The sequence below is a fragment of the Ruegeria sp. CDSA077 genome, from assembly GCF_059612265.1.
Map to the genome: position 1 here is coordinate 226584 of NZ_JBXWQG010000003.1, position 94340 is coordinate 320923.

Annotated in this window: 84 protein-coding genes and 1 pseudogene (1 of these 85 only partly in view); 63 read left to right on the top strand and 22 right to left on the bottom strand. The window is 57.7% G+C overall.

The annotated features are described in order from the left end of the window. Positions 1-70: the 3' portion of a YMGG-like glycine zipper-containing protein gene (locus AC2FLE_RS10355; protein ID WP_496696841.1), read on the top strand. Its footprint begins 143 nt before the window's first position; the window shows 70 of its 213 coding nt (coding positions 144-213); the start codon falls outside the window, past its left edge; it ends in the stop codon at positions 68-70. 5 nt (positions 71-75) lie between these two features. Further along, positions 76-444, top strand: a complete 369-nt coding sequence (locus AC2FLE_RS10360; RefSeq protein WP_496696842.1) for a hypothetical protein — start codon at positions 76-78, stop codon at positions 442-444. Between the two features lie 4 nt (positions 445-448). On the opposite strand, the gene AC2FLE_RS10365 is transcribed toward AC2FLE_RS10360, so the two are convergent. After that, positions 449-643 carry a SlyX family protein gene (locus AC2FLE_RS10365; RefSeq protein WP_142638896.1) on the bottom strand — a complete coding sequence of 65 codons (195 nt, stop codon included), beginning with the start codon at positions 641-643 and terminating at the stop codon, positions 449-451. Between the two features lie 128 nt (positions 644-771). Between AC2FLE_RS10365 and hisS the strand changes: the two genes are divergently transcribed. From hisS to hisG, 3 genes are read left to right on the top strand one after another with little or no spacing between them, the layout of a single operon-like run. Next, positions 772-2259, top strand: coding sequence for a histidine--tRNA ligase (hisS, locus tag AC2FLE_RS10370; RefSeq protein ID WP_496696844.1), 1488 nt, complete (start codon positions 772-774; stop codon positions 2257-2259). A gap of 3 nt (positions 2260-2262) precedes the next feature. After that, the gene (locus AC2FLE_RS10375; protein ID WP_496696845.1) at positions 2263-3351 is read left to right on the top strand and encodes an ATP phosphoribosyltransferase regulatory subunit; all 1089 of its coding nucleotides are present in this window, start codon (positions 2263-2265) and stop codon (positions 3349-3351) included. Beyond that, positions 3348-4037, top strand: coding sequence for an ATP phosphoribosyltransferase (gene hisG / locus AC2FLE_RS10380; protein WP_271952535.1), 690 nt, complete (start codon positions 3348-3350; stop codon positions 4035-4037). The genes AC2FLE_RS10375 and hisG overlap by 4 nt, the downstream gene beginning before the upstream one ends. Here hisG and AC2FLE_RS10385 read toward each other — a convergent pair whose 3' ends face one another. Further along, positions 4038-4469 carry a DUF1489 family protein gene (locus tag AC2FLE_RS10385; RefSeq protein WP_496696847.1) on the bottom strand — a complete coding sequence of 144 codons (432 nt, stop codon included), beginning with the start codon at positions 4467-4469 and terminating at the stop codon, positions 4038-4040. A gap of 128 nt (positions 4470-4597) precedes the next feature. Here AC2FLE_RS10385 and AC2FLE_RS10390 point away from each other — a divergent pair, with 128 nt between their 5' ends. Both AC2FLE_RS10390 and AC2FLE_RS10395 read left to right on the top strand, forming a co-directional pair. Continuing rightward, positions 4598-7093, top strand: coding sequence for an adenosylcobalamin-dependent ribonucleoside-diphosphate reductase (locus AC2FLE_RS10390; protein WP_496696849.1), 2496 nt, complete (start codon positions 4598-4600; stop codon positions 7091-7093). A gap of 340 nt (positions 7094-7433) precedes the next feature. Then, positions 7434-8051: pseudogene (locus AC2FLE_RS10395) on the top strand (tyrosine-type recombinase/integrase); the annotation flags it as partial. Here AC2FLE_RS10395 and AC2FLE_RS10400 read toward each other — a convergent pair. The 4 genes from AC2FLE_RS10400 to AC2FLE_RS10415 form a co-directional block, all read right to left on the bottom strand. Continuing rightward, a complete protein-coding gene (locus AC2FLE_RS10400) occupies positions 8037-8345 on the bottom strand; it encodes a hypothetical protein (RefSeq protein ID WP_496696956.1) in 309 nt (102 codons plus the stop codon). The pseudogene AC2FLE_RS10395 and the gene AC2FLE_RS10400 sit on opposite strands and share 15 nt — an antisense overlap. Positions 8346-8490: 145 nt before the next feature. Continuing rightward, entirely contained in the window at positions 8491-10434 is a 1944-nt protein-coding gene (locus tag AC2FLE_RS10405) for a multiheme c-type cytochrome (RefSeq protein WP_496696850.1), read from the bottom strand. 56 nt (positions 10435-10490) lie between these two features. Then, positions 10491-11468, bottom strand: a complete 978-nt coding sequence (locus AC2FLE_RS10410; RefSeq protein ID WP_496696851.1) for an HAD family hydrolase — start codon at positions 11466-11468, stop codon at positions 10491-10493. Positions 11469-11565: 97 nt separating this feature from the next. After that, entirely contained in the window at positions 11566-13197 is a 1632-nt protein-coding gene (locus tag AC2FLE_RS10415) for an arylsulfatase (protein ID WP_496696853.1), read from the bottom strand. Positions 13198-13518: 321 nt separating this feature from the next. Here AC2FLE_RS10415 and AC2FLE_RS10420 point away from each other — a divergent pair, with 321 nt between their 5' ends. Further along, positions 13519-13755 (top strand): hypothetical protein, encoded by a 237-nt coding sequence (locus AC2FLE_RS10420; protein WP_496696855.1) that lies wholly within the window; start codon positions 13519-13521, stop codon positions 13753-13755. A gap of 678 nt (positions 13756-14433) precedes the next feature. Here the strand turns inward: AC2FLE_RS10420 and curA are convergent. Together curA and AC2FLE_RS10430 are read right to left on the bottom strand one after the other, a co-directional pair. Then, positions 14434-15465, bottom strand: coding sequence for an NADPH-dependent curcumin/dihydrocurcumin reductase (gene curA / locus AC2FLE_RS10425; protein WP_496696857.1), 1032 nt, complete (start codon positions 15463-15465; stop codon positions 14434-14436). Positions 15466-16123: 658 nt separating this feature from the next. Beyond that, a complete protein-coding gene (locus tag AC2FLE_RS10430) occupies positions 16124-16741 on the bottom strand; it encodes a helix-turn-helix domain-containing protein (RefSeq protein ID WP_496696859.1) in 618 nt (205 codons plus the stop codon). Between the two features lie 101 nt (positions 16742-16842). Here AC2FLE_RS10430 and AC2FLE_RS10435 point away from each other — a divergent pair, with 101 nt between their 5' ends. The 5 genes from AC2FLE_RS10435 to AC2FLE_RS10455 are packed head-to-tail and all read left to right on the top strand — an operon-like array spanning position 16843 to position 20449. Beyond that, the gene (locus tag AC2FLE_RS10435) at positions 16843-18033 is read left to right on the top strand and encodes an LLM class flavin-dependent oxidoreductase (protein WP_496696860.1); all 1191 of its coding nucleotides are present in this window, start codon (positions 16843-16845) and stop codon (positions 18031-18033) included. Further along, positions 18026-18703 (top strand): glutathione S-transferase family protein, encoded by a 678-nt coding sequence (locus tag AC2FLE_RS10440; protein ID WP_496696862.1) that lies wholly within the window; start codon positions 18026-18028, stop codon positions 18701-18703. Before AC2FLE_RS10435 ends, AC2FLE_RS10440 begins: the two co-directional genes overlap by 8 nt. Beyond that, positions 18703-19185, top strand: a complete 483-nt coding sequence (locus AC2FLE_RS10445) for a flavin reductase family protein (protein ID WP_496696864.1) — start codon at positions 18703-18705, stop codon at positions 19183-19185. The genes AC2FLE_RS10440 and AC2FLE_RS10445 overlap by 1 nt, the downstream gene beginning before the upstream one ends. Next, entirely contained in the window at positions 19182-20078 is an 897-nt protein-coding gene (locus tag AC2FLE_RS10450) for an alpha/beta hydrolase (protein WP_496696866.1), read from the top strand. Before AC2FLE_RS10445 ends, AC2FLE_RS10450 begins: the two co-directional genes overlap by 4 nt. Next, the gene (locus AC2FLE_RS10455; RefSeq protein WP_271952617.1) at positions 20075-20449 is read left to right on the top strand and encodes a nuclear transport factor 2 family protein; all 375 of its coding nucleotides are present in this window, start codon (positions 20075-20077) and stop codon (positions 20447-20449) included. The genes AC2FLE_RS10450 and AC2FLE_RS10455 overlap by 4 nt, the downstream gene beginning before the upstream one ends. A 384-nt stretch (positions 20450-20833) precedes the next feature. Here the strand turns inward: AC2FLE_RS10455 and AC2FLE_RS10460 are convergent, their stop codons facing one another. Next, positions 20834-21487, bottom strand: coding sequence for a GntR family transcriptional regulator (locus AC2FLE_RS10460; RefSeq protein WP_496692299.1), 654 nt, complete (start codon positions 21485-21487; stop codon positions 20834-20836). Between the two features lie 74 nt (positions 21488-21561). Here AC2FLE_RS10460 and AC2FLE_RS10465 point away from each other — a divergent pair, with 74 nt between their 5' ends. The 13 genes from AC2FLE_RS10465 to AC2FLE_RS10525 all read left to right on the top strand — a co-directional run bounded on the left by AC2FLE_RS10465 (position 21562) and on the right by AC2FLE_RS10525 (position 40044). Beyond that, positions 21562-22779, top strand: a complete 1218-nt coding sequence (locus AC2FLE_RS10465; protein ID WP_496696868.1) for a Gfo/Idh/MocA family protein — start codon at positions 21562-21564, stop codon at positions 22777-22779. A gap of 100 nt (positions 22780-22879) precedes the next feature. After that, complete coding sequence (gene dctP, locus AC2FLE_RS10470) at positions 22880-23890, top strand: TRAP transporter substrate-binding protein DctP (RefSeq protein ID WP_496692301.1); 1011 nt, start codon at positions 22880-22882, stop codon at positions 23888-23890. Positions 23891-23920: 30 nt separating this feature from the next. Continuing rightward, positions 23921-24496, top strand: a complete 576-nt coding sequence (locus AC2FLE_RS10475) for a TRAP transporter small permease (protein ID WP_496696870.1) — start codon at positions 23921-23923, stop codon at positions 24494-24496. Continuing rightward, complete coding sequence (locus AC2FLE_RS10480; protein ID WP_496692303.1) at positions 24493-25788, top strand: TRAP transporter large permease; 1296 nt, start codon at positions 24493-24495, stop codon at positions 25786-25788. The genes AC2FLE_RS10475 and AC2FLE_RS10480 overlap by 4 nt, the downstream gene beginning before the upstream one ends. Then, positions 25788-27680, top strand: coding sequence for a bifunctional sugar phosphate isomerase/epimerase/4-hydroxyphenylpyruvate dioxygenase family protein (locus tag AC2FLE_RS10485; RefSeq protein WP_496696872.1), 1893 nt, complete (start codon positions 25788-25790; stop codon positions 27678-27680). Before AC2FLE_RS10480 ends, AC2FLE_RS10485 begins: the two co-directional genes overlap by 1 nt. Beyond that, on the top strand, positions 27677-28513 hold the full coding sequence (locus tag AC2FLE_RS10490) for a citryl-CoA lyase (protein ID WP_496696874.1): 837 nt from the start codon (positions 27677-27679) through the stop codon (positions 28511-28513). The genes AC2FLE_RS10485 and AC2FLE_RS10490 overlap by 4 nt, the downstream gene beginning before the upstream one ends. A gap of 450 nt (positions 28514-28963) precedes the next feature. Continuing rightward, positions 28964-29878 (top strand): sugar phosphate isomerase/epimerase family protein, encoded by a 915-nt coding sequence (locus AC2FLE_RS10495; RefSeq protein WP_496696875.1) that lies wholly within the window; start codon positions 28964-28966, stop codon positions 29876-29878. Then, complete coding sequence (locus tag AC2FLE_RS10500; RefSeq protein ID WP_496696877.1) at positions 29859-31268, top strand: aldehyde dehydrogenase family protein; 1410 nt, start codon at positions 29859-29861, stop codon at positions 31266-31268. The genes AC2FLE_RS10495 and AC2FLE_RS10500 overlap by 20 nt, the downstream gene beginning before the upstream one ends. Beyond that, positions 31268-33049, top strand: coding sequence for a thiamine pyrophosphate-binding protein (locus AC2FLE_RS10505; RefSeq protein WP_496696878.1), 1782 nt, complete (start codon positions 31268-31270; stop codon positions 33047-33049). Before AC2FLE_RS10500 ends, AC2FLE_RS10505 begins: the two co-directional genes overlap by 1 nt. A 282-nt stretch (positions 33050-33331) precedes the next feature. Then, positions 33332-34213, top strand: a complete 882-nt coding sequence (locus AC2FLE_RS10510) for a LysR family transcriptional regulator (RefSeq protein ID WP_142640095.1) — start codon at positions 33332-33334, stop codon at positions 34211-34213. 85 nt (positions 34214-34298) lie between these two features. Further along, complete coding sequence (locus AC2FLE_RS10515; protein ID WP_496696880.1) at positions 34299-36002, top strand: NAD(P)H-dependent oxidoreductase subunit E; 1704 nt, start codon at positions 34299-34301, stop codon at positions 36000-36002. Positions 36003-36015: 13 nt separating this feature from the next. Then, positions 36016-38799, top strand: a complete 2784-nt coding sequence (gene fdhF, locus AC2FLE_RS10520; protein ID WP_496696882.1) for a formate dehydrogenase subunit alpha — start codon at positions 36016-36018, stop codon at positions 38797-38799. A gap of 312 nt (positions 38800-39111) precedes the next feature. Continuing rightward, positions 39112-40044, top strand: coding sequence for a LytTR family DNA-binding domain-containing protein (locus tag AC2FLE_RS10525; RefSeq protein WP_496696883.1), 933 nt, complete (start codon positions 39112-39114; stop codon positions 40042-40044). Between the two features lie 457 nt (positions 40045-40501). On the opposite strand, the gene AC2FLE_RS10530 is transcribed toward AC2FLE_RS10525, so the two are convergent. From AC2FLE_RS10530 to AC2FLE_RS10540, 3 genes are all read right to left on the bottom strand, one after another. Then, complete coding sequence (locus AC2FLE_RS10530; protein ID WP_496696885.1) at positions 40502-44575, bottom strand: translocation/assembly module TamB domain-containing protein; 4074 nt, start codon at positions 44573-44575, stop codon at positions 40502-40504. After that, positions 44572-46377 carry an autotransporter assembly complex protein TamA gene (locus AC2FLE_RS10535; RefSeq protein ID WP_496696887.1) on the bottom strand — a complete coding sequence of 602 codons (1806 nt, stop codon included), beginning with the start codon at positions 46375-46377 and terminating at the stop codon, positions 44572-44574. Before AC2FLE_RS10535 ends, AC2FLE_RS10530 begins: the two co-directional genes overlap by 4 nt. A 156-nt stretch (positions 46378-46533) precedes the next feature. Further along, positions 46534-47757, bottom strand: coding sequence for a urate hydroxylase PuuD (locus tag AC2FLE_RS10540; RefSeq protein WP_496692314.1), 1224 nt, complete (start codon positions 47755-47757; stop codon positions 46534-46536). Between the two features lie 96 nt (positions 47758-47853). Here AC2FLE_RS10540 and AC2FLE_RS10545 point away from each other — a divergent pair, with 96 nt between their 5' ends. After that, positions 47854-48774: a LysR family transcriptional regulator gene (locus AC2FLE_RS10545; RefSeq protein ID WP_281973831.1), complete on the top strand. Its 921-nt coding sequence runs from the start codon at positions 47854-47856 to the stop codon at positions 48772-48774. Positions 48775-48915: 141 nt separating this feature from the next. Here AC2FLE_RS10545 and uraH read toward each other — a convergent pair whose 3' ends face one another. Continuing rightward, positions 48916-49272, bottom strand: a complete 357-nt coding sequence (uraH, locus tag AC2FLE_RS10550; protein ID WP_142640109.1) for a hydroxyisourate hydrolase — start codon at positions 49270-49272, stop codon at positions 48916-48918. A gap of 209 nt (positions 49273-49481) precedes the next feature. Here uraH and puuE point away from each other — a divergent pair, with 209 nt between their 5' ends. The 3 genes from puuE (at position 49482) to AC2FLE_RS10565 (ending at position 52870) form a co-directional block, all read left to right on the top strand. Further along, positions 49482-50900 carry an allantoinase PuuE gene (puuE, locus tag AC2FLE_RS10555; protein ID WP_496696890.1) on the top strand — a complete coding sequence of 473 codons (1419 nt, stop codon included), beginning with the start codon at positions 49482-49484 and terminating at the stop codon, positions 50898-50900. After that, on the top strand, positions 50897-51379 hold the full coding sequence (locus AC2FLE_RS10560; protein WP_496696892.1) for an ureidoglycolate lyase: 483 nt from the start codon (positions 50897-50899) through the stop codon (positions 51377-51379). Before puuE ends, AC2FLE_RS10560 begins: the two co-directional genes overlap by 4 nt. Positions 51380-51442: 63 nt before the next feature. Further along, positions 51443-52870, top strand: a complete 1428-nt coding sequence (locus tag AC2FLE_RS10565) for a nucleobase:cation symporter-2 family protein (RefSeq protein WP_496696894.1) — start codon at positions 51443-51445, stop codon at positions 52868-52870. Positions 52871-52910: 40 nt separating this feature from the next. On the opposite strand, the gene AC2FLE_RS10570 is transcribed toward AC2FLE_RS10565, so the two are convergent. The 3 genes from AC2FLE_RS10570 to AC2FLE_RS10580 form a co-directional block, all read right to left on the bottom strand. Continuing rightward, a complete protein-coding gene (locus AC2FLE_RS10570; protein ID WP_496696896.1) occupies positions 52911-53897 on the bottom strand; it encodes a type I glyceraldehyde-3-phosphate dehydrogenase in 987 nt (328 codons plus the stop codon). 54 nt (positions 53898-53951) lie between these two features. Beyond that, entirely contained in the window at positions 53952-54272 is a 321-nt protein-coding gene (locus tag AC2FLE_RS10575; protein WP_142640120.1) for a hypothetical protein, read from the bottom strand. Positions 54273-54353: 81 nt separating this feature from the next. Continuing rightward, entirely contained in the window at positions 54354-55187 is an 834-nt protein-coding gene (locus tag AC2FLE_RS10580) for a bifunctional allantoicase/(S)-ureidoglycine aminohydrolase (RefSeq protein WP_496692319.1), read from the bottom strand. Positions 55188-55361: 174 nt separating this feature from the next. Between AC2FLE_RS10580 and AC2FLE_RS10585 the strand changes: the two genes are divergently transcribed. The 5 genes from AC2FLE_RS10585 to AC2FLE_RS10605 all read left to right on the top strand — a co-directional run bounded on the left by AC2FLE_RS10585 (position 55362) and on the right by AC2FLE_RS10605 (position 59566). Then, a complete protein-coding gene (locus AC2FLE_RS10585; RefSeq protein WP_496696898.1) occupies positions 55362-55718 on the top strand; it encodes a hypothetical protein in 357 nt (118 codons plus the stop codon). Positions 55719-55907: 189 nt separating this feature from the next. Further along, positions 55908-57143, top strand: a complete 1236-nt coding sequence (locus tag AC2FLE_RS10590; protein WP_496696899.1) for an acyl-CoA dehydrogenase family protein — start codon at positions 55908-55910, stop codon at positions 57141-57143. 8 nt (positions 57144-57151) lie between these two features. Beyond that, entirely contained in the window at positions 57152-57958 is an 807-nt protein-coding gene (locus AC2FLE_RS10595; protein WP_496696901.1) for a thioesterase family protein, read from the top strand. A gap of 85 nt (positions 57959-58043) precedes the next feature. Beyond that, positions 58044-58679 carry a DUF1007 family protein gene (locus tag AC2FLE_RS10600; RefSeq protein ID WP_496696903.1) on the top strand — a complete coding sequence of 212 codons (636 nt, stop codon included), beginning with the start codon at positions 58044-58046 and terminating at the stop codon, positions 58677-58679. Continuing rightward, complete coding sequence (locus AC2FLE_RS10605; protein ID WP_496696905.1) at positions 58664-59566, top strand: nickel/cobalt transporter; 903 nt, start codon at positions 58664-58666, stop codon at positions 59564-59566. Before AC2FLE_RS10600 ends, AC2FLE_RS10605 begins: the two co-directional genes overlap by 16 nt. On the opposite strand, the gene truA is transcribed toward AC2FLE_RS10605, so the two are convergent. Continuing rightward, entirely contained in the window at positions 59563-60330 is a 768-nt protein-coding gene (gene truA / locus AC2FLE_RS10610; protein WP_496696907.1) for a tRNA pseudouridine(38-40) synthase TruA, read from the bottom strand. The genes AC2FLE_RS10605 and truA overlap by 4 nt on opposite strands. Before the next feature lie 108 nt (positions 60331-60438). On the opposite strand from truA, the gene AC2FLE_RS10615 reads away from it, so the two are divergent. The 10 genes from AC2FLE_RS10615 to AC2FLE_RS10660 all read left to right on the top strand — a co-directional run bounded on the left by AC2FLE_RS10615 (position 60439) and on the right by AC2FLE_RS10660 (position 72913). Next, positions 60439-61851, top strand: coding sequence for a YcjX family GTP-binding protein (locus AC2FLE_RS10615; protein ID WP_496696908.1), 1413 nt, complete (start codon positions 60439-60441; stop codon positions 61849-61851). Then, the gene (locus AC2FLE_RS10620; protein WP_496696910.1) at positions 61848-62303 is read left to right on the top strand and encodes a GNAT family N-acetyltransferase; all 456 of its coding nucleotides are present in this window, start codon (positions 61848-61850) and stop codon (positions 62301-62303) included. The genes AC2FLE_RS10615 and AC2FLE_RS10620 overlap by 4 nt, the downstream gene beginning before the upstream one ends. Then, the gene (locus AC2FLE_RS10625; RefSeq protein ID WP_496696951.1) at positions 62296-63285 is read left to right on the top strand and encodes a YcjF family protein; all 990 of its coding nucleotides are present in this window, start codon (positions 62296-62298) and stop codon (positions 63283-63285) included. Before AC2FLE_RS10620 ends, AC2FLE_RS10625 begins: the two co-directional genes overlap by 8 nt. 54 nt (positions 63286-63339) lie before the next feature. Further along, entirely contained in the window at positions 63340-64050 is a 711-nt protein-coding gene (locus AC2FLE_RS10630; protein WP_281973820.1) for a VIT1/CCC1 transporter family protein, read from the top strand. Positions 64051-64141: 91 nt separating this feature from the next. Continuing rightward, a complete protein-coding gene (locus AC2FLE_RS10635; protein WP_496696912.1) occupies positions 64142-65449 on the top strand; it encodes an SDR family oxidoreductase in 1308 nt (435 codons plus the stop codon). After that, positions 65449-65928, top strand: coding sequence for a DUF2269 family protein (locus tag AC2FLE_RS10640; RefSeq protein WP_496696953.1), 480 nt, complete (start codon positions 65449-65451; stop codon positions 65926-65928). The genes AC2FLE_RS10635 and AC2FLE_RS10640 overlap by 1 nt, the downstream gene beginning before the upstream one ends. Before the next feature lie 83 nt (positions 65929-66011). Continuing rightward, on the top strand, positions 66012-68705 hold the full coding sequence (locus AC2FLE_RS10645; protein ID WP_496696914.1) for a DUF2339 domain-containing protein: 2694 nt from the start codon (positions 66012-66014) through the stop codon (positions 68703-68705). 163 nt (positions 68706-68868) lie between these two features. Next, positions 68869-71781, top strand: a complete 2913-nt coding sequence (gene ileS / locus AC2FLE_RS10650; protein WP_496696916.1) for an isoleucine--tRNA ligase — start codon at positions 68869-68871, stop codon at positions 71779-71781. A 132-nt stretch (positions 71782-71913) separates the two neighbouring features. Further along, positions 71914-72369: a methylated-DNA--[protein]-cysteine S-methyltransferase gene (locus AC2FLE_RS10655; protein WP_496696918.1), complete on the top strand. Its 456-nt coding sequence runs from the start codon at positions 71914-71916 to the stop codon at positions 72367-72369. Positions 72370-72445: 76 nt separating this feature from the next. Continuing rightward, positions 72446-72913, top strand: a complete 468-nt coding sequence (locus tag AC2FLE_RS10660; protein ID WP_142640155.1) for a GreA/GreB family elongation factor — start codon at positions 72446-72448, stop codon at positions 72911-72913. Between the two features lie 2 nt (positions 72914-72915). Here AC2FLE_RS10660 and AC2FLE_RS10665 read toward each other — a convergent pair whose 3' ends face one another. The 4 genes from AC2FLE_RS10665 to fsa all read right to left on the bottom strand — a co-directional run bounded on the left by AC2FLE_RS10665 (position 72916) and on the right by fsa (position 76154). Beyond that, entirely contained in the window at positions 72916-73611 is a 696-nt protein-coding gene (locus tag AC2FLE_RS10665; protein WP_496696920.1) for a CDP-alcohol phosphatidyltransferase family protein, read from the bottom strand. Positions 73612-73678: 67 nt separating this feature from the next. Then, on the bottom strand, positions 73679-74599 hold the full coding sequence (locus AC2FLE_RS10670) for a tyrosine recombinase XerC (RefSeq protein WP_496696922.1): 921 nt from the start codon (positions 74597-74599) through the stop codon (positions 73679-73681). After that, positions 74596-75303, bottom strand: coding sequence for a DUF484 family protein (locus tag AC2FLE_RS10675; RefSeq protein WP_496692329.1), 708 nt, complete (start codon positions 75301-75303; stop codon positions 74596-74598). Before AC2FLE_RS10675 ends, AC2FLE_RS10670 begins: the two co-directional genes overlap by 4 nt. Before the next feature lie 197 nt (positions 75304-75500). Continuing rightward, complete coding sequence (gene fsa, locus AC2FLE_RS10680) at positions 75501-76154, bottom strand: fructose-6-phosphate aldolase (protein ID WP_496696924.1); 654 nt, start codon at positions 76152-76154, stop codon at positions 75501-75503. An 88-nt stretch (positions 76155-76242) separates the two neighbouring features. Here fsa and AC2FLE_RS10685 point away from each other — a divergent pair, with 88 nt between their 5' ends. From AC2FLE_RS10685 to AC2FLE_RS10700, 4 genes are all read left to right on the top strand, one after another. Then, positions 76243-78438, top strand: a complete 2196-nt coding sequence (locus tag AC2FLE_RS10685) for a primosomal protein N' (protein ID WP_496696926.1) — start codon at positions 76243-76245, stop codon at positions 78436-78438. Between the two features lie 80 nt (positions 78439-78518). Further along, positions 78519-79751 (top strand): MFS transporter, encoded by a 1233-nt coding sequence (locus AC2FLE_RS10690; RefSeq protein ID WP_271952281.1) that lies wholly within the window; start codon positions 78519-78521, stop codon positions 79749-79751. A 66-nt stretch (positions 79752-79817) separates the two neighbouring features. After that, entirely contained in the window at positions 79818-80690 is an 873-nt protein-coding gene (locus tag AC2FLE_RS10695) for a 50S ribosomal protein L11 methyltransferase (RefSeq protein WP_496692331.1), read from the top strand. A gap of 107 nt (positions 80691-80797) precedes the next feature. Next, entirely contained in the window at positions 80798-81142 is a 345-nt protein-coding gene (locus tag AC2FLE_RS10700) for a hypothetical protein (RefSeq protein WP_496696928.1), read from the top strand. Between the two features lie 102 nt (positions 81143-81244). Here the strand turns inward: AC2FLE_RS10700 and AC2FLE_RS10705 are convergent, their stop codons facing one another. Then, positions 81245-81457, bottom strand: coding sequence for a DUF1127 domain-containing protein (locus tag AC2FLE_RS10705; protein ID WP_496692332.1), 213 nt, complete (start codon positions 81455-81457; stop codon positions 81245-81247). Positions 81458-81790: 333 nt separating this feature from the next. Between AC2FLE_RS10705 and ruvC the strand changes: the two genes are divergently transcribed. The 14 genes from ruvC to AC2FLE_RS10775 all read left to right on the top strand — a co-directional run bounded on the left by ruvC (position 81791) and on the right by AC2FLE_RS10775 (position 94109). Continuing rightward, a complete protein-coding gene (gene ruvC, locus AC2FLE_RS10710) occupies positions 81791-82288 on the top strand; it encodes a crossover junction endodeoxyribonuclease RuvC (RefSeq protein ID WP_142640175.1) in 498 nt (165 codons plus the stop codon). Further along, entirely contained in the window at positions 82285-82965 is a 681-nt protein-coding gene (gene ruvA / locus AC2FLE_RS10715; RefSeq protein ID WP_496696930.1) for a Holliday junction branch migration protein RuvA, read from the top strand. The genes ruvC and ruvA overlap by 4 nt, the downstream gene beginning before the upstream one ends. 4 nt (positions 82966-82969) lie before the next feature. Then, positions 82970-83989, top strand: a complete 1020-nt coding sequence (gene ruvB, locus AC2FLE_RS10720; protein WP_142640179.1) for a Holliday junction branch migration DNA helicase RuvB — start codon at positions 82970-82972, stop codon at positions 83987-83989. A 61-nt stretch (positions 83990-84050) separates the two neighbouring features. Next, the gene (locus AC2FLE_RS10725; RefSeq protein WP_496696932.1) at positions 84051-84674 is read left to right on the top strand and encodes a hypothetical protein; all 624 of its coding nucleotides are present in this window, start codon (positions 84051-84053) and stop codon (positions 84672-84674) included. Further along, complete coding sequence (gene ybgC, locus AC2FLE_RS10730) at positions 84671-85054, top strand: tol-pal system-associated acyl-CoA thioesterase (protein WP_142640183.1); 384 nt, start codon at positions 84671-84673, stop codon at positions 85052-85054. The genes AC2FLE_RS10725 and ybgC overlap by 4 nt, the downstream gene beginning before the upstream one ends. A gap of 105 nt (positions 85055-85159) precedes the next feature. Continuing rightward, positions 85160-85855, top strand: coding sequence for a protein TolQ (tolQ, locus tag AC2FLE_RS10735; RefSeq protein WP_142640185.1), 696 nt, complete (start codon positions 85160-85162; stop codon positions 85853-85855). A 1-nt stretch (position 85856) separates the two neighbouring features. Then, positions 85857-86333 (top strand): protein TolR, encoded by a 477-nt coding sequence (gene tolR / locus AC2FLE_RS10740; protein ID WP_142640204.1) that lies wholly within the window; start codon positions 85857-85859, stop codon positions 86331-86333. Between the two features lie 9 nt (positions 86334-86342). Next, positions 86343-87446 (top strand): cell envelope integrity protein TolA, encoded by a 1104-nt coding sequence (tolA, locus tag AC2FLE_RS10745; RefSeq protein ID WP_496696934.1) that lies wholly within the window; start codon positions 86343-86345, stop codon positions 87444-87446. Further along, the gene (tolB, locus tag AC2FLE_RS10750) at positions 87443-88762 is read left to right on the top strand and encodes a Tol-Pal system beta propeller repeat protein TolB (protein ID WP_496696936.1); all 1320 of its coding nucleotides are present in this window, start codon (positions 87443-87445) and stop codon (positions 88760-88762) included. The genes tolA and tolB overlap by 4 nt, the downstream gene beginning before the upstream one ends. Before the next feature lie 88 nt (positions 88763-88850). Continuing rightward, positions 88851-89360 carry a peptidoglycan-associated lipoprotein Pal gene (gene pal / locus AC2FLE_RS10755; RefSeq protein WP_496696937.1) on the top strand — a complete coding sequence of 170 codons (510 nt, stop codon included), beginning with the start codon at positions 88851-88853 and terminating at the stop codon, positions 89358-89360. Positions 89361-89364: 4 nt separating this feature from the next. Then, positions 89365-90189 (top strand): tol-pal system protein YbgF, encoded by an 825-nt coding sequence (gene ybgF, locus AC2FLE_RS10760; protein WP_496696939.1) that lies wholly within the window; start codon positions 89365-89367, stop codon positions 90187-90189. Beyond that, positions 90186-91439, top strand: a complete 1254-nt coding sequence (gene tilS / locus AC2FLE_RS10765) for a tRNA lysidine(34) synthetase TilS (protein ID WP_496696941.1) — start codon at positions 90186-90188, stop codon at positions 91437-91439. The genes ybgF and tilS overlap by 4 nt, the downstream gene beginning before the upstream one ends. 76 nt (positions 91440-91515) lie before the next feature. After that, complete coding sequence (gene ftsH / locus AC2FLE_RS10770; RefSeq protein ID WP_142640196.1) at positions 91516-93432, top strand: ATP-dependent zinc metalloprotease FtsH; 1917 nt, start codon at positions 91516-91518, stop codon at positions 93430-93432. A gap of 101 nt (positions 93433-93533) precedes the next feature. Further along, entirely contained in the window at positions 93534-94109 is a 576-nt protein-coding gene (locus tag AC2FLE_RS10775) for an MOSC domain-containing protein (RefSeq protein WP_496696943.1), read from the top strand. Positions 94110-94340: the final 231 nt, after the last annotated feature.

Genomic DNA, 94340 nt, shown 5'->3' on the forward strand with positions numbered 1-94340 from the left:
GATCGGCGATGGTAAGGCGGCGGCGGTCGGTGCTGTTGCTGGCGCAATCATTGGACATAACTGGAAGTGACTGCGATGTGTAAGCTGAATTTCAGAACCCTTGCCATTACCGCGCTACTGTCGGCATCCAGCGTGGCGCAGGCTGATGAGGTTGCCGAACAAATGGTGCAAGAGGCTCTGCCTCTGATGTACCACACTTGTGCATCGGTTATCGAAGAAGCGGACGGGGACGAAACATATGTCTTTACGGTTGTTGAAAAGATGACGGCATTGTCGATCTATAACCGCCAGATAGATATCAACGATCACGCAAGCTCGGACGAGGATCAGGCGCAGCTGCGCGAAACGTTTCTTGAAGCACTGAAAGAGGGCTGTGCCGAGGACCAAAACGCCCTGCTGGGCGGGGTAGTCGATAATGCGGTGAAGACGACGCTGGGCTTGTGATCGCTCAATAATGCGGCGGGCGTTCGTCTCCTAGGATGATGCCGCCTGATCCTTCTTGTGCCCGTTCACCTTCGCGGCGCATCAGCACCTCAACCCGGCGGGTCAAGTTGTCGATCTCATCCTGCTGCCGCGTGACGATTGTGTTCAGATCTTCGACCGTACGGGTCAGATGGGCGATTTGCTCTTCCAGATGTTGCATTGGAAACTCCTGTCTCGCGCCGGTCATAACGGCACCGTCTGTGCAAGGCCAGCGAAAGCGCGCCTTGCCCCGAAACGGGCCATGGGATAGACCGCGCGCGGAACACTTAACGCCCAAGGACGCCCCAAATGGCCAAGCCCAAGAAACAGCCCCGCCCCAAGGCCGTAATGCCGAAAGGGTTTCGCGACTATTTCGGCGAGGAAGTCACGCAGCGCACCGAGATGCTGCGGACTATCGCGGGCGTCTATCATCGCTATGGCTTTGACGCTCTGGAAAGCAGCGCGGTCGAAACGGTCGAGGCGCTGGGCAAGTTCCTGCCTGACGTGGATCGCCCGAACGAAGGCGTCTTTGCCTGGCAGGAATTCGATGAGAACGACAAGGGCGATTGGATGGCCCTGCGCTATGACCTGACCGCGCCTCTGGCCCGAGTCTACGCGCAGCACCGCAACGATCTGCCCACACCCTATCGCCGCTATGCGATGGGTCCGGTCTGGCGTAACGAAAAGCCCGGGCCGGGGCGGTTTCGTCAGTTTTATCAATGTGATGCGGATACGGTGGGTACCGCATCAATGGCGGCGGATGCCGAGATTTGCGCCATGTTGTCGGATACGCTGGAAACCGTGGGCATCCCGCGCGGTGACTATCTGGTGCGGGTGAATAATCGCAAGGTACTGAACGGCGTGCTCGAGGCGATGGGTCTGGGCGAAGACGCCGCCGCCCGTGACAGCGTGCTGCGCACCATCGACAAGTTCGATAAGGTGGGCAAAGCAGGCGTGCGCGAATTGCTGACCAAGGGTCGTTTGGACGCGTCAGGTGCCTTCATCGACGGCGTGGGTCTAAGCGATGATCAGGCAGAACCGGTCATCGCCTTCCTGACCTCCAAAGCTGCAGATACCACAGGAACGTTGGCCAATCTGCGTGCCGCCGTGGGCGACAGCCAAATCGGTGCGGATGGCATTGGCGAACTGGAACAGATCGGGACCTTGCTGGAAGCTGGCGGCTATGGCGCGGATCGGATCGAGATTGACCCATCGGTCGTGCGTGGGTTGGGCTATTACACCGGTCCGGTCTATGAGGCCGAGTTGACCTTTGATATCTTTGACGAGAAAGGCCGCAAGCGGCAGTTCGGCTCTGTCGCAGGCGGCGGGCGCTATGACGATCTGGTCAAGCGTTTCACTGGACAGGAAGTGCCAGCGACTGGTGTCTCCATTGGTGTCGACCGCCTGTTGGCTGCTCTGCGCGAAAAGGGGCGGATCAGCGCACAGGCCAAGGGACCTGTGGTTGTCACCGTGATGGATCGCGACCGCATGGCGGATTATCAGGCCATGGTGGCCGAGCTGCGCAATGCAGGTATCCGGGCCGAGGTGTATCTGGGCAACCCCAAGAATTTTGGCAATCAGCTGAAATATGCGGACAAGCGGAACTCACCCATTGCGGTCATCGAAGGTGGCGACGAAAAGGCGAATGGGATCGTGCAGATCAAGGACCTGATCCTTGGTGCAAAGATAGCCGAAAGCGCCACGCTTGAGGAATGGAAAGAACGCCCAAGCCAGTTCGAGGTTCCGCGCGGTGATCTGGTCGCCAAGGTGCGCGAAATTCTGGACAATCAGGACTGAGCCATGGCCAACCGTACTCAGATACAGACGCGCGCAGCAATGATGCGGGTGCGTTTCGAGACCGCAGGTGCCCGGGTTGTTGATCCGCCTCTGTTGCAACCGGCTGAAACGTTGCTGGGCCTCTATGGGGAAGACATTCGTGCCCGTGCTTACGTGACCTCGGATGCGTTGCATGGTGAACAAATGCTGCGCCCGGATTTTACGCTGCCGGTGGTGCAAATGCACATGTCCGACGGTGCCGAACCGGCGCGCTATACCTATTCGGGTGAGGTGTTTCGGCGGCAGGAACACGATCCGGATCGCGCGAATGAATATACCCAGGTCGGGTATGAGGTGTTTGATCGCACCGATCCGGCCAGTGCCGATGCCGAAGTGTTTTCGCTGTTTGCGTTGCAACTGCGTGGGTTGCCCCTGCGGGCGGCAACCGGGGATATCGGTATTCTGACCGCTGCTGTCCAGGGGCTGAGGACTTCCGACCGGCGCAAGGCGGCCCTGATGCGCCATCTGTGGCGGCCCCGCCGTTTTCGCGTCTTGCTGGACCGTTTCGCTGGGCGCAAGCCGGGGCCTGAAGGACGCAAGACCTTACTCGAGGCTGCTGACCCTTTGGCAACCGCCGCGCCTATGATCGGCAAGCGCCGCGCCTCTGAAATTCAGGCGCGGATCGAAGCCCTGCGTGAGGATCGTGATATCCCACCGATTTCCGACAACGAACTGGCCGGGTTGGAAACCCTGCTGAACGTCCGCGAAACCATGCCCTTTGCGCTTGAACAGCTGCGCGACGTGGCGGTGGACTTGCCGCAGATCACCCCGGCACTGGACCGGCTTGAGGCGCGGATCGCGGCCTTGCAAGCGCGCGGCGTGGATGTGGGCAGGTTGGATTTCGAAGCGTCTTATGGCCGGACCTCGATGGAGTATTATGATGGGTTTGTCTTTGGTTTCTACGCCGAGGGCCGGCCGGATTTGCCGCCCATTGCCACTGGGGGGCGCTATGATGCACTGACCCGCCACTTGGGCAAAGGGGCAGAAATCCCCGCAGTTGGCGGCGTGCTGCGCCCGGACCTGATGCTGGAGATTGAGGAGGACGCGCAATGAGCTTGAAACTGGGCGTGCCTTCAAAGGGCCGGTTGATGGAAAAGACCTTTTCGTGGTTCGAAAAGCGCGGCATCACCCTGTCTCGCAGTGGGTCGGACCGCGAATATGCCGGTAAGGTGGAAGGGATCGAGGGTGTCTCGCTGATCCTGTTATCGGCGGGGGAAATTCCGCGTGAATTGGCTGCTGGTCGCATTCATCTTGGCGTCACCGGAATTGATCTGGTGCATGAAAAACTGCCGCGCTGGGAACAGCAGGTCGAAGAAGTATCTCCGCTTGGGTTTGGCAAGGCCGATCTGATCATCGCTACGCCAGCCTGCTGGGTCGACGTGGACACGCTTGATGACCTTGACGCGGCGGCAGCGGCTTTTCGCAAGACCCACGGCCACCGCCTGCGGATTGCCACCAAATACCACCGGTTGGTGCGTGAATTTCTGACAGATGCGGGCGTGGCCGATTATACGCTGGTCGACAGCCAGGGGGCGACCGAAGGCACGGTAATGAATGAAACCGCCGAAGCGATTGCCGATATCACGTCAACGGGGGAAACCCTGCGCGCCAACCACCTGAAAATCCTGACAGACGGGCTGATCCTGCAATCGCAGGCAACCCTATGGCGCAGCCGGGTGGCCAAGTATACGGACGAAGACAAGGATGTTCTGACTGAGGTGCTCGACCGTCTGGCCTGATTACAGCACGCCGATATCCGCCAGCGCGCGGTTCAGATCATCGGGCAGGGCATCGTCCTGCGCGCGGGTTTTTGGCAGATCGGCGGGGGTGTCCTCGGGCTTGAGATAACGCCACCCCTGAAAGGGGCGCTTCAGGGCGTTCTGGGTGCGATGAACCTCAGGATCCAGAATAATGGCGCAGCGGCGAATGCCGTCATCCCCGATCACTTCGTCCATTCGTAGGATGCGCTGACGGCATTGCACAACGCCTTTGATCACCCAATAGATTGATCCGCCAGTCAGAATCTCTGCCTCGCGTTTGGGCCACATGCGTGTCACGTGGCGCGGCAATCCGTCCTCGTACAGAGGCATGCGACTCTCCTGCCATGCGATCAGCGTGTCGACGCTTTCTGATCCGACGGACAGTTTTATGAGGTTTACGTACTTATCCACAGCTTTCCCACAGAGTCGTCCCAAGGCTACCTTTATATTGTAGCCTTCTGCACCGCTTCATCAAGGTGTTGTGGTGAAGGTGCGAATTGGGCTAATCTGGATACCTCTTTCAAGACAGGGAATCACCAATGAGCCGCTTTGCCGCCCCCATCGCCGAGCAGATCTGGGACATGAAATACCGCTTTAAACAGGCGGATGGAACACCCATCGACCAAACGGTTGAAGACAGCTGGCGCCGTATCGCTCGCGATCTGGCCCGCGTGGAACAGGACCCTGCTCATTGGGAAGACAAGTTCTTTGAGGCGTTGGAGGATTTCAAATATCTGCCCGCCGGACGCATCACCGCCGGTGCGGGCACTGCACGCCGGGTGACCCTGTTCAACTGTTTTGTCATGGGAACCATACCAGACAGCATGGGCGGTATTTTCGATATGTTGAAAGAGGCCGCGCTGACCATGCAGCAGGGTGGGGGGATCGGTTATGATTTCTCAACCATTCGTCCGCGTGGCGCGGATGTACACGGGGTGGCGGCGGACGCCTCGGGGCCGCTGAGCTTTATGGATGTGTGGGACGCGATGTGCCGCACGATCATGTCTGCGGGGTCGCGCCGCGGAGCGATGATGGCGACCATGCGCTGCGATCATCCCGATATCGAGCAGTTCATCACCGCCAAATCCGACCCGGCCCGTCTGCGCATGTTCAACATGTCGGTTCTGGTGACAGATCCGTTCATGGAGGCAGTCAAGGCCGATGGTCCGTGGGAACTGGTGTTTGATGGCAAGGTCTATCACACCATCCAGGCCCGCGATCTTTGGAACAAGATCATGCAGGCCACTTACGACTATGCCGAGCCAGGTGTGATCTTCATCGATCGGATCAATGCGGCCAACAACCTCAGCTATGTCGAGACCATCGCGGCGACGAACCCCTGCGGCGAACAGCCCCTGCCGCCTTATGGCGCCTGCCTGCTGGGCTCGATCAACCTGGCGCGTCTGGTGGCCGGACCGTTCGAGGATGCCGCACATCTGGATGAGGCCGCGCTGCAAGAGCTGGTCGCCACCGCCGTTCGCATGATGGACAATGTGGTCGACGCCTCGAAATTCCCGCTGGCCGAACAAGAGGCCGAGGCGCAAGATAAACGCCGCATTGGTTTGGGTGTCACCGGGCTGGCCGATGCACTGTTGATGCTGGGTCTACGCTATGGCTCTGACGAGGCGGCGCGTCAGACCGAGCGCTGGTTGCACGCAATCGCCCGCGCCGCGTATCTGGCGTCGGTCGATTTGGCAAAGGAAAAGGGGGCGTTTCCCTTGTTCGAAGCCGAGAAATACCTGGCCAGCAGCACAATGCTGCAGATGGATGATGACGTACGCGATGCGATCCGCGAACACGGCATCCGCAACGCGCTGCTGACGTCGATTGCCCCGACGGGGACGATTTCCCTGTACGCGGGCAACGTCTCTTCGGGGATCGAGCCGGTCTTTGCCTATGCGTATACGCGCAAGGTCCTGCAAAAAGATGGCTCACGCACCGAAGAAGAAGTCGTGGATTACGCCGTTCAGATGTGGCGCGACAAGTTTGGTGATAAGGACCTGCCCGACTATTTCGTCAACGCGCAGACGCTGCCTCCGTCTGATCATGTCAAGATGCAGGCGGCGGCACAGAAATGGATCGACAGCTCGATTTCCAAGACGATCAACTGCCCCGAGGATATCAGCTTTGACGCTTTCAAAGATGTCTACATGCAGGCCTGGGATCAGGGCTGCAAAGGGTGCACGACCTATCGCCCCAACGATGTGACGGGGTCGGTCCTGACTGTAAAATCTGAACGAGACGAACTGGTCGTCTGGGGTGACCACCTCAAAGAAGTGCGTGAGCGGGCGGACTGGTCTGTCGGAAGATTGGCTCAAACTGTCGGGGTGACTGCCCGTCGAATTACTGAACTTGAAGCCAATGGAAGTGCGAGCGGAGAACTTGTAGACAAAATCGCTGCGTGCTTCGATGTCCCAACGATCTATTTGCTGCAGGATATTGGCCTGGAAAGCTCACAAGAGACGGTTTCTGAGCGGGAGGGCGAGCCAATGCGGCCGCACGGAGATGTCGTTTACATGTCCGAACCATTGGACCGCCCGCAATCTCTGGAAGGGTCGACATATAAGCTGAAATGGCCGGACAGCGAGCACGCAATCTATCTGACGATCAATGACATCGTGATCGGTGGCCGCCGCCGTCCCTTCGAAGTGTTCATCAACTCGAAGAACATGGAGCACTATGCCTGGACGCTTGCGCTGACCCGCATGATCTCGGCCGTGTTCCGTCGGGGCGGTGATGTGTCCTTTGTGGTCGAGGAACTCAAGGCGGTGTTCGACCCGCGTGGCGGGGCCTGGGTGAAAGGCAAATACATCCCCTCGATCCTGGCCGCGATTGGCGGAGTGATCGAGCAGCACCTGATCAATATCGGCTTCCTTGAGGGCGAAGGGATGGGGCTGAAATCCGACCCTCAGGCGCAAGTGGTCAACCTCGACGGCCCCCGCGGCAAAGCCTGCCCGTCCTGCGGTCAGTTCGACATGGTGATGATCGAAGGATGCATGACCTGCCGTAGCTGCGGTCACTCTAAATGCGGGTGAGCTGAAGTAGTGGATTCTGTTGTATGTGACGTGTCACACGACATGACCTAAACGTTTCAATAGGTCATTTTGGTTGATGGAATGAGTAAACGGCCTCGGATTTCTTCTGGCGCCGTTCGCAACTCTGACAGGGACAAACGAATGAGATGTCGCTGGGCTGAAGCGGTCATTCGCTGCGGACGCCAATAGCAATTGGCAAGGGGCTCGTAGCTGCCGAATGCATCGGCAGAAATGGTGTTCTCGGCCGACTTCCGAGAGCAGGCATTCACTCCGCTTGTACGATAACTTCGTCAGCGCGGTGCTGATGTCTGGGGATGGAGGGAGGATCGGAGGGCAAATCATGCCAAGAGTCCAACTTCCCGCCGTCACTCCGAAACGAAAAGCCTGGAATATGGGCCGGATTGTCGGCCAGAAACGGCCGCTGCTTCCGAAACAGGTTTGGGCGATCCGCGCGTGGCTCGAACTGGTGGACAACCTGCGCGATCTTGCGCTGTTCAATGTGTCGATTGATAGCAAGCTTCGCGGGTGCGATCTGGTGAAACTGGCCGTCACCGACCTGGTGAGGGATGATCGCGTTCGCGAAAGGGTGTCCGTTATCTAAAGCAAAACTCGGCGTCCCGTTCAGTTCGAACTCCCTGAAAACACGCGCGATACGATTGCCCCTTGGATCACGTCACCGGAAATGATCCGCTGCCGTTTCATGTTTCTCAGCCGGTTTCACGACCGCCAACACATTTCGAGGCGACAGTACGGTCGAATTGTCCGCGATTGGGTGACGGCCATCGTGTTAGAGCCGAGTGGGTACGGCATGCATTATTTGCGCCGGACAATGGCTGCGGAAATCTATCGAAAAACTGGCAATCTCCGCGCTGCCCAGCTGCTGCTAGGTCACACCAAAATCGACAGTACTGTTCGATATCTGGGCGTCGAATTTGAAGATGCTCTACCCGTTCAGGATCTGGGTCGTCATCGACGTGCTCAACTCCGAGCGCACAGGCTCGGGCGTGTCGTTGCCGAGGGACAGGTCCGTGTACATATAGTCGGTGAGAAAGCTCCATTTCCCGTTACTGGCGGCAAAGGCTTCCATAAAGGCAAAGTCCAGATTCTCAAGCGCGTCGCCAAACATGAGTGCGCCCTTGATCTGCCATGCGGGTGTATCGATTGCGGTTTTGGTCTCGGGCGCGAACAGGTAGATCGTTGCCTCGTAGTTCCAGTTAGTATTCTGAGCAGACGCGGGCCCGGATGCCGGCAACTGCCGGCACGATTGCGGTCAAGATCGTTTTCATAGGCAGTGCCTATTGAGCTAATGTTTCATTGTGTGCCGGGTGGCTTCAGAGATAGCAGAAGCTGAGCAGCTCAGCGGTCCGCTCTGAGGTTCCGGATTCTGGCAAGAGCAGTCACTCGCTATCTCCTTGCGGCGCAGGTTTTCCTTGCAGCTCAGCCTGTGCGGCCAGAAGTGCGGGATGTTCCGGATTGGCTGACAGAGCTTCTGCCACAACCGCGGCGGCAGCAACGCGTCCTTGGGTTGCCGCTGTGATCCTGGCCAGCATCATCCATGCATCCAGCCGTTGCGGATCCAGCCGCACCACCTCGCGGAACGCGGATGTGGCCATGCCCATGTTGCGCATGGTCAGTGCCACACCGCCCAGTTGGAGGTGGGTTTCAGGAAAATCGAGCCGGTTTGCCATGGCATCCTGCCATTCAGCCATGGCGGCTTGCAGCTCTCTGGCGGTTCCGTTCTGGAGGCGGTTCTCCGTATCACCCAGCATCGCGCGGGCAGCGGCCATGCGCACGTTGCGGGCAGGGTCGGCAAAGACAGCAGCCAGGCGCTTGCCCCTTTCCTGAAGCGGTGCAAGGCGCTGCAGAGAGGCTGCGGCAGCGCGGACAAGCGGATCCGGGTCCCGCAGCAGGTCTGTCAGCCTAGCGGCGAACAGCGGGTCGTTGGACTGCTCCAGAAGCCAGAGCGCAGTGGCCCGCACGATGCCCGGCTGGCTGGTATTCTGCGCAAGCGCGGTCAAGTCGCCGGCCGCCGCTGCCGCATCGGCACGTCCCCGCGCCAGCACCTCCCCGTAATGCCGGCCACGGTTTCTGTCGTCCGGATACCAAGCGGAAATCTGTGCAGCTGCCCAGGCTGCGTCCTGGCTGCGGTGGCAGGCGGTGCAGGCATCCGGTGCTCCCGTCACCGGCGAAAGATCCGGCCGGGGAATGCGGAAGGAGTGATCGGCGCGCCAGTCGTTGCCCATGTAGACGCGTTCTGGCATGTGGCAGGACTGGCACTTCGCTCCAGCGCTGCTTTCCGGGTGGAAGTGATGTGCAGGGCTGTCGTAGTCTGCTGCTGTGAGTGTTGGGAAGTCCGGATTGCCCGCCGGGCTGTGGCATTGGGTGCAAAGGCCGTTGCCTTCTGCCTTCAGGTCCAGACTGTGCGCGCCGTGGCAATTCAGGCAAGTCACGCCCCGAGCGTGCATCTTAGATTGCAGAAAGGAGCCGTAGACATAGACCTCGTCCTGGATCTGCCCGTCCGCGTGGTAAAGTCCTGGGCGCAAAAGTGCGAGCGTGTAGGCATCATGAAAACGCGTGCCTGGCACCGGGTTGCCGTCCAAGTTGGCTTCGCGTCTGGAATGGCACGTCGCGCATTGTTCGACTGCCTGCCGAGGATCGGCGAAATCCACAGGAAATCCATGGTTTGCGGGCGGCGGTGTCCTTGTCGTTTCCCATGTATCAGCCCAATCAACGTGGTCCTTTCCCGGTCCGTGGCAAGCCTCGCAGCCAACGCCTATTTCGACCTGGGTTGATGCATAGCTTAAACGGCGTGCGTCGTAGTTTTTGCGGAACCCGGTGGCGTGGCACTCCGCACAGCGCGCATTCCAGGTCTTGTAGGGACCCGTCCAATGCAGACCATCCAACGGAGGCAGGGTCTGGTCCGGATAAAGGTGGAACCACTTCCCCTCTTCGGTGTCCCAGACCACGTCAAAACTCTGCAGCTGCCCCGGTTCGGTCTCGAGAAGATATTGCTGCAGCGGTTCGGTCCCCGCAACCGAATGCACTTGGTATTCCGCCTGCGATCCATCCTTTTCGATCACCTCGACGTAGTATTCGCCCTCCGCTCCTGTCTGAAACCGGGCGGTCATACCGTCATGGTGAAAGGCCGTTCCGCCGAAGTCACCTGCGACCGTCTCCCGCGACGGCGTTGTCCAGGCCTGAGCGTGATGCGATCCTGCCCAGCCTGCGGCACTGTCCTTATGGCAACCGGTGCAACGATCCGACCCCAAGTAGCCGTCAAGGCTCTGGGCCATCGCTGGCAGACCCAGCAGCAAGAGAAGGATCAAGACTACAATCTGCATTTTCAGAGGGCCATCCGATTTTCTGGGTCGTTCATGCACAGGGATGGTGCAGGGCTTCATTCGCGGCTCGGCCAGATCCGCTCCCAATCACGGGCCATGTCGATTACCAGCCAACCGCGGCTGGCTGCTTCATCAAGTCCGCGTGCAAGCTGCCCGATATGGCTTTCACGGTCGTAAGCGTATTCGCGTTCGCTGTCAGTATGGTGCAGCAGGATGCCCAGCCGCGCACCATCGCCCGCAGTAGTCCACTCAAGCATCTGGAAGTCTCCATCGGAATTTCCCACTGCGATCACCGGCCGGCGCCCGATGCGGGCCTCGATAGCAACGGGCTTACCTGCCTTGTCGTCGATGAAGAATAAACCGGGGTCCTTCATCACCCGCGGCGGTCCGTCCCCGGCGGAATAACTGCCATTTCCGATGGATCCGATGACCTGCTCGGGCGGAATGTTATAGGCGCTTTCAGAGAACACCCGGATGAAATGCAGGCCGCCGCCTGAGGCAATGTAAGTACGGAAGCCTTCATCGCGCAGATAGGTCAAGAGCTCCAGCATGGGTTGATAAACCATTTGGTCATAGGCCAGGCCTGTGCCGGAATGCCTGGCCGTGTCCAGCCAGCTGCGCACGGCCGCCTGGAACTCGTCCACCGTCAGGCCGGAGTGGGTGGTGGAGACGATTTCCAACAGTCCCTCAGTGCCCGAAGCGGCCACTGTCTCCATGTCGCCTTCGACTGCGGCCCGCAGCACGTCAGACGTGAGCACCCCGGGATCAGCGGCGGCCATTTCTTTCAATCGGTCGATGGCAAATAGCAGTTGAAAGTAGACCGGTTGTTCTGCCCAGAGCGTGCCGTCATTGTCGAAGGTCGCAATACGCGCGGCCGGGGTGACATAATCAGGTGAATCCGGGTCCGTTATGCCTTCGACAAACGCAATGATCCGATCCTTGGTGGCCGTGTCCGTCCAAGACGGCAAAGGGTCAGCGAGCGGAGCTGATGCAAACAGAATTGTCAAAGGAATTGAAAATAGCAGAGCACGCATAGGGACAACCTCCGCAAGTGCAGGGAAAGGGATGCCGAGGCAACCGGAAAATTAGGCGCCCCGACGGAATACTCCGTCGGGGCGAAGTGGGATGAGTCTACTGCGAGCCGCCCGGCTGCGACAGCTTCTCCATTACCTTGTCGAGGCTGAACGAAGCCGCCTCCTGCCGCGGTGGGTATTCTTCGAAGGTTGCCAGGAACTGCCCAACATAAGCCTGGGCCGGCACCAGCATGAAGGCATGGTCGAGCAGCCAGTCGTAATAGGTGTTCGACGTCCGGTAACCACGTTCATAAGGGTCGCGGCGCAGATTGAAGATCAGCGGCACGCGCAGCGGCGTCAGCGGTTCCATCCAGGCTCGGAAAGTCCCCCAGGCCTTCTGCTCGAGGAAGGTGATCTTCCAGTTGTTGAGCCGGATCGCCGCGAGGTCGCCGTCATCAGTGAAGTAGAAGATCTCATTACGCGGGCTCTTGTCCGTGTCACCCTTGAGCATCGGCAATAGGTTGTAGCCGTCGAGATGGACGCGATACTCGCGGCCTGCCATTTCCGGAACTGTGATGCCTTCGAGCAAATCGTCCTTGATGGTTTCATTGCCTGCAGCGGCCAGGAATGTTGGCAGCCAATCCATGTGATGCACGATCTCGTTCGAGATCGTTCCGGGCGCGATATTACTGGGCCAGCGGACCATAGCAGGCACCCGCCAGGCGCCTTCCCACTGGGTGTTCTTCTCGCCCCAGAACGGGGTCATTCCGGCATCCGGCCATGTGTTCATATGGACGCCGTTATCAGTGGAATAGAACACGATGGTATTATCGGCGATGCCGAGCTCGTCAAGCTTTTCGAGGAACTTGCCGATATCCATGTCGTGTTCGATCATGCCGGCAGTGTATTCGTCAGCTTTTTCGCCATTGTATAGCTCATCCGCGAGCGCGCGGTTCTCTTCGCTGACGTGGGTACGGAAATGCATCCGTGTGCCGCTCCACCACAGGAACCACGGGGTGCCGGCGTTGGTCTGTTCTTCCATCCAGGCAATTGCAGCATCTGATGTCTCGTCGTCCACAATCTCCATCCGCTTCCGGGTCAGTGCCCCGGTATCCTCGATATTCTGGGTGATTTCATTTTCGCCGTAGGTCGCGGTCACGTTCAAAACACCACGCGGACCGAACCGTTCAAGGAACGTCGTGCCGTCTGCCAACACCATATCCTTCGGGTAGTCCTCGTTTTCCGGCTCTTCTTCGGCGTTCAGATGGTAGAGATTTCCGAAAAACACATCGAAACCGTGGTTCGTCGGAAGGTGTTCATCCCGGTCTCCCAGATGGTTCTTTCCGAATTGACCGGTGGCATAGCCTTCGGCTTTGAGGAGGCCGGCAATGGTGGGATCTTCGATCTGCATACCTTCCTTGGCACCGGGCAGGCCGACCTTGGAAAGGCCGGTACGGAAGACTGACTGGCCCATGATAAAGGATGACCGGCCAGCCGTGCAGGATTGTTCACCGTAGTAGTCGGTGAAGATCATACCTTCTCTGGCAACCCGGTCGATATTCGGCGTTTGATAACCCATCAACCCCATTGTGTATGCGGAGATATTGGACTGGCCGATGTCGTCGCCCCAAATGACGAGAACGTTCGGCTTGCCGCCCGCGCTGCCTTCCTGGGCAAGCGCCGGCGCAATCCCAATGCTTAAAATCAGGAACCCGGCCGCGACGGCCCTGTTCAAATACGAAACTGGCATAATCGGTCACTCCCTCACATTCGCTAACAGTGAAACTTGAGTTGGTCGCAGACAAGCACCAAGCGAGAGGCTTTGCTCGCCTTTGTCCGCCCGTAGAACATTTCGAGTGGGATCAACTATCCATAAGTTGAATGTATGGCGCAACACTTTCTTTTTTTTGGGCAATCTTTCGGTTGTCGGCCATTGTGTCTAGGCCGTTGCGGACCGGCACGTCATCAGGAACTGCCATGGCCTGCAAGCGGAGTCCTTGGCGCACAAGCCGGAGGCCCACGCGCACAGCAGGCTTTCCGGGATGAAAGTCAGGACACAGACCCGGCCTTTGTGGATGCGCTCCGCGAAGCGGCGCAGGCGGTTTCACTAGGCTTCCGTCTCGGCTTCTATGGCGATCCGGTGCAGAAAATTTATATGCAAGGTGCCGGACAAATTCCGCCTGAAGAGGGATGGGAGATGTCTGACGTCAGCGCCAACCCGACGTTGACGTATTACAATATCATAGGATGCTGCGTTTGCTTCGATGGCCGCTATGAGCCGATTGTGTTGAAAAACTCGAGTATCTGACGGCTGCATTTTTCCGCCAGAATACGTTACGGCGGCTAAATTGAAACCCTGTGCTTGGTAGGGGCCCTGAGAGCTCCGGACAATGTCAACGCGAGTTTTAGGCCGACCCCTCGACGAATTCTCGGAAAGGCCTCCTGCAGGCAAGTATTTCACCCATCTTCACGAAAATCGGAGTTTTTCAACACGATCAGCCCAGTCTGCACTAAGGTGAGATGCACCAACCTAGAGTCCGGGTTGCTGGAGCGAACATTCATAGGGCAGCGTCTACGCGTAAGTCTGCACAGGACTAAGACGTTTGGCTATCAACAGATAATCCACGGCACTTGCGGCGTCCCCCGCAAACTGGAGATAGAAACCCATGAAGAGGTTAGCCTCGTATCCGTTAGGTTCGAGGATAAGTGATTGATGCACAGCGTCGACGGCTGCATTTGCGTCGCCGCTGGCGACATATACGCCTCCCAGAGCAATGTGCCCCCACGCAAAATCCCTGTCGAGCGTTATCCAAATGCCGTGGCGGGCGACTAAACTTCTGAAAGTGGCGCATCCTTCCAGTAGTCCGAATGGCAGATTTCGGGATCAGCCGAGAAGATCGAACCTTTGGCTCAACTGCAGCTTTGGGCCGTTACTTTGACGATGGAACCATCCAAAGAACGATGCAATGTCTGGCTGCGTGTCCGGCTAACCAACTTTTACGACCATCTTTCCAAAGTTTCCGCCGACCAGCAGTTGATTGAATGCTTCCGGAGCATTTTCCAGCCCCTCAACCATATGTTCCTTGTAGCTTATTGAACCGTTTTTGAGCCAAGTCGTCATATCGCGGACAAACTCCTGATACACGTCGGCACCGAAGTTGTCGAAGATTATGAAACCCTGCATTCTGACTTTCATCCGCAGGATCGTGCCCATGATCGCAGGGCCCATATCCGGGCCGTCCGGTAGGCCGGGCAGGTTGTACCAGGATACAATCCCGCAGACGGGCACCCGTGCAAACGGGTTCAAGAGCGGCAATACGGCATAGAGAACTTTGCCGCCAACGTTTTCGAAATACACGTCAATTCCACTTGGACAAGCCTCGCGCAGTTGCGCCGCCAGATCATCAGATCGATGGTCCAAACACGCGTCAAATCCAAGGTTTTCGACTACATGAGCACATTTTTCAGAACCGCCTGCGATGCCCACTACGCGACATCCTTTTAGCTTTGCGATCTGACCGACTGTTGCGCCTACCGGGCCGGCTGCGGCAGCCACAACAACTGTTTCACCGGCTTTTGGCTCCCCGATTTTCAGAAGCCCGGCATAAGCCGTGTAGCCTGGCATTCCGAGAATTCCGAGCGACCAAGACGGGTTGTCCGGAGATTTACCCAACTTAACGACCTGCGTTCCGTCTGAGACAGCAAAATCCTGCCACCCGCTTGTATTGAGCACATACTCTCCGACGTCGTATCCTTCGATGTTGGATTTGACCACCTGCCCGACGACCTGCGCCGTCATAACACCGCCAATCGGAACGGGTTCGGCATAGGATTTTGCGTCATTCATTCGGCCACGCATGTAAGGATCCAACGACAGGTACACCGTACGTACCAGCATTTCGTCTGGTCCAGGTTCAGGAACGCTCGTGGTTTCGAGGCGCAGTGTATTCTCGTCCAGTTGTCCGGTTGGGCGATTGGCGAGAACAATACGACGATTGGTGGCGGATGCTTGGGGCATTGTGACCTCTCATAAGACGGCTTTCTCGCAACAGAGACCAAATTCCGCTGCAGAGCAACACGACAGCACCAACGAGTTCGAAAAACCTATAGACGTGGCCCAATCACGCACGATCTGCGCATTGAAATGCCCAAACGCTCATGGAAACGCCCTGCTAAAAAGTAATCAAACCCGACCCTAGGTTCGTCTTCCATTCACCTCTCGACTGAGGTTCTGGTTCCTTCAAGAATCTCGAAGTGGAGGGGTCTCCGAGTCTTGCTTTGCAGATCTGAAGCCTGCTCATGGGGCTGACCAGAAGCCAGGACATAAAACACTTCAATCGTGACCAAGTCACAGCCGCACAATTTACTGTCGATGGTCATATCGAAGAGAGCGAGATCGCGTTGGTTAGCTGCAAGCGCACGCAGCGTCTCAAATGCAGCGCGAGTGGAGGATCTGGTGCCGCTGTTCAGCGGAAAGGATAACCATTCATGCAGACCGTAGCGATGATTAGTGGTCGAATTTACAGGTCGCAGGACAAAGCCAACTGTTGTCTCTATTGACCAAATGACTGGTTTTGGCCCAAGCAGTTAGGTCAGATCTGTGGGCTTTTCCGAATGCCATTATCCGTTGCTTTGTATCAAAAGCAATTCTCGCAATAGTGATAGCTGGCCAACAATCACCAAGTAATTCGTATTGGCGACATCGCCCAGACCATTGTGGCCTCTTTGTCAGTCCGGTTGCGGAACCGATGCGCGATCATTGAAGGGTAGGAAAAGCTGTCGCCTTTGCGAAGAACTATGATTTCTTCACCAAGGCGCAGCTCCACTTCGCCACTCAAGATGATCGCATGTTGCTCGCCCTCGAAGGAATAACCTTCCTGGGGATCGGGCGGTGTACCGGCCCCTGGGCGGAATCGGGACAGGATCAGATAGCATTGTCCGGATAGTGTGCTGGATAGCAGTTCGTCTTCGAATCCCAACTCCTGGGTTGTTCGCGTGTACATGTTGGAAAGCGCCCTGCGATTTTCTTTGCGTACGACGTGTTTGCGCTCCAATGGTCCGGCACCCGATTGCTTGGGAAAGAACCAGTTGGGATCGACCGAGAGCGCTTCGCTGATCTCTCGCAGAAGCTCCGCCGATGCTTTTGCTGATCCCAGCTCGATCCGGCTCAGATACGCCGTCGAGCAGGATATCGTTTCCGAAAGGTCTTGTAACGTTAGGCCACGCGCCTTGCGCACTTCGCGGATTTCGCTGCCAAGCCGTTGAGTGTCAGTATCAGTAACGTTGCTATTCATGCATTCGGGATAAGAGATTTTTGTTGATTTTTCGAGTAAAATTCAACTTAGTTGAAAATTGGGTGATAATTCAACTTACCACATCTGCCCGGGAGATCGCTATGCGCTTTGATTTGATTGCCAATTTCAGTCCTGGTGAGACGATTCCCTGGACCCGGACACTGGAGATGATCCTCGAACAATGTTCGCTGGCAGAGCAGGCTGGATTCACGACCGCCTGGTTCACAGAACATCACTTTGCCCATAACGGCTATATGAACGCGCCGCCCAACCCGATCCAGATGGGTACGCATGTGGCTGCTCATTGCACAAAACTGCGGGTTGGAACGGCGCCCATCATCTTGCCGGACTGGCACCCATTGCGCGTGGCCGAAGACGCGGCGATGCTGGATAACATGTCGCTGGGCCGGTTCGATTTTGGTGTCGCCAAGGGCATCAATGAGCGCTCGACCATCCAGTTCAACTCGGATGCGGATCGGCGCGACAACGCCAAGGTGATGCGCCTCTATCAAGAGAGCCTGGATATTATTCTGAAGGCGTGGACCAACGACGCCTTCACCCATCAAGGTGAGTTCTATGAGTTCCCAGTTCCAGGCTGGAAAGAAACCAACCGTTTTTTTGAACCGCTGGACCCGCGCTATCACGACGAGAATGGCGAGTACAAAGCGATATACGTGCATCCACGCCCGTATTCTGATCCGCACCCGCCGGTCTGGCTCATGTCGAATGCGCCTCCCACATTCAAGCTTGCTGGTGAAAAAGGGTGGGGTGTGATCTCGATGGCCGCTGGACCCAAGGCGACACTGGCCTGCTGGGAACCCTACCGCGAGGCGCTGTCCAAACGTGAAGGGCGCGATGTGAAACCAGGAGAAGGCGTTGGCGTCTGCACGGCGTTCTATGTCGGTGAAAGCATGGAGGAGGCGGTGAACACCATTCGTGGCCCGATCAATGCCTATTACGAATTCCTCGGCGGGTCGCGCCCCAAGGGCGAGTGGACAAAACATGGCTATCTTGATGTCGGCGAAGAGATGACTTCTGAGGACGAAGAAATGGATTGGTTCGATTTCCTCAATAAACGCGGGATCATTGTGGTTGGTGACGCCGAATATGTAGCGGATCGTTTTGCCGAGCGGCAGGAAACCATCGGCCTCGACCACCTCATGTTGATGCAGCAATACACTGGCGTTCCCTACGAGAAAATCCTGTCCAGTTGGCATCGACTGTTTGAGCATGTCGTTCCAAAATTCGGGACACAATCCATCGCGCAGAAAAGGATGTTGGAGCATGCTTGAAATTTGGGGGCGGCCCTATTCATCAAACGTTATTCCGGTGATTTGGACAGCCAATGAGTTGGGATTGGACTATACGCTGCAACTGGCCGGGGGCAGCTTTGGCAAGCTCGACACTGATATGTACGCGCAGATCAATCCCAACAAAATGATCCCGGCGATCCGCGATGGGGATTTCGCGCTTTGGGAAAGCCTCGCCATTGTGCGGTATCTCTGCGACCGGTACGGCGCGGGAACGTTTAGCCCCTCTGACCTACAGACCCGCGCCATCGCGGATCAATGGATGGAGTGGTCCGCCAGCCGCGCCTTCGGGCCGGTGATTTACCTGTTTTTTGCAACTGTGCGCACCCAATCCGACCAACGGGACCAGGAACAGATCGCCAAACTTCGCGATGAGGCGCATGAAACGCTGAACATTCTGGATCAGCACCTTGCGGATAAGGCCTATGTCTGTGGCGACAGCTTTACCATGGCGGATATTCCGCTGGGTTGCGTGGCGTATCGCTATTTCAATGTCGAGGTCGACCGCCCACCGTTGCCCAATGTCGAAGCGTGGTACGAACGATTGGCGGAACGCCCTGCATACCGGGGTCACGTCATGCGTCATTTCGGCACAAACCCGGATGAGTGGGCCGCCCTTGAAAAGGCCTGCGTCAGCGAAGGAGTTCTGTGATGGACCTGCGTGACTTTCGCCATGCGCTTGGCGCTTTTCCGACAGGGGTCACAATCGTGGCCACTTATGACCCCGAGGGCATGCCATGGGGCCTGACCGCCAACTCCTTCACCTCGGTCTCACTCGAGCCGCCTGTGATCTCTGTCTGTGTCGCAAAATCGGGTCGCGTGTTCCCGACGCTGTCCAGGTCTGATCATTTCGCGGTCAACATCCTGTCCGCGGATCAGAAAGCTTTGGCGTTGCATTTTGCCAGCAATGTGGAAAACCGGTTTGCCGATACGGAATGGACTCCTGGGGCCAAGACGCCTTTGGTCCCCGGTGCATCTGCGCATCTGGAATGCACCGTGCACAACCGGGTTGATGCGGGTGATCATGAAATCCTCTTAGGACGTGTCGTGAACTATGCCCATGCACCCGTTCCTCCGCTGGTCTTTTGTCGCGGCGCGTTCTTTTCCGCGCCCCAATCGGAGGCAGTATCATGAGTGATCACCTGACTTTCCACACCCGGTTCAGCCCTGACGAATTCGACGCGCAGTACAATTTGCGGGCTGGGCGGCCGGACTATGAAGTGACCGTCATTCCCGGGTGGAGCCGCGACAGCGCGCACGCGCGTGCAACATCCGATTGCAGCCTAGATATCCGCTATGGAGAAGGTGAAAAACAAAAGCTGGATGTCTTCCGCTGCGCGGACACCGCCGCACCGACATTGGTCTATTTCCACGGCGGCTATTGGCAGCGTGGCGACAAATCGATCTACAGCTTCATTGCGCCGCCGTTTGTTGAGGCGGGGTTCAATGTTGTTGTCATCGGATACGATCTTTGCCCGTCTGTGACCATCACGAGAATTTCAGAAGAAGCGCGTGAGGCCATGTCCTTTGTCTGGCGCAACGCGGGCGCATTGGGCATCAATCCAGACCGTCTCTGCGTTATGGGCCATTCCGCTGGCGGCCATATTACCCAGATGATGATGGCGACCGATTGGCCGGCATTTGACGATGACTTGCCAACAGACCTGATTAAATCTGGCATTCCGGTCTCACCGCTCAGCTATCTTGAGCCGGTCCGCCTGACCGAGGCTTTGAATGCGGGCATCCAAATGGATCCGGCAGAAGCCCAGGCCGAAAGCCCGATGACCAAGCACCCTCCGGGTACCAATGCCCCTCAGCTGGTCGTCGTCGGCGGCGCGGAAACCGATGAGTTCCACAGGCAGGCACGAATGTATGTCGAAAAATACGAAACAGCAGACCGCAAGATGGGTCTCTATTTCGTGCCCGATGTGGATCACTTTGACGAACTGAATGTGCTGGTCGACCCGGCGAGCACCTTCTTCAAACACACTTGCGATATGCTTCAAGGAAAAGGACCGAAATCATGACCGCTTTGACCCGAGACCTAGTCGACTCTGTCGGTGACGCGTTTAACGCCAATGACATCGATGCCGTAATGAGACACTTCGCAACCGACGCTACATTTGATCACGCTGTTGGCCCCGAAGAACATGGCGTGCGTCTGGAAGGAGCCGAAACCATTCGTGGTGCTTTTGCAGCCCTGTTTGAAAAGGTCGCGAATGTGCATTGGGAAACGCTCGACTGCGCTATTTCCGGCAACAAAGCTTATTGCGAATATCGCCGTACAGCCGTGCACAAGGATGGTTCAAAAGAAGAGTTTCTAAGCGTTGACATCCTGACCTACCGAGACGGGCTGATTGTCCATAAAGATACGTATTACAAGCAACGTACAAGCTGACCCGACAGCCTTTGATGCAGCCAAGCACGCAGCAGTTTTGTAAGAGGGAACCTATCTCGCTTTGACAAACCGCTGCGTCGGCAATCAAGCTCCGTTTCGCGCAATCCGTTATTGCGTAATGAAAAGATGCGCAAACAGCTAAGGCCCAAACTTGGCATTACCAATGGGAACAAAGATCGGTTCGAGGAACTGCACAGGATTGTCGAAGAGAGCGAGAAGAAGCGCTTTACCATCATCGGATGATGGAAAGCTGATCAGAGCTGCTCAGGGGCACGCTGAAGATGTAGATTTCTAACTAGATCCTGAGACGCCATCGGAAGCACTGCATCACCGTATTCAGCTCTTAGCTTAAAAGTACCGGTGTCACAGTAAAGGGGGGAGAGGTCACATAGCCTCCAAGGTATGCGCGAGGCCATTTCGAATGTGGTCTTCCAATAACCTCTTTGCCGTGTTCGCGTCTCTGGCCAATGCTGCATCGAACATACCCTTATGCTCCTTGATGGCTTCTTCGCCACGATTGGTCAGCACGAGCATCTGATAACGTAAGTATTTGTCGTAGATGATCGAGTGCAGAGACAGAAGGTTCTTGGAGTTGCAGGCCGCGATCATCGCTTGGTGGAACTCCCAATCATAACGTTTCCAGGTTTCTTTCTCGGATTCGTCGCCCTTGAGAAGTTGCCGTTCTATCAGGTGCAGTTTGTGATGTGCGGCAACGAGGTTGCCTTCCCAATCCGTGTCGCCGTTCGCAATGGACAACTCCAACGCGTGGCATTCCAACAGGACACGCAGCTCTGATATTTCGGTCAGGTCTTCTCGGGAGACCGGCGCAACCAGGAATCCCCGTTGTTCGGGAGCTTCGACAAACCCATCGCTGGCAAGCCTGTTTAGGGTTTCACGAAGTGTCGAAAGGCTCGCCGCATAGCGTTCCTTCAATGCGTCCAGCTTCAGTTTGGAACCGGGTTGCAGCGCCCCGAAGATGATATCCCGCTTGATGCGCTGATAGGTGCTTGCACCTATCGTAGACGGCTGTTTCGCCATGCGTTTCACCCGATATTCTCAGTTTCTTCGTTCAATTAGCATTTTTCGGAGACATCAGCAATCCCAACTGATGTATGGTAAAAATTAAAATATCATACATTATTGCGGAATCGCGAAAACCCCAATACCTTCATGTCCAAATTGAGCAATGCAGCTCAGTCGCAAATGTCGGTTTCGGGATTTTTCGAACCATCCGGAAGGAAGCAAAAGTGTCTAAGAACTTTCGCATTGCCATTGTTGGCATTGGCCTTGTTGGACGCCGCCACGCAGACGCTATCCGGGCGTTGCGCCATGTTGACCTTGTTGCGGTCGTCGATCCCAGTGACGAAGGCCGTGCTTACGCCGTTGAGCACGGGGTGGCATGCTACGAGACCCTTGAGGAAATGTTTGCAACTCAGACGCCGGACGGCGCTGTGCTTGCGACCCCTACGACGCTTCATGTCGAACAAGGCCTTACATGTGTGCGACATGGGTGTCCTGTTCTCGTCGAAAAACCGATCGCCGTGGAAGCTGCCGCAGCACTGGAGCTTGTCCAGGAAGCGGAGAGGGCCAATGTGCCTCTGATGGTCGGACATCATCGTCGGCATAACCCCCTGATCAAGTCGGCCAAAGAAGCTATTGTTGATGGGAGGATTGGGGATGTTCGTGCTGTCCACGCGAATTGCTGGTTCTATAAGCCCGATGAATATTTTGATGCCGCGCCCTGGCGAAAGAAACCCGGTGCAGGACCCATTTCGGTCAATCTTGTCCATGATGTGGACCTTCTGCGGTATCTGGCCGGAGAGGTCGTGACGGTACAGGCGCAGTCGGCTTCATCGCAACGCGGTTATGACAACGAAGATGTCGCCGGGGCGCTGTTGACGTTTGAAAGCGGAGCGATTGGGACCATAAGCGTGTCCGACAGCATCGTCGCCCCGTGGAGCTGGGAGATGACGTCTCAGGAATATCCAATCTATCCGTCGACAGCTGAGAGTAGCTACATGATCGGTGGTTCTCATGGATCGTTGTCCGTACCTGATCTTCGACTATGGAACTACCAAGGTGATCAACGGGATTGGTGGACGCCAATCTCATCAACCGTGTTGAAGAAGGGTGCATCTGATCCGCTGGTCAATCAACTCAGGCACTTTGTTGAAGTTGCTCGGCACGAAGCAGATCCGATTGTGTCCGGATGGGAAGGTTTCAGAACACTTCAAGTCATTGAAGCTATACAGAATTCCTGCAGAATGGGTGAGAAGGTCAGGATAAAAAGCCTGCAAAATACGCCAAAGGCAAATGTATCTGTAATATAAAATATCTGATATTTTGTAAAAAATCTTGCAAAATGTCCAAAATAGGTCAAAACTCTGAATCGCAAAAAAGAAGCTTCATGATGTCTCAGGGAGGAGCAAAGTGATTACCAAACTTACCCGTAGGGCTGCAGTATCAGCCCTGGTCGCAACCGGTGTTCTGTTTAGCGCAACAAGTGGTGCGCTGGCGGAAGACAAAGTGCAACTTCGCCTCGCAACATCAGGATCGGAGACCGACCAGCGCTCGGTTGCCATGGCAGATGTCTTCGCGCCAATGGTTGCCGAGTTCGCAAATTATGAGCCCAGCTATAACGGCACAATCTTTGCACAGGGCACCGAACTTGACGCCATCAGCCGGGGCAACCTGGAAATGTCGATTACCTCGGCGCAGGAACTCGCGCAGTTCTTCCCCGAGTTTTCGATCTTTACTGCAGGCTATGTCCACCAGGACGCCGCGCATCAGGTGGCTGTCTTTACCGATCCCTTGATGGATGCGTTCAAGCAAAAGGCTGAGGAAGAGCTGGGTGTTAAACTCCTGTCGGTTATGTATCTGGGCCGACGTCAGGTGAACCTGCGCCAGCCCAAAGATGAACTGACCGTGACGACACCAGCGGACTTGGACGGCGTGAATCTTCGGATGCCGGGCACTGACGCATGGCAATTTCTAGGCAAGGCGCTGGGTGCAGCCCCGACGCCAATGGCCTTCTCAGAGGTTTACACCGCTCTGTCGACAGGAGCGGTTGACGGTCAGGACAACCCACTGCCGACCGTGGTTGACGCCAAGTTCTATGAAGTGACCAATCAGATCGTTCTGACGTCGCATCTGGTGGACCTTAACTATATCGCCATTGGCAAGGGTGTCTGGGACGGGCTGACACCGGAACAGCAGGCTAAAGTTCAGGAAGCCGCAGATGCAGCCGCGGAATCTGGTCGCCAAAAGCAGCTTCAGAAAGAAGAGGACCTTGTCAGCTTCCTGAAAGAGCAAGGGATGGAGATCTACGAACCTGATCTCGCTGCGTTCCGCAATCAGGTACAGTCCATGTATCTGGACAGCGAATTCGCTGGCTCTTGGCCCGAGGGGGTTCTGGATCGGATTAACGCTCTGGGCAACTAAGTCCAGCAAGACAAGAGAGGGAGAACCGCAATGAAGGCCTTTATCAAGGGGTTCTCCCGACTGACCGAAGCGATTGCCGGCGGGATGCTGGCGGCAATCTTCCTGATCTTCCTTCTGCAAATTCTCTTGCGGTATTTTTTTACACCCGCCGGTTGGACGCTAGAATTGATCGGCATTCTTTGGGTCTGGGTGATCTTCTTCAGCTGCGCCTTTATCGTGCGCGAACGGGATCATGTGAAGTTCGACATCATCTATCTTTCGGTGCCGACGCGCGTACGCCAGGTCTTTGCAATGCTGGCGGCCGCAGCGATCGTGATCGGGATGCTCTATAGCTTCCTGCCGACCTGGGACTACATCGACTGGATGAAAATCCGCAAGACAGCGACTGTCCGCAATCCGTTCTCGGGCGAGAAGATACCGTTGCGCACTGTGTTTTCGATATATGCGGTATTCATGCTGGTCGTAACAGCGCGATACGCGTGGTTATTCTTCGACGTTTTGCGCAATGGCCCTCCAAAAACAGAGTTGGAACTGGTCGTTGGGTACAACGTGGTTGACGATCATCCCCGTGTCGACGTCGTAGACGACGAGGAAGCAAATAAATGAGTATCGAACTTATTTCCTGCCTGCTCGCTCTTTTTCTTCTGGCGGGCATTGGGACACCTATTGGGTATTCCATCCTCTTAGCCTCATTGGTGTATTTAGGCACGGCCGGACTGGATGTCGCCCTAGCGGGCGAGAAGATCCTACAAGGCTTCTACAAAAGCACGATCCTGCTTGCCGTGCCTTTGTTCATTGTCGCCGCCAATATCATGAATGCGGGGTCGATCACTGACCGCCTGCTGAACTTCTGCGTTGCGGCGGTCGGGCGTTTCAAGGGTGGCCTCGGACACGTAAACGTAGTGGCATCTCTGATCTTTTCCGGCATGTCCGGCTCTGCTGTCGCGGATGCGGCGGGAATTGGTAAAATCATCATTGAGATGATGACCAAAGATGGCCGCTATAGCCGAGGCTATGCAGCCGCAATCACGGCGGCCTCGGCAACAATCGGCCCTATCATTCCGCCCTCAATCCCGATGGTTTTGTATGCGCTCGTTTCCAAGGCCTCTATCGGTTCGTTATTTCTGGCTGGTATTCTGCCGGGCCTGATAATGGGCGTCGTCCTCATGGCGATGAACTATTATCTGGCCGGAAAGCGGAACTTTGCCTTGGAAGAACCTGTTCCGTTGCGCGAATTGCCCGCCAAAACCGCTAATGCGTTTCCTGCGCTGCTAATGCCCGCCATCCTGCTCTATGGCATCTACGGGGGTGTCACGACACCGACCGAGGCCGCGGCCGTGGCCGCACTCTATGCCCTGCTGCTGGCAGGGTTCTTCTATCGCGCCTTGTCGTTCCGTGGCCTTTATCAGGTTTTCGTTGACAGCGCCCGTTCTTCTGCAGCGGTAGGAGTTGTCATTGGTGGCGCGTTCATTCTGAACTTCATCGTGATTCAGGAGCAAATCCCACAGTCTATCTCGGCGCTGCTGGAAGGTTCGGATGTCAGTCCGATCGTCTTCTTGATCCTCGTCAACCTGCTGATCCTTGCCCTGGGGTGCGTTTTGGACGCGACAACGATCATTCTGGTGATTGTGCCCTTGTTCATCCCCACTTGCGAAGCGCTTGGTATTGATTTGGTGCATTTCGGTGTGCTGGTCGTCGTGAATTCGATGATCGGTCTGATCACGCCGCCCTACGGGATTCTGCTGTTCGTAATTAATGCTGTTTCGGACATTCCACTGCGTGAAATCATTTCCGAGATTTGGGCCTTCTTGGCGGTGTTGATTTTCGCCTTGGTGATCATGATGCTGATGCCCGATCTGGTTCTGTGGTTGCCGCGTATGTTTGGGTATCAGGGGTAATGTGTCTCTCGGTTTCGACAACGTCGATCCCCGGTGATCTGACCGAAAAACTAAGTGCAATCGCTGATGCGGGCTTTAGCGGTGTCGAGTTGCATGAACCGGATTTGACCGCTTTTGACGAGCCACCATCGCGAATTCGGGACATTGCATCAGATCTCGGACTGAAGATTTGTCTGCTGCAACCCTTCCATAACCTTGAAGGCCAGGCCGACAGCGAGCGGGAACGTGCCTTTGATCGGCTGAAGCGCAAACTCGATCTGATGAGCGAGTTGGGAACGGATCTGCTGCTAATTGGCTCTGCATTCGAAGTGGACCCTGCTGCCACCGAGGATCAGGTGATCTCAGACCTCAGCGAAGCGACCGAGATTGCAAAAGGGATGGGGCTTCGCTTGGCTTATATGGGTTTGCCGTGGTCCGATCTCATTCGCTCGGACGAACAGGCGTTGCGCGTCGTCGAGGCGATTGACAGCCCTTACTTTGGACTGGCTTTAAACTCTTTCTTCTCGCTCGCTGACGGTTCCAAACCCGCCCGCCTTAGGGACATTCCCGGAGAGCGACTGTTCCATGTGCAACTGTCCGATGCGCCCCGGCTTGAGATGGATATTCGCAGACTCAAAAGGCACTTCGGGCTTCTACCTGGGCTTGGATCGCTTAACCTAGCAGGCTTCGTGCGCGTGCTGGCCAGAGCAGGATACATAGGACCCTGGTCTATCGCCCGTGTGAACGAAGCGGCGGCACAGCCCGGTGCCCGAACACTGGCCCGGGACAGCTATAGGTCCCTGGTCAACCTTTTGGACGAGGTATCACGGACCGAGCCGAAAGCAGACTTTGGAAGCCCAAACCTGCCAGAACGCGTTTATGCGTCCGGCTTCGAATTTGTAGAGTTTGCAGCCGATGAAACAAGCGGGGCACAACTGGCAGACTTGCTGTCAGCAATGTGTTTTCGAATGGAGCGAAAGCACGTCACCAAGTCTGTCGAATTGTGGCGGCAAGGCGCGATCAACATCGTTGTGAATACCGAAAAAGAAGGCTTTGCCCATTCGGCGTTTCTGGGCCATGGCCCATCGGTCTGTGACATGGGATTGCGTGTCAAAGATGCGGATCAGACGGTTCAACGTGCAACCGCGCTGGGCGCCCCGAATTTCTTACAACCGGTGGGAACAGGAGAGCTGGATATCCCTGCAATCCGTGGTGTTGGTGGCAACGTCGTTCATTTCATCGATGAGAAATCCGATCTGCATCGGGTTTGGGATATCGAATTCGAGCCGGTTGCCAAAACCAAAGCCATGCAACCCGCCGGATTGCGCCGTATCGACCATCTGGCACAGACAATGCGCCACGATGAAATGCAAAGCTGGCTGCTGTATTACATCTCGACCTTCGACATGGCAAAGTCGCCAATCGTGAACGTGGCTGACCCGTCGGGCGTCGTGCAAAGCCAGGCCATCGAAAGCCCAGAAGGCGAAGTGCGTCTGAACTTGAACGGGGCCGTCGGTCGCCGAACGCTGGCGGCATCGTTCCTTGAAGAAGGCTTTGGGGCAGGTGTTCAACATATCGCCTTCCAGTCCGGCGATATTTTTGAAACCTCTGCTCAACTGCTTAAGTCTGGTTTCCCCAGCCTGACTATTCCAGAAAACTATTATGCTGATCTGCAGGCGACTTTTGGGGTGAGTGACGACCTGATCACCCAACTGCATGGGGGCAATATCCTCTATGATCGCGCGGGGGGAGCAGAGTATTTTCAGATCTATAGCCGTCCCGTTTTCAACGGTTTTTTCTTTGAAATCGTTGAACGCCGCGCTGGCTATGCAGGTTTTGGCGCGCGCAACGCCCCTATTCGCCTCGCCGCGCAAAGGAAAACTCAGGCGGCGAAAGAGGTGCAAACGCCATGAGCGCACTGGATGAAAACATGACAAGTGATGAGCGCGCCGTTCGCCAATGGTGGCGCACCTCCATCATCGATATGAAGCCCGGGTACATCGCATTTCGTGGCAACGCAATAGAGGACCTGATCGGGAATGTATCCTTTCCGCAGATGATCTGGATGATGGTGCGAGGCGATCTGCCGGGCGATGCTCAGGCGCGCCTGTTTGAGGCCGCTCTGGTCGCAGGTGTGGATCACGGCCCGCAGGCTCCCTCGATTGCGGCTGCGCGCATGGCTGCTACTTGTGGAGTAGGTCTCAATAATGCGATGGCGACTGCGGTGAACATGCTGGGCGATGTACATGGCGGAGCAGGCGAGCAGTGCGCCGAGCTTTATTATGATATCGCCGATCGCATAGATGCCGGGGCATCGCTGAATGATGCTGTTCGGAATGGTCTGGACAGTTGGCGCGAGACTTACGGCAAGATCGTTTCAGGTTTCGGACACCGGTTTCACAAGCCCGTCGATCCGCGTGCACCCCGGCTGATGCAGCTCGTTCGCAATGCAGCAAATGAAGGCACCGTTTCAGGTCGCTTTGCAGACATCGGAGAAGGGGTTCAGGCCGAACTTGGTCGTCAACGGGGCGGTCGGCCGATTGCGATGAACATCGATGGCGCGACAGCCGTGATCTTTTGCGAACTTGGCTTTCCCGCGCCCCTGTCGCGGGGGCTGTTTTGCTTGTCCCGTTCGGTTGGAATACTTGCCCACGCCTGGGAGCAGATGAACCAGGGCGGCCGGAACAAAGGCCCAATGCCCCCGAATTACTTACCCCTCTACGAGGACAGGAATGATGAGATGTGAGACATCGAAATCTTTCCGGTCCGGCCCTGTTGGCGTTGGTCGTATAAACGAAGTCGATCTAAAACCACATTCAAAAATTCCCAATGCCAAAGTCATGATCTGCGGCAACCTCGATTCTTCAGAAAGCCGCACCAAGGCCGATCAATACGGCATCGCCAGAGCCTGCGCGCCTGGATGGCGCCAGGGTTCCGGCTGATTGGCTTGCCTATCCCGGTGGTGATCACGGCGCAGACGCGTCCGATTTAACGATGCCTCTGTGGGGCCTCACCAGTTTAGAGCGATTAGATTTCCATTTAAGTCGCTGTAAAAAAATAATTAAACCTGCTCGGGAGCCCGTCCGGTGGTTTCAGTTTAAGCCGTGTCGCTAAGAGTTGATATTTTAAGAAATATCAGATATTTTTTACTAAGTATGATGAAAATTAGATTCGCAGACGTATGGAGCTGTCGTTCATGGTGAAACCCGAAGAGGCCGGCTCATGCCCCTCTCTCTATTCCTTGGCGCATCTGACGCTGATCGGCTGCACGCCGCCCGAGCTAGTCTACATTGCTGCCCGGGCCGGTTACGATGCCGTCAGCCCGCGTTTCATTCCGATGCATGTGCCCGGTGAGTTTACTCAATCCCCGATCGACAGGGCACAGGTGCAGGCCACCAAAACCGCTCTTTCTACTACGGGTTTGAAAGTTCTTGATGTCGAGCTTGCGCGCATCACCGAAGATGTCGACCCGCGCAGTTTTGAACCCTCTCTGGAAATAGGCGGAGAGCTTGGTGCAAAGCGCATGATCATGAGCGCGTGGACCAACACCCGCGATGATCGCGACTTCCTGATTGACGTCTATTCCGAGACCTGCGAACTGGCCGCGCCCTACGGGCTGACGGTCGATCTGGAGTTCCCCAGCTTTTCACGCCTGCGTACTCTGGATGAGGCGCTGGATATTGTCCGCGCCTCCGATCAGCCGAATGGCGGTATTCTGGTCGATACGCTTTATCTGCACCTAAGCCGGGTGGATCTGGGAGAACTGCTGCACGTCCCCTCGGACTTGTTTCACTTTCTGCATATCTCTGACTGTCTACCAGGCATCGCGGATACGCGTGAGGGCATGGTCCAACTGGCCCGCGATGCGCGGCTTTATCCCGGTGAAGGTTGGATTGATTTCACCGGCATCATCGAGCGGATGCCCCCTGTCGACTATTCCATTGAACTGCCCAACCAAAGCCGCGTTGCCGAGTTGGGATACGAAGAGCACGCGCGTCGCTGTCTGAGCCACGCCAAGCGAACATTCGGTGAGGCGCGATCTCAGCGCCGCATGCCCAATGCAGCAATTCTAAAACACCAAGAGGATCATCATGGGCAAAGAGCTCACTGAAGACGACCGCCGACTGGCGGCTGATATGTTGGAACGTGCCCGCGCGGCCATGGCCAAAATCGAGGATTGGGAACAGGACAGGCTGGACCGTCTGTCTCAGGCCATAGCGTGGTACGCGGGGAACGAAAAAACCTTTACGCGATTGGCTCAGCAGGGGGTGGACGAAAGCGGCATTGGTGACCGCGAAGGACGCCCTGCAAAGCGGTTCAAAATACACATGGTACTGCGCGATGTCCTGCGTACCCCGTCGACTGGGATCGTCGAGGTTGATGAGGAAAAAGGCCTGGTGAAATACGCCAAGCCTGCGGGTGTGATCGCATCCCTGATCCCAATGACAAACCCGGCGATGACACCACCGGTGACCGGTGTTTCCGCCGCTAACGCCCGTAATGCGGTCATCTTCAGCCCGCATCCACGCACAGCAGTCACGACCTATGAAATGGTCGAGGTTATGCGCGCAGCCTGTCGAGCAGCAGGAGCCCCGGAAGACTTGTTCCAATCGATCCGCAAACCTTCGATCCCTCTTACCCAGCACCTGATGGAGATTTGTGATCTGACGCTGGCAACAGGTGGGAAGCCGATGGTCAAAGCGGCCTATAGTTCAGGGCGTCCGGCTTACGGTGTCGGCGCAGGCAATTCGTCTATCGTCATTGATGAAACTGCGGATCTGGATATCGCTGCCCAGAATACACGGATTTCAAAGACGTCTGACTTTGGGTCTGGTTGTTCGGCAGATGGCAACATTATCATCCAGCGCTCGGTTTACGATGATATGGTCAAGGCGCTTGAAGCCGAAGGTGGTTATCTTTGTTCTGGCGTAGAGAAGGCCATGCTCGAAGCGGCCATGTGGGATGAAAAGGGTAACCGTACGTTCCCGACCATCGCCTGTCCGCCTCAGCAAACGGCCAAAGTCGCCGGTTTTAACATCCCAGAAGATCGCAAGTTTCTGATGGTTGAAAATCAGGGGCAAATCGGGCCGCAGCACAAGTTCTCCAAGGAAAAACTGACCACGCTGATGGCGCTATATCACTTCGACACATTCGATGACGCGCTGGAAACGGTCAGCCAGATCTATAACACCGGAGGTAAGGGCCATTCCTGCGGGATTTATAGCCATAATGACGATCACATCGACCGGTTGGCGCGTCTGGCTCCGGTCAGCCGCATGATGGTTCGACAGCCTCAGTCCAAGGCCAATGCGGGTGCCTGGACCAATGGCATGCCTATGACCAGCAGCCTCGGCTGCGGCATCTGGGGCGGCAACATCACCAATGAAAACGTCACCATGAAACATATGATGAACTACACTTGGGTCAGCCGCCCGATCCCTGAGGATCGCCCCTCGGAGGCGGACTTGTTCGGTGAATTCTACGGACAGGAGGTCGCGTGATGGACGGAGCGAAACTGGAAGGCAAAACCGTTGCCGAACATATCGTTGATTTCCTCGAACGCCGTGAGGTCAAGCACGTATTCGGCCTGTGCGGGCACACGAACATCGCGGTTCTGGCTGCGCTGGCGCAAAGTCCCATCGATTTCGTGACCGTACGGCACGAACAAATAGCTAGCCACGCGGCGGACGCTTATGCGCGCGTGACGGGCAAGGCCTCGGTGGTGCTGTCCCATCTCTCCCCGGGACTAACTAATTGCGCCACCGGGGTCGCCAATGCGGCGTTGGATTGTATCCCCATGGTCGTGATCGCGGGTGACATTCCTACGCATTACTATGGCAAGCATCCGCATCAGGAGGTTAACCTGCACGCGGACGCTGCCCAGTGGGAGATTTATCGCCCCTTTGTCAAACGCGCCTGGCGGGTGGACCGCGCTGACCTGATGGCTGAGATACTGGAGAAGGCGTTCCATCTGGCCGAAAGTGGTCAGCCCGGACCGGTGCTGGTCAATGTCCCCATGGATATCTTCTCAGAGGTGATCCCCGCAGACAGTTTCGACCGTATCCGCGACAACACGCGCGCGCTCAAGAAACCGTCGATTGACGACGAGACAGCGCGAGAGATTGTCGAAGCGTTGGTTAAAGCCGAAAACCCAGTCGCTTATGTCGGTGGTGGTATTCTTCTGGCACAGGCCAGCGAAGAGTTGCTAGAATTCGTTGAACATATGGGCCTACCAGTCGCGCATTCCTTGATGGGTAAAGGCGCCCTGCGGGACGACCATCCGCTTGTTTTGGGAATGACCGGGTTTTGGGGCACCGAGTTGGTTAATCAGTCTTGCCTGAACGCGGACTACATCTTTGCCGTTGGCACTCGGTTCAAAGAGGCCGATTGCTCCAGTTGGTATCCCGGGTACACGTTCAATATTCCCGGCTCAAAGGTTATCCATATCGACATCGAGCCGCAAGAAATTGGTCGGAACTATCCCACCGAGATCGGCGTTGTTGCGGATGCCAAGGCCGCGTTGCGCGTCCTCAACCGGGTTGCCCGCGAAATGTATCCGGGCGGTTTCAAGCGCCCCGCTGTTGAACAAAAGATTGCTGATTTCCGGATGGGCTTCAAAGCACGCAATGTGGAAATGGCCACCTCATCAGCGTTTCCGATGATGCCCGAGCGTATTCTGGCAGATACCCGCAAGGCACTGCCCGAGGATGCCATCATCACGACGGATGTTGGTTGGAACAAGAACGGCGTCGGACAACAGTTCGACATCCTGACACCCGGTTCGATCCTGACCCCAGGTGGTTTTGCCACAATGGGTTTTGGCCCTCCGGGCGCGATCGGCGCGAAGCTGGCAGCACCTGATCGTGTGGTGATCAGCCTGGTTGGTGATGGTGGTTTCGGCCAAAACCCGTCGATGCTTGCGACTGCGGTCGAACTTGATCTGGGTATCATCTGGCTGGTTATGAACAACAACGCCTTCGGCACGATCGCAGGTCTTCAGAAGGCGCATTACGGTTTGACCTATGGTACAACCTTCCCAGGGTCGGCCGAAGCGCCGGCCAACGGACCGGGCTATGCAGAAATTGCACGGGCCTACGGCGCAGAGGGGCACAGGCTGGGCGCTGCTGACGAGCTGTTGCCCGCATTGGAAGCGGCAATAGCCAGCGGCAAACCCACTGTTCTTGATGTCCCAATGATCAATAATCCGACACCAACAACCGGACATTGGAACATCTTGGACATATACTCACCAGACAAAGATGTATCCCACGTTGCGACGTGAAAAGCCTGTTCGAGGAATGCCTCACCGGGGGTGTGCCTCGAACAGGCCTGCAGTGGTTTCATTCTCGCAGAGGTGAGCGAAGAAACATCAAACAGCATCACCAGTAGCGGGCTACAAAAAGAGGAACACCTCCAAAGCGCCGGGGTCCTTCAGACATTGCGTGGCAACATTTGACGTATGATGTTGAATGCGGAGTTGAGGGGCCGGGTTTAACTCCTGCTTTCCTCATCCCAAGGAATTCCGCTAGTGTCGGCACCGACCTGATATGAGTGATGCCGCCACATGATCGAAATCCGCGACCTGCAACTGCTCAGCGCTTTGGCGCGGCACCGGCATTTTGCAAAGGCAGCCGAGGAATGCGGGATTTCCCAGCCTGCGTTTTCAATGCGTATTCGCAACCTAGAGGATCGGTTGGGCGTGTCCATCGTCCGCCGCGCCAACCGGTTTCAGGGCCTGACCGAAGAGGGCGAGATGATCGTCCAGCGGGCGCGGCGCATTCTGGACGACACCAAGGCCTTGGAACAGCAGGTGCAGGCGGCAAAGGGGGAAATCACGGGGACTCTGATACTGGGCGTGATCCCGACTGCAATCGCCTTTACGGGCCGGTTGATCAAGCGTCTGCAGCAGGCGCATCCGCGCATCATCACTCGGATCGAAACGATGTCGGCTACGGCCATTCAACATCGGCTGGACGAAGGCAGTTTGGATGCGGGCATCACATATGGCGACAGTATCGGCACCGATTTGCGGCAGGTACAGTCGCTGTATGAAGAAACCTATGTCCTGTTGATCCCGTCTCATATGACTGACGAAACGGGGCCAATTCCCTGGGCGCGGGTCGCCGAATTTCCGGTCAGCCTGCTTGAACCGCAGATGCAGAACCGCCGCATATTAGACCGGATTTTCGCCGAACAGGGCCTGCATCCTCATGTGGTCGCGGAAACCAGCGGGTTCACTGCCTCAATGGTCATGGCGCGTGAGGGATTGGCGGCCACCGTGGTGCCACGCGTGTTGGTACGGGCGTTGGGGGATCTGAAGGGAACAAAGGTTCTGCCTTTGGTCGATCCGGTGGTCAGCAAGCCTATCTGTCTGGCGACCCTGACACGCGATCCGGAACTGCCAACGGTTGGAGCGTTGCGCGCGGTGGTGACGTCTTTGCGGTGATAAGGTGTCGTTATCGTGCGATTGAAATATGCGATTTGACGATATGCTAGTCTGATGAGACACGGGGCCTGAATCGGAGGGCATCATGGCACCATTAGATACCAAGCCATCAGGCGCGCCAAAGGGCGTCTGGAAGTCAGGTAAAGGCAAGGGGCGGCACACGCCCAAAGGCCGTCAGTTCACGGATGAGGCGGCGGCTGAGATTGCGCGCTTGCTGGGGGATCGCCCCCGCCGTCGCGACCTTTTGATCGAATTCCTGCACCTGATTCAGGACGAACACGGCCATATCAGCGCTGACCACATTGCCGCGCTTGCAGTCGAGATGCGGATTGGTCAGGCCGAGATCTATGAGACCGCCACGTTCTATGCCCATTTCGATGTGGTGAAAGAGGATGAAGCCCCGCCGCCCGCGCTGACCATCCGCGTCTGCGATTCCCTGTCCTGCGAAATGGCCGGTGCCCAGCAGTTGCAAAAGGCGTTGGAAGACGGTCTTGATCCTTCCAACGTCCGTGTCCTGCGTGCGCCTTGCATGGGTCGTTGCGATACTGCGCCTGTGCTGGAGATCGGGCATAACCATATCGACCATGCCACCCCTGAAAAGGTGCAGGCGGCGATTGCTGCGGATGATACCCACGCCCATTTGCCCGCCTATGAAACCTTTGCGGCATATGAAGCAAACGGCGGCTATGCCAAGCTGAAAGAGCTGCGCGAGAGCGGTGATTGGGAGAAAGTACAGGAAGACATCCTGTCCTCGGGCTTGCGCGGTCTGGGAGGTGCTGGCTTCCCGTCCGGCAAGAAATGGGGCTTCGTTCGCATGAACGAAGGCACCCGCTATCTGGCCGTGAATGGCGATGAAGGCGAGCCTGGCACGTTCAAAGATCGCTACTACCTCGAGCGCACGCCGCATGTCTTCCTTGAAGGCATGCTGATAGCTGCCTGGGCGGTAGAGGCCGAGACCTGCTTTATCTACATGCGCGATGAATATCCGGCGGTGCTGGAAATTCTACGCCGCGAGATTGCCGAGCTGGAACAAGCTGGCCTGGTTGAAAAGGGATATATCGATCTGCGCCGGGGCGCCGGTGCCTATATATGCGGCGAAGAATCCGCGATGATCGAGTCGATCGAAGGCAAGAAAGGCTTGCCGCGTCACCGGCCTCCGTTTGTGGCGCAGGTTGGGGTCTTTAACCGTCCGACCTTGGTGCACAATGTCGAGACGCTCTATTGGGTGTCGAAAATCTGCCGCGAAGGGCCGCAGATTCTGAACTCTGTCGAAAAAAATGGTCGCAAGGGCCTGCGCAGCTATTCAATCTCGGGGCGGGTGGCCAAGCCGGGTGTTTACCTGCTGCCGGCGGGTTCGACCATTTTGGACGTGATTGAGGCCGCTGGTGGCATGGTCGAAGGGCAGACCTTCAAGGCGTATCAGCCCGGCGGTCCATCCTCGGGTCTGCTGCCTGCGTCGATGGACGATATCCCATTGGATTTTGACACGCTGCAGCCACATGGCACCTTTATCGGATCCGCCGCTGTGGTGGTTCTGTCCGATCAGGACACTGCCCGCGATGCGGCGCTGAACATGCTGCGGTTCTTCGAAGATGAAAGCTGTGGCCAGTGCACGCCCTGCCGGGCGGGCTGTGAAAAGGCGGTCAAGCTGATGCAGGCTGACAAGTGGGATCAGGATCTGCTGGAAGATCTGTGCCAGGTCATGGGCGATGCCTCGATCTGCGGTCTGGGGCAGGCGGCCCCGAACCCGATCCGCCTTGTCGTGAAACACTTCGCTGACGAAATCTGAGGGAGACAGAGCCATGCTTGATGCAAGCCCAACCAAGACCGTCACCTTCAACCTGAACGGCGATGACGTCACCGTCCCCGAGGGCTGGACCATCTGGGAAGCCGCCAAGGGGCAGGGGTTCACCATTCCGCACCTGTGTCATAAGCCGCAGCCGGGCTATAAACCCGACGGCAACTGCCGCGCCTGCATGGTCGAGGTGGAAGGCGAGCGCACTCTTGTCGCTTCGTGCATTCGCCCTGCGGCGGACGGCATGGTGGTGAAAACCGACAGCGACCGTGCCGAGAAATCGCGCGCAATGGTCATGGAATTGCTGGTCGCGGATCAACCCGAAGAGGCGCACGATAAATCCAGCCATTTCTGGGACATGGCCGAACTGAACGATGTCAGCAACAGCCGGTTCCCTGCCAAAGAGGCCGAGAAAATCCCGTTGCTGGATGACAGCCATATCGCGATGCGGGTTAATCTGGATGCTTGCATCAACTGCAACCTCTGCGTCCGGGCCTGCCGGGATGTGCAGGTCAATGATGTGATCGGGATGGCCGGGCGTGGTCACACTGCGCAGGTGGTGTTCGATCAGAACGACCCGATGGGCGATTCTACTTGTGTAGCCTGTGGTGAATGCGTTCAGGCCTGTCCGACCGGTGCATTGATGCCAGCCACTGTGTTGGACGAAAAGCAGCAGGGCGACAGCAAGGATTATGATTCCGAGACCGAAAGCGTCTGCCCGTTCTGCGGCGTCGGCTGCAAGGTCTCGCTGAAGGTCAAGGACGGCAAGGTCAAGTATGTAGAGGGCATCAACGGCCCGGCCAACGAAGGCCGCTTGTGCGTCAAAGGCCGCTTTGGGTTCGACTATATCCACCACCCACACCGCCTGACCAAGCCGCTAATCCGGCGCGAGGATGCGCCCGCCAAGGGGCTGAATGTCGATCCTTCGAACCTGTCGACCCATTTCCGCGAAGCGACCTGGGAAGAGGCGATGGACCTGGCGTCCTCCAGACTGAAGGCGCTGCGCGACCAGGACCCACGCAATGTCGCGGGCTTTGGCTCGGCCAAATGCACCAACGAAGAAGCATATCTGTTCCAGAAGTTTATTCGTCAGGGATTTGGGCACAACAATGTCGACCACTGCACGCGTCTGTGCCACGCCTCATCGGTGGCGGCGCTGATTGAAAACGTCGGTTCGGGTGCTGTGACCGCAACCTTTAACGAGATCGAAAACGCGGATGTGGCCATCATCATCGGGGCCAACCCGATTGAGAATCACCCCGTTGCGGCGACCTATTTCAAGCAGTTCACCAAGCGCGGCGGCAAGTTGATTGTGATGGACCCGCGCGGCGTTGGCATGCGCAAGTTCGCTGATGAGATGTTGCAATTCCGCCCGGGTGCCGATGTCTCGATGCTGAACGCGATCATGAACGTGATCGTCGAGGAAGAGCTGTATGACAGCCAGTACATCCACCGCTGGACCGAGAACTGGGAGGCCGAGAAGGAACACCTGCGCGCCTTCACCCCCGAAGCGATGGCGCCGATCTGCGGTATCGAACCTGATCAGCTGCGCCGCGTGGCGCGCATCTTTGCACAGGCCAAGGCCGGGCTTATTTTCTGGGGTATGGGTGTCAGTCAGCATATCCACGGCACCGACAATTCGCGATGCCTTATCTCGCTGGCGTTGATGACCGGCAACGTTGGTAAACCCGGCGCGGGCCTGCACCCGCTGCGCGGTCAGAACAATGTGCAGGGCGCGTCGGACGCCGGCCTGATCCCGATGTTCCTGCCCGATTACAAGACGGTGACCGATGACAACATCCGGGCACAGTTCACCTCCGTCTGGGGGTCTGAGGATTTCTCGAATGAAAAAGGCCTGACCGTCACTGAAATCATCGATCAAGCATATGCGGGCAATATCAAGGGCATGTATATTCAGGGTGAAAACCCAGCCATGTCCGACCCCGATGTAGGCCACGCGCGGGACGCGCTGGCCAAGCTGGAGTTGATGATCGTGCAGGACATCTTCCTGACCGAAACGGCGAACTACGCCGACATCATCCTGCCTGCCTCGGCGCTGTATGAAAAGAACGGCACCGTGTCGAACACCAATCGTCAGGTACAACGAGTGCGCCCAGCTGTGGCGCCTCCGGGTGAGGCGCGCGAGGATTGGAAAATCACCGTCGAACTTGCGCAGCGCATTGGTCTGAACTGGTCTTATTCGGATGTGTCCGAAGTGTTTGCCGAGATGAAACTGACGATGGAGTCTCTCGACAACATCACCTGGGAGCGGCTTGAGACAGAGACGATCACCTACCCGTCGCTGTCTGAGACCGATCCGGGCCAAGCGATTGTGTTTGGTGATGGCTTCCCTCGTGCCGATGGGCGGGCCAAGTTCACTCCTGCCAGTGTGATCCAGCCGGATGAAGCGCCGGATGAGGAGTATCCGATGATCGCCACCACGGGTCGTCAGCTTGAACATTGGCACACAGGGTCAATGACCCGCCGGGCCACGGTGCTGGATGCGGTTGAACCAGAGGCCAACTGCTCGATGAACCCGCGCCAGTTGAAGCTGATGGGAATTGAACCGGGCGAGACCATTCGCCTGACCACCCGTCGCGGCGCGATCGAGATCATGGTGCGTGCCGACCGGGCGATTGCAGAGGACATGGTGTTCATCCCCTTTGCCTATGTTGAGGCGGCGGCGAATATCCTGACCAACTCGGCCATCGACCCTTATGGTAAAATCCCTGAGTTCAAATTCTCAGCCATTCGCGTTGAAAAGATCGAAGACGCAATCGCGGCTGAGTAAGAGTGTCGGAGTAGAATTTTTGAGGGCGGCCTTACGAGGTCGCCCTTTTAGGTTTCCGCCACGTCAACGCGGAAATAGGCATTTCCCACTCAGCTTTGCGCCATTTGCGCCATATTTCTCTGGTTTCAGCAATTTTGAGCCTAAGAAAACGCCACCAAAGCGCCCATTTTGCGGTCGTCAGGTTAGGTCTTGATTGGGTTTGGAAACGAAATTGGGGAACCGATTGCGCAGGGCCCGAACCTGTGGGCAGTCGGGCCTAGGCGCCGAAGCCGAAATAGATGGTAGTAGTGCGATCAGAGCAACAAGGGCTGAATGAAACCGCAAGACGTGTATAACGATTTGAAACAGGCTGAGCTTTCGTTTGTCGTATTGCCGGGTATGTCGGTTGATGCGATCCTGAGCGAAGTCCTTAGTTTCTTCCTGTCCAGAAACTTCCTGATGTTTCTGCCTGCTTTGATGCTGCTGCTCATTGGTGCGACGCCGTCGTTGTTTGCTGAACCGCTAAACGGGCTGGGGCGCACGATCTATTGGATGTGCGGATTGCTGGGGTATATGGGTTCTGTGGTGCTGATGTTGCTTTTTGAGGCATTCTGCAGCCGATATCTGGGCATCAAACGGTTTTTCACCCCGCTGACATGTTTTCCCATTGCGTATGGGGCGATGAAGTTTGCCCAATTCGCAACGACAATGGTTTTCAGTACATTTCTGTCTTTCAGCTTTGAAAACTCGCCGCTTTTGCTGCCTCAGTACTTTCTCGTCGTTGGAATTGAAGTGATCGTAATCGTTTGGGTTTTTCCACCTTATCTGGCCCGCCTGCGCGCCGGCGATCCGCAACCCGAGGACGTGCCGGATAGCAGAGTGGAATCCCGTGTTCCTGTGGCCAATGGTTTAGTGTCCGCCAATGGGCAAAATTTTTTGGCCAAGGACATTTTGTTCGTTCAGGCTCAGCAGCACTATGTCACCCTGCGTGTAGATGAAAAAGAAGTGCTGGTGCGTTCAACGTTCAAAGGCATCCTATCGCAAATGCCAGAATGCTACGGCCTACAGGTGCATCGGTCCTTTTGGGTTGCCAATCGGTGTGTGGATATTGCTAAAAGCCTGAATGAAGTCGGATATCTGGTTCTGGGCTGCGGCAAAAAGATCGCGATCGCCCGTAGCCGGCACGGCGCCGTGCGTGATTGGCTGTCCGAGATGGCGTCAGCGGAAAGCCCGGCAACAGTCAAAGCTTCACCACAACAAACCTGACATTGTTCGGCAGAAACATCCGGCTTATCGGTTCGTTTAGATAATCCACCTTCCCATCGCTGCTGGGTACAGAATACGCAGTGGATGGGAAGGTGGGCAGTTCAATATTTTTAGTAATGAAAAGACTTGAATTTTGATCTTTTGCTTTCCCCGATTTTGAGTTTTTCCCCCTCTATAATCAGGTCGTACTGGTCAACAAATCACTCGATAAAGACGCCGCAAAACCAGGCGCTGCCTTCTTTTCCTGCATAGGCACGGACCTGGCAATGAAATTGGTACGAAACGTCAAAAATTCGAAACGAACGGGAATGAAAATTCGTGTCGCACGAAATGAATAGAGCGACTTGTGCATTCGCTGTCATGTTAAGAAGTTGATAGTAAAGGGGTTAATGAAATTCCCTGCCTTCCTGTGATTTGGCCCGAAACTGTTGTCACAGATGCAGAGTTCCGCGCAGGATTAGTAGTCGCGCTCGAAAAAGACACCCAATCCCGTTTCCCCCCGCCCGTCAACGGTTCCGCGCATGGTGATATTATCGGTGACGTCTAGATTGAGGTTCACTTCAGTATTTCCTTCGGTGTTCACGTTGAAGTCGGTATAGAGATTGTCACCCAGATACGCCCCGGCGCCCAAAATTCCGCCGCTTGACGTTGCTCCGATATCGACTGTGTCGACACCGGTCGACTCCCTCAGACCCTTGGTCGCATCCCCTCCTGCACCGCTGAGCTGCGCCAGCGAAGCCGCCATCTGGGCAATGACAAAGGGGGACAGCTCAGAGAAACGATTGCCAAACAACAGCATGGCCAGCGCCTCTTCTGCTGGCCGTTCCGGATCCGAGAACACGTTGACCTCGGGGGCGTCCAGCGGCCCGGCGATTTCGATTGTAGCGGTCCCGTCCGAGGTGCTGTTTGAGGACTCAAATTCGATATAGGGTGTCAAGTCGCCTTGTAGGGTCACGATCCCTTTTGTCAGGGCCAGCCTGCGGCCCAGAATGTCGAAATTGCCTCGGATTAGAGCGATCTGACCCGAAGGAATGATCGAGGTTGTTGTACCGCCTATGTACAGCTGTCCGCCGAGTTCGGCATTCACGCCTCGACCTCGGACAAACACGGCCTTGGGGGCGAGCAGAGCGATGTCCAGCGCAATACGGGAATCGCTTTGGGTGGCATCGTCCTGTTTTACCAAACGGGCACGTTCCCGAGTCCGATAGCTGGCCGCGTTTTCGTTGATATGTTCGATCTCTGGTATGGGTGCAGCGCCAACCGCACCCGAGGCGGCGGCGAGGTTAATATTGGTTTCCTCGAATGTAATTTGCCCGACTATTGTGCTGTTGCCGGCCAAAGCTCCGGTCATTGCGATTTGCCCGTTCAGGATCGTCTCGTACAAAAGCTGATCCGTCAGCACGAGACGATTGAGCGTGGTCGTAATTTGCGCATTGAACGGAGGCGTCAGGTCAATCGGGCCCGCGACGGTGAAATTACCCCCGGCGCGGGTTCCACCATTTAGGGAGATGTTGGCGCGGTTGTTGGCCAACTCGACCGCGCCGCTGATGCCGGTAATGGTCTGACCGGCACCCGGTATCGCCAACGAGGTTCCAGAGGTCGTGATCGACCCGCTGAGCGCCTCAAGCGAGGGTTGGCCATTCAAGCTAAGGTCGTACCGCGCAGTCCCGTCGATTTGGTTGGGGGTGATGAACAGGTTTGCGATACCGATATTAACCCCGCCTTGCGCATTCAGATCGGCGTTTCCTGTGGTTTCATCGAACGTGCCCGAGATTTCGCCGGTGATCTGTGCCGGACCCTGCGCCGAAGAGTTGATGGTCCAGACGCCTGCCTTGCGCTTTGCGGTCCCATTGGCGGTGATTGTACCTGGAAAGTCTGGGGCGAAACGCTCGACCTTGTTTAGCTCGGCGTCAAAGTCCAAGTCTGCCGATCCGTCAGAGCCGACAGACCCCGTCAGCGACGCGTATGAACTGTCCGGCCCACGCAAGCTGACTCTTCCTTCAAGGCCCGAAGCTGTTGGCGCGGCGTTGCCTTCCAATGTGAGTGGTCCTGACAACGTCTTGGAAATCCGCGCAAGATCGTCCAGCTTTACCGAATAGCTCAGCCCGCCGGTCTCTTTGCTGACCTGACCCGAAGCGTCTGCGGTCAAGGCGGTGCCCCGCAGTTTGAAGTTTTGGACATTCAGACCCTGATCACTGTTCTCGGCATCGACACGCAGCGTCGTTCGACCTTCGATCAGTTTGTCGACGAGACTGATGCCAATCTGGACGTCCTGCGCATCGACATCGCCGGCTATGTCGAAGGTCTGGCTGGACAAAGCTCCGCTGCCATTGATATCCGCGGTAACCGACCCGGCAAGATCCCGGCCCGCGAGGTCCGAAAATAGCGAAAGATCAGGGACAGTCACCTGTGCCTGACCATCAAGAACTAGATTGCCGGTTGGGTCATTGATCGACGCGCTCACCTGTGCTGTCAGGGCCCGTCCGTTGATCGCGGCTTTGCGTATGTCGATCGTATCTCCCGTTTTCGCACCATCCCAGGTGATCACGGTTTTGCCTGCAAGCAGAGGATCGACTTCGGACATACCTGTCTGCAGATCCTGCGTCGTAATGCTGGCCGTGCCATCAAACTCTTGCGTCTGCAGGGTGCCTTTGCCGTCCATTTGTGCGCTGAGCGACCCGCCAAGCTGTCGCTGGGCCAGCCCGGAAAAGACCGAGAGGTCGGGCGCGTTGAGGCTGGCCTGACCGTCGATTGTCAGATTGCCATCAGGCGTGGTCACTTCGCCACTTGCCTGTGCCTGCGCGGCCTGACCGTTCAGTTTGAACTCGCGTATGGATATTCCATCCGCCCCACGGCGAGCATCCAGAGCGATGGTGGTCTGGCCGGTGATTACGGGGTCGATATCGTCGCGACCGGTCGATAGGTTGTTGCCCTGAACAACCACTTTGCCATCAAAGCTGCCCTCAAGCGGCGAGCCCTTGCCCTGAACCTCTGCCGACGCCGACCCTGCCAGTTCCATCTGGGCAAGGCCAGAGAACCGGGACAGGTCAGTCGCGTCCAGCGTAGCCTTGCCATCGACCGCCAACCCGCTGGTCAATCCACTGATCAGCGTGTCCAGCGCCAGAGTGTAATCCGATCCGATCAGTTCGAAACCGGACAATGTCAGCGACTGGTCATCACCATACTCAAACTGCCCGTCCAGCGTGATGCGATCTCCGACGGCTGTATTCAGGTTCGGATCGGTCAGATCAATGCCCGTGACGCTGGCTTGCAGATCGCCTTTCACCGTAAATCCAAGGGTCTGATCGAGCACGCCTTGCGCGATAATTTGCATGCTCTCAAGTTCGGCCTGGGGGGATTTGAACTTATCTGCTGTCAGGCTAAGATCCCAGAGATTGCCGTTCTTCTGATCAAACAAGGTCGAGATCTGCGCGGACTTGATCGTTTTGTCACCACCGCCAACCGGAAGCGTGACCGCCTGTCCCTGCGGAGGGGTAATGCGTCCCTGCAAGGCGGCAAACTGCAATGTGCCACCTTCGGCAAGGGCCAACTTCCCTTCAAGGTTCAGGGCCTGCGTTGCAAGCTGAAGATCGGACAGTTCCAGCGCCCCTTCGGGCAGGGTCTGACCCTGCACGAACAGCCGCGAGTCCGTCCCGAAAAACGGGTCGATGGCAGGGCCGACGAAGGGTGTCAGGTCTCCGTTCAGATCGGCGGTAAATGCTATGCCTTCCGCAGTGTCGTCAGGGGCCGAACCAAGCCGAACCTGCCCAGCCAGACGCTGCTGCCCGTCACTGCTCAGCCCGATATCGGCGGTGAAATCCGTCAGCGGTCCGGCACCTTTTGCCGTCAGCTCGATCGTTGGGCTGTCGGGAATGTTCAAAGCGGTCGAAATAAGCCCGCCGGATGCCTCGGCCACGTTCAGGTCCAGATTGATCTCGCTTGTCGAGTTGTCGAACCCGGCGGTCAATGTGATCTCATCTCCTGTACGATCCAGCCGCACCACGTCGAGATTGGTGTCCAGCGTTCCATCAGCAAGCGACAGATTGCCGGTGACGGATAAGTCGGCGGCTACCCCAATCAGCGGCTGCCCCAGCGACAGCTGATCCACGCGGATTTCGCCGATTTCAACTGCGACAGGCAGCTCGGGCAGCTGGAATGTCTGGGTTTCCGCAGAGGGAGGAGAGGCATCTTTGGTTGTGGTGCCCGGCGCACGGGCTACGTCGATCTCTTGCGCTGTCAGCGCATTGACCGAGAACCGCCCACGTATCAGGGCCAGTCTGTTCCAATCCAGTTCGGCATCTTTGATGGTCAGCCAGACGCCCTCATCATCCGATACGGTGATCTCTGCGATTGTGGCCCGTGCGCTCAGCGCGCCTTGCAAGCCTTTGACGGTCACGTTCTGATCATCACCGGACAGGGTATCCTGCAGAAACTGCTCCAGCATACTGCCGCCTTCGTCCTGTGCCAGAACCGGGTAGGGAACCCACAGCAGAACCGCCGCAACAACTGGATATGAGAAACGATGTGTCAAAATGCCTGACCAATTCCGATGTAAAACTGCAGACCATCTCCGGTGTCGCCCTGAACGGGAAGGGCCAGATCCAGACGAAGCGGGCCAAAGCCGCCAAGGTCGTACCTGATCCCAAGCCCGGCGCCGGAATGGCTCTCAGCGGCGCTGCTGACAAAAGAGGACGTGTCGACAACACCATAATCATAAAACCCGACCAGCGATATTGTCTCGGTGATTTTGCCGCGAACTTCGCCAGATAGACCGAGGAAAGACTTGCCGCCAGCAACCTCATTGCCAACAGGGATGCCGAGGCTTTCATAGGGCTGACCGCGCACAGTGCCCGCACCGCCCGAAAAGAACAGGAAATCGGGTGTGACCCCGTCCAAGGCGGGTCCTACAATCGATCCAATCTGGACCCGTCCGGCGAGCACGAGACGACCTTGCGTCCGCAGACTGGTATAGGCACGCGCGTCCGCAAACATCCTGAGGCCTGTTTCTGTGTCGGACAGGCCGACAAATGGCATCACACGGGCATCCAGGTAATAGCCATTGGTGGCGCTGACCTTGCTGTCCCTTTCATCCCATTCGGAGCGGAACGGCAGGATGAAATAGCGGAACTTACGCCCGTCGCCATAGGCGTCATCTGCATCCGACCACTGAAACCCGGCGGATGCTTCGGCGTATAGGCGGTCTGAAAATGTGCGTCTTGCACCATAGGCCAGAGACGTCACAGTCACGTTGTAATTATCGGTGTTGCGACGTTCCAGAAGGGCGCTCCAGAACGTGCTGTCATCGGGGCCCAGCCGGTCGGGCTGATCCAGCCGCAGCCCGATGCGCCCGTCCAGATCCTCGGTCCCGCCAATGTTGCGCAACGATGCCTCAAACCGCAGCCGCTGGGCGCGGCGGAACACGTTGCGATGCGTCCAGGTCGTCGACAGCTCCATCCCGTCACGCGAGGCCACTTCCAAACCGAAGGTCAGGCGGCGTTTGGGCATGTCTTCAAGATAGACATCGAAATCCAGGGAGCCATCAGGGTTGGGAGTGTCGTGCTCTTCGATCGAGACAATATTAAACGTGCCGGTGCGGCGAAGCCGGGTTCCGACCTTTTGCACCTGCTGGGGGGAATACACCTCTCCGGTTGGGAAGCCGGCGATTTGTTCGACGGACCTGTGGCGAACATCGCTGTCGCCTTTGATGTACATTTTTCCAAAGCTCAGACGCGGTCCCGGGGCGAGGTCAATGCGGGAATCCAGCTTTGCCTGGGCGTGGCGGGCAATGACTTTCTGGCCGCTGACCTCGGCCTTGGCATGACCCGCGTCACGCCATCCCTGCACGCCTGCTGACGCGGCTTGCTGAATGGCGCCGGTGGTGGCCAGTTTGCCCGTCGCATAGTCTTCGGGAAGAACCGTTTCGGTCGCGATCGGCCGGACCACCGCCTGGCCAAATGTGAAGGTTGGGCCGGTTTTAACAGCAATCACGATTTTGTTGATCTGATTGGGCACGTTGAGTGAACTGAGTTCCGCCGCCTCTTTCCCGTCCAGTTTAATGCTGACGACGGGACTGAAATAGCCTTCGTCATAAAGGATCTGAACAATGGTGGTATAGTCCGACAGGGCCGCTGACAAAAGTTCAAGCGGCGTGTCCAGCCCGCGGGATTCTGCGGTTGTCACCGATGCGGTATCTTCGATCCGTTCAACCAGTGCTTTCGGAGCGCCCGGTGCCGTGAGGACGGTTTCCAATGCGGCCAGCGATGTGGGCAATGTGGCGACGACTATTCCGAACAGACAATTTCTCACAAAGCTGCATTGTCTTATTCGCTGCATCTATTGGCTCCAGCTGCCCCAACTAGAAATTAATTTCGGCGCCTTTTCGGATGTGGCGGCCCCTTAAGGATAGTTAGAACATCTGTAATCGTGTAGGGGAAGCGTTTATCGTTTGGCCAAGAAAATTAGCGGAACAAGTGATGGCTCAGTGCCAGTTCAAAGGCCAGCATTGCGGAACCAGCGAATGATCGCCGCGCGATCTTCCGGTTCCATATAGGTGACATTTGCGGGTGGCATCGCGTGACTGACACCGGCCTGCAGGTAAATCTGTTTCGCATTGCGGGCGATGTCACCTTGGGTTTCCAGAAGAATGCCCTTTGGCGCCCACAGGATGCCGTCCCAAACCGGTTCGCGCGCATGGCACATGGAACAGCGCCCCAGAACGACATCATGTGCCTGTTCGAACCCGTCTGCTGCTGCGTATTTCTGTTCAAATGCGGTGAGCGGCTGCGCCTCGGCCTCCTCCAGAGGTTTGTACATAGGCGCGGTGGATAGCCACATGATGGCGATGAATAGCAGAGCGGTCACCAGCCAGGTCCAGGTCGGATCACCGGCGCGAGCGTGGCGTGTATTGAAGTAGTGACGGATTGTGACGCCCATCAGAAATACCAGCGCCGCAATGATCCAGTTGTATTGGGTGGCAAAGGCCAGCGGGTAGTGGTTCGAAAGCATCAGGAAAACCACTGGCAAGGTCAGATAGTTGTTATGAGTCGAACGCAACTTGGCGATCTTGCCGTATTTCGGGTCCGGGGTGCGGCCATTCTTAAGGTCGTCTACGACGATGCGCTGGTTCGGCATGATGATGAAGAATACGTTCGCTGTCATGATCGTCGCGGTGAATGCGCCCAGATGCAGCATCATCGCGCGCCCGGTGAATATCTGGTTGTACCCCCAGCCCATCACCACCAGCAGGACAAACAGCAGCACCATCAGTAATGTTGGGCGCTCACCCAGACCGGATTTGCACAGGAAGTCGTAGATCAGCCAGCCCATAGTCAACGAGGCAGCCGAGATCAGAATGCCCTGCCACAGCGCCAGATCGGCCTTTTGCGCATCAATCAGATAAAGCTCTCCACCAACCCAGTAGACGATCATCAACAGCGCAGCTCCGCTAAGCCAGGTGGCATAGCTTTCCCATTTGAACCAGGTCAGATGATCCGGCATCCGCTCGGGTGCGACGAGGTATTTCTGAATATGGTAAAAGCCGCCGCCATGTACCTGCCATTCTTCCCCGTCGGCGGGGCCGGGGATATCCCGATTCAGGCCAAGGTCCAGAGCGATGAAGTAAAAGGATGATCCGATCCAGGCGATAGCAGTGATTACGTGCAGCCAGCGCACAGCAAATGCCATCCAATCCCAGAACACGGCGAATTCAAACATGAGAGTTCTCTCCAGTAGGTTAGAGTCACCCTAGGCAAACTGGCTTTTCTTCGGTATTCCCGTATATTGTCAAACTGTATCAAAAAAAACGATAAGATGTCCTATCTCGACAATATTCGCACCTTCGTTCGTGTCTATGATCTGGGCAGCATGTCTGCTGCCGGGAGGGATTTGCGTGTTTCACCGGCGGTGACTTCGGCGCGAATATCACAGCTTGAGGATCATTTGGGCGTGCGTCTGTTTCAGAGGACTACACGTAACCTCAGCCCGACCGAGCAGGGACGTGCGTTTTACCCTGGAGCGGTTGCGGTCCTGGATGCCGTAGATGAAGCCGAGGCGCAGGTTGTTCACCTGACCGAAGCCCCCCGCGGGTCACTGTTCGTAGCCGCGCCTTTGGGCGTCGGGCGCAGGTTATTAGCCCCACATGTGCCGGATTTTCTCTCGGAATACCCCGAAATTGATGTGCGATTGCGCCTGACCGACAGGTCAGTGGACCTGACGACCGAAGGATTGGATCTGGCCTTTTTCATTGGTCAGCCCGAGGACAGCACCCTGCGTATTCGCAAGATCGCGGATTGCGCGCGGGTTCTGTGTGCCGCACCGGACTATGTAAAACGCAGGGGGATGCCGCAAAACGGAGCCGATCTTGTGTCCGACAAGCACGAGTGTCTTAACCTGCGGTATCCCGGCGCTGCAGAGTTTCAGTGGATGCTGGAAACTCCAGACGGGCCAAGACGTTATGCCGTGTCGGGCCGGTTTGAATGCGATGACGGAGATGTTTTGACCGATTGGGCGTTGTCAGGGCAGGGGATCGCGATGAAACCTGTGTTTGAGGCAGCGGAACATCTCAAGGCAGGACGTCTGGTGGTGGTTGCGAAGGAGACACCTCCTGTCTCTGTTCAGATGGCGTGTCTCTATACCCATCGACGTCACCAGGATCCCAAGGCGCGTTTGTTCATGGATTTCATGATCGCGCGAATTGGCAAGGTTGTGCAAAACTCGGACATCAACGGTTAGCAAAGGCTCCCGGCCGCGCGTAAATTTTCTCGAAGGGCTGTAACCGTCACTATCCGCACCGCGCCCAACGGGTGCGGCGCCCGGCTCAACAGGAGGAGGTCCGGCAGGGGCGATCGACGGGCGGAAGGTTCGCCCGGTCAGTTAGCTGCCACGATACGTGGAGTAGCTGTATGGCGATAGCAAGAGCGGCACATGATAGTGGGCGTCTGCTTCAGACATACCAAACCTGATTGGAATCTCATCCAGGAACAGCGGTTCGTCATCCGCCTGGCCAGAGGCGCGCAGATAGTCACCCGCGCTGAAAACAAGCTCATATTCCCCGGTTTCAAAGTTTGCTTGCGGTAGTATTGGGCTGTCTGTTCGCCCGTCTGCATTGGTCAGCATCTCAGCCAGTTTGTGGCGTCCGTCCTGGGTAATCGCGTACAGAGCAATTTTCAGCCCCTCTGCGGGACAGCCTTTGGCGGTGTCCAGAACATGGGTTGTCAGGTATCCTGCCACGCGTTTCTCCTCATATTCCAATCACCGCAACGAGTGGCTGTTGAAAACCGCAAACTGCAATCGAGTATTGTTTGACGCAGTCTGGGGCGAAACCCGAGACTTTGGGAATGCCGAAAGAAAAGGAAACAGCGTTCGGATTGATTTGATAATACTGCTTCCAATTCTGCGGTAAAGCGTAGGTAGTGTAACACAACTGAGACGGAACATTCATGCAGCCCCCTCGCTATCCCCGTGACATGATCGGATACGGAGCCAACCCGCCAAACGCCCAGTGGCCTGGCGGAGCAAATCTGGCTGTTCAGATTGTGCTGAACTACGAAGAGGGTGGCGAGAACTGCGTGCTTCACGGTGATGCCGCGTCCGAGGCCTTTCTGTCCGAGATTGTCGGCGCAGCGCAATGGCCAGACCAGCGTCATTGGAACATGGAATCGATCTATGAATACGGATCGCGGGCAGGGTTCTGGCGTCTGCACCGCTTGATGCAGGACTTGCCCATAACCGTTTACGGTGTCGCTTCGGCGCTGGCACGGTCGCCCGATCAGGTTGCCGCCATGAAAGACGCAGGTTGGGAGATCGCAAGTCACGGCCTGAAATGGGTCGAACACAAGGATATGTCTGAAGCGGAAGAGCGCGCTCAAATAGAAGAGGCCATCCGCCTGCATGCCGAGGTCGTGGGGGAACGTCCCTATGGTTGGTATACCGGCCGGTGTTCCGAGAACACCGTGCGTCTGGTGGCCGAAGAGGGGGGCTTTGCCTATGTGGCGGACACCTATGCGGATGATTTGCCCTATTGGATGCAGGCCTCTGGCCGGGACCAGTTGATCGTACCATATACACTCGATTGTAACGATATGCGCTTTGCAACGCCGCAAGGTTTCAATTCGGGCGATCAGTTCTATTCCTATCTCAAAGACAGTTTCGACGCGCTTTATTCCGAGGGTGAAGCCGGTGCGCCCAAGATGTTGTCGATCGGTCTGCATTGCCGCCTGATCGGTCGTCCAGGTCGGGTCATGGCGCTGAAACGGTTTCTGGATTATGCGCGTGGGCACTCGGATGTCTGGTTCGCGACCCGTCTGGAGATCGCCCAGCATTGGGCAGCGCAGCACCCGCCTGTATCAGGTCCAAAGCCGTCAGAAATGGCGCGGGACGCTTTCGTTGCCGCTTATGGCGGGATCTTCGAACATTCGGCGTGGATTGCAGAGCGCGCCCATGGGCTGGAACTCGGCGCGGCTCACGATACTGCCGGCGGGTTGCACAACGCACTGACGCGCATGTTCCGTTCGGCCTCGGATGAGGAGCGGCTGGGCGTGCTGACCGCGCACCCGGATCTGGCAGGCAAGCTGGCACAGGCCAAGCGACTGACGCAGGAAAGCACGGCGGAACAATCCTCGGCGGGGCTGGATGCGTTGACGGATGCCGAACGCGATGCCTTCACCGATCTGAATAGGCGCTATACCGACAAGTTCGGATTTCCATTCATTATCGCTGTGCGTGATCATGACAAAGCCTCTATCCAGCAGGCGTTTCAGCGGCGGATAGATCAGGACCGGGAAACCGAATTCGCCGAGGCCTGCCGACAGGTCGAGCGTATTGCCGAATTCCGCCTGAGGGATGTGTTGCCTTCATGAAACAGATCCGGACCGTTCCTTTAACGCCTGACGCTTTTGCCCCATTCGGAGATGTAATCGAGGCCGCGGGTGACCCGGACAAGATCATCAATCAAGGCCAGTGCGGGCGGTTTCATGATCGGGCGGCCCTTGAATTCGCGGGCGGCCGCGCCGGGATCAGCCTGTTCAACGCCAACCCCCGAACCCTGCCGTACCAGTTGGATATGGTTGAACGGCATCCTGATGGCAGTCAGGCCTTTGTGCCCATGACCCATCAACCCTTTCTGGTCATTGTAGCACCAGATGTTGACCGGCAGCCGGGCGAGCCGCGTGCCTTTGTCACCCAGCCCGGACAAGCGGTGAATTATCTTCGCGGGACGTGGCACGGCGTTTTGACACCGTTGCATGGCCCTGGATTGTTCGCCGTTGTTGATCGGATCGGCGATGGGCCCAACCTGGAAGAATACTGGTTCGATACCCCTTATCAGGTGGTGTCGTAGCCAAATGAAGCCGCAGCATAAGCGGTAAGACCCCCGTGAATCTGACAGAGAGGACAGTAGCTCATGGCTGACACTTCAATAGGGACACCCGAACAGCTTCGGGATCCAAATTATACCCCGGCGCTGTACAAGGCAGTTCCGCTGGGCATTCAACATGTTCTGGCGATGTTCGTTTCGAACGTGACGCCTGCGATCATCGTTGCAGGGGCCGCCGGGTTCGGGTTCGGTTCGAACTCCCCCGATTTTCCCGAACTGCTGTACCTGATCCAGATGTCGATGCTGTTTGCCGGCGTCGCGACCTTGCTGCAAACAGTGACGATTGGCCCGGTAGGAGCGGCTTTGCCTATTGTTCAGGGCACTAGCTTTGCCTTTCTGCCGATCATGATCCCGTTGGTTGCTGGCAAAGGCGTGGATGGTCTGGCCGCATTGTTTGGCGGTGTCATTATCGGTGGGGTGTTCCATGCCCTGCTGGGCACGGTGATTGGCAAAATCCGTTTTGCCTTGCCACCTCTGGTCACAGGCCTTGTGGTGACGATGATTGGTCTGGCGTTGGTCAAGGTCGGCATTCAATACGCCGCCGGAGGGGTTCCGGCCATTGGAACGCCTGAATACGGCTCGGCGCTGAACTGGTCGGCTGCTTTGGTCGTGGTTGTGGTAACGCTGGGGCTGAAGTTCTTTACGCGCGGAATGCTTTCGGTTTCTGCCGTTCTGATTGGTCTTGCGGTTGGGTATGTCTATGCCCTGATGGTTGGCATGATCACTTTTGAGGCAATCGGAACAAGCTGGAGCCGCGCTGCAACGTTCGCCCTGCCTGTGCCCTTCAAGTATGGATTCGAGTTCTCATTCGCCGCCATAATCGGGTTCTGTCTGATGGCCTTTGTTTCGGCAGTTGAGACGGTGGGGGATGTGTCGGGTGTGACCAAAGGCGGAGCCGGGCGCGAAGCCACGGACAAGGAAATCACCGGTGCAACCTATGCTGACGGCTTCGGCTCGGCCCTGGCGGGCGTGTTCGGCGGCTTACCCAACACGTCGTTCAGCCAGAATGTCGGGCTGATCGCAATGACCGGCGTCATGAGCCGAAATGTCGTCACCATCGGCGCCTTGTTTCTGATCCTGTGCGGCCTGGTGCCCAAGGTTGGCGCGATCATCCGCACCGTTCCGATCGAAGTACTGGGCGGTGGCGTCATCGTCATGTTCGGGATGGTTGTCGCCGCGGGTGTTTCGATGTTGTCCGATGTGGATTGGAATCGGCGCAACATGGTGATCTTTGCCATTGCGCTGTCAATCGGGTTCGGCCTGCAGCTCGAGCCGGGTGCGGTGCAACACTTGCCCGATACTCTGGGCATCCTGATGAAAAGCGGGCTGCTGCCTGCGGCTCTGATCGCCATCGTGCTGAATCTGATCCTGCCGGATGAGTTGGCCGATGAGGCAACCGAAGAAGTTTCGGGCGGCATGTCGGGGCACGGGTCGGGCAGCCTTCCCGGCAAGTAACCAAATGAAAATCGGCGGATCGCGTTAGGTCGCGGTCCACCTATGTGTCGGCCATCAAACGAGCGACATCCAGCATGCGGGCTGAAAACCCCCATTCATTGTCATACCAGCCAAAAACACGAACCTGAGTTTCCCCGATCTGCCGGGTTTCTGGCCCTGCAATGATCAGAGATTCCGGCCGCGTCCGCAAATCGGACGACACCAGCGGCTCATCCGTCCAACCCAGAACGGGAGACTCTGCAACGGCTGCACGTAGGGCGGCTTCAAAATCGCAGGCGCTCAGACCGCGCTTCAGCGTCACAATCAGATCAACCGCGGAAACGCTTGCCGTAGGCACCCTGACCGCCGCGCCCGAGATGCGCCCGGCCAGATGGGGCAGGACTTCGTCTATCAAGTGCATAGCGCTGGTGGTGGTCGGGACCATCGACAGCGCTCCGGCGCGTGACCGTGCCAGATCACCACGCGGAGCGTCGATCATTGGCTGGCTGTTGGTGTAGCAGTGGATGGTGGTCATATGGCCCGACGCGACACCAGCGATCCCGTCCAGAACCTTGACCAGCGGAGCCAGCCCGTTGGTGGTGCAAGAGGCATTTGACACGATCCGCGCATTGCCCAGATGATCCTCATTTGCGCCCAGAACGATTGTGGCCTCGGTCGCGGGCGAGGGGCCGGAAATCAGTACTTTCCTTGCCCCTGCGGTCAGGCCCTGACTGGCAACATCCGATGTCCGGGCAACGCCGGTGCAGTCCATCAGGACATCTACACCGGACAGATCAACCCGGCTAAGGTTGGGGCTGTGTGTAACAGAAATAGCGTGCCCATCGACAACCAGTTGCGCAGTTCCCTGTTCCACTTTGCCCGGATAAGGCCCAAAAGTGCTGTCGTACTTGAACAGATAGGCGCAGGTCTCTAGCGGTGCGATATCGTTGATCAGCACCAGTTCGATGTCGTGACCGAGCGGCATGGCCAGAAGCTGCCGCAAAATCGTGCGGCCGATGCGGCCGAATCCGTTAATTGCGAGTTTCATGCGCAAGCTATGGCAGTGGCTTGGATTAACCTCAATGCCAGTTTCCTGTCCGGGTCAGTTACAGCTGACCTGTGAAAAGAACTGGCCCGAGATGTTCTGGTACATGCTGGCCACAATCGGCTTGCACCCGGTTGCCTGCTGAATAGCCGCGATGGCCTGAATAGTGCGCAGCCGGGGCGGGGGGCCGAATGGGTTGAGATTGTTGTTATCACGTGTGGCACGGTATACGACCGGAGCTTCCGAAACCTGGGTAATGGCCCAGGTACGGCTCATGACGTTGACGGTATTCGTCTCTTTGGCGGTTGCAGGGGTCACATCCAGGGCCGTCAGGCCGATTGCAGCCGCCAGTGCCAGCGTTACATTGCGCAGTGCCATCGTACAATCTCCTGAACTAAAACCGTTTGTTATTCCACCAGATTACCGCGCTTGCCCAGTTCCGCCAAGGCCGAATTTATCCTAGCGCCCGCCTGGTGAAAGAGGCATCTGGCGGTTCACATCTTTGTACAGCAGATACCGGAACCGCCCGGGACCGCCCGCATAGCACGCCTGAGGGCAAAAGGCGCGCAGCCACATAAAGTCTCCGGCTTCGACCTCGACCCAGTCCTGATTCAGCCGGTAAACGGCTTTGCCTTCCAGCACATACAGCCCGTGTTCCATGACATGGGTTTCGGCAAACGGGATCACGCCACCCGGTTCGAAAGTCACGATGTTCACATGCATATCGTGGCGCAGGTCCTGCGGATCCGCGAAACGTGTTGTGGCCCAGCGACCCTCGGTACCCGGCATTTCGATCGGGGCGACCTCTTGCTCATTGGTGATGATCGGGTCCGGCTTGGGCAGGCCGGGCACTGCCTCATAAGCCTTTCGAACCCAATGAAACCGCGCTGGCTGCTCCGTATGGTTGCGCAACGCCCATTTGGAACCAGCGGGGATATAGGCATATCCACCAGTTTCCAAAACGTGAACACTTCCCTCAAGCGTCAATGTGACCGCCCCTTCGACAACGAACAACACCGCCTGCGCTGCGGGGTCCGTTTCGGGCGTATCGCTACCGCCACCGGGTTGGACCTCCATGATGTATTGCGAAAAGGTTTCGGCGAACCCGCTAAGGGGGCGTGCCAAAACCCACAGGCGGGTGTTTTCCCAGAAGGGCAAATAGCTGGTGACGATGTCGCGCATCGTACCCTTGGGTATAACGGCATAGGCCTCGGTGAACATGGCGCGATCTGTTAACAGGGTGTCCTGTCCGGGGTGTCCGCCATGGGGCGCATAATAAGTCGGGTGTGCCATCAAATGCCTCTGGTTCGTGTTTCGTGCACTATGCGAGGGACGCTCGGCATGGCCTAGCGTCAGAGTTGCAATAGGTTTCTTCGGGATAATTTGAAGGTTGCAGACTAGGGCTTGGCCCTGTGCCTTCCCGGGTATATCCTTGAATGTAAATTGGTTGCAGAATTGCGAGGCGGTATGAGAATTTGGGGATCACTATTAGTTGCAGGTGTTCTGGTGCTGAGCATTGGTGTTGCCGGCAGCGCGAAACCGCTGTCTCGCATCATCGCAGAGTCGGGGTTGAACCCGGATGATTTCACATTGCTGAGTGCAACCACAGACACCATGCTGGGCAGTGGTTTGCCGCAGGTTGGTGCCGAAAGTGAATGGATCAGCACCGAGACCGGGGCCAAGGGCACCGTCCGTGTGCGCGAGGTCCGCGATAATTGCGTGCATCTGCAGCATTTTATCCGACCTCCGAGTGCCGAGCAGACCCGTGAGATCAGAACCCGCAGGTGCCAGGATGCCAATGGTAACTGGATTTTCACACCCTAATTGGGTTGCTACACCCGCGCGCGACGCAGGTTATTGACGGCTATACGGTCGCCAGTCTCCGGTTACTGCACCCGTTTAATCTCATATGGGGTGGGTGACGTCCCGTCACCCAACTGGACATCATGACGGTGGCTAAGTCATTCTCGGCCCAAAGGTAATGCCCGCGTGTCGGGGCGGAGGAGAAAACTCATGAACATGTCATTCGGCCTGCGCGAGGAAAACCGCGAACTGCTGACCCGCGTAACAGAGATGATCCGAAATGAAGTCATGCCGCTGGAAGAAGAGTTCCATGCTGAAACCAACAAAGGTGACCGCTGGCAATATACCGACCGGCAGGCGGATATCCTTGAAGGGTTGAAGGCCAAGGCCAAGGCGGCGGGATTGTGGAACTTCTGGCTGACCGACAGTGAAAAAGGGCTGGGTTTGACAACTGTGGAATACGCCTTTTTTGCTGAAGAAATGGGTAAGACCCCGCTGGGTGCCGAAATCTTCAACTGTTCGGCCCCAGATACGGGCAACATGGAAGTATTCGAGCGGTACGGGTCCGAAAAGATGAAGCAAGAGTGGCTCAAGCCGCTGCTCGATGGGCAAATCCGTTCGGCCTATCTGATGACCGAACCGGATGTCGCCTCGTCTGATGCCACCAATGTTTCGATGTCCTGTGTGCTGGACGGCGAATCCTACGTTCTGAATGGCGAGAAATGGTGGGCCTCAGGCGCCGGTGATCCGCGGTGCAAGGTCTATATCGTAATGGTCCGGACTGGCGGTGATGACCTGCCTGTTCACAAACGCCAGTCGATGATCGTGGTGCCGGCGGGAACACCGGGGATCGAAGTGCTGCGCCCGATGGAAGTCTACGGCCATGATGATGCGCCACACGGGCATATGCATATTCGCTTTACCAATGTCCGGGTGCCTGCCGAGAATATCCTGCTGGGCGAAGGGCGCGGGTTCGAGATCGCACAGGGTCGATTGGGGCCGGGACGTATTCACCACTGTATGCGCGCTATTGGGCAAGCAGAGATGGCCCTGGAGCAGATGTGCAAACGGTCGCTGCAACGCGAAGCATTTGGCAAGAAGCTGGCGCAGCTTGGGGCGAATTTCGATATCATAGCCGAATGCCGGATGGAGATCGAAATGGCCCGGCTACTTTGCCTCAAGGCTGCTTGGTACATGGATCAGGGCGATGCGCGCGCGGCGGCCCCGTGGATCAGCCAGATCAAGGTCGTGGCCCCGCGGGTCGCATTGAAGGTGATTGATGAGGCGGTGCAGATGTATGGTGGGCAAGGGGTAAGTCAGGACACGCCGCTGGCGACCGCGTGGACGCATGTACGGACCCTGCGGCTGGCCGATGGGCCGGACGCGGTGCATCGTCGTCAGGTCGCACGGACCGAGCTGAAAAAGCATACACAGGAAAAGGTCTGAGGTCCCAAGTGGTCTTGAAATCTGATATGTTCAGGTTGCCCTATTTCAGACTTCGCGCGGATGGGGTTTTTGTCGGCAATGACCCGGCGCGGGGTCCGTGGTCTGCCGAACATTGCCATGCTGGTCCGGTCAGCAGTCTGATCGTGCGCGCCGCGGAATCTGAAATTGGTCCGGACAAGATGCTGACCCGGCTGACGGTCGATCTGCTGCGCCCGCTGCCACTGTCCGGGTTGCGGGTTGCGGCCGAGACGACGCGGCACACCAGAACGCTGGCGACAACTCGGGTTACTGTGCACGATCTGGACAACACTTTATGCGCCGTAGCCACAACTATGCACCTTGCCCGCCGCGACCTTGGCCCGGTTCCCAATGTCGCTCTCTCATCTCCGCAACTGGCGGACACGGTGGACGGCCCATTTCCCATCGGCGCAATTCGGCACGATCTTCCTGGGTTCGCGACCTATTCAGATGTGCTCTATCCCAAGGGTGGAAATCAGGGTGTCGGTCCCAAAACGATCTGGATGCGCACGCCTCCGCTGCTTGGAGACGAGGTGCAATCTCCGATTCAGGCGCTGTGTCCACTGGCTGATTGCGGCAATGGCATTTCGTGGAATGCCCCCACAACCGAGATGGGGTTCATGAATACCGATCTGACGATTCAGGTGCACCGCGAGCCGGTCTCGGATTGGCTGGCCTCCGAGTCTGTCTGCCATTGGCAGCCCTCGGGTATCGGCATGTCGCAATCGGTTTTGTATGACACCGAAGGGCCGGTTGGAACAGCCCTGCAGACCCTTGTGTTGTTCCCACCTGCCTGAGCCATCGGCCAGCTTCTGCGCGCCCGGCCCAAATGGGATTGCCGGGCGCAGGCCGACACCCTATCTTTCGCCCATGCGCTGGCTTGTGACCCTAGTGACCTGCTGTTTGCCGATCCCGGCGATGACGCACCCGCATGTCTTTATCGACACGGGGCTGGAATTCATTGTGGACGCTTCGGGGCAGCTGACCCATGTCCGTGTGACCTGGGCCTATGACGAGTTCTACTCATTGCTTGTCCTCGAAGACATGAAGCTGGATCAGGATGGCGACGGTCTTCTAAGTGAAAGCGAACAGGATTTCCTGTCCGGGTTCGATGCGCAGTGGGATCAAGGCTATAACGGCGATCTGGTCGTCTGGTCCGAGGCTGAGGTATTGCCGCTTTCTGGCCCACTGGAGCCGAAAGCATTGATGGAGGACGGGCGCATCGTGACCTCGCATCTGCGCAGTGTCGAAGGGGGGCCTGTACCGGCCACCGCCTTATCGGCCAAGGCGTTTGATGAGACATATTACACCGCATATGACCTGACGCGCCCGGTGACGGTTTCGGGGAGTAAGACCTGCCAGATTGACCGCGTCGAGCCGGATGTCGACGGACAGCTTGCCCAAATGCAGGCGTTTCTGCTGACGCTGGATGCCAATTACGACCTTGAGGAAAATGACATCCCGATGGTGGGCGAAAACTTTGCAACCGAGATCCGAATTTCATGTCCAAATACCTGATTGTCCCGTTTGTTCTGGCGGTCGGAGTTCTGCTCTGGTTCTGGTTCAGCGGCGGGTTTGACCAACTTGCGGCATGGGCTGCCGGTGAACAGCGTGCATTTCAGAACCAGATTGCGCGGTCTCTGCGCGCTGCCCGCGCTGAACAACCTCAGGCGGTCATGACTTTGTTGACGGTGTGCTTCGCTTACGGGTTCTTCCACGCCATCGGTCCTGGGCATGGCAAAGTCCTGATCGGTGGCTATGGGCTTGGTCGGCGTGTGGCGTTCTGGCGGCTTTCAGCGATCAGTGTGTTGTCCAGCCTTGGACAGGCCGTAACCGCGATTGTTCTGGTCTATGCCGGTGTGCTGGTGTTCCAGATGTCTCGGGAAAGACTGGTCGACACAACGGAGCAAATCATGGCCCCAGTCAGCTATGGGGCGATCACTGCGATCGGGCTTTGGCTAGTGTTTCGCGCCTTGCGGAGCTTTGCCAAACGCAGCCGGGATCACGGCGCAGATCATCCTCACCACGATCACGAAACCTGTTCGGATTGCGGCCACCGGCATGGTCCGTCTGCGGATGAGGTGGCGCAGGTCGGTAGCCTGCGCGAGGCGGCGTTGCTGATCGCCGGAATCGCCGCACGCCCCTGCACCGGGGCGCTGTTTGTGTTGATTCTGACCTGGCAGATGGGCATCGCCATGGTCGGCATCGCCGGAGCGTTCTGCATGGCGCTGGGCACGGCGACTGTGACCACTCTGGTCGGTTGGACCTCATTCGGATTGCGCGGAGGGATGCTGGCCTCGGCCTCGGCGACGCGGTTCGCTCAGGTACTGGCCCCGACCATCGAGCTGGTCGCCGGGTTGCTGATTGCGGTGATAGCTGGCGGGCTGTTGCTGCGCGCGCTTTAGTCGAACACCGGGTCAGGATAGCCGACCCGCGCAAGATACAGCCCCTGCGGCGGGCAAACCGGCCCACATGCCGCACGATCCGCAGCTTGCAGCGCGTCGCGCACATCTTCGGGCGTCCAGGACCCGGCGCCGACACGTTCCAGAGTGCCGACAAAGCTGCGCACCTGATTGTGCAGGAACGAACGTGCCCGGACGTGGAAATGAACCTCGGGGCCTGAAAAGCCCTGCACCTGTTCCACCCGCAACTCATCCAGCGTTTTGACCGGGCTGGCCGCCTGACAGATCGTGGACCGGAACGTGGTGAAATCATGCCGTCCGGTCAGCATGTCCGCCGCGGCCTGCATCGCATCAACATCCAACGGGTGACTGACTTGCCAAACCTGCCCCGCGTCATGGGTTGCAGGCGCGCGGCGCATCAGGATGCGAAACAGATATTGCCGTTCAAGCGCCGAGAACCGCGCATGCCAATCATCGTCCACCCGTGCGGCTTTCACGATGGCCACTGGTTGCGGCTTGAGGTGATAGTTCAGCGCTTCGGACAGTCGGAAAGGGTCCCATTCCTTGATCAGGTCGCAATGGGCGACCTGTCCCAGCGCGTGGACACCGGCATCGGTGCGACCCGCCGCAGCGATCGTGTGATCCCCCGGTTGTATCCGCGACAATGCCTCTTCGATCGCCCCCTGAACCGAGGGCTGATCTTTCTGCCTTTGCCACCCGGCAAACGGCTTTCCGTGATATTCGACTTTCAACGCGTATCTGGGCATGGGCTGCTGGTACCGTGCTGCGCGGCGGCGGGCAAGGGGCCGGAAAGCGCTGGCATGTCGGACGGTGGCTACCTATCTTGAGCGAAACGATAAAAGCGGGGCGACGGCTTGGTCATCTCATCTATGGCAGACAGTCTTGTGCGCGGCATGGAATCCGTGGGCGACAGCGTTTCCGAAGCTCTGTTCGAGCCGGTCATCCGCCTTGGTGTCACCGGGTTAGCGCGTTCGGGCAAAACGGTGTTCATCACCTCGCTTGTTGCAAACCTGCTGGACCGTGGGCGAATGCCGGGCCTTGTTGCGCAGCATGAGGGACGGATCAACGCAGCTTACCTTCAGCCGCAGCCGGATGATACCGTGCCCCGGTTCGACTATGAAAACCACCTTGCTGCGCTGACCGGGCCAAACCCGCATTGGCCCGAAAGCACCCGCGCCGTGTCCGAGTTGCGCCTGTCGTTCAAGGTTCGCCCTGCCGGTCTGCTGTCTGGCCTGAAAGGGCCGCGAACCGTGCATCTGGATATTGTGGATTATCCGGGCGAATGGTTGCTGGACTTGGCCCTGCTGGACAAATCCTATGACGACTGGTCAACCGAAACGCTGAACCGCATCACAGAGCGGGCCGAGGCACAAGATTTTCTGGCGCAGGCCAAAGCGGTCGCGCCAGAGGCAAAACATGATGAGCCGGTGGCGCAATCTTTGGCGCAGGCGTTCTCGGGCTATCTGAACACGGCGCGCGATGCCGGGTTTTACGATTGTACGCCGGGACGGTTCCTGTTGCCGGGTGATCTGGCGGGATCACCGGTTCTGACCTTCGCGCCGCTGCCAGTCGAAGGGGTCGCCACCCGTAACAGCCTGCACCGCGAAATGGCGCGGCGGTATGAGGCCTATAAATTGCGCGTGGTCAAACCGTTCTTTCGCGAACATTTTGCCCGGATCGATCGACAGGTTGTTCTGGTCGACGCGCTGGGTGCGATTCACAAAGGGCCGAAAGCGATTGAGGATATGCGCCGGGCGATGGGAGATATCCTGTCGGCCTTCCGTCCGGGGCGCAACGCGTGGCTCAGCCAGTATCTTCTGGGCAAGCGGGTCGAGCGCATTTTGTTTGCCGCCACCAAGGCCGATCATTTGCACCACCTGCAGCATCCGCGTCTGACCAGCATCATGGAGGCGTTGACACGCGACGCCCGTGACCGCGCCAGTTTTGCCGGGGCCGAGACCTCGGCTGTGTCACTGGCGGCTTTGCGGGCAACAACCGAAGAGATGCGAACCCATGAAGGAGTGCCGCTTGCCTGCGTGCGGGGCACTTTGCTTGACGGCAAGCAGGCGGCCTTCTACCCCGGTGAGTTGCCCGAAGACCCAGCTCATTTGTTGGGGCCAGCCCGCAGCGGAGCAGAAAGCTGGCTGGGCGAAGACTATGGGTTCATGAGTTTTGCGCCTGCGAACCTGACCCTGCGATCGGGTGACGGCCCGCCCCATATCCGGCTTGATCGCGCGGCCCAGTTCCTGATCGGAGACCGGCTATGACCGTAACGCTCCGCCCTGCGCGCAGCACGGATGCTGGCGCGACGGGGGAAATCCTGCATGGTTTTGCTTGTGAAAATGAGTGGATGCCAGAGCTGCATTCCTGTGCCGAAACCATCGCCTTTTGCGGCGTGATGATTGATCGCGACTGGATCACCGTTGCTGAAAACGAGGATGGTGTAGTTGGTTTTCTGGCATTGAATGGTTCAGAGGTCCATTCGCTTTACCTGCGTGCGTCAGCGCGCAATCAGGGGATCGGGCAGCGCCTGTTGAATCAGGCGAAATCTGGCCGACAAAAGCTGTCCCTGTTCGCCTTTCAGGCCAACCAGGGCGCGCGAAGGTTCTACGAGCGCAACGGGTTTGCCGAGGTCGCCCGCGGTGACGGAGCCGATAATGACGAAAACCTGCCGGACATCAAATTTGTCTGGAACAGAGAAAGGGCTGCTGATGGCTAAGGGTCCGGTTCTGATCGATCTTGATCCCGAGGAACCTGTTGCGGATGTCGCTTTGGCACCGCCCGTTCCGGATGCGGGCGAACCACAGGGGAAGGCGATGCAGGCCGCCGCGCGTCTGGCTGCACGGAAACCGTCGGCCCTGTCACGCTGGTTCTGGGGACTGGCGGCGGCGGTCATTGGCGCGGTTGTCTCGGTGGCGGCATGGGATTTTGTGACCGCTTTGCTGTTGCGCGCGCCGGTTTTGGGATGGGTTGTAACTGGTCTGATTGGCGCGTTGCTGCTGGTTGCCCTGATCATCGCTTTGCGGGAACTTGCTGCGATCGGGCGGCTTTCGCGTGTGGATGGCATCCGTCGCGCCGCAGACACCGCGTTGGCGGAGGCGGATCTGACGCAAGCCCGCGCTGTAACCAACCGGTTGTTGGCATTTTACAACGGGCGCGAGGACGTTCGATGGGGCCGCGATAGGCTGGCCGAACGTATCGCCGAGCCTTTCGATGCCTCGGATCTGATGGCTCTGGCCGAGGATGAGCTGCTGGCCCCTCTGGATGCCGCGGCCAGTCGAGAAGTCGAGGCCGCTGCGCGTCAGGTCGCGACGGTGACCGCTCTGGTTCCTTTGGCTCTTGCGGATGTGGCGACGGCTTTGGCCGCTTCGCTGAGGATGATCCGCCGCGTTGCCGAGATCTATGGTGGGCGGGCCGGTTTTCTGGGCAGTTGGCGCCTGACCCGGGCGGTCTTTGTGCATCTGGTTGCAACCGGCGCCGTGGCTATGGGCGACGACTTGCTGGAACCGGTGCTGGGCGGCTCTGTCCTAAGCAAACTGTCGCGGCGGTTTGGCGAAGGCCTGGTTAACGGGGCGCTTAGCGCGCGCGTCGGCGTGGCCGCGATGGAGGTCTGCCGTCCTTTACCGTTCTCGGACCGTCACAAGCCCTCGACCCGGTCGATGATCAAGCGTGCGCTGGCGGGGCTGTTTTCGAAAACTTGACCTGAGACAAAGCGTTCCTGCCAGCCGCGCATCATAACAAAGCAGGAGGCACCCATGACAGACCATGGACACAGCCAGCAAGAAATCGCGGCACGTATCAACGCGCCGCCGGGGCGTGGCGTTTTGCGTGATGTGGTTTACGGCGGGATCGATGGATCAGTTACCACTTTTGCCATCGTTGCGGGCGTTGCCGGGGCGGGGCTGTCACCGTTCATCATCATAGCGCTGGGGCTGGCCAATGTGCTGGCTGACGGGTTTTCGATGGCGGCAGGGAATTACTCGGGCACCAAGGCTGAACTGGATAACATCCGGCGCATTCGCGCGATCGAGGAGCGTCATATACATCTTTACCCCGACGGTGAACGGAACGAGGTGCGCGAGATTTTAGCCCAGAAAGGACTGTCGGGCCGTGTGCTGGACGAAGCCACCGATGCGATCACGGAAAACCATGACAACTGGATCGACCTGATGATCGAGGGAGAATATGGCCTGGGCAGCGTCGATCCGCATCCGCGCAAAGCTGCGGTGGCGACGTTTTTTGCCTTTCTTGTGGCCGGCATGGTTCCGCTTTTGCCGTTTCTGTTTTCGGTGGACCGGGCATTTGCTGCTTCGGCCTGGATGACGATGGGTGTTTTCTTTGCCATTGGTGCCCTCAAAAGCCGCTGGTCGCTGGCTCCGTGGTGGCGGTCAGGGATCGAAACGCTGCTGATTGGTGGAGCCGCTGCCGCAATCGCCTATTTCGTCGGTTCACTGTTTCACCCCTAGCGGTCGGAATTGTCGCAGTTTGCCCGGTGCCGCAGACGGCTGCCGCTCGACCCGCTAGGTTGGGGCGCAACTTCAGCAGGTAAGGTGCCCGATGCAAGGTTCTGGGAAAAATATACTTGTTCTAGGCGCTTATGGGTTTATCGGCGCGGCGATGATGCGGTCTCTTTCGGATCGAGGGGCTAATGTATGCGGCCTTGTGCGCGATACAAACCTGGGTGAGAAAATCCTGCCCGGGATGTCTTTGGCTCAGGGAGATTTGCGCCAGCTCACGCACCCACACGATTGGCGGGAAATTCTGTCAGGTTTTGATTGTATCGTGAACTGCGCCGGGGCGTTGCAGGACGGACCAAAGGACGATCTTGAGGCGGTGCATCACACTGCGATTGCCGCCCTCGGGCAGGCCTGCGCCGCGCGCGAGATTGCTTTGGTTCAGATTTCTGCAACCGGAAGCAGCCCAGAGGCAGACACGGAATTCATGCGCACCAAAGCCTCCGGGGATGCCGCCTTGCAGGCCAGTGGTGTGCCGCTGTGGATTCTAAGGCCGGGCCTTGTGATCGGGCAGACTGACTATGGTGGAACGACCTTGTTGCGCATGCTGGCCGCAATTCCGCTTGTGCAACCGATCGCCTTTCCGCAGACGCTGGTTCAATGTGTTGGACTGGCCGATTTGAGCAGCGCCGTGGCGGCGGCCGTTGATAAGACGTTGCCACAGGGAACCTATGATCTGGTCGAGGATCAGGCTCATTCGCTGTCCGAGGTTCTGGACGAAACCCGCCGTTGGATGGGGTTCTCTAAGGCACGTGTTCGGATAACGGCACCGGCTGTGGTTGCTAAGTTCGCCGCCGGTTGCGCCGATCAACTTGGGCGCTTGGGGTGGCGTTCACCCCTTCGCAGCAACGCAATGACAGTCATGGCTACCGGAGTTCTTGGCGACCCGGCCCCTTTTCGCAGGGTGACAGGCGAATCCATGGGTTCGATGCCCGAGATTTATCGCAGCATGGCCTGTTCCCGCGAACACAGGTTGGCTGCACGGATGTCGTTGCTGATGCCGTTGACGGTTGCGGTGCTCAGCCTTTTCTGGGTTCTTTCAGGTGTCTTCGGATTGCTGAGCCTGCCGCAAGCCACGCAAGTCCTAACCGTCGCGGGCTGGACCAGTGGTGCCGCTGTGGCCAGCGTGCTGTTCTGGTCATGTGTCGATATCGGTCTGGGGCTTGCGATCCTTTGGCGACCATGGGCAGAACGCGCCTGCATCGCTCAGCTTTGTGTGGCGGTATTCTACTTATTGGCGGCCTCATTTATGGTTCCTGCCTTGTGGCTCGACCCGCTTGGACCGATTGTTAAGGTCATGCCCGCGATCATGTTGTCGCTGGTCGCACTGCCAATGGTGAAAAGCCGATGATGGACCCGGATCTGATCTTGCGCTGGTTTCATGTGATCGGGGCCTGCGTCTTGTTGGGAACCGGGGCCGGAATCGCATTCTTCATGCTGATGGCCCATCGGTCACGCGACCCGCGTTTCATCGCCCAGACGGCGGCAATCGTGGTGCTGGCCGATATGCTGTTCACCACAACCGCCGTTGTTTTGCAGCCAATTTCAGGTGGCTTGCTCGCCTTCAGATTGGGCTGGTCACTGGTCGAAGGGTGGGTGCTGCTGTCACTATTGCTGTATGTCTTGACCGGGGTCTTCTGGCTGCCGGTCGTCTGGATGCAGATAAAGATGCGGAACCTCGCGCAAGAGGCGGCAGATCGCGATACTGCTCTACCGCGTTCGTATTTCATATTGTTCCGGCTTTGGTTTGCATGTGGGATCCCCGCATTTCTGGCCGTTTTGGCCATAGTCTGGCTGATGGTTTCCCGCCCTTCGATAGACCTGTTTTGATTTCAGGCCATGTCGTGGTATTCCGGACTGTTTCTACCTGATGCATCAGGTTAGCCTGCAGAGAATTTGATAGGAGAAACAGGTTGGAATCCCTTCTGGTCCTTCTTGCGTTGGTTGCGCTGGCTATTCCTTTGACCATTGTGCTGCTGCTTGTCAGTCAGGTTCGGTTGCGGCGGCGGGTCGTCCGGTTAGAGGCGGACATCCTGTCACTGAAACAAGGCACCAATACTGATCCAGAACCCGCGACAGAGCCCGAGTCCAAGGCGCAGGCTATTCCGACCAAAGCGCCTCCAGTGTGGCCGATAGCCGACCAACCTGAGACCGAACAGCCAATCCCCCCGCAATCTCCTCAAGAAGCACTGGTTTTCAGCTCTGACCGTTTTGCGTTGCTGCAGGAATGGCTGCAGGAAAACTGGTTCTATGTCGTTTCGGCACTGTCGCTGGCACTGGCGGGAATTTTCTTGGTGCAATACGGCGTCGAGAACGGGTTGCTGCCGCCGTCGGCACGTGTCGTTGCCGCATTGCTGTTTGGCGCGGCGCTGATTGTCAGCGGAGAGGTCATTCGCAGGCGCTATGGCGATGGCGTGGACTCCGCGAGCGCCTATTTGCCCTCGGTGTTCTCAGGCGCGGGGCTGGTCACACTGTTTGGCGGCGTTCTGGCGGCGCGGCAACTATATGGCTTGATCGGCCCTGAATTTGCGCTTGTCGCCATGGTTGGCGTTGCATCTGTCGGGCTGGTTTTGGGCTGGTTCCATGGTCCGCTATTGGCAGCTGTCGGGCTGACAGGTGCCTTTGCCTCCCCATTCTTGGTCGGTGGCTCTTCGGATGATCCGACCTGGTTATATGGCTACTTCCTGACCATAACGGTTCTGGGCCTGGGTATAGACACCGTCCGCCGATGGGCGTGGATTTCGGTTCTGACACTGGTCGGAGGTTATTCTTCGTGTCTGCTGCTGGTCCTGTCGGAACCGATGACAGAGCCGGGCTATCTGACCTGCATCACCGCCTTTGCGCTCATCACTATTGCGATTCCGGTCCGGCGAATTTGTCCTGATCACACCGGCCCGATGGTCAGCGAAATGATCCGACGCCAAAGCGGTAAGGCATGGCCCGAGTTTCCGACGCGTCTGGCATTCGGTGCGGTTGCGGTCAGCTCGGCCATCCTGGCGCTGCACTGGCCGGATTCCGCCGGTGAGTTCTGGTTGAGCCTGACGCTTTTGGCTGGTCTGGCCTTTGCGATGATCGTTTGGACAAGCGGGGCGAGGGCACTTCAGGACATCAGTGTTTTCCCGATTGTTGGCCTTGTCTGGCTCGTATTTCTCCAGGGGTGGGATCGGGGCAAGATCGCACAGCGTTTTGCTGAGACCTATGCCGAAACCCCCGAGGCGGATTTTCCCTTTGTCGTGACATTGCTTGTGGCACTGGGTGCAGCCCTGTCGGTTGCGGCGGCGTGGCGATCGATGCAGCAGGGGCGCCATGGCGTGGTCTGGGCGGCTGGGGCGGTAATAACCGCACCGATACTTGCCATCGCTCTTGAGATCGCTTGGCGCCCGGCCGAGGTTTTGGGCGCGTATTTCTGGGGGCTGCACGCAATGGCTCTGGGTGCCTTGATGGTGGTCTTGGCCGAACGCTATGCGCGCGTGGATGGTGAACAACGTATACGTCCTGCGCTGGCCACGTTATCCGCGCTGTCCTGTCTTGCATTTGCCTGTGTCATCGTGCTGAGTTCTGGCGCCCTGACGATTGCGCTGGTTGTGACCGTTGTAGCCGCTGCCGCGCTGGATCGTCGGTTCAACCTGCCTCAGCTCAGTTGGTTTATCTGGGCCGGGGTCTTCACGGTGACTGTGCGGCTAATCCTGAACCCGGGCCTGTACTGGGCCAATACGGTGCCGGTCGGTGAAATGACGTTGGTCTATGGCGCCGCCACCCTTGGATATGTTCTCGCCTGGGGCCTGATCCGGGAATTGAACCGCCCCGTTGCGATCTTGCTGCTGGAAAGCGCAGCCTGGGCAACCGCGGGGATATTGCTGTCATTGCTGCTGCTGCGCTGGCTGGAAGGGTTCGGTCAAGGCGGGATGGAGGATAGCCATTGGGGGTTGGGCCTGATGGCGGTGATCTGGCTGCTGTTGGCGGCGGCACAGATACGGCGGTTCGATTTGGGCGGGCCGTTGAACTATGTCCGCTATGGGCTGGCGACGTTCTTTGCCGCCCATGCCCTGTTCCGACTTGCGCAAGCGCTGACCGAGGCAAATCCCGTTCTTTATGTGCACAGTGATCCCGTGTTGGGGCCTGCGCTGATGAACACGCTTGCCATAGCCTACCTTCTTCCTGCCGGGGTCCTTGCCATGTCAGCCTGGCGCATTGAACAGATGCCGGTTTGGTTGCGGCAGGGCTGTTTCGGTCTTGCGGGTGCGCTTGCAGCATATTGGCTGGGTGCTTCTATTCGTCATTTCTGGCAGGGTCCCGGTGGCATGTATGCCGAGGCTGGGGTCAGCCAACCAGAGCTTTACACCTATACCTTGGCCCTTTTGATTGCAGGCGCGGCGCTGTTTTATCAATCTTTGGCCCGTCGGTCCGACCTGTTGCGCAAGGTGGGGCTGGCTGTGATCGGACTGGCCGTGGCTAAGGTATTTCTGATCGACATCGCCGGGCTGGGCGGCCTGATCCGGGTCTTTTCGCTGCTGGCGCTGGGGCTTGCACTGGCCGGTTTGGCGTGGCTGAATCGCTGGGCAAAGCTGCGCCAATCGCCACAAGGGGCGGAACCTCTGGACCATTAGCTGTGGGCGTCCTATAAGCGCGGCCATGTATGCCCGTCTGGCCATCATTATTCGAATTATTTCCCCGGCGCTCTGACCACTGAGACGCCGGGCAAAGGTGTTTGAGAACTCGCACCGACCGCTTCGATCCCAATACGACCAGATCATCCAAAGGACGCCCCCAATGTGCGCCGACACGACCCAAACACCTGATTACAAAGACACGCTGAACCTGCCGAAAACCGATTTCCCCATGCGCGCAGGCCTGCCCAAGCGCGAACCCGCATGGCTGGAACGCTGGGAAGAGATCGGTGTCTATGACCGCCTGCGTGAAAAACAGGGCCGCACGCCCTTTACCCTGCACGATGGCCCACCCTATGCGAACGGTCACCTTCATATCGGTCACGCGCTGAACAAGACGATCAAAGACATGATCGTGCGCAGCCATCAGATGATGGGCCACGACGCGCGCTATGTGCCAGGATGGGATTGTCACGGTCTGCCGATCGAATGGAAGATCGAGGAACAGTACCGCAAGAAGGGCAAGAATAAGGACGAGGTGAACGTTGTCGACTTCCGTCAGGAATGCCGCAAGTTCGCCGAGGGCTGGATCGACATCCAGCGCGAAGAGTTCAAGCGTCTGGGCATCACCGGCAACTGGGTCGATCCCTACATCACCATGGACTATCACGCCGAGGCGGTGATCGCGGATGAATTCATGAAGTTCCTGATGAACGGCACGCTGTATCAGGGGTCCAAGCCTGTGATGTGGTCGCCGGTTGAAAAGACCGCCCTGGCCGAGGCCGAGGTCGAGTATCACGACAAGGAAAGCTTCACCATCTGGGTGAAGTTCAAGGTTGTGAATGCGGGCGATCTGGATGACGCGTTTGTTGTGATCTGGACGACAACCCCGTGGACCATGCCGTCGAACAAGGCTGTGGTCTATGGCAAGGACATCTCCTACGGGCTGTACGAAGTCACTGATGCGCCAGAGGAATGTTGGGCTGCTGTTGGCGACAAGTTCCTGCTGGCGGACAATCTGGCCGCTGACGTGCTGGGCCGCGCCCGCTTGAACGACGACCAGTGGACCCGCGTCCGTGATGTCACAGCAGATGAGCTGTCATCTGTCCAACTGGCCCACCCGCTGGCCGGGGCCAAGGGCGGCAATGGCGAATGGGACGACATCCGTGACTTCCGCGCGGCTGAGTTCGTGACCGACACCGAAGGAACGGGGTTTGTTCACTGCGCGCCATCGCACGGGATGGAGGAATTTGAGCTCTACCGTGATCTTGGCATGCTGGAGCAGGTCATCACCTATAACGTGATGGACGATGGTTCGTTCCGCGCTGATCTGCCGTTCTTTGGCGGCAAATACATCCTGTCCCGCAAGGGCGGTGAGGGTGATGCCAACAAGTCCGTGATCGATAAGCTGGTTGAGGTTGGCGGGTTGCTGGCGCGCGGAAAGATCAAGCACAGCTATCCGCATTCCTGGCGCTCGAAGGCTCCGATCATCTATCGCAACACGCCGCAATGGTTTGCCTCGGTCGACCGCAAACTGGACGACGGCATGGGCGAAATGGGCGATAGCATCCGCGAACGCGCCCTGCGTTCGATCGACGAGTTGGTGAAATGGACCCCGCAGACCGGCCGCAACCGCCTGTATTCCATGATCGAGGCCCGGCCAGACTGGGTTCTGTCGCGCCAGCGCGCCTGGGGCGTACCGTTGACCTGCTTTACCAAGAAGGGCGCTTTGCCGACCGATCCCGATTTTCTGCTGCGCGACCCTGGCGTGAATGCGCGCGTCAAAGAAGCGTTTGAACAGGACGGGGCCGATTGCTGGTATCTTGACGGCGCGAAAGAGCGCTTCCTGGGCAATGACTATAACCCGGATGACTGGGATCAGGTGTTCGACGTTCTGGATGTTTGGTTCGATTCGGGCTCGACCCATGCCTTTGTGCTGCGCGACCGTGAGGACGGCACCGAGGACGGCATCGCCGATGTATATATGGAAGGCACCGACCAGCATCGTGGGTGGTTCCATTCGTCCATGCTGCAGGCCTGCGGCACCAAGGGCCGCGCGCCCTATCGCAACGTGGTGACCCATGGCTTTACGCTCGATGCCAAGGGCAACAAGATGTCCAAATCGCTGGGCAACACCATCGTGCCCGAAGAGGTCATCAAGCAATATGGTGCCGATATTCTGCGTCTATGGGTGGCACAGACCGATTACACCGCTGACCAGCGGATCGGACCGGAAATCCTGAAAGGCACTGCTGACAGCTATCGCCGGCTGCGCAACACCATGCGGTTCATGCTGGGTTCGCTGGCTGATTTTTCTGTGGCCGACCGGGTGGACCCTGCGGATATGCCGCGCCTGGAACGCTGGGTGCTCAGCCGTCTGGCCGATTTGGATGAACAGGTGCGAAAAGGATATGCGTCTTTCGACTTCCAGGGCGTGTTCAGTGCGGTGTTCACCTTTGCAACCGTTGATCTGTCGTCCTTCTATTTCGACGTCCGCAAGGATGCGCTGTATTGCGACGGCGACAATCTGCGCCGTCGTGCCGCGCGCACCGTGCTGGATATACTGTTCCACCGTCTGACCACATGGCTGGCCCCAGTTCTGGTCTTCACTATGGAAGAGGTCTGGCTGGAGCGTTTCCCGGGTGACGACAGCTCGGTCCATCTGGTGGACTTCCCGGATACGCCTGCCGACTGGCGCAATACCGAGCTTGAGGCTGGCATGGCCAAGATCCGCCGGGTCCGCCGCGCTGTGACTGCCGCGCTCGAAGTTCAGAGACAGGATAAGGTCATCGGTTCCAGCCTTGAGGCCGCACCGATCGTGCATGTCGAAGATGGTGAAACCCGCAATCTTCTGGCAACGTTTGACGTCGATGACATGTGCATCACGTCCGGTTTGACCGTCACCGGAGATCCGGCCCCGGCCGAGGCGTTCCGCCTGCCGGAAATCGAGGGCGTGGCCGTGGTGTTCGAAAAGGCTGAGGGCGAGAAATGTCAGCGCTGCTGGAAAATCCTGCCTGATGTTGGGCGCCATGCGCATGACGGCGTGTGCGGGCGTTGTAACGACGCGCTGAGCTAATCAGTGTTCTGCGGCTGAGGCGGAGTCTTTTGCGAGGCTCTGCCTCGCGCTCCGAGGTATTTTTGGCCAGATGAAGATCCGGATCCGCAGAATTCGGGTTGTGATGCGCGCGGTTTCTGTCAGCCTGTTCGCATGGGAATGATTGCGGTTGAGACCCGTTTCGGGACTTTGGGTGTTGAAGGAACAGATGGCGCGGTGACGCGTCTGATCTGGAATGGCGGCAATCAGGGCGAAGTCACGCCCCTGTTGCAGGAGGCCGCCGCGCAGCTGCGCGCCTATGATCAGGGGCAGTTGGACAGGTTCGATCTGCCTTACCGTATCGAGGGGTCGGAATTCCTGCGTCAGGTTTGCGACCTGATGTTTGCCATTCCGCTGGGCGAAACCAGAACTTATGGTGATCTCGCGAAGGAACTCGGTCAGCCCCCGCAACCTGTGGGGCAGGCCTGTGGCGCCAATCCCATTCCGGTGATTATCCCCTGCCACCGGGTGCTGGCCGCAAACGGGCTGGGCGGGTTTTCAGGTGATGGCGGGATTGAAACCAAAGTCGCGCTGTTGCGCCATGAACGCGCCGCCGGTCTGCTGATCTAGAAAGCGGAATTCTGTTGCAATCCCGCTGGTTGATGCCCAATTTGTTTCAAATAGAGATTTCAAAGGATCGCATGGTATGACCGATCAACCAGACCTGGCAGCTCGTAAAAAGGCCATCATCGACCGCCTTATGTCACTTGAAGAGCAAGAGCTTGCGACCGCGCAGGCGCATTACGACGCTTTCCTGAAAGATTCGCAGCTTGATGACCGGGAAGGGCATGACAAGGATGACATCGCGGCCTCGCGTGAGAATGCCGATCTGGCAGCAGCCTTCGATGCGCCGGTTCATGCTCATCATGCCAAGATCGATGTGATCGAGAATACGGATTTTGATCTGACCGACAGGGTGCAACCGGGTGCGGTGGTCAAGTTCAACAACCGGCGCTTTGTGGTCTGCGTCTCGACCACGCGGTTCGAAGTGGACGGCAAAACCTATATGGGCATCTCAACCCAAAGCCCGATTTACCTGGCGATGGCAGGCCTGCAACAGGGTGATGTGTTCGCCCATAACGGAACCGAGTTCGAGGTGCAGGAGGTCCTGTGACCTTAAGCTCTGCGCGGCGGGATCACCTGCTGGGCAATTCCTGCGAACACCAGATACAAGCTGGTGATCACCAGACCCCAATGGGCCCAGCTTTCGGGGTGGAAATCGACCCAGGCAGCCCATCCGGCGAAGAAGGTCCAGGCAAATGCCATCGGCAATGACACATTGCGCCAGCGTTCTGTGCGCACTGGGTGGATGAACTTCAATGGCAGGAACATCGCCAGCGAAAGCAGCGTCACCAGCAGCAGGATAACCCAGAAATTGGGCTCGAGCGCGAAGATCACAATGACGAACATGTTCCAGCAGCCCGGAAAGCCGGAAAAGGAATTGTCCTTCGTCTTCATCCTAGTGTCGGCAAAATACATAGCGCTGGCAAAGGTGATGACAATGATGGCGAACCAGCCGGTCCAGCCGTCCATCAAGCCCGATTTGAACAGGGCAAAGGCCGGGATGAACACATAGGTCAGGTAATCAATGATCAGATCCAGAAGCACGCCGTCAAATTCCGGGGCGTTCTTTTTGACGTGATAGTGCCGCGCCAAGGGGCCGTCGATACCGTCCACAATGAACGAGACGACCAGCCACAGATACATCAGGCTCCATTTCTCTTCGACGGCGGCCAGCATGGCGAGCATTGCAAATACGGCGCCAGTCGCGGTGAATAGATGTACGGAAAGAGCTTTGAATCTGTGTGTCATGGTGTCTCTTGAATGATGCGCGGGCCAGATGCAAACCAAAAGCCCGGTCAATGTGGATAGCGTTTGCTTAGGCTTTTGGGTGGGTGCGGTTGTAAACTTCCATCAGGCGCGCCGTGTCGACCGCAGTATATGCTTGGGTGGTGGACAGCGATGCGTGGCCCAGCAATTCCTGAATGGTGCGTAGATCACCGCCCGCAGACAGCAGGTGGGTCGCGAAACTGTGGCGCATGGCATGGGGTGTTACAGTGGAGGGCAGCCCAAGCTGCTGGCGCGCTTTGGCCATCACACCCTGGATGGCTCGGGGGTTCAGGGGGCCTCCGCGAACCCCGCGAAACAGTGCCTTCTCCCTGGATTGGGCGTGGGGGCACAGCTTTACATATTGATCTACAGCTGTTTGCGCGACCGGCAGGACCGGAACGATTCTTTCTTTGTTGCCCTTGCCGGTGATCCGCAGCGAGTTGGGCAAAGGGGTATCCGCTCCGGTCAGTGAGAGAGCCTCGGAAATACGCAAACCGCAGCCATATAAAAGAGTAACGACCGCAACGTCGCGGGCAGAAACCCAGTCGCTGGCTGATTGCATCTCGACCGTTTCAATCATCGCACGTGCGGCATCCTCGGCCATGGGTCGAGGGAGTTTTTGGGTAAATTTGGGGGCGCGCGTCGACAGAACTGCGGTCGGCTCAAACCCTTCACGCTCGGAAAGCCAACGGTAGAAGGTTTTCACAGCGGAAAGTTTGCGCGCAAGCGAGCGCGAGCCAACGCCGGATGCGCGCTGATCGGCCATCCATGCCCGCATGTCCGAGATTGTAATCCGTGCAATCGCCGCCATCCCCTGACTTTCGCTATGGTGCAGTGTCATGAAGGACAGAAATTCGGACACATCCCCCCGATAGGCGGTAAGCGTGTTTTCGGACCGGCCTGACAAGGCCCCCAGGCCATCAAGCCAGTTTTGCAGTGCGTCACGACAAGCCGGAGAAATAAGGCTCACGACAGCCAATGGCGCATCGACCGTTCGAAGACACCAGCAAAGAAAGTCAGAAGATCCGTGCCCAGCTTTGGCGTAAAGTGCCTGGGGTCTTTTGCGCTCATGATGATCATGCCAGGCAGGCGGCCTTCGCCCAAATCCAGCCTCAGACAAGCTTCGGAGCGCAGGTGATCCGCATCACTGCCGAATATCCTGTGTGCGGGGTGGATGATTTCACGCAAGACGACCTCGCGTGCTGGGCCGCTGTGGTCAAAGGTCAGATAGTTGTCGACGAAACCGGGTTCGACGATGGCCAGCACGCCTGCAAGTCTTGAGATTGCCGGGTCTTTCTGGACTGCCGTCGTTTCAAGAACCAGCGTAATGCGGTCGACACGCAGTATGTCAGCCACATCTGCACCAAGTATGTGCAGGAATTCCTCAAATCCGACCGGTTCAAGTAGCCGAAGAATGGCCCGGTGAACCTGATTTGTGCCGGCCAGATTTTCATAGGCTGCCGCAATGACCGAGCGGTGCGTATCCTCCAGCCGGTCCAGCCGGGCTTCGAGCCGTTGCATGGCTATGCCGCGCAGGTCGATGACGTTATTCCCGCGCGCCTGCTCATTTGCGGTGACGAGGGCCTGCATCAGGTCCTTGTCATCCAGAATGGCATCTGGTTCGGCCAGAATCGCCTCGCGCAAGGTGTCCTTGAGTATGGTGTTGCTGCTCATGTCCTGTCCGGTCTTTTTTATTTTTCGGCCTTATAGCACGGCTTGCCGGATCTGCCTCGGGAAAAATGAGCGTCAATTTGAATTTCGCGGGGAATGTGGTCGGGAAAACTCCGGTCTGCAGAGATCTGATCCGAGATCAGATTCAAAGCAGCTGGGCCGAGCGCGGCGCCAGGGGCGCCGCGCGGGTTCGCGCAGAATCAGAGGATTTTCTGACCCGTTTTGGCCCAATCGGACAGGAAGGTTTCAAGGCCTTTATCGGTCAACGGATGATCGGCTAGCTTTTTGATCACAGCGGGTGGTGCGGTGATGACATCAGCGCCGATACGGGCGCTGTCGGTCACGTGGTTCACGGTGCGGATCGATGCGGCGAGGATTTCGGTCTCATATCCGTAATTGTCATAGACCTGACGGATATCAGCGATCAGGTCCATGCCATCTAGGTTGATGTCATCCAGACGTCCGATGAAGGGCGAGATGAAAGTTGCGCCGGCTTTGGCGGCCAGAATCGCCTGATTGGTCGAAAAGCAGAGGGTCACATTGACCATCTGGCCTTCGTCACTAAGCGTTTTGCAGGTTTTCAGGCCCGCCCATGTCAGCGGCACTTTGACAGCGATATTCGGGGCGATCTTGGCCAGCTTGCGACCTTCGGCGATCATGTCGTCGGCTTCGGTTGCCACGACTTCGGCCGAGACCGGTCCGTCGACCAGATCGCAGATTTCCTTGGTCACTTCCAGAATATCGCGGCCTGACTTCAGGATCAGCGAAGGGTTGGTGGTGACACCGTCCACCATGCCTAGATCGTTCAGTTCGGCGATTGCGTCGATCTCGGCTGTGTCTATGAAGAATTTCATGCGGGCAGTCCTTTGATGGGTTGGCCTTGGTCGCGGATGGCTTTACCTCAAAGAGACCCATGCTGGAACCCCTTGCCAAGGATATGCATTGAGCACTCAGGAGTTTTTCGACCAAGGTGAGCTGGTGGCGGTGCTGACCGCCCAACCGCTGGACCGGACGCTTGACTATAAGGCGCCCGAGAGCGGGTGCTTTCTGGGCGCTTTTGTCGAGGTGCCGCTGGGCCCGCGCAAGGTCTTGGGCGTGGTCTGGGGGCCGGGGCAGGGTGGCTTTGACCTTGCCAAGGCCCGTTCGGTGATCCGGGTGCTTGAAGTCGCGCCGATGCGCGAAGAAATGCGCCTGTTTCTGGGGCGCGTTGCCGATTACACGCTGACCCCGATGCCTGCGATGTTGCGATTGGCCACGCGCGCGCCCGGATTGGGCGATCCGCCTTCGATGCGCAAGGTCTATCGGCTTGGCGACAGGGACCCTGACAGGGTGACCGACGCGCGCACTCGTGTGTTGGAGGTGCTGCGCGACCACGGCGGGTTGGCCTTTACGCTGAAGGAACTGGCCGAACAGGCGGGTGTGACCTCTTCAGTCGTGAAGGGATTGGTCAAACTCGGTGCGGTTCGCGAAGAAGACAGCCCGCGCGATCTGCCCTATCCACATCTGGATCCGGATCTGCCGGGCAAGGCGTTGACCGATGATCAGGCCTCAGCAGTGGAAACCCTGCAATCTGGCCTGCGAACGGGTGATTATGGCACGACCCTGCTGAAAGGCGTCACCGGGTCGGGCAAGACCGAGGTTTATCTTGAGGCCGTCGCCGAAGCGTTGCGCCAGGGGCGGCAGGCGCTGGTTCTGCTGCCCGAGATTGCCCTGACCGCCGAATTTCTGACGCGCGTTGAGGCACGGTTCGGCGCGCGCCCGGCAGAATGGCATTCGGGCGCGACGATGACCGAACGCCGCCGAGTCTGGCGCATGGTGGGGCAGGGCGATGCACAGCTGGTTGTCGGCGCGCGCTCGGCCCTGTTTCTGCCGTTTCGCAATCTTGGGTTGGTCGTGGTCGATGAAGAACATGACACCTCGTACAAACAGGAAGACGGGGTGCATTACAGCGCCCGTGACATGGCTGTGCTGCGGTCCGCCATATGCGGCGCGCGCGTGATTCTGGCAAGTGCGACGCCGTCACTAGAAAGCTGGGCCAATGCCAAGGCAGGCAAGTATGAGCGGCTCGATTTGACTTCGCGCTTCGGTGATGCGGTGTTGCCCGAGATGAAGCCCATCGACATGCGGGCCGAACAGATGCAGCCGGGGACGTGGATTTCTCCATCGCTGCGGCAGGCCGTCCATCAGCGGATCGAGCGGGGTGAACAATCCCTTCTGTTTATTAACCGCCGGGGATATGCGCCGGTCACCCTGTGCCGGGCTTGTGGCGAGCAGGTTGCCTGTGATCACTGCGATGCGCGCATGGTTGAACACCGGTTTCTCAAGCGTCTGATGTGCCATCAATGCGGTGAGACCAAACCCATGCCCGAGGTCTGCCCCTCCTGTCAGGTCGAGGGCAAGCTGGCCCCGGTCGGGCCGGGGATCGAACGGCTGGCTGAAGAGGCTGAGGCAACATTTCCCGAGGCGAATATTGCCATGCTGTCATCCGATCTGTTCGGATCGGCGCGCGCATTGAAAGCAAAGATCGAAGAGATTGCTGCCGGTGACGCCGATATCGTCATTGGTACGCAGCTGGTGGCCAAGGGGCACAATTTTCCGAAACTGACATTGGTGGGTGTCATTGACGCCGATCTCAGCCTGCATGGGGCGGACCTGCGCGCCGCCGAACGCACATTTCAGCTGATGCGGCAGGTGGCTGGCCGCGCCGGGCGCGCGGATAAGCCCGGACAGGCGCTGTTGCAGACCTTTCAACCGGAACATCCCGTCATTCGCGCCATCCTTTCGGGCGATGAAGAAGGATTCTGGAGAGCCGAGGCCGCCGGGCGGTTGGCCGCCGGTGTTCCCCCCTATGGACGCATGGCCGGTATCGTTCTGTCTGGCCCCGAGGTCGGTCCTGTTTTTGACATCGGCAACGCCATGGCCCGCAACGACGCCCCGTTGCGGCAGATCGGTGCGCAGGTCTTTGGTCCTGCGCCTGCGCCCATTGCGCGTATCCGCGGGCGACACAGGGTGCGGCTGCTGGTCAAAGCCCCCAAAGGAGCGCCAATTCAGGATGCCATCGCCCGTTGGATAGCACCGCTGCGGCTGAACGGTGACATCAGGCTGACCGTTGATATTGACCCGCAAAATTTCTACTGACCTCTGCATTCATGCAGAGCCAATGTGCGTGCCCTTCTTCCCACTCGCCAAAACCTGAAAATGGGCGTAGAGGGACTCTCATGCTGAAACCCATGCCACTTTCCGAGGCGCAAAGCCTTCCGTTCTGGCGCCGTCCCATCACGCTTTTATTCGTGATGGCACTGACCATGCCCATTGCTTTCAACGCATGGAGCGCGTTGTTGAACAATTTCGTTATTGAAGTGGCGAATTTCGACGGTGCCGACATCGGCCTGCTGCATACCGTGCGCGAGATCCCAGGCTTTCTGGCTGTAGGCGTAATTGCCGTGATCTTGTTTGTTCGGGAGCAGGTGCTGGCGATGATCTCGCTGATCATGCTGGGTGTTGCGACTGCGGTGACAGCGTGGTTCCCAAGCCTTGGTGGCTTGCTGTTCGTCACACTGCTGAGCTCGATCGGGTTCCACTATTATGAAACCGTGAACCAATCCCTTCAGCTGCAGTGGTTGCCCAAGGACCGAGCGCCGCAATTTCTGGGCTGGATGGTCGCCATGGGATCGGCCTCGACATTGGTTATCTATGGGCTGATTGTCCTGACGTGGGATCGGTTCGATCTGTCCTATAACACTGTATTCATGGCTGCGGGCGGGCTGACGGCTTTGCTGGCGTTGTTCTGTCTGGTCGCCTATCCGCAGTTCGACGCGCCGACTCCGCAGACCAAAAAAATTGTGCTGCGCCGCCGATACTGGCTGTACTATGCGCTTCAGTTCATGGCGGGCGCGCGTCGTCAGATCTTTGTCGTTTTCGCCGGTTTCATGATGGTCGAGAAATTCGGGTTTGAGGTCCACGAACTCACCGGTCTTTTCTTGATCAACCTGGTTATCAACATTTCGGTTGCGCCGATGCTAGGCAAAGCTGTGTCCGTATTCGGTGAACGTCGCACTTTGATTTTCGAATATGCAGGCCTGGCCGTTGTATTTGCAGCCTATGGCGGCATTTATTGGTTCGGTTGGGGCGTTGTTCTGGCGGCTACTCTCTATGTGATTGACCATGTGCTTTTCGCGCTGGCTCTGGCGCTTAAAACCTATTTCCAGAAAATTGCCGATCCGGCAGATATTGCGCCAACCGCAGCGGTTGCCTTTACGATCAACCATATCGCCGCGGTATTCCTACCAGCGCTTCTGGGCCTGCTCTGGGTGTACTCGCCCGGAGCGGTCTTTGCGGTGGCTGCAGCGATGGCGTTGATTTCGTTATCGCTGTCGCTGCTGATCCCGCGCCACCCAGAGCTTGGGAATGAGACGATACTGTCGAAATACGCGCCCGCTCCGGCGGAATAGCTGCCAATGCTTGACCTTCGCGGGCCCGCACCCTAGGCGCTGTGTCAGCTGACACAGGAGGCTCCCATGCCCACATTCACCGCGCTTACCACCCTGACCGGCAAAAAATCAGCCGATGGTCTGGGCGAAGCCATGGAGCGTCTTGATCCCGAACCCACGGGCGTGGGCGTATTCGAAGTCGAAGATGGCTCGGGCCTGTGGGAGATTGGCGGTTACTTCACCGAAGCGCCGGATGAAACGGCACTGGCGGTTCTGGCGGCTGCGTTCGGATCCAAACCCTTTGTAATCTCGGAACTGCCCGAAACCGACTGGGTCGCCCATGTTCGCCGTGAATTGGCGCCTGTCGAGGCTGGCCGCTTTTTCGTCTATGGCTGTCACGATGCCGACAAGCTGCCCGAAGGCCGTATCCCTTTGTTGATTGAGGCCGCAATGGCTTTCGGTACCGGGCATCACGGCACCACCCTTGGGTGTCTCAAGGCTCTGGATTTTCTGCTCGATCAGGGTTTTACCGCGACAAAAGTTGCAGATATCGGTTGCGGCACCGCCGTTCTTGCGATGGCCGCCGCTCGTGTTTGGGAGGGGGACATCATCGCCAGCGATATTGATCAGGTTGCTGTCGAAGTTGCTGAAGCCAACCTGAAGGCAAACGGCATGTCAGGGAAGGTTCAATGTGTCGAGGCTGCGGGGTTCGATCATCCGGAGCTGAAATCTCTTGCGCCCTATGACCTGATATTCGCCAACATCCTCAAGGGCCCATTGGTGGCCCTGGCGCCCGAAATTTCAGCGAATCTGCGGGTTGGGGGTAAGGCGATTCTATCGGGAATCCTTAACGAGCAAGCCGAGGATGTTGTTTCCGTTTATCTCCAAAATGGCTTCAATGCCTCTAGAAATGACCAAATTGGTGAATGGACGTCGCTAGTCTTAACCAAACAGGGCTAAAATCGGGCCATTTGCAGGAGTTTTGTGGAGTTTCGCCTCTTTTATGTCGCAATCTGTTTTTACCGTCAATGACGTGGAATTGGGGGGCGGTTGATTTGGAGGCTGCCATGACTGGAAAACAAATTGAATTTGATCAGCGCGTTCATCGGCTGAACAAGAAACATTCGAAGATGACCCGTGGTTATCGTGCGACTATGCGCAAAGATGGCTTGGTTGTAATGAAACCACAGCGGGTTCAGTCCGCGGTGCCTGCAAAGGCTCTGCTGATCTGCTTCGCTGGGCTGTTCGCATTCAAAACGCTTTTGCTGACCAGCTTGGGGTCGTCGGCCTACCAGTATCGTGTCGATAGCCTTGCGCAAGGGACCGAAGTGGAGAAGGCGGGGGCATGGATCATGCAGATCGACCCGGTATCACAGGCCCTCTCGTCTCAACTCAGCAAAGTTCTCCGCTAAGTTTCTTCCGCTTTGATTAGAAACGCCGCGTATCCGGGGATACGCGGCGTTCTTCTTTGCCCCGAGGGAGAAGGGGAAAATCAACGGTAGGTTTGCTTTGCCTTAACGGCGGCCTTCCACGACGATTTCAATGTCGCCACGGCACAGGCCGATATCTTCCAGCTCGCGGTCCGACAGACCGCTCAGCGCGTTGCGTGTAACGCGGGCATCATTCCATTCGACAACGGCGTTTACGACCATTGCGAAAGTCGTACCGATACGGCCGACGAGGCCAAATGAGCCAGTGGTGGTGCGGGTTGTGTCCAGTGCAGCCATATCCTGTTTCCTTCCGGTTTGTGTTAAACTCTGATCTTGCGATCTGACGGGCATTTAGGGATGGTTTTCTGACTGCACAAGCATAGAAATTGCATGTGTCCTATGCGTTTTTTGCAATGCTCGAAAAACATGGAAACGCCTTAATTTATTGGCAATTTTGCCTTCATCAAACTGGTCGAAACCCGACATTTTCCGGTCGTAATCAGCTCATTCTGTCGGAGACAGGACGACCGTGTCGCAATCTGACCATCAGTCAATTCGCTTGGAAAATGTTCTTGTTTCGTGCTAGTCGGTAAAAAAGAACACACAAACCCGAGCAGGCCGAGGCTATATATGCGAATTCTGGGCATTGATCCGGGGCTACGGACCCTGGGATGGGGCGTCATCGAATCACATGGCAGCCGTCTCAGTCATGTTGCCAATGGGTTATGTAAATCGGACGGGGATGATCTGGGAGAGCGGTTGCTATCGCTCCATAATCAGATCGTCGAAGTGATTGCCGAGCATCAGCCCGATCAGGCCGCCATCGAACAGACCTTTGTGAACAAGGACGGAGCCGGTACGCTTAAGCTGGGTCAGGCGCGGGGTGTGGCGTTGTTGACGCTGGCGCAGGCCGGGTTGCCAGTGGGGGAATATGCGCCCAATCGAGTCAAGAAAACGGTTGTGGGCGTGGGCCATGCCGAAAAGGAACAGGTTCTTCATATGGTCAAGTTGCAACTGCCGGGCTGTCAGCCCAAGGGCGCGGATGCCGCGGATGCGCTGGCGATAGCGATCTGTCATTCCTTTTACGGGGCAACGCCACAGTCGCGGATGAAACAGGTGCGGGCATGATTGGCAAGCTGACAGGCCGGTTGGATTACCGCGCGGCGGATCACGTGCTGATCGACGTGCGTGGGGTCGGCTATCTGGTCTATTGCTCGGACCGTACGATGGCTGCGCTGCCGGGCGTGGGTGAGGCGATCTCGATCTACACCGACATGGTGGTGCGCGAGGATTTGATGCAGCTTTACGGGTTCCTTTCGCTGGTCGAGAAGGAATGGCATCGCCTGCTGTGCTCGGTGCAAGGGGTCGGGGCCAAGGTCTCGCTAGCAATCCTCAGCGCCTTGGGCCCCGATGGTGTCAGCCGGGCGATTGCTCTGGGCGATTGGGGGGCGGTCAAGGCAGCCAAGGGCGTGGGCCCCAAAACCGCGCAGCGGATCGTGCTGGACCTCAAAGACAAGGCGCCCGGCGTTATGGCCATGGGCGGCACGGTGACCGAGGCAATGGATGGCCCCGAATTGGACGTCGTGGAGCTGACCGAACCGGCGCCAGTACCAAAACAACGGCTCACCATAGCGCCATCGGGGAATGCAGCAGCATCTGCCGGGGCATTGTCGGCACTCTCCAATCTGGGCTATGGCCCGTCCGAGGCCGCGTCAGCCGTGGCCGAAGCCGCGGCGAGCTTGCCCGAAGCGGGTGAGGCGGACCTGATCCGCGCTGCGTTGAAACTGTTGGCTCCGAAAGGGTGATAGAATGGTAGATGCCGATCCCACCCTGCGCCCCGAGCCGTTGCCGGAAGACAATGACCGCGCCTTGCGCCCGCAGGGACTGGACGAATTCATCGGTCAAGCCGAGGCGCGCGCCAATCTGCGTATCTTTATTCAATCAGCTCGCCAAAGGGGTGAGGCCATGGATCATACGTTGTTCCATGGCCCTCCGGGTCTGGGCAAGACCACGCTGGCGCAGATTATCGCGCGTGAGTTGGGGGTGAATTTTCGGATGACATCTGGCCCGGTTCTGGCAAAGGCGGGCGATCTGGCGGCGATCCTGACCAATCTGGAAGCGCGCGATGTGCTGTTCATTGACGAAATCCATCGCTTGAATCCAGCGGTCGAAGAGGTCCTGTATCCGGCGATGGAGGATTTCGAGCTGGATCTGGTGATTGGTGAAGGCCCGGCCGCGCGCACGGTGAGGATCGAGTTGCAGCCGTTTACTCTGGTCGGGGCCACCACCCGGATGGGGCTGCTGACCACGCCGCTGCGCGACCGCTTTGGCATCCCGACACGCCTGCAGTTCTATACCGTTGATGAATTGCACGAGATTGTCACCCGCAACGCACGCAAGCTTGGAGCACCGGCTGATGACAGTGGTGCCCGAGAGATCGCGCGCCGGTCACGCGGAACGCCTCGGATCGCCGGGCGCCTGCTGCGGCGGGTGGTGGATTTCGCAATCGTCGAAGGCGATGGACGGATCACCCGCGATTTGGCTGATGGGGCGTTGACGCGGCTGGGGGTCGATCATCTGGGGCTGGACGGCGCGGACCGCCGGTATCTGAAGCTGATCGCCGAGAATTACGCGGGCGGGCCGGTAGGTATCGAAACCTTGTCGGCAGCTCTGTCGGAAAGCCGGGACTCGCTGGAGGAGGTGATCGAACCCTTCCTCTTGCAGCAAGGCCTGATCCAACGCACACCGCGTGGCCGGATGCTGGCGCAGAAGGCGTGGACGCATCTGGGCATGGCCGCACCCAAGGGGCAAAATGATCTGTTTGGTTGAAGCCGCGCGTGTGAGCTTTTAAGGGTTTCGCCAAACATTGTCCGATTGCCGAGGATTGCGCGTGACACCCGACGACATTCAAGCCCTGTTCACCCGCGAAAGCGGAGAGTTCCTGTTTGCGCGGTGGGGCCGCCCCATCGTGCCGATCGTCTTTGGGGTCGAAGATGAAAGTTTGGCCACGGTCAAAGGCGCGTTCGAGGCAGTGGTAACACTGGCAGGGCATCAGATGGCAGAAACCGACTCCGAGCTTGGCGCCAACTGCATGGTCTTTTTCTTCCGCGACTGGAAAGAACTGACTGAAGTGCCCGATCTGGACCGTTTGGTCCCTGATCTGGGGCCGTTGGTTGATCGGTTGATCGCGGCCGATGCCAACCAGTACCGGATATTCCGTTTTGAAGAAGACGGCGCCATTCGTGCGGCCTTTGTGTTTTTGCGGATGGACAATGAATTGTCGCAAGTCCCCGCTGAAACGCTTGCGCTCAGCCAGGTGGTGCAAACGGTGCTGCTCTGGTCCGATACCGCTTTTCGCAACCAGTCGCCCTTGGCAGTGGCGGGTGACGCGACGATATTGCGACCAGACATTGCCGGGTTGATCCGGGCGGCATACGATCCTGTCCTGCCGGGCGCGGCGCAAGATGCCTCTCATGCGCTGAGATTGTTTGCCAGATTGGATCAACCGCAATGAAGCACGTCTATTCCGTTAAAGTATATTACGAAGACACCGATATGGGCGGCGTGGTCTATCACGCTAACTATTTGAAATACATCGAACGCGCCCGGTCGGACTATGTGCGGCGCCTGGGCAATGACCAGAATGCCATGCGTGACGCAGGTATCGTTTGGGTCGTGCGCCGGATCGAGGCGGAATACCTGGCCCCGGCCAAATTTGACGACGATCTGGAGATCGAGACCGAAATCAAGTCTCTGTCCGGTGTCCGTCTGATCATGGCGCAAGTGGTCAAACGGGGCGAAGAGGAGATTTTTCGCGCCATCGTTACCGCCGTCTGTATGAATGCGCAGGGCAAGCCCGTACGCCTTCCGGCAGAGATTCGCGCATTGTTGTAACAATTTGCAGGGCCCGGGTGGTTCTGTTGGCAATTCGCCCCCATCTGCGTTAGCGTTTGACAAAACAAGGCCGTAAGGCTGTCAGGCAAAACAAAGAGCAGGTTCATGGAAGCTGAAACGCTGGCGCTGGCGCAGGAGATCGATTTCTCCATGTGGGGGCTTTTTGCCCGCGCGACTTTTATCGTTAAACTGGTAATGCTGATGCTGATTGGCGCATCAGTCTGGTCCTGGGGGATCATCATCCAGAAACTGATCAATTACCGTGCTGCAAGGCGTGAAGCTCAGGTTTTTGATGAGGCTTTCTGGTCCGGGAACCCCCTGGATGAACTGTTCGAGCAGATCGGTACCCAACCCGATGGCAGTTCGGAGAAGATATTTGCCTCAGGCATGATCGAATGGCGCCGCTCGCACCGCACTGATGGCGGGCTGATAGCTGGTGCCACCGCACGCATTGATCGGTCGATGGATGTGGCCATCGCGAAAGAGGCCGAGGCGCTGCAAAAGGGCCTGCCCATTCTGGCCACTGTCGGCTCAACTGCACCCTTCATTGGTCTGTTCGGAACGGTTTGGGGTATCATGAATGCGTTCATCGAGATTGCCGAGCAGCAGAACACCAACCTGGCTGTTGTCGCGCCCGGTATTGCCGAGGCGTTGCTGGCCACCGGCCTGGGCCTGTTGGCCGCGATTCCGGCGGTGATTTTCTATAACAAACTCAGCGCAGATAGTGATCGGATCGTTGGAGGCTATGAAGCCTTTGCCGATGAGTTCGCCACCATTCTGTCGCGCCAGCTGGACAGCTGAGATGGGGGCTGCGGTTCAGCAATCCTCGGGCGGGAATGGACGCCGGCGGGGTCGGCGTCGCGGTCGCGCGCAGCCGATGGCTGAGATCAACGTCACACCCTTTGTGGACGTTATGCTGGTGCTGCTGATCATCTTCATGGTGGCCGCGCCCTTGCTGACTGTTGGTGTGCCTGTTGATCTGCCCAAAACAGCGGCCAGTGCGCTGCCCGGCGATAACGAGGAACCTTTGACCGTCACGCTGACCGCGGATGGCAGGGTGCAAATCCAAACCACGGATATTCTGCGCGAAGAGTTGATTGGAAAACTGCGTGCCATCGCAGCAGAACGCAGTAGCGACCGAGTGTTTTTGCGCGCGGATGGTGCGATCCCTTATGCGCAGGTGATGCAGGTAATGGGCGCGCTTAATGCGGGTGGGTTCTCCAATGTGGGGCTGGTGACCGATACGGGCGGCCCGACACTGGACGACGGTGGAGAGTGAGGCCGCACGGTGGATACCGGCACCAAGATCTCGGCGATTGCCCATGTCAGTCTGATTGGTTGGGCATTTTTCGGCGGCACCTTCCGGTCCGAACCATTACCTATGGCCGTGCAGGATGTCTCGGTCATTTCGGCTGAGCAATTTGCGGCAATGACCGCTCAGCGGGATGCGCCCGAAGTGCCGACGCCAACAGCGCTGCAGCCGCCTGAGGCCCCAACAGAAGAGGATCCAGCGTCGGAACCGGTAGTGGAAGAGCAGCCTTCGTTGCAAGAGGCGGAACCTGCTGAATCCGACCCGGACCCGGATCCTGAGCCTGAACCGGTTGAGCCGCCGCCAGAGCCGGTGGTGATTGAACAGCCACCGGTGTTGGACACTCCCGCCCCCGAGATTGTCGACGTTACGGTGCCTTCTGGGCCAGAAGCACAGCCCAGCCCGGCCGAGAATGTTGCGCCGGTGCCGGTTGCGCCGCCTCCGCCCGAGGCCGCGCCTGATGAAATCGAAACCCCGGCCGTATCTTTGGACGAGGGAGCCGAGACCCAGCAGGAACAGCAGGATCAGACCGCCCCCGAGGAAAAGGCTGACGAGATTGTGACCGAAGCGGAAGAGCCCAAAGAAAACGCTCCCCGAACATCGCCGCGCCCGCGGATCCGTCCCAACCGCCCGACACCACCGGTCGAGCCCGAAGTGGCGGAGACGCCCGAGCCCGAACCCACAGAGCCCGCGCAGACGGAAACAGCCATCAACGATGCGCTGGCCGAGGCGTTGGGACAAGGGAGTGAACCCTCTGGTCCGCCCTTGACCAGCGGCGAAAAGGACGCGATGCGATTGGCCGTTTCCCAATGCTGGAACGTTGGGTCCTTGTCCACGGATGCTCTGCAGACAGTTGTTGTTGTCGGATTTTCGTTGACCCCTGATGGCAAGGTGGTTGGCGGCAGCTTGCGCATGATCGACAGCTCAGGCGGTTCTGACGGCGCAGCCAGACAAGCCTATGAGGCTGCTCGACGTGCCATTTTGCGCTGTGGAGCCAAAGGATATGACCTGCCAACCGATAAATACGAGCATTGGCAGGATATTGAGATTACATTCAATCCCGAGAGGATGCGGATCAAATGATGAGACTTCTGACCAGCCTGTTGCTTGGCCTGACACTGGTGTCGGCACCTGTTCACGCCCAAAGTGGACCGCTTCGCTTGGAATTGGATCAGGGGATCATCGAACCCTTGCCCTTTGCGGTTCCGAATTTTGTGCCGGACAGCACAGCAGCTGCGCAATATGCCCAGGATATCTCGCGGGTTGTGGCCGCCGATCTAACCGGAACAGGGCTGTTCCGCGAAATTCTGTCTGATGCTTTCATCAGCCAAGTGGCCAGCTTTGAAGATCCCGTTCGGTTCGCGGATTGGAAAGCCATCAATGCCGAGGCTTTGGTGACAGGTGCTGTGAATGTGTCGGGCAATCGCCTGACGGTGCGGTTCAGGGTCTGGGATGTGTTTTCTGGGCAGGAGCTGGGCAACGGTCTGCAGTTTGCCGGGACGACTGAAGGGTGGCGGCGCATGGCCCATAAAGTGGCGGATCAAGTCTATAGCCGTGTAACGGGCGAGGGCGCCTATTTCGACAGTCGTGTTGCCTTTGTCTCGGAAAGCGGCCCCAAAAACCAGCGCCTGAAGCGCCTGGCGATCATGGATTATGACGGCGCGAATGTGCAGTACCTGACCGACAGCGCCGCCATTGTTTTGGCACCACGGTTTTCACCTGCCGGTGATCAACTGCTTTATACCAGTTACGAATCCGGTCAGCCGCGCATCTATGTTCTGGATATTGAACGGGTCAGGCGGACCGAGTTGAACACTCAGGGCGGCACGATGAGCTTTTCGCCCCGGTTTTCGCCGGATGGACGGTCGATCGTCTATTCGCTTATTCAAGGCGGCAATACGGACCTGTGGAAAATGGATCTGGCTTCCGGGCAAAGCGTGCGGCTGACCAATACGCCCGCGATTGAAACCGCCCCTAGCTATTCGCCGGACGGTTCCCAGATCGTGTTTGAAAGTGACCGTTCGGGCACGCCACAGCTTTACATCATGCCCGCAAACGGGGGCGAGGCGACGCGGATCAGCTTTGGTCAGGGCCGTTATGGAACGCCGGTCTGGTCCCCCCGTGGCGATCTGGTTGCGTTTACCAAGCAGAACAAAGGCCGATTTCATATCGGTGTCATGCGAACAGATGGCAGCGAAGAGCGTTTGCTGACCTCGTCGTTTCTGGACGAAGGACCGACATGGTCCCCTAATGGTCGCGTGATCATGTTCACCCGAGAAACCCAGGGCGCAAGTGGCCGGGCGACGCTGTATTCGGTTGATATCTCGGGACGCAACCTGCGCCCGATCCGCACCCCGGATGGGGGCAGCGATCCGTCATGGGGCCCACTGCAGAATTGATCACGGCTGCTGGCAGGAAAAGTTCACAAGGAACCTGCACTATGCTACAGAGACGGCAATAAAGAGAAAAAACAACGAGGCACCTGAGATGAACGTATTGGGCAAAATCCTAGCACTAGGTGTGTTTGGCGCGTTGGCGGCCTGCACTAATAACGATCCGTCTGCGCTGGGCGGCGGCTTTGGCAATGGCGCAAATGGCGGGATGGCCGCGGGCTCTCCAAGTGATCCGCGCTCGCCTGCATATTTCCAGCAAACTGTTGGTGACCGGGTTCTGTTTTCGGTCGATCAGTCGACGCTTACTCCGCAGGCGCAGTCAGTGCTGCAGGGGCAGGCCGACTGGCTGATGGCCAACCCCGACTTTGTGGCAACGATCGAAGGCCATGCGGATGAGCAGGGCACGCGTGAGTATAACCTCGCACTGGGTGCGCGCCGGGCAAATGCCGCCCGCGAGTTCCTGATTTCCCGCGGAGTAGCAGGCAACCGGCTGACAACTGTCAGCTTTGGCAAAGAGCGTCCGATCGAGATTTGCAGCACCGAGGACTGCTATTCGAAAAACCGTCGTGCAGTGACGGTGCTGACCGGATCAACGTTGGGATAAGACGATGAAACTAGCAGGATGGGTTCTGGCCGCAGTTTTGGCGACCGCCGGTTTGGCACAAGCACAGGATCAGCAAACCTTGGCGGATATCCGGCAGGAACTGACGGTGCTGCATGTGGAAATTCAGCGGCTCAAGCGCGAGTTTTCAACAACCGGCTCTCCGGCCCCGAACCTGTCCGGCAGTTCGATACTTGAACGCGTTGATGCCATAGAGGCCGAATTGCAGCGCCTGACGCGCCAGACCGAACAGTTGAACCAGCGTGTACAGAATATCGTAACCGACGGCACTAACAGGATCGGTGATCTCGAGTTTCGCTTGGTCGAACTGGAAGGCGGTGACCTGAGTACGCTCGGTGATACAACAACTCTGGGCGGAGATACGGACATCACATCCGCAGCCCCTACTGCTCCGACAGCGCCAACCGATGCCGACCTGGGTGAGTTGGCAGTAGGCGAGCAAGCGGATTTCAATGCCGCTGCTCAGGCGCTGGCCGATGGAAACTTCCAGGCCGCCGCGGATCAGTTCGCAGTATTCGATACATCATATCCCGGAAGCCCGCTTGCGCCCGAAGCACACCTAAAGCGCGGACAGGCGTTGGAGGGCATTGGCGACACCCGCGAAGCGGCAAAGGCATTCCTTGCCAGCTTCACCGGCGATTCCGAAGGCGCCTATGCGCCTGAGGCTTTGTTCGAACTGGGTGCTGCGCTGGGCCGTCTGGGACAGACCGAACAGGCGTGTATCACACTGAGCGAGGTTAGCGTCCGGTTCCCGGCCTCGGCATTGGTCTCCAGCGCCACGCAGGAAATGACATCACTGGGTTGTACTTGACCACACAAGGCACACTCCTGAAATCCGAACTCCGCGCGCGATTGCCGGAAAACCTTCCGCGCCGTCTAGGCGTTGCGGTATCCGGTGGCGGTGACTCGGTTGCTTTGCTGAGTTTGTTGAAGCACATCGCCCAAGAGGAACAGGTTGAGCTGTTTGTCGCCACGGTGAACCACAATCTGCGCCCCGAAGCGGTGGCGGAGGCAGATTGGGTGGCGCAGCTTGCCCAGGGTCTGGGCCTTCCACATGAGACGTTGCACTGGCAGGGGTGGGACCAGACAGGTAACCTGCAGGATAGGGCGCGGCAGGCCCGGTACCAGTTGCTGTCAGACTGGGCGCGTGACAAGCAGATCGGCGCGATTGCCCTAGGACACACCGCCGATGATCAAGCCGAAACCATGCTGATGCGATTGGCGCGCGCTGCTGGTGTGACGGGATTGTCCGGCATGCCTGCAATGCGGAACTATCAAGGGATCATGCTGCTGCGACCGATGTTGGGGATTACCCGGCAACAACTGCGCGATTATCTTGCCGAGATTGGGGCAGATTGGATCGAGGATCCATCGAATCACGACCGGCGGTTTGATCGTATCAAGGCGCGCGACGCGTTGACCGGCTTATCCGAAATTGGGATTTCGGTGCATTCTCTGTCCCGCGTTGCTGAAAACCTTGCTCAAGCCCGTGAAGCATTAGAGCAGATTACGCAGGAATCCGCCCGTCAGGTCCTGAATGTCGATGGCGGCGATATCTGTGTCGATCGCGCGCAATTTTCCACTCTGCCTGCGGAAATCCGACGTCGTCTTCTTACAGGTTGTGTCCGCTGGATTGCGGGCCGCGGATATCCACCGCGTCAGGCTGCAACAGACCGGGCGCTGCTCGCGATTGATCAGGGTGAGGCGGCGACGATAGGTGGATGCCTCTTGATCCCAAAAGCCGATAAAATGTGGATTTGCAGAGAGCTAAATGCCGTTGAGAGCGCACCCGGCGCACCCGGTCAGATTTGGGATGAACGGTGGATTCTGTCTGGTCCGGCGATTCCCGACGCGCAGGTTCACCCGTTAGGTGCGGCTGGTTTGCAGGCCGTGCCAGATTGGCGTGCACTTGGAAAACCGCGCGCCGCGCTTCTGGCGTCTCCGTCCGTCTGGAGTGGAGAGGTCTTGGTATCTGCACCAATGGTGGGTTTCTCAAATGGTTGGCTTGCAGAACTGACGCCAGAAGAGCCCGAGTTTCACTCTTCGGTTTTATCGCATTGAACCTGCTTGAATCATCTCTATTTTAAAGAGCAACCCGGCAGATCCCCATCTGCCGAAATCTTTTGGGAGATTTTTCTTGGGCAACGCTCGTAACATCGCCTTTTGGGTCGTTCTGTTTTTGCTGATCCTTGCACTGTTCAATCTGTTCAGCGGACCAGGTGGAACGCTTCAGAGCAATGAAAGAACCTATTCTGATTTCGTGACCGCTGTTGAAGGCGGCGAAGTCAAAAACGTGACATTGGATGGCGAGCAAATTCGCTATACCACGCAAAGCGGCGCAAGCTATGTCACGATCAAGCCCGGCGATGCCGAGGTGACCAAACTGCTGATCGATGAAAGCATCCCGGTTCAGGCTGTGAAACAACAGCAATCGGGCATTCAGTCTTTCCTGGTCACTCTTCTTCCTTTCCTGCTGCTGATCGGTGTCTGGGTCTACTTCATGAACCGGATGCAGGGTGGCGGCAAAGGTGGCGCGATGGGCTTTGGCAAGTCCAAGGCCAAGATGCTGACCGAAAAGCATGGCCGTGTAACCTTTGATGATGTCGCTGGCATCGACGAGGCCAAGGAAGAACTGGAAGAGATCGTAGAATTCCTGCGCAATCCGCAGAAATTCAGTCGTCTGGGTGGCAAGATTCCAAAAGGCGCTTTGTTGGTGGGCCCTCCGGGGACCGGTAAAACGCTGCTGGCCCGCGCCATTGCGGGTGAGGCGGGTGTGCCCTTCTTCACCATTTCGGGTTCGGACTTTGTTGAGATGTTCGTCGGTGTCGGTGCATCCCGTGTCCGCGACATGTTCGAACAGGCCAAGAAAAATGCACCCTGTATCGTCTTTATTGACGAGATTGACGCCGTTGGCCGCCATCGTGGTGCCGGTTATGGTGGGGGTAATGACGAACGTGAACAAACGCTCAACCAGTTGCTCGTCGAGATGGACGGGTTCGAGGCCAATGAGGGCGTGATTATCCTGGCGGCCACCAACCGTAAGGACGTTTTGGACCCTGCGCTGCTGCGTCCAGGCCGTTTCGACCGCAACGTGACTGTCGGCAACCCCGACATTAAAGGCCGCGAAAAGATCCTGGGCGTTCACGCACGCAAGACGCCCCTCGGACCTGATGTCGATCTGCGCATCATCGCGCGCGGGACTCCGGGCTTCTCGGGTGCTGATCTGGCCAACCTCGTGAATGAGGCCGCGCTGATGGCCGCCCGCGTCGGTCGCCGCTTTGTTACCATGGAAGATTTCGAGAATGCCAAGGACAAGGTGATGATGGGTGCCGAGCGCCGCTCGATGGTGCTGACCCAGGACCAGAAGGAAAAGACTGCCTATCACGAATCAGGGCATGCCGTTGTTGGTATGACGCTGCCGTTGTGTGATCCGGTCTATAAGGCAACGATCATTCCGCGCGGTGGTGCGCTGGGCATGGTGGTGTCACTGCCAGAAATGGACCGCCTGAACTATCACCGCGATGAGTGTGAGCAAAAGCTGGCCATGACTATGGCCGGTAAGGCGGCTGAGGTGATCAAATATGGCGAGGACCATGTCTCGAACGGTCCGGCGGGCGATATCATGCAGGCCAGCCAACTGTCGCGGGCGATGGTGATGCGCTGGGGCATGTCGGACAAGGTCGGCAATATCGACTATGCCGAAGCGCATGATGGCTATTCGGGCAACACTGCCGGGTTCTCGGTCTCGGCCCATACCAAGGAACTGATCGAGGAAGAGGTCAAGCGCCTGATCCAGCAAGGATATGAGCGTGCGCATCAGATCCTGTCAGAACAGAACGAGCAATGGGAACGTCTGGCCCAGGGGCTGCTGGAATATGAAACCCTGACCGGTGACGAGATCAAACGCGTCATGAATGGCGAGCCGCCCAGCGAAAGCGATGACGAGGGCGATAAACCTGATGAGGGCAGCGCCCCCAGCGTGACCGCCATTCCGAAAACCAAGGTTAAGAAAACTCCGCCCGATGGCGGGATGGAGCCGGAACCAACGGCTTAAACTTTCAAAGACCCGGGCCTGTCCCGGGTCTTTTTTCTTTTCAATCGCGAAGGTTTGCCCTTTATTCCGCATCAGATGTCAGTTTTGAAAAAGGGATAAATATGCCGGTATTGCGCGAAACCGAATTCACGGGAGAAGTTGCTTGGTTGGGCCACGTACCAGCAGGTGAAGCTCTCCGGGCCAATGCCGTGGACAGTCTGGATTTGGGTTTCTCGGGTGATCAAGGCGCGCGTCACGAAGGCGTGAATCGTACCTCTTGCGTGCGGGTCAAAAACCTGTACCCGGTAGGCACCGAAATTCGCAATGTGCGGCAGTTATCGATCCTGTCCGCAGAAGAACTTGATGCCATCGCGCAGGAAATGGGCTTGGGTAAGCTGGCCCCGTCCCATCTGGGTGTCAGCATTGTCTTGCGCGGCATTCCGGATTTCACCCATGTTCCGCCCTCGTCTCGTTTGCAGGTGGAAAATGGCGTGACGCTGACGATCGACATGGAAAACCGGCCCTGTATCCTACCTGGGCGCGAGATCGAGGCTGACTTGCCCGGATATGGTGCGGCCTTCAAGCCTGCAGCGCAAGGACGGCGGGGAGTCACGGCTTGGGTCGAAAGACCCGGAGAGCTGAAGCTGGGCGATGAGCTTACACTGTTTGTCCCCGATCAGAGAGCCTGGACACCATAAGGGACCGCAATTTCCGATCGGAAGGCGCCGATGTGACGCTACGACGTTTCAAGGCGCAATTATGTCGGAATCCATAGCCACCAATTTGGTACACAACGGTATGGAGTGAGCAGCGCCGGCGTTCTGCGTCGGGTTTGCACGGAATTCAATCAGGGACCGAAACCCAATGAGCTATAAATCTGACATCGAAATTGCGCGTGAGGCGAAGAAGAAGCCGATTCAGGAGATTGG

Coding starts and splice junctions, on each gene's coding strand:
- AC2FLE_RS10360 (WP_496696842.1), top strand. CDS start 76: ATGTGTAAGCTGAATTTCAGAACCCTTGCCATTACCGCGCTACTGTCG.
- AC2FLE_RS10365 (WP_142638896.1), bottom strand. CDS start 643: ATGCAACATCTGGAAGAGCAAATCGCCCATCTGACCCGTACGGTCGAA.
- hisS (WP_496696844.1), top strand. CDS start 772: ATGGCCAAGCCCAAGAAACAGCCCCGCCCCAAGGCCGTAATGCCGAAA.
- AC2FLE_RS10375 (WP_496696845.1), top strand. CDS start 2,263: ATGGCCAACCGTACTCAGATACAGACGCGCGCAGCAATGATGCGGGTG.
- hisG (WP_271952535.1), top strand. CDS start 3,348: ATGAGCTTGAAACTGGGCGTGCCTTCAAAGGGCCGGTTGATGGAAAAG.
- AC2FLE_RS10390 (WP_496696849.1), top strand. CDS start 4,598: ATGAGCCGCTTTGCCGCCCCCATCGCCGAGCAGATCTGGGACATGAAA.
- AC2FLE_RS10405 (WP_496696850.1), bottom strand. CDS start 10,434: ATGCAGATTGTAGTCTTGATCCTTCTCTTGCTGCTGGGTCTGCCAGCG.
- AC2FLE_RS10410 (WP_496696851.1), bottom strand. CDS start 11,468: ATGCGTGCTCTGCTATTTTCAATTCCTTTGACAATTCTGTTTGCATCA.
- AC2FLE_RS10415 (WP_496696853.1), bottom strand. CDS start 13,197: ATGCCAGTTTCGTATTTGAACAGGGCCGTCGCGGCCGGGTTCCTGATT.
- curA (WP_496696857.1), bottom strand. CDS start 15,465: ATGCCCCAAGCATCCGCCACCAATCGTCGTATTGTTCTCGCCAATCGC.
- AC2FLE_RS10430 (WP_496696859.1), bottom strand. CDS start 16,741: ATGAATAGCAACGTTACTGATACTGACACTCAACGGCTTGGCAGCGAA.
- AC2FLE_RS10435 (WP_496696860.1), top strand. CDS start 16,843: ATGCGCTTTGATTTGATTGCCAATTTCAGTCCTGGTGAGACGATTCCC.
- AC2FLE_RS10440 (WP_496696862.1), top strand. CDS start 18,026: ATGCTTGAAATTTGGGGGCGGCCCTATTCATCAAACGTTATTCCGGTG.
- AC2FLE_RS10445 (WP_496696864.1), top strand. CDS start 18,703: ATGGACCTGCGTGACTTTCGCCATGCGCTTGGCGCTTTTCCGACAGGG.
- AC2FLE_RS10450 (WP_496696866.1), top strand. CDS start 19,182: ATGAGTGATCACCTGACTTTCCACACCCGGTTCAGCCCTGACGAATTC.
- AC2FLE_RS10455 (WP_271952617.1), top strand. CDS start 20,075: ATGACCGCTTTGACCCGAGACCTAGTCGACTCTGTCGGTGACGCGTTT.
- AC2FLE_RS10460 (WP_496692299.1), bottom strand. CDS start 21,487: ATGGCGAAACAGCCGTCTACGATAGGTGCAAGCACCTATCAGCGCATC.
- AC2FLE_RS10465 (WP_496696868.1), top strand. CDS start 21,562: ATGGTAAAAATTAAAATATCATACATTATTGCGGAATCGCGAAAACCC.
- AC2FLE_RS10475 (WP_496696870.1), top strand. CDS start 23,921: ATGAAGGCCTTTATCAAGGGGTTCTCCCGACTGACCGAAGCGATTGCC.
- AC2FLE_RS10480 (WP_496692303.1), top strand. CDS start 24,493: ATGAGTATCGAACTTATTTCCTGCCTGCTCGCTCTTTTTCTTCTGGCG.
- AC2FLE_RS10485 (WP_496696872.1), top strand. CDS start 25,788: ATGTGTCTCTCGGTTTCGACAACGTCGATCCCCGGTGATCTGACCGAA.
- AC2FLE_RS10490 (WP_496696874.1), top strand. CDS start 27,677: ATGAGCGCACTGGATGAAAACATGACAAGTGATGAGCGCGCCGTTCGC.
- AC2FLE_RS10495 (WP_496696875.1), top strand. CDS start 28,964: ATGGTGAAACCCGAAGAGGCCGGCTCATGCCCCTCTCTCTATTCCTTG.
- AC2FLE_RS10500 (WP_496696877.1), top strand. CDS start 29,859: ATGGGCAAAGAGCTCACTGAAGACGACCGCCGACTGGCGGCTGATATG.
- AC2FLE_RS10505 (WP_496696878.1), top strand. CDS start 31,268: ATGGACGGAGCGAAACTGGAAGGCAAAACCGTTGCCGAACATATCGTT.
- AC2FLE_RS10510 (WP_142640095.1), top strand. CDS start 33,332: ATGATCGAAATCCGCGACCTGCAACTGCTCAGCGCTTTGGCGCGGCAC.
- AC2FLE_RS10515 (WP_496696880.1), top strand. CDS start 34,299: ATGGCACCATTAGATACCAAGCCATCAGGCGCGCCAAAGGGCGTCTGG.
- fdhF (WP_496696882.1), top strand. CDS start 36,016: ATGCTTGATGCAAGCCCAACCAAGACCGTCACCTTCAACCTGAACGGC.
- AC2FLE_RS10525 (WP_496696883.1), top strand. CDS start 39,112: ATGAAACCGCAAGACGTGTATAACGATTTGAAACAGGCTGAGCTTTCG.
- AC2FLE_RS10535 (WP_496696887.1), bottom strand. CDS start 46,377: ATGCAGCGAATAAGACAATGCAGCTTTGTGAGAAATTGTCTGTTCGGA.
- AC2FLE_RS10540 (WP_496692314.1), bottom strand. CDS start 47,757: ATGTTTGAATTCGCCGTGTTCTGGGATTGGATGGCATTTGCTGTGCGC.
- AC2FLE_RS10545 (WP_281973831.1), top strand. CDS start 47,854: ATGTCCTATCTCGACAATATTCGCACCTTCGTTCGTGTCTATGATCTG.
- puuE (WP_496696890.1), top strand. CDS start 49,482: ATGCAGCCCCCTCGCTATCCCCGTGACATGATCGGATACGGAGCCAAC.
- AC2FLE_RS10560 (WP_496696892.1), top strand. CDS start 50,897: ATGAAACAGATCCGGACCGTTCCTTTAACGCCTGACGCTTTTGCCCCA.
- AC2FLE_RS10565 (WP_496696894.1), top strand. CDS start 51,443: ATGGCTGACACTTCAATAGGGACACCCGAACAGCTTCGGGATCCAAAT.
- AC2FLE_RS10570 (WP_496696896.1), bottom strand. CDS start 53,897: ATGAAACTCGCAATTAACGGATTCGGCCGCATCGGCCGCACGATTTTG.
- AC2FLE_RS10575 (WP_142640120.1), bottom strand. CDS start 54,272: ATGGCACTGCGCAATGTAACGCTGGCACTGGCGGCTGCAATCGGCCTG.
- AC2FLE_RS10580 (WP_496692319.1), bottom strand. CDS start 55,187: ATGGCACACCCGACTTATTATGCGCCCCATGGCGGACACCCCGGACAG.
- AC2FLE_RS10585 (WP_496696898.1), top strand. CDS start 55,362: ATGAGAATTTGGGGATCACTATTAGTTGCAGGTGTTCTGGTGCTGAGC.
- AC2FLE_RS10590 (WP_496696899.1), top strand. CDS start 55,908: ATGAACATGTCATTCGGCCTGCGCGAGGAAAACCGCGAACTGCTGACC.
- AC2FLE_RS10605 (WP_496696905.1), top strand. CDS start 58,664: ATGTCCAAATACCTGATTGTCCCGTTTGTTCTGGCGGTCGGAGTTCTG.
- truA (WP_496696907.1), bottom strand. CDS start 60,330: ATGCCCAGATACGCGTTGAAAGTCGAATATCACGGAAAGCCGTTTGCC.
- AC2FLE_RS10620 (WP_496696910.1), top strand. CDS start 61,848: ATGACCGTAACGCTCCGCCCTGCGCGCAGCACGGATGCTGGCGCGACG.
- AC2FLE_RS10625 (WP_496696951.1), top strand. CDS start 62,296: ATGGCTAAGGGTCCGGTTCTGATCGATCTTGATCCCGAGGAACCTGTT.
- AC2FLE_RS10630 (WP_281973820.1), top strand. CDS start 63,340: ATGACAGACCATGGACACAGCCAGCAAGAAATCGCGGCACGTATCAAC.
- AC2FLE_RS10635 (WP_496696912.1), top strand. CDS start 64,142: ATGCAAGGTTCTGGGAAAAATATACTTGTTCTAGGCGCTTATGGGTTT.
- AC2FLE_RS10640 (WP_496696953.1), top strand. CDS start 65,449: ATGGACCCGGATCTGATCTTGCGCTGGTTTCATGTGATCGGGGCCTGC.
- ileS (WP_496696916.1), top strand. CDS start 68,869: ATGTGCGCCGACACGACCCAAACACCTGATTACAAAGACACGCTGAAC.
- AC2FLE_RS10655 (WP_496696918.1), top strand. CDS start 71,914: ATGGGAATGATTGCGGTTGAGACCCGTTTCGGGACTTTGGGTGTTGAA.
- AC2FLE_RS10660 (WP_142640155.1), top strand. CDS start 72,446: ATGACCGATCAACCAGACCTGGCAGCTCGTAAAAAGGCCATCATCGAC.
- AC2FLE_RS10665 (WP_496696920.1), bottom strand. CDS start 73,611: ATGACACACAGATTCAAAGCTCTTTCCGTACATCTATTCACCGCGACT.
- AC2FLE_RS10675 (WP_496692329.1), bottom strand. CDS start 75,303: ATGAGCAGCAACACCATACTCAAGGACACCTTGCGCGAGGCGATTCTG.
- fsa (WP_496696924.1), bottom strand. CDS start 76,154: ATGAAATTCTTCATAGACACAGCCGAGATCGACGCAATCGCCGAACTG.
- AC2FLE_RS10690 (WP_271952281.1), top strand. CDS start 78,519: ATGCTGAAACCCATGCCACTTTCCGAGGCGCAAAGCCTTCCGTTCTGG.
- AC2FLE_RS10695 (WP_496692331.1), top strand. CDS start 79,818: ATGCCCACATTCACCGCGCTTACCACCCTGACCGGCAAAAAATCAGCC.
- AC2FLE_RS10700 (WP_496696928.1), top strand. CDS start 80,798: ATGACTGGAAAACAAATTGAATTTGATCAGCGCGTTCATCGGCTGAAC.
- AC2FLE_RS10705 (WP_496692332.1), bottom strand. CDS start 81,457: ATGGCTGCACTGGACACAACCCGCACCACCACTGGCTCATTTGGCCTC.
- ruvC (WP_142640175.1), top strand. CDS start 81,791: ATGCGAATTCTGGGCATTGATCCGGGGCTACGGACCCTGGGATGGGGC.
- ruvA (WP_496696930.1), top strand. CDS start 82,285: ATGATTGGCAAGCTGACAGGCCGGTTGGATTACCGCGCGGCGGATCAC.
- ruvB (WP_142640179.1), top strand. CDS start 82,970: ATGGTAGATGCCGATCCCACCCTGCGCCCCGAGCCGTTGCCGGAAGAC.
- ybgC (WP_142640183.1), top strand. CDS start 84,671: ATGAAGCACGTCTATTCCGTTAAAGTATATTACGAAGACACCGATATG.
- tolQ (WP_142640185.1), top strand. CDS start 85,160: ATGGAAGCTGAAACGCTGGCGCTGGCGCAGGAGATCGATTTCTCCATG.
- tolR (WP_142640204.1), top strand. CDS start 85,857: ATGGGGGCTGCGGTTCAGCAATCCTCGGGCGGGAATGGACGCCGGCGG.
- tolB (WP_496696936.1), top strand. CDS start 87,443: ATGATGAGACTTCTGACCAGCCTGTTGCTTGGCCTGACACTGGTGTCG.
- pal (WP_496696937.1), top strand. CDS start 88,851: ATGAACGTATTGGGCAAAATCCTAGCACTAGGTGTGTTTGGCGCGTTG.
- ybgF (WP_496696939.1), top strand. CDS start 89,365: ATGAAACTAGCAGGATGGGTTCTGGCCGCAGTTTTGGCGACCGCCGGT.
- AC2FLE_RS10775 (WP_496696943.1), top strand. CDS start 93,534: ATGCCGGTATTGCGCGAAACCGAATTCACGGGAGAAGTTGCTTGGTTG.